A 114555-nucleotide genomic window follows, 5' to 3' on the forward strand; every position below is an offset into this window, starting at 1 on the left:
CTGCACAGGGCAGGTAAAACGGTAGCCCTTGCCATACACGGTCTTGATAAACCCTTTGTCGGCCTTCAAGTGTCTGCGCAAGGCGTAGATGCAACGTGTCAATGACTCATCAGCCACCTCGCCCCGGGGCCAGGCAAGCGCCAACAAGCGGTCCTTGGTCATCAACGAACCGCCGGAAACCAGCAACAGTCGGAGCACGCTCCCTTCTTTGGGCGGCAGTTGAATATCGGTTTCCCTACCCGTGAGCCGACCATCTTCATGCAAGGTCCAGTGAGCGAAAACCAGGGAATTTGTCGATTCTTCAATCCCGATGTCCATAAGGCGTCCTGCACATTCGACTGCTGACATTCAAACCCTTCTTGCTGTGACGGCGCACTCGCCCGATGCCATGACTATAAAAACCTGTCTCGCGTATCACGCTAGGAAAAACCCTATTCAGTCAGCGTTTTTCAGCGTCTCGTTGTAAGACAGTTCACCACTCAACCCGAACGAGGTAGCCATTCCTGATACACCTCATGCAATTCAACGCCTAACCGGTCCTCCAGCTGCACCAACTCACCCACAGCCATCAACTGCCCGTTGACCCGCACCTCCACGCAGTGGATGACCTCAGGCGCCAAAGGCAACACTTTCCCCGGCGCAAACGCAGCCAGACGCTTACGGCTGATCAATTGCTCCTGCAGCAGTATTTCCAGGTACATGGACAAACGCCTTTTATTCAGGGGGAACGCTCGCGGCCCGGCCTTACGAACGCACGTTGCACACGTTCATATTGCGCAGCCGTCAACGGCGGCGGCCCGGCCGGAGGCTTCGATTCGTCACGGTCCACATCCACCCGCCATGACGAGACTTCATTCAGTTGCTTGGGTACATCCAGTTCATCTACCAGCTTCTCGATCAGGCTTACCTGGGCCGGTTTGCCTTTGATCAAGAGGCTGTTGGTGTCCGCATAGGCGATCAGCGTCAGGTTCTTGTCCGCCAGCGGGCCCTTCTGCTCACTGGCCAGCAGGCCTTGAATGATGGAGGCCATCCCCGGCACGCTGACCTTGCTCGCACCGCTGCCATACTGCCGATCCTCGACGTGGGTATTGAATACCTGCACCACCCCGAAGGCGTGCGTCCCCACGCGCAGCTCACTGCGTCGGCGGTCCGTCAATTGCGCCAGCCGCAGCACTTGGTTGACATAGCTGGGTGGCCCGGACACGTAGAAGGTACGCACCCCGCTGTCGCGCAAGGGATAGCGCGATTCATCCAGCCCCGTTCGGCGCAGGATGCCGCGCAGTCGGTTGACCGAGATGTACCGCAACGCCACCACGGAGGTTCTCGCTTCAGTCGCGTTGTAGACGTGCACCGATTGCCCGTCGCTGTGCCAGATCAGGCCTTCACGTCGGGCCAGCGCTTCGAGGACCTGTTGGGGCGCCTCGAAATCGAAGGTCCCGCTGACACGCCTGGGCGCCGCCTCCCGACTGACCACCACAGGCAGACCCAGGGGCACCGACAATGCAGCGAAAAAACTGGCCAGGCTTTCATCGCTGGCCTGATACGGCTCGCCCCAGGCAACCCGGCTGAGCAGCAACAGCACCACCCACAGCAGCGTGCTACCGAGGCAGTGGCGGTTCGTCGGAATGGGAGATTCAGCATGCACCTTGGTTTTCCTGGGGCGGTAGAACGCGAAAGAGCGGCCATACTGAGAGGCAGGCGAGGTTCAATCATGATGGAAAGCTGACGGCTGCCCCGTGGCATGTGCCTTGCTATGCACTCTCTATCAGGGCGCGCGCCAACGACGGAGCGGGCCTACGGACAAAGGCGTCGTTTCCCTGTAATGGCTGGTATCGCCATCCGAGGAAGCGACGCTTTTTTTTGAGAGAAAAGGTAGGTGTGGATGAACGATTCGGTCGGCAACAGCCCGGTGACCCCGGCGCTGGCCTGGGTAAACGGCAGTGACGCGCCGGAAAAGAGCAGTCTCGACCTGGGGTTCATGGCCTTGACTGATTGCGCCTCGCTGGTGGTCGCCGCCACCCAGGGGTTTGCGCAACCCTATGGCCTCACGCTCAACCTCAAGCGTCAAACGTCCTGGGCCAACTTGCGCGACAAACTGGTCAGCGGCGAGCTGGACGCCGCCCACAGCCTGTACGGGCTGATCTATGCCGTGCACCTGGGCATCGGCGGCGTTGCTCCGAGCCCGATGGCGGTGCTGATGGGGCTGAACCAGAACGGGCAGAGCATCAACCTGTCCCGTGGGCTGCAACAGCAAGGCGTGGTCACTCCTGAGGCATTGGAGCGACACGTGCACCAAAGCCGTACAAAACTCACCTTTGCCCAGACTTTTCCCACCGGCACCCACGCCATGTGGCTGTATTACTGGCTGGCGAGCCAGGGCATCCACCCGCTGCGGGACGTGGACAGCGTGGTGGTGCCCCCGCCGCAAATGGTCGCGCACCTGCAAGCCGGTCGTATCGACGGCCTGTGCGTCGGTGAACCCTGGTGCGCCAGCGCGGTAAAGCAGAACCAGGGCTTCACCCTGGCGACCAGCCAGTCGATCTGGCCAAATCATCCGGAAAAGGTCCTGGGCTGTACCCAGGCCTTCGTCGACCAATACCCCAATACCGCCCGTGTGCTGGTGATGGCGATTCTTGAAGCCAGCCGCTTTATCGAAGCGAGCACGCAAAACCGTCGCTCCACCGCCCAGCTGCTCAGCGCCCGCGAGTACCTCGACGCGCCCCTGGACTGTATCGAACCGCGCCTGCTGGGCAATTACGACGATGGCCTGGGCAACCAGTGGCAGGACCCGCATGCGCTGCGTTTTTTCGCCGATGGCACGGTCAACCTGCCCTACCTTTGCGATGGCATGTGGTTCATGACCCAGTTCCGCCGCTGGGGCCTGTTGCGCGAAGACCCGGACTACCTCGACGTTGCCCGCCAGGTGCAACAACTGGAGGTGTACCGTCAAGCCGCCAGCGCCGTCGGCGTCCCGCCCCATGACGAAGATATGCGCAGCAGCCAGTTGATCGACGGCAAGGTCTGGGACGGCTCCGACCCCGCCGGCTATGCCCGCAGCTTCCGTCTGCACGCCATGGCGGACGACACCAGCCGCCAAGCGCTGCGCTGACAGGAGCACGACCATGCTGCGAATCCTGTTGATCAACGACACCCCGCGCAAAGTCGGCCGGCTCAAGGCCGCGTTGACCGAGGCCGGTTTTGAGGTGATCGATGAATCCGGCCTGACCATCGACTTGCCCGCGCGCGTCGAAACGGTGCGCCCCGACGTGATCCTGATCGATACCGAGTCACCCGGCCGCGATGTGATGGAACAGGTGGTGCTGGTCAGTCGCGATCAACCCCGCCCTATCGTGATGTTTACCGACGAGCACGACCCGAATGTCATGCGCCAGGCGATCAAGTCCGGGGTCAGTGCCTACATCGTCGAAGGCATCCAGGCCCAGCGCCTGCAACCGATCCTCGATGTGGCCATGGCACGCTTCGAAAGCGACCAGGCCCTGCGCGCCCAGCTTCACGCCCGCGATCAACAGTTGGCGGAGCGCAAGCGCATCGAGCTGGCCAAAGGTCTGCTGATGAAAATGAAGGACTGCAATGAGGAAGAGGCCTACACCCTCATGCGCCGCCAGGCCATGAGCCGCCAGCAGAAACTGATCCAGGTCGCCGAACAGATTATTGCCATGAGCGAATTGCTCGGGTGATGTGGCGCGGCTCTTGCTAAAGAACCTCTACAGGTAGCCAACGGCGGTTGCCCAATCCACGACAAAGACGTCGCACACCCGGTTTGCCCTCGCGAACCCGGTGGCGGCGTTTTTTCGTTTTAGACCCAACCGTTGAGGTGCGTGATGAAATCAAGCTTCTGGAAATCCGGGCACACCCCGACCCTGTTTGCCGCGTTCCTGTATTTCGACCTGAGCTTCATGGTCTGGTACCTGCTGGGCCCGCTGGCGGTACAGATTGCCGCCGACCTGCACCTGACCACTCAACAGCGCGGCCTGGTGGTCGCCACGCCGATCCTGGCGGGCGCGGTGTTGCGCTTTCTCATGGGCATGCTGGCCGACAAGCTGTCGCCCAAGACCGCCGGGCTGATCGGCCAGGTGATTGTCATCGTCGCGTTGTTCTGCGCCTGGAAGCTGGGCATTCACAGCTACGAGCAAGCCCTGCTGCTGGGCCTGTTCCTCGGCATGGCCGGCGCCTCGTTTGCCGTCGCCCTGCCGTTGGCCTCGCAATGGTACCCGGCCGAGCACCAAGGCAAAGCCATGGGCATCGCCGGCGCCGGCAACTCCGGCACCGTGTTTGCGGCCTTGCTGGCCCCGGTACTGGCGGCGGCCTTTGGCTGGAGCAATGTGTTCGGCTTCGCGCTGATTCCGCTGATCCTCACCCTGATCGTGTTCGCCTGGCTCGCCCGCAATGCCCCGCAACGCCCGAAAGCCAAGTCGATGGCCGACTACTTCAAAGCCCTGGGTGATCGCGACAGTTGGTGGTTCATGTTCTTCTACAGCGTGACCTTTGGCGGCTTCATCGGCCTGGCCAGCGCCCTGCCCGGCTACTTCAACGATCAGTACGGCCTGAGCCCGGTGACTGCCGGCTACTACACCGCAGCCTGTGTCTTCGGTGGCAGCCTGATGCGCCCCTTGGGCGGTGCCTTGGCGGATCGTTTCGGCGGGATCAAGACCCTGCTCGGCATGTACAGCGTGGCGGTGATCTGCATCGCGGCGGTGGGTTTCAACCTGCCCAGTTCCTACGCCGCGCTGGCGCTTTTCGTCTGCACCATGCTCGGCCTTGGCGCCGGTAATGGCGCAGTGTTCCAACTGGTGCCACAGCGTTTTCGCAGTGAGATCGGCGTGATGACCGGTTTGATCGGCATGGCCGGCGGCATTGGCGGCTTTGTGCTGGCAGCCGGCATGGGTGCGATCAAACAGAGTACCGGCAGTTACCAGGTGGCCCTGTGGCTGTTCGCCAGCCTCGGCGTGCTGGCCTGGTTTGGCCTGCACGGCGTCAAGCGTCGCTGGAGAACCACCTGGGGCTCGGCTGCCGTGACCGCTGCGCGCGTCTGATGAGCCTGCAACTGAGCGTCGCCCAGGCCAGTGCGATCGGCCCACGGGCGGAAAACCAGGACGCGCTGCGGGTGGTCACGCCCATGGCGGAACTGGCCGCGAGCAAAGGCTACCTGTGCGCGTTGGCCGACGGTGTCAGCCAATGCGCCGATGGCGGCCTGGCTGCACGCTCGACCTTGCAGGCGCTGGCCCTGGACTACTACGCCACGCCGCAGACCTGGGGCGTGGCCCAGGCGCTGGAACGTTTACTGGTCGCGCAGAATCGCTGGCTGCAAGCCAATGGCGGCGGCCAGCCGCTGCTGACCACCCTCAGCGCCCTGGTGTTTCGTGGCCAGCGTTTCACCCTGGCCCACGTCGGCGATTGCCGCGCCTATCGCTGGCTGGACGGCGAGCTGCAGCGCATCAGCGAAGACCATGTGTGGGAGCAACCGGGCATGCAGCATGTGCTCAAGCGTGCCCTCGGCCTGGACCAACATTTGGTGCTGGATTTTCTCGACGGGGAACTGCGCGCCGGCGAGTGTTTCCTGCTGCTCAGTGACGGGGTCTGGGCCACGTTGGGCGACCACAGCATCCGCGCGATTCTGCGCGAACAAAGCGACTTGGACCTGGCGGTCAACACCCTGGTGAATGCCGCGCACTTGGCAGGAAGCCAGGACAACGCCAGCGCCTTGCTGGTGCGCGTCGACGCACTCGGCGCCGCCACGCTGGGCGACGCACTGGTGCAGCTGCAGCAGTGGCCGCTGCCGCCGCTGCTCAAGGCCGGGCAACGCTTCGAAGGTTGGCAGGTGCACAGCCTGTTGGCGCAGAGCCGACAGTCATTGCTGTATCGGGTAGAGGATGATCAACAGCGCCCCTGGTTGCTGAAAACCTTGCCGCTCAATCGCGAAGCAGAGACTGACGCCGCCCAGGCCCTGCTCTCGGAAGAATGGTTTCTGCGCCGGGTCGCCGGCCGCGCATTCCCTGAAGTGCATGCCGCCAGCGGGCGTCAGCATTTGTACTACGTGATGCGTGAATATCCGGGGCAAACCCTGGCGGAACTGTTCAAGCGCCAGGGCCCATTGCCCCTGGCTCAATGGCAGTCCATCGCCGAGCGTTTGCTGCGCGCGGTGGGCCTGCTGCATCGGCGGCAGATCCTGCACCGCGATATCAAGCCGGAAAACCTGTTGCTGGGGGACGACGGTGAACTGCGCGTGCTGGATTTCGGCCTGGCCTACTGCCCAGGGCTGTCTGAAGACCGCGCGCATGTGCTGCCCGGTACCCCGAGTTTTATCGCGCCGGAGTCGTTCAATGGCGAGCGGCCTACGACGCAACAGGATTTGTATAGCGTCGGCGTCACGCTCTATTACCTGCTGACCGGCCACTATCCCTACGGCGAAATCGAAGCTTTCCAACGCCCGCGCTTCACTCAGGCGGTCAGCGCCAGCCGCTACCGTCCCGACTTGCCCGACTGGTTGCCCGCGAGCCTCGAACGGGCCGTGGCCGCGCAACCGCAGCAACGCTATGAAACCGCCGAAGAATGGCTGCTGGTGCTGGAACAGGCCGACCGCCGTGAGCTGAGCGTGCGCGCCCGCCCCTTGCTGGAGCGTGAACCGCTCAAGGTCTGGCAAACCCTGGCGATGGCTTCGTTGCTGATCAATCTGGTGCTGCTCTACTGGCTATTGCACCACTAACGGGCAAAACCCTGCGGCATTCGCGCTAAATGCCCAATAAAACTGGGGGCATCGGCACTTGGCACAGCTGCTGCATTAGCTATCCCAACAACCCACATATAGCCGCTCCTTCAACGTCGAAGGGCCGAGCTTCCCGAGAGAACGGGACCAGGACAAAGGCGTCCTCGCTAGGTAACTAGCGGGGACGCCTTTTTTTGTTTGCGCGTGATTGGTCGGAGAGCGACATGAAAAAACTCAAACTGGTGATGATCGGCAACGGCATGGCCGGGGTTCGCACCCTGGAAGAACTGCTCAAGCTCAGCAGCGACATCTATGACATCACCGTGTTCGGTGCCGAGCCCCACACCAACTACAACCGCATCCTGCTGTCGCCGGTATTGGCCGGCGAGCAGACCTTCGAAGAGATCGTGCTCAACGACCTGGACTGGTACCTCGATAACAACGTCAAGCTGCTGCTCAACCGCAAGGTGGTGCAGATCGATCGAGTGAAGCGCCGGGTCATCGCCGAGGACGGCACCGAAGCCGAATACGATCGCCTGCTGATCGCCACCGGTTCCACCCCGTTTATCCTGCCCATTCCCGGTAATACCTTGCAGGGCGTGATCGGCTACCGCGATATTGCCGACACCCAGGCCATGATCGACACCGCCAAGACCCACAAGCACGCCGTGGTCATCGGTGGTGGGCTGCTGGGCCTTGAGGCCGCCAACGGCTTGATGCTGCGCGGCATGCAGGTGACCGTGGTGCACATCGGTGAATGGCTGCTGGAACGGCAGCTGGACAAAACCAGCGGCCAACTGCTGCAAACCGAACTGGAAAGCCGTGGCCTGGTGTTCCGCCTGTGCGAACAGACCCAGGCCTTGCACGATGCCGGCAACGGCCGGGTCGGCTCGGTGCAGTTCAAAAATGGCGACATCATTCCCGCCGACCTGGTGGTAATGGCCGCCGGTATCCGCCCCAACACCGAACTTGCGGAAAAGTCCGGCATCCCCTGCAACCGTGGGATTCTGGTCAACGACACGATGCAAACCTACGACCCGCGCATCTATGCCATCGGCGAATGCGCCAGCCACCGTGGGATTGCCTACGGCCTGGTGGCGCCGCTGTTCGAACAGGCCAAGGTCTGCGCCAACCATCTCGCCCAGCTGGGTTTCGCCACCTACAAAGGTTCGGTCACCTCCACCAAGCTGAAAGTCACCGGCATCGACCTGTTCTCCGCCGGAGACTTCATGGGCGGCGAAGGCACTGAAACCATCACCCTCTCCGACCCCATCGGCGGCGTGTACAAAAAACTGGTGATCAAGGACGACATCCTGGTCGGCGCCTGCCTGTACGGCGATACCGCCGACGGCGGTTGGTATTTCCGCCAGATCCGTGAGAACCACGCGATTGGCGAGATCCGTGACCATTTGATGTTTGGCGAAAATGCACTGGGCGACGTAGGCCATCAGGGCCAGGACAAAGCCATGAGCATGGCCGACAGTGCCGAGGTCTGCGGCTGCAACGGCGTGTGCAAGGGCACCATCGTCAAGGCGATCCAGGAACAAGGGCTGTTCAGCGTCGATGAGGTGAAAAAGCACACTAAGGCCGCCAGCTCGTGCGGATCTTGCGCGGGGCTGGTGGAGCAGATCCTGATCAACACCGTGGGCGGCGCCGCCGACGTCAAACCCAAGAGCGAAAAAGCCATCTGCGGATGCAGCGACCTCAACCACGGGCAAATCCGCCAGGCCATTCGCGACCAGCACCTGCTGACCATCGCCGGCACCATGAGCTACCTGAACTGGCGCACGCCCAACGGTTGCGCCACCTGCCGTCCGGCGCTGAACTATTACCTGATTTCCACTTGGCCGGGCGAAGCCAAGGACGACCCACAGTCGCGCCTGATCAACGAACGCGCCCACGCCAACATCCAGAAGGACGGCACCTATTCCGTCGTCCCACGCATGTGGGGCGGCGTGACCAATCCGTCGGAGCTGCGCCGTATCGCCGACGTGGCCGACAAGTACAACGTGCCCATGGTCAAGGTGACCGGCGGCCAGCGCATCGACTTGCTCGGCATCAAGAAGCAGGACTTGCCCGGCGTCTGGAAAGACCTCGACATGCCGTCCGGGCATGCCTACGGCAAATCCATCCGTACCGTGAAGACCTGCGTGGGCAGCGAGTTCTGCCGCTTCGGTACGCAAAATTCGACGCAACTGGGCATCGAGCTGGAGCACGACCTGTTCAATATGTGGTCGCCGCACAAGGTCAAGCTGGCAGTGTCCGGCTGCCCGCGCAATTGCTCGGAAGCGGGCATCAAGGACGTGGGAATCATCGGCGTGGACTCAGGCTGGGAGATGTATATCGGCGGCAACGGCGGGATCAAAACCGAAGTCGCGGAGTTCTTCGTCAAGCTCAAGACCGCCGAGGAAGTGCGCGAATACAACGGCGCATTCCTGCAGTTGTACCGCGAAGAAGCCTTCTACCTGGAGCGCACCGTGCATTACCTGCAGCGGGTGGGCATGGACCATATCAAGAAAGCCGTACTCGAAGACCCGGCCCGGCGCCAGGCCCTCAACGAGCGCCTGCAGTTTTCGCTGTCGTTCGAGCAAGACCCCTGGAAAGAACGCCTGGAACAGCCGCTGCTGAAAAAGGAATTCGACGTCATCCCGGTCAAGCAATTGGAGGTGCCAGCATGAACTGGCTGGATATCTGCGCCCTGGAAGAAATCAACGCATTGGGCTCGCGCATCATCAACGGGCCCAAGGGCGACATTGCGATTTTTCGCACCAGCGACGATGAGGTCTTCGCACTCGATGACCGTTGTCCGCACAAAGGCGGGCCGCTGTCCCAAGGTTTGATCTATGGCAAGCGCGTGGCCTGCCCGCTGCACAATTGGCAGATCGACCTGGCGTCCGGCGAAGCCCAGGCGCCGGATATCGGTTGTGCCCATCATCACCTCGCCCGCGTGGAAAACGGCCGAGTGATGCTGGCCCTGCGGGACGCAGGGTGATGGACCGCCAGGTCACCGCGTCCACCTGCTGTTATTGCGGGGTGGGCTGCGGCGTGCTGATTGAGCATGACGGCACCCGGATCCTCGGCGTGCAAGGCGATCCGGACCACCCGGCCAACTTCGGCAAGCTGTGCAGCAAGGGCGCCAGCCTGCATCTGACCGGTGACCTCGACGCCCGCGCCTTGTACCCGGAGTTGCGCTTGGGCAAAGACCTGGCCCGCGCCCGTACCGACTGGGATACCGCCCTGGAACATGCGGCCACGGTATTTGCCGAGACCATCGCCGCGCACGGTCCGGACAGCGTGGCCTTCTACATCTCCGGGCAATTGCTGACCGAGGACTACTACAGCTTCAACAAACTGGCGCGCGCCCTGGTCGGCACCAACAATATCGACAGCAACTCGCGGCTGTGCATGTCCTCAGCCGTCGTTGGATACAAGCGCAGCCTGGGCGCCGATGCCCCGCCCTGCAGCTATGAAGACCTGGACACCAGCGACTGCGTGATGATCGTCGGCAGTAACATGGCCTACGCTCATCCAGTGTTGTTCCGACGTTTGGAAGAAGCCAAGGCGCGCCGCCCGCAGATGAAAGTCGTGGTGATCGACCCACGGCGCACAGACACCTGCGAACTGGCTGACCTGCACCTGGCGATCCTGCCGGGGACCGACGTCGCGCTGTTCCATGGGATTTTGCATCTGCTGCTGTGGGAAGACTGGATCGACCGCGAGTTTATCCAAGCGCATACCTACGGCCTGGCCGAGCTGAAACGCCTGGTGCATGACTACACGCCGCAGATGGTCACGCAACTGTGCGGAATCAGCGTCGAACAGTTGCGCCTGTGCGCACAGTGGGTGGGCACCTCCAGCAGCTTCTTGTCGTTGTGGTGCATGGGGCTGAACCAATCCACGGCCGGCAGTGCGAAAAACAGCGCACTGATCAACCTGCACCTGGCCACCGGGACGATTGGCCGGCCAGGCTGCGGACCGTTTTCCCTGACCGGCCAACCCAATGCCATGGGCGGGCGCGAGACCGGCAGCTTGTCGAATTTGCTGCCTGGGCATCGCGACGCCGCCAACCCCGAACATCGCGCAGAAGTCGCCGCTTATTGGGGCGTCGATCAACTGCCCGCCACCACCGGCCTCACGGCCATCGAACTGTTCGAGCAGGTACAGGCGGGCAAGATCAAAGCGTTGTGGATCGCCTGCACTAACCCCGCCCAATCATTGCCGGACCAGAATGCCGTGCGTGCCGCCTTGGCGACCTGTCCGTTTGTGGTGTTGCAGGAGGCGTTTCGAACCACCGAGACCGCCGCCTACGCCGACCTGCTGTTGCCCGCCGCCAGCTGGGGTGAAAAAGAAGGCACGGTGACCAACTCCGAACGGCGTATTTCCCACGTGCGACGCGCCATCAGCGCACCGGGCGAAGCGCGGCCGGATTGGGCGATTACGGTGGATTTCGCCCGACGCCTGGAGCGTCGTCTGCGGCCGGGGCTGAACAGCCTGTTTGCCTTCGAGCAACCTGCGCAGATTTTTGACGAGTTCAAGCTGTTGACCCGGGACCGCGACCTGGATTTGTCGGGCATCAGCCATGCCCTGCTGGACCGGCTCGGCCCGCAACAATGGCCGTTTCCCAGGGGGGCACAGGCCGGAACGCCGCGCCTCTACGTGGATGGCATTTTCCCCACCGGTAACGGTCGTGCGCAGTTTGTCGCCGACCCTTACCGCGCCGCCAAGGAGCAGCGTGACGCACGCTTCCCCTTGACCCTGATCACCGGTCGCCTGCGCGACCAATGGCACGGCATGAGCCGTACCGGCACGGCAGCGCAGCTGTTCGGGCATGTCAGCGAAGCGCTGTTGAGCCTGCACCCGGACGAGTTGCGCCGTCACCGCTTCAAAGAAGGCGACCTGGTCAGCCTGAAAAGCCGTCGAGGCAATGTCATTGTCGCGGTCACCAGCGATGACAGCGTGCGCCCCGGCCAGGCGTTCCTGCCCATGCATTGGGGCGACCGTTTTCTTAAAGGCGGCGTCAACGTGCTGACCCAGCCGGCGTGCGACCCGTTGTCGAAACAGCCGGAACTCAAACACAGCGGTGTGCGCCTGGAAGCCGTGCAACTGCCGTGGCAGCTGTTTGCGCTGATCGAGGGCGACGTGCAGCGACATTTCGAAGCCCTGCGCCCGCTCTGTGAGGGTTTTGCCTACGTCAGCCTGAGCCTGTCCGGACGTGAGCGTCCCGCGTTGCTGGTGCGCGCAGCCCATACCGAGGCGCCAGACCTGCAGTTGCTGAACCGCATCGACCAGTTGCTGGGGCTCAATGACGGCCCGGTGATGGCGTATGACGACCCGCGCCGTTCCATCGGTAAACGGGTGAAAATCGAAAAAGGCCGCATTACCGCGTTGCGCCTGGCCGGCGAAACCCTCGCCCGCCATTGGCTGCAGAGCCTTTGGCTGGAAGGCCGCGCCGACGATCAATTACGCCGCTGGCTATTGGCGCCGTTAAGCGCGCCACCGGGGGGTGCCGCGGCCAGCAGCAAGGTCCTGTGCAACTGCAGGAATGTCAGCGAAAACGCGGTGTGCGCCGGGATCGCCCGTGGCCTGGACCTGAATGGACTCAAACAAGAACTGGGGTGCGGCACGCAATGCGGCTCCTGCGTGCCGGAAATCAAACGTCTTTTGGCCGCCAGCCCGCAGCCAATCGCAATCAGTCTGTGAGGTAACAACATGAGCGCAAAAGTTTGGCTGGTAGGCGCCGGGCCCGGTGATCCGGAATTGCTCACCCTCAAAGCGGTAAGGGCCCTGCATGAAGCCGACGTGGTGTTGATCGACGATCTGGTCAACGCGGCCGTGCTGGAACACTGTGCCGATGCGCGCGTGATCACTGTCGGCAAGCGCGGCGGCTGTCGTTCCACGCCGCAGGATTTTATTCACCGCCTGATGCTGCGTTACGCGCGCCAGGGCAAGTGCGTGGTGCGGCTCAAAGGTGGCGACCCGTGCATTTTCGGCCGGGGTGGCGAAGAGGCAACCTGGCTGCGCGAGCGTGGAGTCGAGGTGGAGTTAGTCAATGGCATCACCTCAGGGCTGGCCGGAGCGACGAATTGCGATATCCCGTTGACGTTGCGCGGCGTAAGCCGTGGCGTGACGTTGGTCACGGCGCATACCCAGGACGACAGCAGCCTGAATTGGCGTGCACTGGCGGAGGGGGGCACGACGCTGGTGGTGTATATGGGCGTCGCCAAGCTGGAAGAGATTCGGCAACAGTTGCTGGAAGGTGGCATGGCTGCGGATATGCCGGTGGCGATGATCGAAAATGCTTCGTTGCCCGAACAGCGCGAATGCCGTAGCGACCTCGCCGCCATGCATGAAGACGCGCAGGCGTTTGCGCTGAAGAGCCCGGCGATCCTGGTGATTGGCCGTGTTGCCAGCGCAGCCCAGATGGCTTGCGTCGCGGCAGCCGCCAGCGCCTGAGGCAAATCACAGGCGAAAAAAAGCCCGGCCTAAGCCGGGCTTTTTGTGAACCTCGGCTAATTACTTAGCTTGAGCTTCAACCGCTGCTTCTACGCGACGGTTAACAGCGCGACCAGCTTCAGTTGCGTTGTCAGCAACTGGGCGGGATTCGCCGTAACCTACGGAGGTGATGCGGCTAGGAGCTACGCCATCTTTAACCAGGACTTGCTTAACAGCGTCAGCACGACGCTGGGACAGCTTCTGGTTGTAAGCGTCTGGACCTACGGAGTCAGTGTGACCAGCAACTTCTACGTTGGTGTCTGGGTACTGAGCCATGAAGTCGGCCAGGTTTTTGACGTCGCCGTAGCTGTTAGGCTTAACAACCGACTTGTCGAAGTCGAACTTAACGTCCAGCTCAACACGAACAACCTGAGCAACCGGAGCTTCTGGCTCTGGAACTGGCTCTGGAGCTGGTGCTGGGGTAGGAGCTGGAGCAGCTGCGCCAGCGTTACCGCCGAAGTTCACACCCAGGCCAACCAGTGCGGAGTAGTCCCACTTGCCGTTGTCCAGACCGTAGTCAGCTTCAACACCAGCACGAGCGTACAGGTTGTTGGTGAAGTAGTACTTCACGCCGGTACCGATGGTAGCGAAAGTAGTCTGATCGCGACCGCTGTGACCGTCAGCTTTTACGTTGCCACGGCTCTGGTGGCCGAAACCGCCTTCAACGTATGGACGCAGGCTGTCAACGCCAGCTTGACCGAAGTGATATTGGGCAACCAGGCTGCCGGTATCACCTTTGATCTTCTGGCTACCAGTACCGTCGTTCGAACGGGTGTGGTTAGTCTTGTCGTAGGACAGGTTCAAGGACAGGTCGTCGGTCAAGAAGTAACCGATGCGAGCGCCAGGATTGAAGCCGTCTTCGATGTGCTTGACGCTATCGTTGTACTGCTTCTTGTAGAACAGCTCGCCTTCAACTGCGCCTTGGCCTTGTGCCAGAACGCCGAAAGAAGTAGCGGCAATAAGAGAACCAATGGCCAAGCCCAAGGTGTTTTTCAGTTTCATCCGTTAAATCCCCATCTGGTGATTGTAAAGCAGTCCCACAAACCGGGGGACAACTCGGCGACAAGTCTAACAGAACTTGCCTACACGTAAGAGATATTTGCTACGCACTAAGTTTCAGTCTCGCCCGCAAATTTCTCACGTAATTTATCAAGAGCACGTTTGTAACGCATTTTTGTAGCACTCAAGCCCATATGCATGATGTCAGCGATTTCCTGAAATTCCAATTCTGCGACGAAACGTAGCACCAGAATTTCACGGTCAATCGGGTTCACATGCACCAGCCAGCGGTCGAGTCCGCCCTTTTCCTCGGGTGCCGGCGCCTTTTCTTCAGACGCCTCCTCAAGGGGGTCCAGACTCAAAGCGTCCATCAAGCGACGCTTTCGCCGTTCCTTCCGATACTGCGTGATGCACTCGTTGTAGGTGATGCTGTAGAGCCAGGTCTTGAACTTCGATTTGCCCTCGAAGTTCTTCAGGCCGTACAGCACCTTGAGCATCACTTCCTGACAGACATCATCCGCATCTCTATCGTTCCCCAAATACCTTGAACAAACGTTGAACAGAGTGCGTTGATACCTGCGCATCAATTCTTCGTACGCGCGTGTTACGTGAAACAGCTCCGTGTGCGAACGCGCGACCAACTCCTCATCAGAGAGCTCACGGGGGTCATAGCGCGTGGACAGCGTTTGGGCTTTATTCAAAACAAGTCGTGCCGGCAGTCAGGTCAATGTCCGCTGCAACCCGGTCAGCCGGGTTCGCGGCGGCGTACATTAGCAGGGTTTGCCGGTTTAGCGGCTACTGACCTGCTGCTCCAGGAGAATCCGGTTGGACAGCGACACCAGTTCTCCGTCATCGGTCAGCACGGTCGTCTTGACTGTGCCGATCTCCTCGATTTGCCCTTCGACCTCGCCCACACGCACCTGTTGCCCAACTTGATATAGCTCACGCACATAGATTCCCGCAAGAATCTGACCGGCAATTTCCCGGCTTCCCAACCCCATGGCCAGCGCAACGGCCAGACCAACGGTAATCAAAACGATCACAATAACGTGGTTCAGCAGGTCAGTCTTGACCTCCAGCTGGCTGATCGCGACGGAAATGCTGATGATGATCACCAGCCCCTGGGCAATTCGCCCCAGGCCTGCCGCGTAGTCCAGCCCGACGCCTTCAGCGGCTCCGCGCACCAGGCCATTGGCCAGTTGCGCGAGCAAAACACCGACCAGCAACACCAGCGCGCCGCCGAAAACTTTCGGCAAATACAGTGCCAGCATGTCGAGCGTAGCTGAAACTCGCTCAAGTCCAAGGGACTGAGCCGCAGAAACCAGAAAAATCAGTAGAACGAACCAATAAACGATCTTGCCGATCAGCGTCGAGATCGGCACTTGCAGCCCGGCGCGGCCCAGCAGCTTGGTCAGGCCGGTGCCGGCCATCAGGCGATCCAGCCCGAGCTTGGCGAGCAATTTGGACAGCAGGGTGTCGAGCAACTTGGCCACGACAAAGCCCAGCAATACCAGGACCAGGGCACCAAACAGGTTGGGAATGAAATTCGCCACCTTGGTCCACAATGCGGTCATCGCGGTGACCAGGCTCTGGGTCCAGAGATCAAGTTCCATATTCAGTCAGCCTTATCAGCAGTGCGAGCAAGAGGTTTACTACGGGAAACCGGTGACACATGGGCCGAACCGTTGTTCAGGGCCATCATCAATGCCGGCACCCAGCGCCCGAGCAGACCGAACAGGTCACCCGCCCCTACCTGACGGTTGGCGGTTTTCAGTACGCGACCCAGGCAAGCGTCGTCATCACGGTTGGATGGCGAAGCATTGAGCATGTCACGCAAAGACTGTTCGAACGGATCGTGCATAGAGACCTCTCGCAAGTGATTTAAAAGACGAGGGTAAAATTCATCGGGTCACATCGGCCCTTTCCTACGTTCAGCTCATATTCAGTTCAAACCCAGCGCAACCGTCGAAACAACCACCATTGCCCCAGGGCCACACAGACCATCAGCAGGCAGGCAATCATGAATCCGTAGGGGCTGCTGGAAAACGGTATCCCCCCACATTGATGCCCAGCAAGCCGGTCAAAAAACTCATCGGCAAGAAGATGCCGGTGATGATTCCGAAACGGTACATCGTGCGGTTCATGCGCAGGCTCAAGCGCCGGTCTTCGGCCTCAAGCACAAGCCCCACGCGCTCCCTGGCCAATTCGAGCTCTTCCAGGTAACGGGTCAGGCTGTTGTGCAATTCGTTCCAGTAATCGGCGTCGTCGTCACAAAACCACGCCAGTTTGATCCGCGTCAGTTGCGCGAAAATATCCCGTTGCGGCGCCAGAAAACGCTTGAGCCCGGCCGCTCGCCGACGGATCTGCAAGACGCTGCCGTGCTCCGGGGTATACCGTTCGTCGGCATCGAGTTTTTCTTCCTCGGAATCGACGATTTCGGACAGCCCGGTGACCAGATCCTGCACTTTGTTGGTCAGGTACTGCGCCATATAAAGGATGAGTTCAGACGCAGTTCTTGGCCCCTTACCCTCGGCCAGTTGCACCAGCAGCTCATCGGTGGCGCGTAGCGGGCGCAAACGCAGGGAAATCACACGACTGGCCGCTGCGAAGATACGTACCGAAACCATGTCCTCCGGTTCCGCGCCGGGATTAAGATTGATGCCACGCAAAAACAGCAGCAGTTCGGCATCCGGTAACGGCAGCAGCCGCGGGCGGGTGTTTTCTTCCAGCAGGAGGTCACACGCAAATTCGCTCAAACCGCTGGATTTGCGCAGCCAGGTCTGGGTTTGAGGGTGGCTGCGGTCCCAATGCAGCCACAGGCTTTCCTGAGGCTGCAGTTGCAACGCGTCAAGCTCAGTCCGGGCAATCGAACGCGCACCGCCTTTACCGTCCAGCACCAGGGCATGCACCAGCCCCCATTGCGCGTTTTCTTCCTCGAACATCCTCACCCCTTTCGGCTACTGCGTTTATTCAGGCATTTTCAGTGGGCTGGGCGAGACGATCACACCGTTGTTATCGGCATACACGTATTCGCCTGGGCGGAACGTCACGCCCGCAAAGGTCACCACCACGTTCAGGTCGCCAAGGCCGCGCTTGTCGGTTTTCATCGGATGGGAAGCCAGGGCCTGCACGCCCAGATCGGTCTGGGCAATCACATCGACGTCGCGGATGCACCCGTAGATCACCATGCCTTCCCAGCCGTTTTTCGCGGCTTTCTCGGCGATCAGGTCACCCAGCAACGCACGCCGCAGCGAACCACCGCCATCGACTACCAATACCTTGCCGGTACCCGGCTGCTCGGCCTGTTCCTTGACCAGGGAGTTATCTTCGAAGCACTTGATGGTGACAATTTCGCCGCCGAAGGAATCTCGGCCACCGAAGTTGCTGAACATCGGCTCGACCACCTGTACCAGCTCCGGGTAAGCGTCGCACAGGTCGGGGGTCACGTAATGGTTCATCGAGAAACTCCTGTCGTCAAAAATGAGGTCGGACATCCCACGGTGTACATCAGAAAAACGTCTTGCAACAGGCATTCTTTAAGGACTAGGCCCCGAATGCCGGCCATGATCAGACTCATCCGCGCGTAACGCAACGGCCGTTACGCGACTGAATATGACCAGAAGCGCCTGAGGCGTCATATCTTAGCCGCAACCACTCAAGAGTGAAACGCCCCCGGTAGAGCGCTTCGTTAAACCGCAACAGCCACCTCGGGCCGGGAGCCGAACAAAGGTGTCAACGGGTCTTTCAACCAGCGTTCCACCAACGGCCACACTTCGGCCTGTGCGGCTTTGCTGACCAGCATTTGTACATGCCCGAAATCCTCGCTGAAACCCTGCCGACGCCCCAGGCACAGGTATTGGCGATGCTCGCTGCCGACTTGCTCGAACAGCTTGCGACACGCCCAGTCCGGATCTTGCCGGTCGCCCGCCGCGCTGACCGCCAACAGCGGCACGTCGACTTCTGCCAGGCCTTTCCACCAATCACGCTCGGCGTCGCCAAAGCGGCCGAACAGGCCATTCCATCGCATGGCTTCGATCATCACGCCGGCCGGCTCATCCTCGGGCCCGCGTTTGAATCGTGGGCCGGACACCTGGGCAAGACGCTTCAAGATAAATCGACCGCCCCATTCCACCGGAGGGATTTTCAACGGCCAGTGCGTGCGGCTGACCTGGCAGCCAAAGATCGCCACCGAAGCCACCCACTGCGCGCTCAGGTAGTGCCCGCCCAGCGCGGCAACCAACGTGGTGGCGCCAAGGGAATGCCCGATCCAGTGCGCAGCCTGCCCGCTTTGCTCGTGCACAAACGCGCCAATGGCCGGCAAATCGTAACGCGCGTAATCGGCGACACGGTTGCGGGCGTAGTCGCGGTTGCGCTTGGATAGGCCATGACCGCGCATTTCCGGGATCCATACATCAAACCCCTGGCGTGCCAGGTGAGCCCCCAGGCCGATGCCCTTGGGCGAATACCAGAAGCGCCGATTGGAAAAACTGCCATGCAAAAGAATAACCGGCGTGCCCCGGTTTTCCGGGACATCGGCCAGGCCCAGACGGGTAACCGCCAGCTCGACGGTACCGTCGGGGCTGTTACCGGGTTTGAGGCGGTACACATCTTCACTCAGGTCGCCACGACGTTCAGCGCTGATCAAGGCGACGGGAAACAGGTTGCTGCTGCTTTGCATAATCTTCTTGCACAAAAAAGGGCGGCGTCCGGTAGGAGTTCCGCCCTGTACAGATAAGAATGCCGGTCACCCTCAACGGGTGACCGGCACTTTTGACGTAGCGACGTTAAGCGGGCGCTTGGCCTTCGGCGAGGAAGAACCAGGTTTCCAGCACGGAGTCGGGGTTCAGCGAGACGCTTTCGATGCCCTGTTCCATCAGCCACTTGGCCAGGTCAGGGTGATCGGAAGGGCCCTGGCCGCAGATACCGATGTACTTGCCGGCCTTGTTACACGCCTGGATGGCGTTGGCCAGCAGCTTCTTGACCGCAGGATTTCGCTCGTCGAACAGGTGAGCGATGATCCCGGAGTCGCGGTCCAGGCCCAGGGTCAGCTGGGTCAGGTCGTTGGAGCCGATGGAGAAGCCGTCGAAGAATTCCAGGAACTCCTCGGCCAGAATGGCGTTGGACGGCAGCTCGCACATCATGATGACCCGCAGGCCGTTCTCGCCGCGCGTCAAACCGTTTTCAGCCAGCAGGTCGACCACCTGGCTCGCCTCGCCCAGGGTGCGCACGAACGGCACCATGATTTCGACGTTAGTCAGCCCCATTTCGTTGCGCACACGCTTGAGGGCGCGGCATTCGAGTTCGAAGCAGTCACGGAACGCTTCGCTGATATAACGCGAGGCGCCACGGAAACCCAGCATCGGGTTTTCTTCTTCGGGCTCGTAGAGCTTGCCGCCGATCAGGTTCGCGTATTCGTTGGACTTGAAGTCCGACAGGCGCACGATGACCTTTTTCGGGTAGAACGCCGCCGCCAGGGTGCTGATGCCTTCCACCAGCTTCTCGACATAGAAGCCCACCGGGTCGTTGTAGCCGGCGATGCGCTTGTCGACGCTTTCCTTGATATCCAGCGGCAGGCCGTCGTAGTTCAACAGGGCCTTGGGGTGCACGCCGATCATGCGGTTGATGATGAACTCCAGGCGGGCCAGGCCCACACCGGCGTTCGGCAACTGCGCGAAGTCAAAGGCGCGGTCCGGGTTGCCGACGTTCATCATGATCTTGAACGGCAGGTCCGGCATGGCGTCGATGGAGTTCTGCTTGATGTCGAAGCCCAGCTCGCCTTCGAAGATGAAACCGGTGTCGCCTTCGGCGCAGGACACGGTCACACCCTGGCCATCTTTCAACAGCTGGGTAGCATTGCCGCAACCGACGACTGCAGGAATGCCCAGCTCACGGGCGATAATCGCCGCGTGGCATGTGCGCCCGCCACGGTTGGTGACGATGGCGCTGGCGCGTTTCATCACCGGTTCCCAGTCCGGGTCGGTCATGTCGGAGACCAGTACGTCACCCGGCTGGACTTTGTCCATCTCGGACACGTCCTTGATGATGCGTACCTTGCCGGCGCCGATGCGCTGGCCAATGGCGCGGCCTTCCACCAGCACCGTGCCGGTTTCTTTCAGCAGGTAGCGTTCCATGACGTTGGCCGACGTGCGGCTCTTAACGGTCTCGGGACGGGCCTGCACGATGTACAGCTTGCCGTCGTCACCGTCCTTGGCCCATTCGATGTCCATCGGGCACTTATAGTGCTTCTCGATGATCATCGCTTGCTTGGCCAATTCGCTGACTTCAGCGTCGGAGAGGCAGAAACGCGCACGCTCGGCCTTGTCGACGTCCACTGTTTTAACGGAACGACCGGCCTTGGCCTCGTCACCGTAAATCATCTTGATCGCCTTGCTGCCCAGGTTGCGGCGCAGGATAGCCGGGCGGCCGGCCTCAAGGGTGTGCTTGTGCACGTAGAATTCATCCGGGTTCACCGCGCCTTGTACGACGGTTTCGCCCAGGCCGTAGGCGCCGGTGATGAATACCACGTCACGGAAGCCCGATTCGGTATCGAGGGTGAACATCACGCCGGCGGTACCGGTTTCGGAACGCACCATGCGCTGCACACCGGCAGACAAGGCCACCAGCTTGTGGTCGAAACCCTGGTGCACGCGGTAGGAAATGGCGCGGTCGTTGAACAGCGAGGCAAACACTTCCTTGGCCGCGCGGATCACGTTTTCCACGCCGCGGATGTTGAGGAAGGTCTCCTGCTGACCGGCGAACGAGGCGTCCGGCAAGTCTTCGGCGGTGGCCGAGGAGCGCACGGCGACGGCCATATCCGGGTTACCGGCGGACAAGGTGGCGAAGGCGGTACGGATCTCTTCGTTGAGCTTCTCGGGGAACTCGGCGTCCATGATCCATTGGCGGATCTGGCTGCCGGTTTTGGCCAGGGCGTTGACGTCATCGACGTCCAGGGCGTCCAGCGCGGCGTGGATCTGGGCGTTGAGGCCGCTCAGCTCGAGGAAATCACGGTAAGCCTGGGCCGTGGTGGCAAAACCACCCGGCACCGAGACACCGGCGCCTGCAAGATTACTGATCATCTCGCCGAGGGATGCGTTCTTGCCCCCCACATGCTCTACATCATGGACGCCGAGCTTATCGAGGGAAACTACGTACTCTACCAAGGTGATCTCTCCACTTTCTGTGTTGGAAAAGCTCAGGACGCGGCTTGCTCAGTAGGAGCGAACGCCAGCGCTTGTGGCCTGGACCTGGAAAATAAGTGAGAATGCGGCCCACTGCGGGACGGCAAAATCGCGCCTATCATATCCAAGATTCGCCATCAGCTTAAGGCCCAGGGCTCAAATGAAACGATCTGCTTTCTTTATTTCCGATGGCACCGGCATCACGGCCGAAACATTGGGCCAGAGCCTGCTCGCGCAGTTCGAAAACATTACCTTCGCCAAATTCACACGGCCTTATATAGACAGCGTGGACAAAGCGCGGGCCATGGTACAACAAATCAATCTGGCGGCTGAAAAAGACGGTTTTCGCCCGATCATTTTCGACACCATCGTCAATCAAGACATTCGTGAGATTCTCGCAACGTCGAATGGTTTCATGATCGACATTTTCTCCACGTTCCTGGCGCCATTGGAACAGGAGCTGAGCGAACATTCCTCCTACTCCGTCGGAAAGTCCCATTCCATTGGGCATAACTCCAACTATATGGAGCGGATCGAGGCGGTGAACTTCGCCCTCGACAACGATGACGGCGCCCGCACGCACTACTACGACAAGGCCGACCTGATCCTGGTCGGCGTATCGCGCTGCGGCAAGACACCCACCTGCCTGTACATGGCCATGCAATTCGGTATCCGCGCGGCCAACTACCCGCTGACCGAAGACGACATGGAACACCTGACGCTGCCAGCCGCCCTGCGCGCGCACTCCCACAAGCTGTTCGGCCTGACCATCGACCCGGACCGGCTGACCGCCATCCGCAACGAACGCAAGCCCAACAGCCGCTATTCCAGCTACGCCCAATGCGAATTTGAAGTGCGTGAAGTGGAAAATCTGTTCCGGCGCGAGAATATTGCGCACATCAATTCCACGCATTTTTCGGTGGAAGAGATTTCCGCGAAGATTCTGGTGGAGAAAGGTGTGGAGCGGCGCTTCAAGTAGCCTGCGGGGGGCGGGGTGCTCTTGATGGCGGTGTGTCAGTGGGCGGATTAGCTGACTGTTCCAGCGCCATCGGGGGCAAGCCCCCTCCCACATTTTGGCCGGTGTACACCAAGTCTACAGGTGAAACCTGCCGCCACCCTGGCCCAGCGCGGTCGCCAGCGCATCAAAGCCCTCGCGCAACAACTGATCATCCCCCGACGTATTACAGATACTCGCACGGATGAACTGCGGCACTGCGGTCTGCCCCACGGCAAACGCCTCGGCGGTCGCGATCAGGTAATTGTTCTGTTTGAGTTCCGCCTCGATTTCCGACGCGCGCCAGGGTTCAGGCACTTCGATCCAGAAGTGTGGGCTGTTGAGGTGGGTTCGGTAGGCCAGCCCATTCAATAAGCCTTCGACCAACGCCTTGCGCCGGCTGATCTCGTTGATCTGCTGGCGCAGCAGGTATTCGGCCGTGCCGTTTTCGATCCACTGGGTCGCCAACTCCAGGGTCACCGGGGTGGCCATCCAGCAGGTCGAACGCAACGCCGCCGACACCCGACTGACCAGCGCCGGTGGCGCATGCACGTAGCCGACTCGCAGACCGGCCGACACCGCTTTGCTCAGGCTGCTGATCAAAATGGTCCGTTCGGGTGCAAAGGCGCTCAACGGTGGCGGGCGGTCTTCCACCAAAACGCCATGGGCCTCGTCCTCGAGAATCAGCAGGTTGTGTTCGCGACAGACTTTGACCAAGGCCTCCCGGCGCGCCACCGATAACACCGCCGTCGTAGGATTCTGGATGGTCGGTGTGCAGTACAGCGCCGAAACCCGGTGATTACGACAGACTTCATCCAGTGCGCCCGGCAACACACCTTCTTCGTCCATTTCCAGCCCGATCAGCCGCACACCCAGCATGCGCGCGGCAGTGATCAGCCCTGGGTAAGTCAGTTGCTCGGTGACCACGGTGTCGCCGGCGCGCAGCAACGCCATCATCGCGCAGAGCAGGCCGTGCTGGCCGCCATTGACGCAGATGACCTGCTCGGGAATCGGATGGAAGTCGCGCTGCACCAGCCATTGCGCACCGGCTTCACGGTAGCGCGGCAGGCCTGCATCCGGGGTGTAGGCGCTGATGTCCTGGAGGAATTTGCCGTTGGTCGACAGGGTCTGGAAGCTCTGGGCGAGAAACACCGTTTCCTGCCCGGGAATGTGCATGTTGCGGCTCATATCGAAGTACTGGCGTGGCTCCTCGCTGAAATTGCGAAAGCCCTCATCACGCTGGCGCTCCATCCCACGCTTGCGCACGAATGTGCCGTCACCCACACGCGCCACCACCAATCCTAACCGCTCCAGCTCACCGTAGGCCCGGCTGATGGTGCCGATGGTGACACCCAGATTGTCGGAAAGCACCCGATGGGGCGGCAGTTTTCTTCCCGGTTCAATCGTGCCTTCAAGGATGCCCCTTTCCATGACATCGGACAGGCGCTTGTACTTCACGCCCTGACCGTTGGACAACCCCTCACGCATAATTGACACCATGTCAATATTTGTTTTGACAGTCATCATTCGCCCTAATAGTGTGCTTTTGCGGGTTCAATCACCGGATTGAATCACTTATAACAAGTTCAATATAGAGTTCAATTCCGGCTCAGGGAAGCAATAAACGATGCCAATGTCCGCCGTTCTTGAAAACACCGCAAAAACCAAAACCCAGAAACAGTGGCTGGCCGGCCTGATCACGAGCGTCATGTTCCTGATCGTGTGCCTGAGCTGGGGCACCACCTGGCTGGGCATCAAGATCGCAGTGGAAAGCGTGCCGCCACTGACCTCCGCGGGCCTGCGCTTCCTGATCGCCTTCCCGTTGTTCCTGTGTTTTGCCATGGTGCGCCGCGAGCCGATTCTGTTTCCGCGAGAAAGCCGCTGGTTCTTCGTGTTCGTGACCCTGTCCTACTTCAGCATTCCCTATTACCTGCTCAACTACGGCGAGATGCATGTCTCGTCCGGCCTGACCGCCCTGCTGTTCAGCTGCATGCCGGTGTTCATCCTGATCTTCTCCGCGCTGTTCCTGCGTGAGCGCATCTACCTCTCCCAGGTGGTCGGCATCGGTATCGGGTTCGGCAGCCTCTACATGATCATCAAGAGCCAGGGCCTGCACCTGGACCACGCCGAGTTTTTCGGCGTATTGGCGATTCTGACCGCCGCGATCATGCACGCGTTGTGCTACGTGATTACCAAGCAAAAAGGCAGCGCCATCAGTGTCATCACCTACAACACCCTGCCCATCGGCATTGCCGGGCTGATGCTGTTCGTGGCCGGCCTGTGGTTCGAGACCCCGACCTTCGACGACATCACCCTGCGCTCCTGGAGCGCGCTGTTCTACCTGGGGCTGGTGGCGTCGGTGGGCGGCTTCATTGTGTATTTCATGCTGCTCAAGCGCCTGAGCCCGATCATCTTGTCCTTCGTGTTCATCATCTTTCCGGTGTTCGCGGTCATCATCGGCGCCTGGTACGAAGGCGTGGAAATTTCCCGTGACCTGATGCTGTACTCGGCGATCCTGCTGGCCGGTTTTGCGATCACCAAGTTGCCGGTCGAAAAACTGCTGGCCAAGAAAAATTGAGCACCCCACCCCTCACCCAGCGACGCGAGAGAAACATGGAAGTGCTCCGCCCCGAAGCCCTGGAACAGATCTACGCCCATGCAAGCCGCAGCTATCCCGAGGAATGCTGTGGCTTCATCTTCGCCGATGGCAGTGTGTACCTGGGCAGCAATATCCAGAACGAGTTGCACCGCAAGAACCCGCAGATGTACCCGCGCAACGCGGCCAGCGGCTACACCTTTTCAGTCGCCGACACCTTGTTGATGAACAAAGCGTTTCGCAGCGACAACCCGGTGGTGGTGATCTACCACTCGCACCCGGATGTCGGTGCGTATTTCAGCGAGGAAGACCAGGACAAGGCGCTGTTTCTCGGCGAGCCGATCTATCCCGTCAGTTACCTGGTGGTGGATGTTCGCCAAGGCCAGGCCCTGGGGTCAAAGCTGTTTGCCTGGGATGGCAAGCATTTCGCCCTTCAACCTTTCAACGACCTGCACACGGAGTTGTCCATGAACGCTGTCTCTTTCCCTGACATTCTGGTTCGCGTGGCCAAGCTGCCGGAATCGACCCTCGAGGGCGCCGGATCGACATTGCGCGAAGTCATTGAAAACCTCTGCGACAGTCACCCACAGTTGCGCCAGCACCTGTTTCACGAGAAGAACAACCAGCTCAAGGAACACTTCCTGTTCACCGCCGAGGAGGAGCTGATCGACGCTGACGACAGCTTGCCGGCAAAGGCCCGGATCGAAGTGCTGCTCGCCACCTCCGGCGGCATCGACGTCGAGACCCTGAGCAACGAAGAAGTGCAACGCTACGTCCGCCATATCACCCTGCCCGGCGTCGGCCGTGAAGGTCAGTTGAACCTGAAAAAAGCCAAGGTGCTGATCATCGGCACCGGTGGCCTGGGCTCGCCCATCAGTCTTTACCTGGCGGCGGCCGGCATCGGCACCCTGGGGCTGGTGGACTTCGACGTGGTGGAAAGCAGCAACCTGCAACGCCAGATCGTGCATGGCAACAGCACCCTGGGCATGCCCAAGGTGGAATCCGCCAAGCAACGCCTGCAAGACCTCAACCGCCACATCCAGATCAACGCGCACAACACCGCGCTCACTGCCGACAACGCCCTGGAGCTGGTGGGCGCCTATGACCTGGTGATCGACGGCACGGACAATTTCGAGACCCGCTACCTGGTCAATGACGCCTGTGTACAGTTGGGCAAACCCTTGGTGTACGGCGCCATCTACCGTTTCGACGGGCAAATCAGCGTACTTAACTATAAAGGTGGGCCTTGCTACCGCTGCCTGTTTCCCAGTGCACCGCCTGCGGAACTGGCGCCCAATTGCAACGCCGGCGGGGTGATCGGCGTGCTGCCGGGGGTGGTCGGGATGATCCAGGCGACCGAGGCGATCAAATTGCTCATCGGTATTGGTGAACCCTTGTCCGGCCGCTTGATGCGCTTCGATGCGCTGGCGATGAAATTCAGCGAGATCCGCTTCAAGCGCCGTGCCGACTGCCCGTGCTGCTCGGAACGGCGCCACAGCGAAGCCGTCGCACCGACGCTGTGCGCGGATGCGGTGCCGAGCCAACCGTCCCTCGCCGAGGAACGCTACATCAAGCCCCGCGTGCTCAAGCAAGTGATCGACAACCACCGCAGCGCCGACGTGTTGCTCGACGTGCGCGACGCCAGCGAACTGGAAGTGTGCAAATTGCCGGGGGTGGTGCACATCCCCCTGGCAGAGCTGGATGAACAGCTCGACAGCCTGAGCCGCGACAACACCCACTACCTGATCTGCTATGCCGGGACGCGTGCCGAGCAGGCCGCCAGCACCTTGCTGGCGGCAGGCTTCGCCAATACCAAGGTGCTGCAGGGCGGCATGAAACACTGGGTGCGCGACGTCGAACCCGACATGCCGCTGTACTGATCGGGGGCCGACTGATGCTGCATAACTCCATTCTCGACGTGATCGGCCACACCCCGATCGTACGTCTGGCGCAGTTTTCCGAAGACCTCGGCATCGAGGTCTACGCCAAGCTGGAATCCCTCAACCCGGGCGGCAGCCACAAGGCACGTATCGCCCTGGGCATGATCCTCGACGCCGAACGCCGTGGCGTGCTGATGCGCGATTCCGGGCAGACCATCATCGAACCCAGCGGTGGCAATACCGGCATCGGCCTGGTGATGGCGGGCAATGTGCTCGGCTACAAAGTGGTGCTGGTGATTCCGGACAACTACAGCCCTGAAAAACAGAAGCTGCTGCGCCTGTACGGCGCCCGGGTGGTGCTGTCGGACAGCCGCCTCGGTAACAATTCCCACGGCGAAAAGTGCATGGAGCTGCAGTTGGAAAACCCCAACTACGTGATGCTCAACCAGCAACGCAACGGCGCCAACCCGCAAACCCACCGCGACACCACCGCGCCGGAAATCATCCGCGCCTTCGGTGAGCGGCGTGTGGACTACTTCGTCAGCGGCATCGGCACCGGCGGGCATATCACCGGTATCGGCGAAACCCTCAAGGCCGCCTGGCCGGCGATCCGCGTGATGGGCGTGGAGCCGGAGGAATGCGACCTGCTCAAGGACCAGCACGCCTCGCACGCCATCCAGGGCCTGTCGATTGGGCTGATCCCGAGCATTCTCAACCTGGACGTACTGGACGGCATGCTCAAGGTGTCGCACTCGGCGTGCCTGGAGATGATCAAACGCATTATGCGCACCGACGCCATCAGCCTGGGGCTGTCTTCGGCCGCCAACATGGTCGCCATCGCCCAACTCGCCCCGGAACTGCCGCCCGAAACGGTGGTGCTGACCATGGTCTACGACAATGCCGACAGCTACCTGCCCAGTTTCGAATAACCGGTTACCCAACCAACCAGAATGCGGGGGTGCCTCCATGGGAGGCTTTATCGACATGCAACAGCTGCACGATGAGTTGCTGACCCACCTCATCCAAACCCTGACGCCTGCGCAGATGAAGCAACTGGAACCGCACCTGGCGCCGCTGATCCAGACTGCCGCCCAGGCGGTGGCCGAGGACTTGATCGCCTACGCCTATCGCGACCCGGCCTCGCGCGGGCGCGGCGAGTTGATCCTGGAATCCTACGCCTCGTTCAAGGCGGTGTTGTTCTACCGGCTTGCGCACCTGGTGTGGAATTTCCCGGAGCCCGTCCACGGCGTCTTTACCCGCATCGCCCTCAAGCTCAGCAACCAGGGCAAAATCCTCTCCGGGGCCGAGATTCACCCGGCTGCGCGCATCGGCCGGCGTTTTGTACTGGACCATGGCTACGGCACGGTCATCGGCGAAACCTGCGAGATCGGTAACGACTGCTACATCCTGTGTGGCGTGACCCTGGGCGCGCGCGGTATCGCCAACAACCCGGACGGCAAGCGCCATCCACGCCTGGGCAACAATGTCGAGGTCGGCGCCGGGGCACGGGTGCTGGGCTATGTGCAGATCGGCGACAACGTATTTATCAGCCCCTCCTGTGTCATTACCCAGGACGTGCCGGCGGGCACCAAGGTCAAGGTGGTCAACCAGATCCAGCTGCAGAAAAACGATGAATCGGATCACAGCAGCTACCTAGGCGCGTTCGCCCTGGATGAGCGCCTGCATGTCGTCGGCGAAGTGGATGCCGGCCATAAGGTCACGGTGCTGGACGCCGACTTCCATCCGCTGCCAGGGCTAATGCTCGAACCCACGGTGAAAGAGCGTCATCACCTGCAGTTTCGCTTGCGCCGCCTCGATACCGGCGAGCAACTGCCGCGCCTGCCGCTGAACCTGAAAGTCTGCGGGCCGGCGTTCGAAATCACCCTGCTCTCTCCCCCTGGCTTGAGTGCGATGGTGCGTCACCTGTTGCAATCCAGCCCACTGATCGTCGGAGGTTGAACATGTCCGTGCATACCATGGAAACCCTGGCGCTGTTCGACAGCGCACCTTATCAAAACGCCTTCAGCGCCCGGGTGATTGCGGTCAGCGAGCATGGCGTCGCCCTGGAGCACACGCTGTTCTATCCCACCGGCGGCGGGCAACCGGGTGACACCGGCCACTTCACCCTGGCCGACGGCACCCGCGTGGAGGTCACCGGCACTGTGCGCGACCCGGTGCTGCGCTCGATCATCTGGCATCAGGTGGAACAGTGCCCCGCGCACCTGACCGCTGGCGTCCAGGTGGACGCCGGCCTGGATTGGGAGCGGCGCTACCAGCATATGAAGATGCATACTTGCCTGCACTTGCTGTGCTCGATCATCGACGCGCCCGTAACGGGCTGCAGCATCAGCGCGGACAAGGGACGCCTGGATTTCGACCTGCCGGAAATGACCCTCGACAAAGACACCATTACCCGTGACCTTAACGCCTTGATCGAACAGGCCCACGCGGTGAAAACCCTGTCGATGCCTGCCTCTGAGTACTCGACTCTGCTGCAGATCACCCGCACCCAGGCGGTAGCACCGCCGGTGATCCAAGGCTCGGTACGCGTGATTGAAATTCCCGGCATCGACATCCAGCCGTGCGGTGGCACCCATGTGCTCAACACCGAGGAAATCGGCCGGGTGTTCTGCGAGAAAATCGAGAAGAAGAGCAAGCACAACCGTCGGGTGATCCTCAGGTTCGAGTCATAACTGAGCCTGACTCGACAGTTGCAACAATGCAAAAACAATGTGGAAGGGGGCTTGCTCCCGATAGCAGAGTGTCAGTCAACAGGTTCATTGGCTGATCCACCGCTATCGGGAGCAAGCCCCCTCCCACATTGGGTTGTGTGGTGTTTTTCAGATCATGAACAGGTCCATGAAGCGGTTGACGGGGGTCGCTTCCAGCCGTGCCTGGTCCTTGCACAAGGCGAAAATCTCGGCGCTGCGGTGCGCGGCAAACCGCGTCGCCAGGTTGGCTTTGAACTTGTCTTCCAGCAGCGGGATTCCATCCTCCCGCCGACGACGATGGCCAATCGGATATTCCACCGCCACCTGCTCGGTGCAGGTGCCATCGATGAAGAACACCTGCAGCGCATTGGCGATGGAGCGCTTGTCGGCCTGCAGATATTCGCGGCTGTAACGAGGGTCTTCGACGATCACCATTTTCCCGCGCAGCTCATCGATGATCGGGTGGGCGGCATGGAATTGATCCTCATAGTGCTCGGCCACCAAGTCGCCGAAGGCCAACGGCACGGCAGTCATGTATTGCAGGCAATGGTCGCGGTCCGCCGCGTTGGCCAACGGGCCAACCTTGGAAATGATGCGAATCGCCGACTCGTGGGTGGTGATCACGATGCGCTCGATTGCATGCAGGCGGTTCCTCACCAATGGATGCAAGGTCACCGCCGCTTCGCAGGCCGTCTGCGCATGGAATTCAGCGGGAAAGCTGATCTTGAACAGCACGTTTTCCATCACGTAGGTGCCGTAGGGCTGGGACAGGCTGAACCTGCGTTGCTCTTCAGGTTTGAGGGCCAGATCCTTGTTGGTATGGCTGAACAATACGTCGTAGAACCCCCACTGTGGCGCGCTCAGCACGCCGGGGATACCCATCTCGCCGCGCAATGCGATATCCGCCAGGCGCACCCCGCGACTCGACGCATCGCCCGCCGCCCAGGATTTGCGCGAACCGGCGTTCGGCGCATGGCGGTAAGTGCGCAACGCCTGCCCATCGACGAACGCATGGGATAACGCCGCGAGCAATTGCTCACGGTTGGCGCCCATCAGCTTGGCGGTGACTGCCGTCGAGGCGACTTTCACCAGCAGCACATGGTCGAGGCCGACGCGATTGAAGGCGTTTTCCAGGGCAATCACGCCCTGGATTTCGTGGGCCATGATCATGGCTTCCAGTACGGCGCGTACGGTCAGCGGTGTGTCACCATGGGCCACGCGTTTTTGCGACAGGTGATCGGCCACCGCGAGGATGCCGCCCAAGTTGTCCGAAGGGTGGCCCCATTCAGCCGCGAGCCAGGTGTCGTTGTAGTCGAGCCAGCGCACGATGCAGCCGATGTCCCAGGCGGCCTTGACCGGGTCCAACCGCAACGAAGTGCCCGGCACCCGTGCCCCGAACGGAACCACGGTGCCCTCGACGAGCGGCCCCAGGTGCTTGGTGCACTCAGGGAAGCGCAAGGCCAGCAGGCCGCAACCGAGGGTGTCCATCAGGCAGTTGCGGGCGGTGTCCAGTGCGGCCTCGGACTCGATCCGGTAGGTGAGGACATAATCGGCAATGTCCTGCAGGACCTGATCGTAGTCGGGGCGATTGTTCTGGTCGACGTTGGCGTTCATGGCAGTTCTCCAAAAAGGTGGTTTATTCCTCAGGGTCACGATTAATCATCAGGGCAGGTCTGGTTGCCTGCCTTGGAATAGATCCCATGTGGGAGGGGGCTTGCTCCCGATGGGGGTGGGTCAGTTGATGAATGTGTCGACTGGCACACCGCTATCGGGAGCAAGCCCCCTCCCACATAAAGCTCAGTGCCAGGTTTTAGAATGAGTCACCGGGAACGCGCACGAAACCCTCCATCAACACCCGCGCACTACGGCTCATGATGGCTTTCTTCACCACCCATTCACCGTTCACTTGAGTCGCCTCGGCACCGACGCGCAAGGTGCCCGATGGATGCCCGAAGCGCACGGCATTGCGTTCCACGCCACCGGCCGCCTGGTTGACCAGGGTGCCGGAAATCGCCGCCGCCGTGCCGATCGCCACCGCCGCCGTGCCCATCATTGCGTGGTGCAATTTGCCCATGGACAACGCCCGCACCAGCAAATCCACATCGCCGGCCTTGATCGCCTTGCCACTGGACGCCACGTAATCCGCAGGCTTGGCCACAAACGCCAGCTTCGGCGTGTGCTGGCGCAGGGCTGCTTCGTCCAGGTGCTTGATCAAGCCCATGCGCAACGCGCCATAGGCACGCACGGTCTCGAACATCGCCAGGGCTTTCGGGTCGCCGTTGACCGCGCCTTGCAATTCAGTGCCGGTGTAGCCGAGGTCTTGGGCATTGATAAAAATCGTCGGGATGCCGGCGTTGATCAGGGTGGCCTTGAAGGTGCCGACACCGGGCACTTCCAGCTCATCGATCAGGTTGCCGGTAGGGAACATCGAGCCACCACCGCCCTCTTCTTCCGCCGCCGGGTCGATGAATTCCAGCTGCACTTCGGCGGCCGGAAAGGTCACGCCATCCAGTTCAAAATCACCGGTTTCCTGCACAGCGCCGTCGGTGATCGGCACATGGGCGATGATGGTCTTGCCGATATTGGCTTGCCATATGCGCACCACGGCCACGCCGTTGTGGGGCACGCGGCCCGGGTCGACCAGGCCGGCGCTGATCGCGAACGAACCAACCGCCGCCGAGAGGTTGCCGCAGTTGCCACTCCAGTCGACAAACGGCTTGTCGATGGACACCTGGCCGAACAGGTAATCCACGTCGTGCCCGGCACACGTGCTCTTGGCCAGGATCACGGTTTTGCTGGTGCTGGACGTGGCGCCGCCCATGCCATCGATTTGCTTGTCATAGGGGTCGGGGCTGCCGATCACCCGCAACAGCAAGGCGTCGCGGGCAGCGCCCGGTACCTGCGCCGAGGGCGGCAGGTCCTCGAGACTGAAGAAAACCCCCTTGCTGGTGCCGCCACGCATATAGGTGGCGGGGATCTTGATTTGCGCTACGTGTGCCATGGTTAACCCCTCAGGCCGTCGCCGCCGATTCCAGGAAGTCCTGGGCAAAACGTTGCAACACGCCGCCCGCCTCGTAGATCGACACTTCTTCAGCGGTGTCCAGCCGGCAGGTCACCGGCACTTCGACACGCTCGCCATTCCTGCGGTTGATCACCAGGGTCAATTGCGCGCGCGGCGTGCGTTCGCCGACCACGTCATAGGTTTCGCTGCCATCGATCTTGAGGGTGTGGCGGTCGGTGCCCGGCAAGAATTCCAGGGGCAACACGCCCATGCCGACCAGGTTGGTGCGGTGGATGCGCTCGAAACCTTCGGCGGCGATCGCTTCCACACCGGCCAGGCGCACGCCCTTGGCCGCCCAGTCGCGGGACGAACCCTGGCCATAGTCGGCGCCCGCGATAATGATCAGCGGCTGCTTGCGTTCCATGTAGGTTTCGATGGCTTCCCACATGCGCGTGACCGTGCCTTCCGGCTCGATACGCGCCAGGGAGCCCTGCTTGACCTTGCCGTTTTCCTGCACCATTTCGTTGAACAGTTTCGGGTTGGCGAAGGTGGCGCGCTGTGCGGTCAGGTGGTCGCCCCTGTGAGTCGCGTAGGAGTTGAAGTCAACTTCCGGCAAGCCCATTTTCGCCAGGTACTCGCCGGCGGCGCTGTCCGGCATGATCGCGTTGGAGGGCGACAGGTGGTCGGTGGTGATGTTGTCCGGCAGCACGGCCAGCGGGCGCATGCCCTTGAGCGGACGTGCGCCGGCCAAGGCGCCTTCCCAATACGGCGGGCGGCGAATATAGGTGCTTTGCGGGCGCCAGTCGTACAGCGGGGTGACTTTGGGACCGGTGTCTTCGTGAATCGCGAACATCGGGATGTACACGGCGCGAAACTGTTCCGGCTTGACCGAGGCCTTGACCACTGCGTCGATCTCTTCGTCGCTCGGCCAGATGTCCTGCAGGCGGATTTCCTTGCCGTCGACGTCGAGCCCGAGCACGTCTTTCTCGATATCGAAACGGATGGTGCCGGCAATCGCATAGGCCACTACCAGCGGCGGCGAAGCGAGAAAGGCCTGCTTGGCGTACGGATGAATACGCCCATCGAAGTTGCGGTTACCGGACAGCACAGCGGTGGCGTAGAGGTCGCGGTCGATGATTTCCTGCTGGATCACCGGGTCGAGCGCACCGGACATGCCGTTGCAGGTTGTGCACGCGAAGGCCACCACGCCGAAACCGAGTTTTTCCAGCTCATGCCCCAGGCCGGCTTCTTCCAGGTACATGGCCACGGTTTTCGAGCCCGGCGCCAGGGACGACTTGACCCACGGCTTGCGCGTCAGCCCGAGCCGGTTGGCGTTGCGCGCCAGCAGGCCGGCGGCGATCACGTTGCGCGGGTTGCTGGTGTTGGTGCAACTGGTGATGGCGGCAATGATCACGGCGCCGTCGGGCATTTGCCCCGGCACGTCGTCCCACTGGCCGCTGATGCCTTTGGCCGCCAGGTCACGGGTGGCGACACGGGCGTGAGGGTTGCTCGGGCCCGCCATGTTGCGCACCACGCTGGACAGGTGGAACCTCAGGCCGCGCTCATATTGCGCGCCTTTCAGCTCGTCAGCCCACAGCCCGGTGTGGCGTGCGTACTGTTCCACCAGGGCGACCTGTTCCTCTTCGCGACCGGTGAGCTTCAGGTAGGCAATCGTCTGCTGGTCGATGTAGAACATCGCCGCGGTGGCGCCGTATTCCGGGGCCATGTTGGAGATGGTCGCACGGTCGCCCAAGGTCAGGGCCGAAGCGCCTTCACCGAAGAACTCCAGCCACGCACCGACGACTTTCTGTTGGCGCAGGAACTCGGTCAGCGCCAGCACCATATCGGTGGCGGTGATGCCCGGCTGCAGCTTGCCGGTCAGCTCCACCCCAACAATTTCCGGCAGACGCATCCATGAGGCACGCCCGAGCATCACGCTTTCGGCTTCAAGGCCGCCGACCCCGATGGCGATCACGCCCAGGGCATCCACATGCGGAGTGTGGCTGTCAGTGCCGACGCAGGTGTCCGGGAAGGCCACACCGTCGCGCACCTGAATCACCGGTGACATTTTCTCCAGGTTGATCTGGTGCATGATGCCGTTGCCGGGCGGGATCACGTCGACGTTCTTGAAGGCCTTTTTGGTCCACTCGATAAAGTGGAAGCGATCTTCGTTGCGGCGGTCTTCAATGGCGCGGTTCTTTTCGAACGCCTGCGGGTCGGCGCCACCGGCTTCGACAGCCAGGGAGTGGTCGACGATCAACTGGGTCGGCACCACCGGGTTGACCTGCGCCGGATCGCCGCCTTGCAGGGCGATGGCGTCGCGCAGGCCGGCGAGGTCTACCAGGGCGGTCTGGCCGAGGATGTCATGGCACACCACGCGGGCCGGGAACCATGGGAAATCGAGGTCACGCTTGCGCTCGATCAACTGGCTCAGGGAAGCATTGAGGGTGGCCGGGTCGCAACGACGCACCAGGTTTTCCGCGAGTACGCGGGAGGTATACGGCAAGGTGGCGTAGGCGCCGGGAGTGATTGCCTCGACAGCCGCGCGGGCGTCGAAGTAATCCAGGCGGCTGCCGGGAAGCGGTTTGCGAAATTCAGTGTTCATCGTCAGGACTCGGTCACGGTGATTACAAAAGGAGCCGACTGATCCAGGTGTGAAATGCAATCAAAATGTGGGAGGGGGCTTGCCCCCGATAGCGGTGGTTCAGTGCCTGCTGTATCGGCTGACAGATTGCTATCGGGGGCAGGCCCCCTCCCACATTTGATTCGGTTACCACTTCAGGATCGTCGATCTTCAGCGACGTTCGATTGGCACGAACTTGCGCTGCTCAACGCCGGTGTACTCGGCGCTTGGACGAATGATGCGGTTATTGGCGCGTTGCTCGAACACGTGCGCCGCCCAGCCGGTGAGCCGCGAACAAACGAAGATCGGCGTGAACAGCTTGGTCGGGATGCCCATGAAGTGGTACGCCGAGGCATGGTAGAAGTCGGCGTTGGGGAACAGCTTCTTCTGCTCCCACATGGTCTTGTCGATGGCTTCGGAAACCGCAAAAAGCACCGTGTCGCCCACTTCGTCAGCGAGTTTTTTCGACCAACCCTTGATCACTTCATTGCGCGGGTCGTTGTCTTTGTAGATGGCGTGGCCAAAGCCCATGATCTTGTCCTTACGCGCCAGCATGCCGAGGGTGCCTTCGACGGCCTCTTCGGCCGAACCGAAACGCTCGATCATCTCCATCGCCGCTTCGTTGGCGCCGCCGTGCAGCGGGCCGCGCAGGGAACCGATGGCGGCGGTGACGCAGGAATACAGGTCGGACAAGGTCGAGGCGCACACCCGGGCAGTGAAGGTCGAGGCGTTGAATTCGTGCTCGGCATAGAGGATCAGCGACACGTTCATCACTTTGACGTGCAGATCGCTCGGCTTCTTGCCATGCAGCAGGTGCAGGAAGTGCCCGCCGATACTGGGCTCGTCGGTGACGCAGTCGATGCGCTTGCCGTCGTGGCTGAAGCGGTACCAGTAGCACATGATCGCCGGGAACGCGGCGAGCAGGCGGTCGGTGACGTCACGCTGCACGCTGAAGTCTTTTTCCGGCTCGATATTGCCCAGGAACGAGCAACCGGTGCGCATCACGTCCATCGGGTGGGCGTCGGCGGGGATGCGTTCCAGCACTTCTTTCAACGCTTGCGGCAAGTCGCGCAGCTGGCTCAGCCTGGCGCTGTAGGCCGCCAGTTCGGTGCTGGTCGGCAGCTCGCCGTACAGCAGCAGGTAGGCGACTTCTTCAAATTGCGCATCGGCGGCCAGTTCACGCACGTCATAGCCGCGATAGGTCAAGCCGGCGCCGGCCTGGCCGACGGTCGACAGTGCGGTCTGCCCGGCCACCTGGCCACGCAGGCCGGCACCACTCAATACTTTTGCTTCAGCCATGGTTCTTCTCCAATTTTGTCGTTATTCAGGGAGGCGCGCGCTTTACTTTTTCGCGGCAAACAGCGCGTCGAGCTTCTGCTCGAAGGTGTGGTAGTCGATACGATCGTAAAGCTCCATGCGGGTTTGCATGGTGTCGATCACGTTCTGTTGCGTACCGTCGCGACGGATCGCGGTGTAGACGTTCTCGGCGGCCTTGTTCATGGCGCGGAAGGCCGAGAGCGGGTACAGCACGATGGAAACATCGGCAGATTTCAACTGTTCGGTGGTGAACAGCGGGGTCGCGCCGAATTCGGTGATGTTGGCCAGGATCGGCGCTTTCACCCGCGAGGCGAACAGCTTGTACATCTCAAGTTCAGTGATGGCTTCCGGGAACACCATGTCGGCACCGGCCTCGATGCACGCGGCGGCGCGCTCCAGGGCGGATTCCAAACCTTCCACGGCCAGGGCGTCGGTGCGGGCCATGATCACGAAGCTGTCATCGGTGCGTGCGTCCACGGCGGCCTTGATGCGGTCGACCATTTCCTGCAGGGACACGATCTCCTTGTTGGGCCGATGGCCGCAGCGCTTGGCGCCGACCTGGTCTTCGATGTGGATGGCCGCCGCGCCGAACTTGATCATCGACTTGACGGTGCGCGCCACGTTGAACGCCGAGGAACCGAAACCGGTGTCCACGTCCACCAGCAGCGGCAGGTCGCATACGTCAGTGATGCGGCGTACGTCGGTCAGCACGTCATCCAGGCCGGTGATGCCCAGGTCCGGAACACCCAGGGAGCCTGCAGCCACGCCGCCACCGGACAGGTAAATCGCCTTGAAGCCGGCGCGTTTGGCCAGCAAGGCGTGGTTGGCGTTGATTGCGCCGACCACCTGCAACGGCTGTTCACTGGCGACCGCGTCACGGAAACGCTGGCCTGGGGTGCTGTTGTTCGTGGAACTCATGACTCACCTCTATTTATTGGGGAGCGCCGTCCGGAAAGTGACGGGCGATGTTGCGTTTGGAAGCGCCGATATGCCGGCGCATCAACAGTTCGGCCAGTTCACCGTCGCGATCGGCAATCGCGTCAAGAATGCGGTGATGCTCGGCAAAGGCCTGGCGTGGACGATTGGGGGTGGCGGAAAACTGGATACGGTACATGCGCACCAATTGGTATAGCTCGCCGCAGAGCATCTGGGTCAGGGTGCGGTTGCCGGCGCCCTGGATGATCCGGTAATGAAAATCGAAGTCGCCCTCCTGCTGGTAATAGCCGACACCGGCCTGAAACGCAGCATCCCGCTCGTGGGTGTGCAATACCTCGCGCAGCTCTTCGATTTCCGCATCGGTCATGCGCTCGGCCGCCAGCCGGCACGCCATGCCTTCCAATGACTCGCGGATTTCATAGAGCTCGACCAGCTCGGCGTGGCTCAACGACACCACGCGGGCGCCGACGTGGGGCACCCGCACCAGCAGGCGCTGGCCTTCCAGGCGGTGAATCGCCTCGCGCAGCGGGCCACGGCTGATGCCATAGGTGCGCGCCAGCTCCGGTTCGGAAATCTTGGAGCCTGGGGCGATCTCGCCCTTGACGATGGCGGCCTGGATTCGCCGGAAGACGTTTTCCGACATAGTTTGGGATTCGTCCGACAGCGCCGGCGGAGATTCCGATTGATCCAGCATATTGTCGACACCTTTAAAAGCAATGCTGCAAAAACTAGCCAATTACCCCCACTTAGTCAAAGAATAAATCAACATTGTCGACAATCGTCTAATAACCTTCAGCGCGCGTGCACGAGCATGGCCGCCTGCCAGCGCTGGCGCCAAAAAAGCATCATGTTAGAATGCCCGCCGCATTTGCCTGACATCGCGAGATGAAATGGCGCACGAGGGAGCTTGCGCAGTAATGCCAGTCGCCTTGAATTTCGCACTGCATCGCCTCAGGAATTATGAGACTCAAGCCCTTCCCCCTACTGTTATGCCTACTGTCCCTGCCGAGCCTTGGCGTTGCCGCCGAGAAGACCGTGTATGGCCTGAATGAATATGCCAAGCTGGCGGGCCTCGACCTGGAAGTCGCGGCCAAGCTCGACACAGGCGCCAAGACCGCCTCGCTGAGTGCACGCGATATCAAACGCTTCAAGCGCAACGGGGAATCCTGGGTACGCTTCTACCTGGCCATCGATGCCGCCCATTCCCACCCCATCGAACGTCCATTGGCCCGCGTCAGCAAGATCAAGCGCCGTGCCGGTGATTACGATCCTGAGGAGGACAAGCAGTACACCGCTCGTCCGGTGATTGCCCTGGATATCTGCATGGGCAGCGCTTTACGCAGCATCGAAGTGAACTTGACTGACCGCAGCACCTTCCAATACCCGCTGCTGATCGGCTCCGAAGCGCTCAAGCGCTTTGATGCGCTGATCGACCCCAGCCTTAAATATGCAGCAGGCAAACCTGCCTGCGCCGCCGACGCTCATACCGCCGAGTAAACCGAATGCGCTCTCTGACCCTGCACCTGAAAATCCTGATCACCATTTTGGTGGTGCTGGGTATTTCGGTCACCGCCTACCAGATCTTCGTGCTGGGCATCCCTGTCACCGAGGACGCCACCGATGACTTGTGGAACATCGACGCGAAGGTCGAGTTCGTCGCCAACCCCAAGGACCCGGTCAAGGTTTCGATGTTCGTGCCGCCGTTGAGCCGCGACTTCGTCAGCCTCAATGAGAGCTTTATTTCGAACAACTACGGGGTGAGCGTCAATCGCGCCGACGGCAACCGCAAGGTCACCTGGTCGGCGCGCCGCGCCAAGGGCAACCAGACCCTGTATTACCGCCTGGTGCTGACCAAGCGCTACAGCGGTGAAAAGGTCAAGATCAAGGGCCCGACGTTCCGCGACAGCATCGCCGTGGAAGGGCCGGAAAAAATCGCCGCCGAAGCCTTGCTCGCGCCGATTCGCCAGCACTCGGCAGACGTCGAGACCTTTATTACCGAAGCCATCAAGCGCACCAACAACCTCAACGACGACAATGTGAAACTGCTGCTGGCGGGCGACCCGTCGACGTCGCACAAGGCCAAGATCGTTGAATTGCTGCTGTCCATCGCCCACGTACCGGTGGAAAAAGTCCATACCATTCGCCTCGTCGCCGACCAGCCGCAATCTCCGGAACTGTGGCTGCGCAGCTTCAACGGGAATGACTGGCTGTACTTCAACCCGGAAACCGGTGAACAAGGCCTGCCCGCCGACCGCTTGCTGTGGTGGACCGGCGATGAAAACCTGATCACGGTCGATGGCGGCAAGAAAGCCATGGTGACCTTCAGCCTGAACAACAGCGAAATGAACGCGATTCGCCTGGCCAAGCTGACCGACGAAAACACCGACGCCAACTTCCTCGAATACTCGCTGTACGGCCTGCCGCTGCAAACCCAGCAGACGTTCATGATCATGGTGATGATCCCGATTGGCGTGCTGGTGATCCTGATCCTGCGCAACCTGATCGGCCTGCAGACCCTCGGCACCTTTACCCCGGTGCTGATTGCCCTGGCCTTCCGCGAGACGCAACTGGGTTTCGGGATTGTGCTGTTTACAATCATTACCGCGCTGGGGCTGTCGCTCAGGTCCTACCTTGAGCACTTGAAACTGCAGATGCTGCCGAGGCTGTCGGTGGTGCTGACCTTCGTGGTGGTGCTGATTGCCGCCATCAGCCTGTTCAGCCACAAGCTGGGCCTGGAGCGAGGCCTGTCGGTGGCGCTGTTCCCGATGGTGATCCTGACCATGACCATCGAACGCCTGTCGATCACCTGGGAAGAGCGCGGCGCCAACCATGCGCTGAAAGTGGCGATCGGCACGCTGTTCGCGGCATCCCTGGCGCACATCATCATGAGCGTGCCGGAGCTGATCTACTTCGTGTTCACCTTCCCGGCGATCCTGCTGATCCTGGTGGGCTTCATGCTGGCCATGGGTCGTTATCGCGGCTACCGCCTGACCGAACTGGTACGTTTCAAGGCATTCCTGAAGGCTGACTCCTGATGTTCGGCTTCTGGAAGACCTGGAAGGCCCTGGAAGCGCGCGGGATCATGGGCATCAACCGGCGTAACGCCGACTACGTGCTCAAGTACAACAAGCGCAGCCTGTACCCGATCGTGGATGACAAGATCATCACCAAGGAACGGGCCATGGCGGCCGGTATTCACGTACCTGAAATGTATGGAGTCATCTCCACCGAGAAGGAAATCGACAAGCTCGACGCAATCATCGGTGGGCGCAGCGACTTCGTGATCAAGCCCGCCCAGGGCGCCGGCGGCGACGGCATCCTGGTGGTGGCGGACCGCTTTGAGGGGCGCTATCGCACGGTGTCCGGCAAGATCATCAGCCATGAGGAAATCGAGCACCAGATTTCCAGCATTCTCACCGGCCTGTACTCCCTCGGCGGCCACCGCGATCGCGCCTTGATCGAATACCGCGTGGTACCCGACCAGATCTTCAAGAGCATCAGCTACGAAGGCGTTCCGGACATCCGCATCATCGTGCTGATGGGCTACCCGGTGATGGCGATGCTGCGCTTGCCAACGCGCCAGTCCGGTGGCAAGGCCAACCTGCACCAGGGCGCGATAGGTGTGGGTGTAGACCTCGCCACCGGCCTGACCTTGCGTGGCACCTGGCTGAACAACATCATCACCAAGCACCCCGATACCACCAACGCGGTGGACGGCGTACAACTGCCCAACTGGGACGGCTTCATGAAGCTGGCGGCCGGCTGCTATGAACTGTGCGGCCTGGGCTATATCGGTGTGGACATGGTGCTGGACCAGGAAAAAGGCCCGCTGATCCTGGAATTGAACGCGCGGCCGGGGCTGAATATCCAGATCGCCAACGACTGCGGCCTGACTCTGCGCACCCATGCGGTGGAGGCGCGACTGGAAGAGCTGAAAGCCGCTGGCGTGAGCGAAACGCCGGAAGAACGGGTGAAGTTCGTACAAGAGATGTTTGGCCATATACCGCCCGTGGAAGGCTGATCCGGCCTTCGAACTGTCTATCCCCGACATCCCCTCTAGGAGCAAATCCTACAGGGGACTACAATCCCCTCCCCCGCGCCACTGGCTGATCCACCCCCGCATGTCGACCTGTTCCGTATACCCGTTACCCTATCGGGCCAACCCCGCCGAGTATTTTGCGGCGATTCGCCATGCGCCCGGTGCGGTGCTGCTCGACAGCGGCCGCCCGGCGGCCGAGCGTGGCCGTTATGACCTGCTCAGCGCCTGGCCTGAAGCGACCTTGGCGGTTGAGCCTGAAGAAAGCGGCGGCGATTTCCTGCAACGTTTGCGCAAAAGCCTGACGCATTTGGGCGAAGCGGCATTGCCCGCTGGCTTGGAGCTGCCGTTTGCCGGAGGCTTGATCGGTTATCTGAGTTACGATTTCGGCCGACACCTGGAACAGATGCCGCACCTGGCGGTAGACGACTTGCACCTGCCGGACGCGCGCTTCGGACTGTATGCCTGGGCGCTGATCAGCGATCACGCTGCGCAGTCCAGCCAACTGGTATTCCACCCCAGTCTCGCAGACAGCGAACGGCAACGCCTGATCAGCCTGTTCAGCGCCGGCGTCGTCGACAGGTCTGCGGCGTTCAAGTTGCAAGGTCCCATGGCACCGGACCTGACGGCCGAGGCCTATCGGCAGGCCATCGTGCGTATTCAGGACTATATCGAGGCCGGCGATTGCTACCAGGTCAACTTCGCCCAGCGCTTTCGCGCGCCCTGCATCGGTGATCCATGGTCCGCCTATTGCGCGCTGCGCGAGGCCTGCCCGACGCCGTTTTCCGGGTTCCAGAGCCTGCCGGAAGGTGGCGCGGTGCTGAGCCTGTCGCCGGAACGCTTCGTCAAGGTCAGCCAGCGCCAGGTTGAAACCCGCCCGATCAAAGGCACCCGCCCCCGCGGCCCGACGCCGCAAGAAGATGCGGCACACGCCGCCGACCTCTTGGCCAGCCCCAAGGACCGCGCGGAAAACCTGATGATCGTCGACCTGCTGCGCAACGACCTCGGCCGCAGTTGCCGTATCGGCTCGGTAAAAGTCCCCGAGTTGTTCAGCCTGGAAAGCTACCCCAACGTGCACCATCTGGTGAGCAGCGTCACCGGCACATTGGCCGACGATAAAGATGCCCTCGACCTCATCGCCGGCAGCTTCCCAGGCGGTTCTATCACTGGTGCGCCGAAGATCCGCGCGATGCAGATCATCGACGAACTGGAACCGACCCGACGCGGCCTGTACTGCGGTTCGCTGATGTACCTGGACGTGCGCGGCGAAATGGACAGCTCTATCGCCATCCGCAGTTTGCTGGTCAAGGACGCGCAGGTGTGCTGCTGGGGCGGCGGCGGGATCGTAGCGGACTCGCAGTGGGAGGCGGAATATCAGGAGTCCCTGACCAAGGTACAGGTGTTGTTACACACGTTGGAAGGCCTCTAGCACCCAAGCCACTCCTGCCGCTGAGGGCAGCGAGTTCGGCACGAAAAAACCTGAATCAGAACGGTAATGGACCAACAGTGAGCGGCGCGATAGCGTCCGACTTCCGCCGCCCACCGCCGTCTGTGAAGGATCACATATGCCACTCAATCGTCAGAGCTTGTTTCAGGGATTGCACGCTCATCTACTCGGCTCTAATATCTCCCAATATGGGAGGAAAGAGCGATGCATCCGCTTCGTCGGCACCCACGCGCAGTACGACACAATCAATGCGGAGACCGTGTAATGAACATCAAACCTATTCACTCTCAAGAAGACCTGGCCGCTGCGCTCGCGCGCGTCGAGCAGATGTGGGGAGCGGCCATCGGCAGTGCCGAAGGTGACGAGCTGGAAATTCTCGCTGTTCTGATTGAGAAGTACGAGGCGGAACACTTTCCGATGCCGCCTTCGGACCCAGTGGAAGCGATCAAATTCCGCATGGAACAAATGGGCTTGACAGCCCGCGATCTGGAGCCATTCATCGGCCCCAGCGGGCGAGTTTCAGAAGTGTTGAACGGCAAGCGCAAGCTGAGCCTGGCGATGATCAAACGCCTGCATGAGGGATTGTGTATCCCATATGAACGGTTACTGGCGGGCATTTAGGCGCAGCTGGGAGGGCCATGTGGAGAGGGCTTGCTCCCGATGAGGCCATCAGCCGCGCCAGATAATTTACAGGCTCAACTGTCGGCTGGACGCCTTGATAAACTCCCGCTTCAAATCCTCAAACGTATGCACCGCCGGAAACTGCGGGAACTCGCGAATCACATTCTCCGGCGCATGGAATAGAATCCCTCGGTCTGCCTCACCCAGCATGGTGGTGTCGTTATAGGAATCCCCCGCCGCAATCACTCGGTAGTACAGTGTCTTGAACGCCAATACCGACTGGCGCTTGGGATCTTTCTGACGCAGTTGGTAGCTGACCACCCGGTCGTTTTCATCCGTGATCAGGCGATGGCAAAGCAAGGTCGGAAAGCCCAGCTGGCGCATCAGCGGCTGAGAGAATTCGTAAAAGGTGTCGGAGAGGATCACCACCTGGAAGCGCTCGCGCAGCCAGTTGACGAACTCGATAGCGCCGTCCAGTGGCTTGAGGGTGGCAATCACTGCCTGGATATCGGCAAGCTTGAGCCCGTGCTCATCGAGGATACGCAGGCGCTGCTGCATCAACACGTCGTAGTCGGGAATGTCACGGGTAGTGGCGCGCAGGGATTGGATACCGGTTTTTTCGGCGAAGGCAATCCAGATTTCCGGAACCAGTACCCCTTCCAGGTCGAGACAGGCAATTTCCACAGGACACTCCGTTCGTATTATTCAAGTTGAGCGAGCAAAAGGACTGCCGAACTCTAGCGACTCAAGCACGCCGCCGCAACGCAGGGTAGATTTTGATACCATCGCCCCCTATAGAGCGCTCAGCGCCACTGACCTGTAGGAACCGTCCTGATGAACCAAGCCTTCGACGTCGTTGAACTCGCCACGACCTATGCCAACAAGTCCGCCCAGGACATCCTCAAGCTGGCGTTCAGCCAGTTCGGTGACGACCTGTGGATTTCCTTCAGCGGCGCCGAGGATGTGGTGCTGGTGGACATGGCCTGGAAGCTGAACAAGAACGTCAAGGTGTTCAGCCTCGACACCGGTCGCCTGCACCCGGAAACCTACCGGTTCATCGAACAGGTGCGTGAGTTCTACAAGATCGACATCGAACTGATCTCGCCGGACCAGAGCAAGCTGGAACCCTTCGTCAAAGAGAAGGGCCTGTTCAGCTTCTATAAGGACGGTCATGGCGAGTGCTGTGGCATACGCAAGATCGAACCGCTGCGCCGCAAACTCGCAGGCGTGCGCGCCTGGGCCACCGGCCAGCGCCGCGACCAGAGCCCGGGCACCCGCAGCCAGGTGGCCGCGCTGGAAATCGATACGGCGTTTTCTACCCCTGAACGTACCTTGTACAAATTCAACCCGCTGGCGCAGATGACCAGCGAGGAGATCTGGGGTTATATCCGCATGCTGGAGCTGCCCTACAACAGCCTGCATGAACGCGGTTTTATCAGCATCGGCTGCGAGCCCTGCACCCGTCCTGTACTGCCGAACCAGCATGAGCGCGAAGGGCGTTGGTGGTGGGAGGAAGCCACGCAGAAGGAATGCGGGCTGCACGCCGGAAATATCATCAGCAAGACTAAGGCCTGACACAGCAACCCCTGTGGGAGGGGGCTTGCTCCCGATGGCGTAGTGTCAGGCACTGTATGGGGTGGCTGACCCGGCGCTATCGGGAGCAAGCCCCCTCCCACATTTGTTTTGTATTCCCTATAAAAATGTACACATAGCTGTAACCATCGGTGTCATTTATGTGTGCAATCCGGTACTCGCCGCACCAAAACGTAACACTTTATTCCTCTCGGCTTCCGTCCTCCTGAGTCTGCCCCCTTCCTCATAAAAATAAATAGCTGTTCGAACGGTCAATTTATATCGCTTTCAATTCAGCGAGTTATTTCAATAATTGATAAAAACGAAATTAACCGTAGTTTTGATAGACCGAAAACTGGCACGCATGTGGCTTAAGGTGAAATACGCTTTGTATACAATAAATACAAAACCTACATACACTTTGCCATCTGCTGCTCTGCTGCGGATGCGCTGGAGCCTGCCGGAATGCGTACAAGCCTCTCGAATGACATCGCACTGGATCTGCCCTCCTCCGCCCTGAATCCCGAGGCCGCAAGCCCCGGCCCGCTGGTACTCAGCTCACGCCTGCACAACAAGGATCTCGCGCCGACCAAGGTCGAGGGTCGTCGCTGGGGGCGCTACAGCATCTTCGCGTTGTGGACCAATGACGTGCACAACATCGCCAACTATTCATTCGCCATCGGCTTGTATGCATTGGGCCTGGGCGGCTGGCAGATCCTGCTGTCTTTGGGGATCGGTGCGGCACTGGTGTACTTTTTCATGAACTTGTCGGGGTATATGGGCCAGAAGACCGGCGTGCCATTTCCCGTGATCAGCCGTATCAGCTTCGGTATTCATGGAGCACAGATTCCGGCGTTGATCCGCGCCGTGATTGCGATTGCCTGGTTCGGTATTCAGACCTACCTGGCTTCGGTGGTTTTCCGTGTGTTGTTGACGGCCGTTCATCCGGGGTTTGCCGACTATGATCACAACGCAATCCTCGGCCTGTCATCGCTCGGCTGGGCGTGCTTCGTGGCGATCTGGCTGGTGCAATTGGTGATCCTGGCCTATGGCATGGAAATGGTACGTCGCTATGAAGGGTTTGCCGGACCGGTGATTCTGCTCACCGTGGCCTCGCTGGCCGGCTGGATGTACTTCCAGGCGGGCGGCAACATTGCCTGGTCGATCCGCGAACCGCTGAGCGGCGGCGAGATGTGGCGCAATATCTTTGCCGGAGGTGCGCTGTGGTTGGCGATCTACGGCACGCTGATCCTTAACTTCTGCGACTTCGCCCGCTCCTCGCCTTGCCGCAGGACGATCCTGGTGGGTAATTTCTGGGGCCTGCCGGTGAATATCCTGGTGTTCGCCGCCATCACCGTGCTGCTGTGCGGCGGGCAGTTCCAGCTCAATGGCCGGGTAATCGAAAGCCCGACTGAAATCATCGCCGCCATTCCCAATACCTTCTTCCTCGTGCTCGGTTGCCTGGCCTTCCTGATCGTTACCGTGGCGGTGAATATCATGGCCAACTTCGTCGCCCCGGCGTTTGTGCTGAGCAACCTGGCGCCCAAGTACCTGAACTTCCGTCGCGCGGGCCTGATCAGCGCCACCGTGGCGGTGCTGATCCTGCCGTGGAACCTCTACAACAGCCCGCTGGTGATCGTGTATTTCCTTTCCGGGCTGGGCGCACTGCTGGGGCCGTTGTATGGGGTGATCATGGTTGACTACTGGCTGATCCGCAAAAGCCAGGTGGATGTGCCGCAACTGTATAGCGAAGACGCGCAGGGCGTTTATTACTACAGCCGCGGCGTGAATCTGCGCGCGGTGGCGGCGTTCGTTCCGGCAGCGGTGATCGCCATTCTGTTGGCATTGTTGCCTGGGTTTGCCAGCGTCTCGCCGTTCTCCTGGCTGTTTGGCGCCGGTATTGCAGGGTTGCTGTACCTGCTGATCGCCAAGCGCCAGCCGTTCTACGCCGATGTCAGCGGCGAAAGCATTGCAGTCGATAACGCCAGTCATTAAACAAGGAGCTTCCATGCGCATCCTCGTGGTCAACGTCAACACCACTGAATCCATCACACAAACCATCGCTCAGCAGGCGCGCAGCGTGGCCTCGCCGGGCACCGAGATTGTCGGACTCACGCCCTACTTCGGCGCCGAGTCGGTGGAGGGCAACTTTGAAAGCTACCTGGCCGCCATCGCGGTAATGGATCGCGTAATGGCCTACGACCAGCCATTCGATGCGGTGATCCAGGCCGGCTACGGCGAGCATGGCCGCGAAGGCCTGCAGGAATTGCTCAACGTGCCGGTGGTGGATATCACCGAGGCCGCGGCCAGCACGGCGATGTTCCTGGGCCACGCCTACTCGGTGGTGACCACCCTGGACCGCACAGTGCCGTTGATCGAAGACCGGCTGAAACTCGCCGGCCTGTACCAGCGCTGCGCCTCAGTGCGCGCCAGCGGCATGGCGGTGCTGGAGCTGGAAGCAGACCCACTGGCCGCCATGCAAGCCATCGTGCGCCAGGCGGAACTGGCCATCCTTGAGGATAAGGCAGAAGTGATCTGCCTGGGATGCGGCGGCATGGCCGGGCTGGACGAGCAGATTCGCCAGCATACCGGGGTGCCGGTGGTGGATGGGGTGACGGCGGCGGTGACCATCGCCGAGTCGCTGGTGCGGTTGGGTTTGTCGACGTCGAAGATCAGGACCTATGCAACGCCCAGGTCAAAGAAAGTCATCGGTTGGCCCGGCAAGTTCGGGCACTGAGGATCAACTGTGGGAGGGGGCTTGCTCCCGATTGCGGTGTATCAGCCAGCTTATCTATAGCTGACCCACCGCTATCGGGAGCAAGCCCCCTCCCACATTTTGTTCACTGCAGGGCAGCTAGATCGCACTGAATCGCTGCCCCAACCGTCGCTCGACAAACTGCTCGATCACAAAATCCACAAACGCCCGGGTCTTGCCCGGCAGCAGTTTGTGCTCGGCGTAGTAGATGGAGATATTGCCGTCGTCCACATACCAGTCCGACAACACCCGCACCACCGCACCGCTGTCGAGGAACGGCACAGCCATCGGCATGCTGACCAACGCAATGCCCAGGCCCTGGGCACTGGCGCAGCAGGCGGCTTCAGAATCGCTCATGGTCATCGCGGGTTTGAGCACCAGTGGGCTGTGCTCACGCTCGCGGTGGGTCAGTTGCCATGAGCGCACCCTGCCGGTTTGCGGTGAGCGGATCAGGATGCCATGGCAGCGCGACAAATCCTCGGGCGTACGCACCGCAGGGCGTTGCGCCAGGTAAGCCGGTGAAGCCACCAGCACCCGGTGCGCCGGCGTCAACTTGCGCGCCACCACGCCTTGGGGCAGTTCAAAGCCACCGCCAATCGCAGCGTCAAAGCCCTGGCCGATCAAGTCGACCTGGCGGTTATCGAAATGCCAATCCGGGCTGATAGCCGGGAAGCGTCGCATGAACTCACCCAGCAACGGCACCACATACCGATTGCCAAATACGGTGCCCATGCTGACCTTCAGCGTGCCCACCGGCCGCCCTTCGGCGCTGGCCAGGTTGGCCACCGCATTTTGAATCGTGGTGAGGCTGCCGCTGACTTCGTCGAGGAACAGCTTGCCGGCTTCGGTCAAGGTCAGGCGGCGGGTGCTGCGCTGAAACAGCCTGACGCCCAGGCGCGCTTCCAGCTTGGCCACGCTTTTGCCGACCGCTGCCGGCGTCAGGCTCAGGTGCCGCGCAGCCTCCGCGAAGCTACCGCCTTCGGCGCTGCGCACAAAGCATTCGATACTGCCAAAGCTTTCCATATCGCCCACTCTAAACTTTTGGTTTACACAGACTATAGCAATCATGCTCTACCGGTATCGGTGGGCGAGGTCGATACTCGGCTCATCAACCACTTGGAGATCGACATGACCCCATCTACCCTCACTGGCAAAGTCGCCTTGGTTCAAGGCGGTTCCCGCGGCATCGGCGCAGCCATCGTCAAGCGCCTCGCCGCGCAAGGCGCCGCTGTTGCCTTTACCTACATCAACTCGGCCGCCAAGGCTGAAGCCTTGCAGAACAGCGTGATCAGCGCAGGCGGCAAAGCCCTGGCGATTCAGGCCGACAGCGCCGATGCCACGGCGATTCGCAACGCAGTCAACGTCACAGTCGACACCTTCGGGCGCCTGGATATTTTGGTGAACAATGCAGGAGTGCTGGCCATCGCGCCGCTGGAAGCGTTCAAGCTGGAAGACTTCGATCAGACCCTGGCAATCAACGTGCGCAGTGTCTTTATCGCCACTCAGGAGGCCGCCAGGCACATGGGCGAAGGCGGCCGGGTGATCAATATCGGCAGCACCAACGCCGAGCGCATGCCGTTTGGCGGTGGTGGTCCGTATGCGATGAGCAAGGCGGCGTTGGTCGGTTTGACCAAAGGCCTGGCGCGCGACCTGGGGCCACGGGGTATCACCATCAATAACGTGCAGCCAGGGCCGGTGGATACCGACATGAACCCGGCGAACAGTGATTTTGCCGAGAGCTTGATTGGGCTGATGGCGGTGGGTCGGTATGGGCATGTGGAGGAAATTGCCAGCTTCGTGGCGTACCTTGCCGGGCCGGAAGCCGGGTACATCACAGGCGCCAGCTTGACTATCGACGGTGGCTTCAGCGCCTGAGGTCTGTGCAACAACCGCACACCCCATGTGGGAGGGGGCTTGCCCCCGATTGAGGTGGATCAGCTATTGATAAGTTGGCTGATACACCGCTATCGGGAGCAAGCCCCCTCCCACATTTTTCCGGGTTGAATCAAGTCATGGGCGGCAGGCCGTAAGCAGCCAGGTCGAAATCCGCAAGTTTGCGGATGATGTGGTCGGCATGCTGATACTTGCTGTCGGCCATGGCCTCATCGGGCACGGCGATGGCGGTCATGTGCGCCGCTTTCGCTGCCGTCACGCCGAACGGCGAGTCCTCGAACACCAGGCAATCCTCGGGCGCCACACCCAGGCGGCGCGCGGCAGTGAGAAAGATGTCCGGCGCAGGCTTGGCGGCACCGACTTCCGGGTCGTCGGCGGTCACGATGGTGTCGAACAGGCCAAACCAATCGCGGTGCAAGGTGGTCTTGTGGCCGAACGAGTTGCGCGACGAACTGGTGCCCACCGCAATCGGGATGTTATGCGCCTTCAAATGCCGCACCAACGCCTCGGCGCCGGGCATGCCCAGGGCTTTGGGGAAACGCTCGCTCATCAGCGGTTCACGAATCTGCAGAAACTCAGCCGGCGTGATCGGCAAGTCCAGCGCCTTGACCACATAGTCCGCCAAGTCCTGGGCACCGCGCCCAATGATGTGCTGCTTGATGCTCCAGTCATAGGTGCGGCCATAGCGTTCGGCGATGATCTGCGTGACTTCGGTGTAGATGCCTTCGGTGTCCAGCAACAACCCGTCCATATCGAAAATCACAGCCTTGATCGGGACAGCGGTACGCGGTGCGTTCATCACAACAGAACCCTGGAGGAAGGACTAAAAGGATTCAGCACAATAACGGCCCTGGTTGCTTGCAGGCAACCTTCCTGAAGCCTGGATCGGGTATTCATACCAGGCAACAGTTTTATCAACCGGCACGCGCGGCGCACGTCTAGGGTTTGTGTGTGGGAGCGACCAGCCTTTGACCAGGGCCCGAAAATACACCTTGCAAACCTTATAAAAGACTTATTAACCTCCAATGAATTCGATCCACTGGACCCGTAAATCCGTCAAACAGCTACTTCGGCTGCATACCTATCATCAGCAACAGGTACGCGATGCGGTGTCGGCGCTTGAGCGCATGCCCGACGCAGTCAATGTCAAGAAGCTGGTTGATTACCCTCACGGCTATCGGCTTCGGGTAGGTCATTACCGCGTAGTGTTCGACTGGGACGGGGACATTCATGTGGTCAGCATTCAAGAGGTCAAGAAACGTGACGAGCGAACCTACTGCCGTACAGATCATCCACAATACCGAGGGCAAGCCAGCCTTCGTGGTGATTCCCTATGAACACTATGTGGCCCAGCAAAACGACCCGAATCTTATTCCTCATGCTGTCGTCAGTCGCTTGGTGGATGGAGCTACGCCTATACGTGCCTGGCGCGAGCACCTGAACCTCACCCAGGAAGAAGTCGCCAAGCGACTGGGCATTTCACAATCTGCATTCGCCCAGCAAGAAGCGGTAAACAAACCGCGTCGGACCACGCGGGAAAAGATTGCCAAGGCATTTGGTATAAACGCCTGTCAACTTGAGCTATGACCTCGTGCTGTACATGCACCTGATCCGACGCTATAGACAGCTTTGAGACAGCCGCACTGGTGAAGAATCAGGCTCCCTCTGCCCCTTCATAGACGCCGCCATGTCCGAAGCCTTCGAAGTCCCCAGCCCCCACGAAAAACATCTCGAGCACACCACCGAACATGCCCACGGCCGTGGCGACACCTTCGCCAGCCGTATCGCGGTGATGACCGCGATCATGGCCACCGTTGGCGCCATGCTCAGCTACCAGGCCGGCTCCAGCGAAAGCGAGGCGGCGATGGACAAGAACAACGCCGCCATTATCAAGACAGAAGCCGCCAACCAATGGAATTACTATCAGGCCAAATCCAGCCGCCAGAACCTGGCGGAACTGGCCACGCACATTCCCGGCGTGGATGCCGCCCACTACAACGACGAAATCCAGCGCTATAAAAGCCAGAAGGAAGATGTGCGCAAACAGGCCGAAACGCTTGAAGCCAGCTCACGGGAATGGGACCGCAAATCCGAAGAAGCGCTGCACCAGCATCATCGCTGGGCCCAGGCGATGACGGCGATTCAGATTGCGATTTCGTTGGCGGCGATCACCTTGCTCACGCGTAAGGAATGGCTCAAGCGCCTGTCGTACGCGGCCGGCGGCGTGGCCCTGGTACTCGGCAGCCTGGCTTGGCTGCATCTCTGACCAAACGCGGGCAACTGTGGGAGGCGGCCTGACTGTCGCCGCATAAAATGAAACCGTGGCGCGCTGATTTCAATCCGCCATCTGAGCGATTAAAGTGTCGCGCCTCGAGAATTGAATCTCGAGATTCAGCCCATGGAGTTACGCGTGAAGTACATCAGTAAAGTAGTTGCAGCAGCCGTTCTTGGTTTCACCCTGGCAGGTTGCACCGGCACCGCCATGAAAACCCAGCAATACGACGCCAGCCAATACACCGTGCTCGGCCACAGCGAAGCCAGCGCCACCGGCATTATGCTGCTGGGTATTATCCCGATCGGCCAGAACAGCCGCTTCGTCCGCGCCCAGGATGCAGCCATCAAGGCCAAAGGCGGCGACGCCATGATCAACACCCAAGTGCAGGAAAAATGGTTCTGGGCCTGGGTACTGAACGGCTACACCACCAAGATTTCCGGTGATGTGGTCAAGTTGAAAACCGCGCAATAAGTAAGTCGCCGGGCGCAGAGCCTGGCAAGCGACGTTTCATGGGCCTGACTTCAGGGGATGGCCCATGAACCTCAGCAGTATTGACGTAATCGTGGCTGTCCTATTACTTAACAGTACTGGCCTGCTAAGTTGCGTGCTTGATCAAGTTGAAAACGCGGATACACCGATAATCTAAGGTTCACATTTTCCGTTATCACACGTCCCCTTATATGCCCTTCAATTGTCAGCTTCCACTCACGGTAACTGGCGGGCATGCATCGAAAGCAGGGGCGATAGCCTGCCAATCGTGCGGTCTGTTCATCGATAAAAAACACACGATCCTTCACATACCCGCCTTTGCTCAATGCCCGTAGTGCAGCCGGGCAGTCCAGGCGCCCGTAGATTTTGCTTCCTTTATGCCCGCCAAACTGACCCGGCTTGGAACTGAGGGCGGGTTTGCCGTGGGAATCCATGACTTTCCATCGCCTCATTACGCACCCTCCCCCATCCGGTGCAGTTCATCCGACAACGTGTGCAGCGTGCATGCTCTTCTCGCGCTCGATCAACTCGCGCTTACGCTCCACTCCCCAACGGTAGCCTGACAAAGATCCATCACTGCGCACCACGCGATGGCATGGAATCGCCACCGCGAGTTTATTAGCCCCGCATGCGTTAGCCACTGCACGGGTGGCGCTGGGCATACCAATCCGCGCGGCGACCTGGGCGTATGTCTCGGTCGTTCCTGCAGGGATATCCCTCAGTGCCTGCCAAACCCGCTCCTGGAATACGGTGCCACGGATGTCCAACGGCAGGGCAAAACCGGTGCCCGGCGATTCGACAAAGCCGACGACAGTGGCCACCAGCGCCTCGAACTCGGCGTCGCCGCCAATCAGGTTGGCGTTGGGGAACTGGTCCTGAAAACTCTCCACCAGCACATTAGGGTCATCGCCCAATAAAATCGCGCAAATGCCGCGCGCGCTTCTGGCCACCAGGATCGAGCCCAGCGCGCTTTCGCCCAGTGCGAATTTGATATCCACATTGGCCCCCCTGCGCGGTACTCGGTGGGTTTCATGCCGAGGATATTTTGTGATGCCTCATAGAATCGGCTATTGGAGTTATAGCCCGCCTCATAAAGAGCGTCGGTGATGGTGCCACTGAGCGAAAGCTGGTCTCTGACGCGCGAACGCAACGAAGCGACGCTGTAGGCTTTAGGCGTGAGGCCCGTAAGTTTCTTGAAGACTCGATGGAAGTGGAAGCTGCTCATGCCCACCTGTTCGGCCAGATCACCCAGGTTGGGAACCACGTCCGATGCATCGATAAGCCGGCAGGCCTCGGCAACAGCCACCGCATGCTTCTGGGCGACGGCCGCCGGGTTGCTGCTGTCGCGCTTGGAGGGGCGAAAGCCCGCCCTTTCGGCTTCATCTGCGGTGTCAAAAAACACGATATTTTCCGGCCGAGGCAGCTTGGTCGGACTGAAGGGTTTGCAGTAAACCCCGGTGGTCAGCACGCCGTAGACGAAATCGAGGTTTGCATCAGCCTGGCGGCTGACGAGAATATTCCAGCGCGGATCGTCCTCGGCCCTTAGCACGGGCTGGGTGGTGTGGTCTTTAACGCATTCCATGGCAATGCCCCCATCTTCGCAATTTGCACAAGCCTATCGCTATTGAGCCGCGTTAAAACTCCGAGTCTTGCTTTCAAATTCGAACGCTTGGCCGTTCCATCACTGCGCATCATGGAATATTACGCCAAGGGTAAACCGCTCCCCCGCTCTGACCTCGCTCACGCCGTGGCGCGTAAATACGGAATAGAAGCCCCGCGCCCCCTTCACGGGCCTGCGGTTGACAGCAAAAATCACTGCATCGCCCTTGCGCAGCGGCACTACGTTGACCCTGGACTGCATCCGTGGCCGCTGTTCGGTAAGCACGAATTCGCCGCCGCTAAAGTCGTCATTGGGCTCAGACAGGAGGATAGCCATCTGCACGGGAAACAGGATGTCTCCATACAGGTCGCGGTGCAGGCAATTGTAGTCTCCTGCACCGTAGCGCAGCAGCAGCGGTGTGGGGCGCTCTTGCCGGGCGTCGTGGCACTGGCTTAGAAAGTCTTCGTGGCGTTCGGGATAGGGAGGTTCGAGGCCAAGTTTAGTGTTCCAATAGTTGGCCAGTGGGACCATCTGCGGGTAAACACAGGATCTCAATGTGGCGATAATCGACGGCAGCGGGTAGGCAAAATATTTATATTGGCCTGAACCGAAGCCGTGCCTGCTCATATTGATACACGACCTGAAAATGTCCGGCTCGCAGTAGCTATCGATAAGACGCTGGCAGACGTCTGGGTCGAGCAGGTTCTCGATGACGGTAAAGCCGCTGGCGTTTACGCGATGAAGATGCTCACTCCAGTTTTCGCAAGCGAGCCTTGTTTCCAATGCCCTATCGACCATTGCCATTCCCTTGTGGATTGCATGATTGTCAACATACCGCAGGCAATCCACGGGAGCCTCCGGTTTGTTGCTATCAAATTAATCCAGTGAACCGGCATGGGTTTCTTGGAGGCAGCAACTATCGCGAACGACCTGACGACAAGGACACCGCTCCAAAATCCGATTGGGGGGAACAAAAACCGTAGAATGCAAAAAGGCCCCATTTATGGGGCCTTTAGGTATCAATATGGCGGTGAAGGAGAGATTCGAACTCTCGATACAATTTCTTGTATACACACTTTCCAGGCGTGCTCCTTAAGCCACTCGGACACTTCACCGTATCTCGTCAAACCAGTTCAGTCTGTCGAGGCGCGCTAATGTAGTCGAAAGCCTTTCTGATGGCAAAGGTTTTTTTCAGAATTTTCATGCGGTTAGACGGGTATGCCGAACAGCGTCTGTGTATGGGGGTGATTGTGCCAATCTCGGGCATGGCTCGGGATGGTCTACGCTGGCTGTGGTGCCCTGCCCCAGGCGCTCCGCTGCCGGGTGTGAAGCGAAAGCCTGACTGGGCAGTCAGTCACGGCGCTTTACCCGCGCGGGCGTGGTGGGTAACGTTTGCTGCATCTTCTATAACAAGTCCTACAAGGAACCGCGTCATGAGTGAGTTGATTGCCTACCACCTCGAAGACGGTATCGCGACCCTGACCCTGAGCAACGGCAAGGTAAATGCCATTTCTCCCGCCGTGGTCAGTGCGTTCAATGCGGCGCTGGATCAGGCGGAGAAGGATCGGGCGGTGGTGGTGATCACGGGCACGCCTGGGATTCTGTCGGGGGGTTATGATTTGAAGGTGATGACGGCCGGCCCTAAAGAGGCCATCGGCCTGGTGACGTCGGGCTCGACGCTGGCGCGTCGGCTGTTGGCGCATCCGTTCCCGGTGATTGTGGCGTGCCCTGGGCATGCGGTGGCCAAGGGTGCGTTCCTGCTGCTGTCGGCGGATTACCGGATTGGTGTGGAAGGCCCGTTCAGCATTGGCCTGAATGAAGTGGCGATTGGCATGACCATGCACCACGCCGGTATCGAGCTGGCGCGGGATCGTCTGCGCAAGTCGGCGTTTCATCGGTCGGTGATCAATGCCGAGATGTTTGACCCGCAAGGCGCTTTGCAAGCGGGCTTCCTCGACAAGGTGGTAGCGCCGGAAGAATTGCACGCGGCGGCACTGGAAGCGGCGCGGCAGTTGAAGAAGATCAATATGAATGCGCACAAACACACCAAGTTGAAAGTGCGCAAGGCACTGCTGGATGCGTTGGATGATGCAATCATTCAGGACCAAGGCCATAACCTGATTTAACGTCCCACACTTGCGGTACCGAAGCCCGACCTTGAGTCGGGCTTTTTCTTACAATCCAAGCCGAAATAACCCGGGCCGCTCTAGACAGGCGTTATCGGCACACGTTGAAACATGTGCTTAAACATCGCCTATCTCCTACCTCTGCAGGGGCAATTGCCGAATACAGTGCACATCCGTACACTGCGCCACCTTTTGTCCCGGTGAGCCGCGTCGATGCTTTTTCTGTTACGTATGTTGTTGATGGGCCTGCACTTTATAGTCGCCGGCGTACTGGGCGTGCTGTTGGGGATCTGCCGGCCGTTCAATCCGGACAACAGCCGTCTGTGCGCACGCCTTTACGCGCTGCCAGCGATGTGGATCCTGCGCCTGAACGTGAAAGCCGATGTCGACTCCCTGCGTAACAAGGCCGGCACCTGCGTGGTGATCGCCAACCACCAGTCCAACTACGATCTGTTTGTGCTCGGCACCGTGGTGCCCCACCGCACGGTATGCATCGCCAAGAAGAGCCTGAAATGGGTGCCGTTGTTCGGCCAGTTGTTCTGGCTGGCCGGCAATGTGTTGATCGACCGCGGCAATGCGCACAAGGCGCGCCGGGCCATGCTCACCGTTACCCGCACCTTGCAACACGAAGACACGTCTATCTGGGTGTTTCCAGAAGGCACGCGCAACCTGGGCAAAGGTTTGTTGCCGTTCAAAAAAGGCGCGTTCCATATGGCGATTGCGGCCGGTGTGCCGATCGTGCAGGTCTGTGTCAGTCATTACGTCACGCATATGCGACTTAATCGCTGGAACAGTGGGGATGTGCTCATACGTTCGTTGGCGCCGATTCCTACTGCCGGAATGACTGCGGATGACGTTCCGGCGTTGATGCAAGTGTGTCAGGCGCAGATGGATGAGTGCATTGCGCAGATGGATCGCGAGCTGCAAAGCGCTTGAACGCCTGCGCCGTACAGGCGACGCGGAGCGTCACGGGAGGCATTCCCACGCAGAGCGTGGGAACGATCGCTCCTCGCTACAACGGAACGCCATTCAGGCTAAGCTGCCCAACATCTGTCCTCTTGATAAGAAGTGATCAGCACCATGGGTAGAGTCGTTGCGGCCGCCGTCTACAGCGCCGGAAAGAAAGTCACTGATATCACCCTCGACGAAGGCGCGGCCTGGGCCGCCAAACCCGGCCACTTTGTGTGGATCGGCCTGGAAGAGCCCAGTGCTCAGGAGCTGAACAACCTGCAACGCCAGTTCAACCTGCACGAACTGGCGATCGAAGACGCCATGGAAAAGCACAGCCGCCCGAAGCTCGAAACCTTCGGCGACGCGCTGTTTATCGTCACCTATTCACCGGTGCGGGAGAACGGCAAGCTGGAGTTTATCGAAACCCATATCTTCGCCGGCAATGGCTACATCATCACCGCCCGTAATGGACACTCAGCGTCCTACGGTTTTGTGCGCCAGCGTTGTGAGGCACGTCCGTTGTTGCTGGAGCATGGGGAAGACTTCGTACTCTATGCCTTACTGGATTTCGTCACGGAAAACTATCAGCCGGTCAGCGAGGCGATCCACGCCGAGATCGATGAACTGGAGCGCAACGTGCTGTGCAGTTCCCTGAGCGAGCGCGACATCCAGAACCTTCACGGCCTGCGCCGCGACGTGTTGCGGCTCAAGCGCTATGTGGCGCCGATGGTGGAGATCAGCCAGGAACTGCAGAAGCTGAGCTTCCCGTTTATCGACAAGAACATGCGCCCGTATTTCCGTGATGTGCAGATCCACGTCACGCGGCAGATGGAAGACCTGACGACCCTGCGCGATATCGCCAGCCAGACCATCGAGATCGGCGTGTTACTGGAGGCCTCGCGCCAGAGCGTGGTGCAGCGCAAGTTCGCCGCTTGGGCGGCGATCCTCGCGTTCCCCACGGCGGTCGCGGGGATTTATGGGATGAATTTCCAGAACATGCCCGAGCTGCAATGGCACTACGGCTATTTTGCAGTGCTCGGGTTGATTGCGGTGGGATGCGTCAGCCTGTGGGCAAGCTTCAAGCGTTCGGGTTGGCTTTAGGTGTGTGCGCCACAAAGCGCATCATCCATTCCGCCACGGTCGCGCCATGGTGGTCACGCTCCAGGCTGGCCACGCCGTTGGTGTAGACCTTTTCGCCCAGGGTTGTCTGAAGAATCTCGAGCAGTTCGCGGGAATAGTCGTGAACAAATTCCGGATGGCCCTGGAAGCACAACACCTGGTCACCGATGTGATACGCCGCGATGGGGCAAAACTCGCTCGAGGCAATGACCGTGGCATTTTCCGGCAGGGTCGTGACCTGGTCCTGGTGGCTGATCAATAGCGTCAGTTCCGGCACTTGCGGGCTCATCCAGGGTGCCTTGGCATCGATGGTGTAGTCGTGAATGCCCATGCCCCAGCCTTGGCTGGCGCGTTCGGTCTTGCCGCCTAGCAGCAACGCCAGCAATTGGTGGCCGAAGCAGATACCCAATAACTTGTCGCCGCGCTCGTAGCGCTGGAGCACGTAGGTCTTGAGAGTCTGGATCCACGGGTCGGTGCCGAACGAGTCGGCTTTACTGCCGGTGATCAGGTACGCGTCAAAGGCTTCGTCATCCGGCGGGTATTCACCCTGCACCACGTTGTAAACCACAAACTCTGCGGCAATCGGCTGCTTGGCAAACAGGCGCTTGAACATCTGCCCGTAACCTTGGTACTGATCGATCAGGCCTGGACGCAGGATATCGGTTTCCAGGATGCAGACGCGTAGCGACATAAAAAATACCTGACACGGCGATGGGAATATTGAACACCCCAGAGCGTGCCTTGAAACACCTGTTCAAAGCAAGCCCTCCACCGCCTGATCAGCGGAACGTTTCACCCTGGGCGGCTTTCTCCAAGAGCAGCGCCGGCGGCGCAAACCGCTCGCCGTATGAGTCGACCAGATAGCGCGCCCGGGCGATGAAGTCGTTCAGGCCGTACTGGTTGATGAACTGCAACGCGCCGCCACTCCAGGCTGCAAAGCCAATGCCGAAGACCGAGCCGATATTGGCGTCGGCCGTGGACATCAGCACGCCCTCCTCCACGCAACGCACGGTTTCGATGGCTTGGATAAACAGCAAGCGGTCGCGCACGTCCTGGGGCGAAATCTGCTTACCGGGGTGTTCGAACCGCGCCTTGAGCTCTGGCCAAAGGTGCTTCTGGGCGCCTGCTGGATAGTCATAAAAACCGCCACCGGCGGCCTTGCCCGTGCGTTTGTATTCGTTGACCAGCAGGTCGATCACCGCCGTCGCCGGGTGGGCCTTCGGCACCTCGCCTTGGGCTTGCAGGTCCTTGGCGGTTTGCTGTCGGATATGGCTCATGAGGCTGAGGGATACTTCATCCGACACCGCCAGTGGCCCTACCGGCATGCCGGCCTTGCGCGCTTCGGTCTCGATCATCGGCGCGGCCACGCCTTCGCCGAGCATGGCGATGCCTTCGTTGGTGAACGTGGCGAACACCCGCGAGGTGAAAAACCCGCGGCTGTCGTTGACCACAATCGGGGTTTTCTTGATTTGCAGTACGAAGTCAAAACCTCGCGCCAGGGTTTCGTCGCTGGTGTGCGCGCCCTTGATGATTTCCACCAGGGGCATCTTGTCCACCGGGCTGAAGAAATGCAGGCCGATGAATTTGCCTGGGTCCGGCACCGCAGTCGCCAAACCGCTGATGGGCAAGGTCGAGGTATTGGAAGCGATCACGGCGTGCGCCCCGACTACGCGTTGCGCGGCGGACGCTACCCTGGCCTTGAGTTCGCGGTCTTCGAACACCGCTTCGATCACCAGGTCACAGCCGGCCAGGTCGGCGTCATCCTGTGTAGGGCGAATCCGTGCCAAGGTGGCTTCGCGCTGCTCGGCGGTCAATTGCCCACGGCTGACGTTCTTGTCGAGCAACGCGGCCGAATGGGCCTTGCCCTTTTCGGCCGCCGCCAGGTTGACGTCCTTGAGTACCACGTCGATCCCTGCACAGGCGCTGGCATACGCAATGCCCGCCCCCATCATGCCGGCGCCGAGTACGCCGAGCTTGCGCGTCACAAAAGGCACAAAGCCCTGTGGCCGCGAACGCCCGGCGTTGATTTCATTGAGCTGAAACCAGAACGTGCCGATCATGTTTTTCGCCACCTGCCCGGTCACCAGCTCGGTGAAATAGCGGGTTTCGATCAAGTGCGCAGTGTCGAAATCCACTTGAGCGCCTTCCACGGCAGCACAGAGGATTTTCTCCGGCGCAGGGAAACAGCCCTGGGTCTTGCTGCGCAGAATCGACGGTGCGATGGCGAGCATCTGCGCGACTTTCGGGTTCGACGGCGTGCCCCCAGGAATCTGATAGTTCTTATGGTCCCAAGGCTGCCGGGCCTCGGGATGGGCGAGAATCCAGGCGCGGGATTTGGCCAGCAGCTCATCGCGGTCTGCCGCCATTTCATCGATCAGGCCCGCCTGCAATGCCTGCGCCGGCCGCACTTTCTTGCCTTCCAGCAGATACGGCAGGGCTTTTTCCAGGCCCAGCAGGCGCACCATGCGCACCACCCCGCCGCCGCCCGGCAACAGGCCCAGGGTGACTTCGGGCAGGCCGAGCTGCACCGACTTGTCGTCCAGCGCGACCCGGTGATGACAGGCCAGGCAAATCTCCCAGCCACCGCCCAGGGCCGCGCCGTTGATCGCGGCCACCACCGGTTTGCCGAGGGTTTCCAGGCTGCGCAGTTGCGCCTTGAGCACGCCGACGCCGTCATAGAATTGCTTGGCGTGGGCGGTGTCGACCTGGATCAGCTCATTGAGGTCACCGCCGGCAAAAAACGTGTTCTTGGCCGAGGTAATGATCACCCCGGCCAGGTCGGCTTTTTCTGCCTCCAGGCGCGCAATGGTGGCCGCCATGGCCGCACGGTACGTGGCGTTCATGGTGTTGGCGCTTTGGCCGGGCATGTCGAGGGTCAGCACCACGATCTGGTCCTGGCCTTTTTCGTAACGAATCGGGTCGGTCATGACAGTGTCCTTAAGGCTCAGAGGCGTTCGATGATAGTGGCGATGCCCATGCCACCGCCGACGCACAGGGTGGCCAGGCCGTAGCGCTGCCGGCGCACTTCCAGCTCATCGAGCAAGGTGCCGAGGATCGCGCAGCCGGTGGCGCCCAGCGGGTGGCCCAGAGCGATGGAGCCGCCATTGACATTGACCCGGGCGGCGTCGATGCCCATGTCCTTGATGAATTTGAGCACGACCGAAGCGAACGCCTCATTGACCTCGAACAGGTCGATGTCCTCGACGCGTAGGCCGGCCTTGGCCAACGCCTTGCGCGTGGCCGGTGCAGGACCGGTGAGCATGATGGTGGGATCGGTGCTGGTCACCGCCGTGGCGACAATCCGCGCGCGCGGCTGCAAGCCGAGCTCGCGCCCTTTGGCCTCGGAGCCAATCAACATCAAGGCAGCGCCGTCGACAATCCCGGAGCTGTTGCCGGGTGTGTGCACATGCTGGATGCGTTCCACTTGGCTGTAGACCCGTAGCGCAGTGGCGTCGAAGCCCATCTGGCCGATCATTTCGAAACTCGGCTTGAGCTTGCCGAGGCCTTCGAGGGTGGAGTCGCCACGGATAAATTCGTCATGGTCCAGCAACACAATGCCGTTCTGGTCCTGCACCGCGATAAGCGACTTGTTGAAGGAACCGTCTGCTCGTGCCCTGGCGGCTTTCTGTTGGGACTGTAGGGCAAAGGTGTCCACGTCCTGGCGGGTGAAGCCTTCCAGGGTAGCGATCAGGTCGGCTCCAATGCCCTGCGGCGTGAAGTGGCTGTGCAGGTTGGTTTGCGGGTCGAGTACCCAGGCGCCACCGTCGCTGCCCATTGGCACGCGGGACATGGACTCGACGCCGCCAACCACCACCAGCTCCTCAAAGCCGGAGCGCACTTTCATCGCCCCGAGGTTGACGGCCTCCAGGCCCGAGGCGCAGAAGCGGTTGACCTGCACGCCGGCAACGCTGATGTCCCAGTCCGCGACCAGTGCGGCGGTCTTGGCGATATCGGCGCCCTGGTCGCCCACTGGGGTGACGCACCCGAGCACGATGTCATCCACCTGCCGGGTGTCGAGGTCGCTGCGTTGCGCCAGCGCCCTGAGCAAACCGGCGACCAGGTTGACCGGCTTGACGCTGTACAGGGCGCCGTCGGCCTTGCCTTTGCCTCGGGGCGTGCGTATCGCATCAAAGATCAAAGCTTGGGTCATGATGGCCTCGAACCACAGTGGGTGTAGGTCCCTACCTTAAGCCCGATTGACACGGTTTCAATGACGGATGCGCTCATTGCTTTTGACCCCCTCGCTCGGACGAACGGTAGGCAACTACGGGAAACTCCGGGTTAATCGTTTTAGCTGTCTAGCCTAGGGTTTGGCGCCAAGATGGCACTGCGCCTCATGCCGTTTTAAGCGGATAAAGTACTTAGCTGATATGAAATGGATCTATGCGCCGAAGAACGACGGCTCTAAGGTTGAATCTGTAAGAAGCTGCTGCCGGGTTTTGCTGGAGCGGTTGTAAGAAAAGTTTCACGCCAGGTCGCGATACTGGATCAACCGGTACGCATTTGACGTTCAGGAATAACAACAAAAGGCAGTCAGCCATGTTCAAACATTCGAAAGTACGTCAGGCGGGACTTATTCTGTTCGCCACCACACTGATTCTGATCTTGCCCAATTTAACCAAGGTTATCGGGTGACGACTCGACCTACTTATTCCGTGCGCACACAGCATCGGGATTACAGCGTTTGGCAGCACCTGCCGGGGCATTGCGTATAACCGTCCTGTTGCAGGGGCTGTCTTTTTGCGCGCAGATTTGCGCTATCGTAGTTCTTCCGCCACCTCGAAACGGCCTGCCCTTTGAAATCGATCCTCGCCTTGCTTGCGCTGTTGCTGACCCTGCCCGCTTCGGCGGCGCAACTGACCATCGAACTGGACCACGCCAGCAAGACTTGGCAGACGGCGGAGCTACTCAAGCACCCGGATGCGCGAACGGTACAGATCGTCGATGACGTTTCCTACAAGCGCACCATGACCTACCGCGCAGTGCCCTTGGCGAGTCTCCTACCGGGCCTGAAATCTGCGAGCCATGTGCAAGCGGTGGCCCTTGACGGTTTTGCCGCCGAACTCGCCGCCGCGCCACTGTTGGAAAACACCGGCGCTCGCGCCTGGTTGGCGGTGGAAGACCCGGCCCATCCATGGCCTGCGCTGGGAGATGGCAAACCGAGCGCGGGGCCGTTCTACCTGGTGTGGACCGATCCGCAGGCCGGGCATATCAGCCCGGAACAGTGGCCGTTTCAGATATCCAGCATCAAGCAGCTGCAGACGGTCGCCGAGCGTTTTCCGGCGCTGCTGCCTGATCCGCAGTTGGCGGCCAACGATCCGATCAACCAAGGCTTTGCGGTGTTCCAGAAAAATTGCCTGGCCTGCCACCGCCTCAATGGGGCGGGCGATGCGCAGATGGGGCCGGACTTGAATATCCCCTACAGCCCTACCGAGTATTTCGGTGGTGATTTTCTCAAGCGCTACATTCGCGACCCGCAGAGCCTGCGACGTTGGCCGCAGGCGAAGATGCCGGCGTTTGCTGCCGGTGTGCTACCGGACCATGAGCTGGAGCTGCTGGTGGGGTATTTGAAGCATATGGCGGGGCGCAAGCAGCAGCCTTAAGGCTTGCGCAGATCAGAAGTGGGAGGGGGCTTGCTCCCGATGACGGTGGCTCAGTCAATCCTTCAGTGACTGGCACTCAGTCATCGGGAGCAAGCCCCCTCCCACACTGATGTGGGTTGTATTGGAGATTATTGCTGTACGCAAATCACGGGCGTCGGCGCCACGAACACCTTCGCATGCATCTGCTCATGCCCTCCCCCACGGCGCATGCCACGCACCGGGCAGGCATCCAGGTAGTCCAGGCCCACGGCGAGTTTCAGGTGCCGCTCCGGCCGGGCCAATTGGTTGGTCACGTCAAAACTGTACCAGGCGTTATCCAGCCAGGCTTCGGCCCAGGCATGGCTCGCCAGGTGCGTGCTGTCTTCGGTGTACAGATACCCTGATACGTATCGCGCCGGAATCCCCAGGCTGCGCGCACAGGCCAGGAACGCGTGGGTATGGTCCTGGCACACGCCCGCGCGGCCGGCGAAGGCCTCGGCAGCGCAGGTGTCGACGTCCGTGGCGCCCGGCGTGTAGACCATCGATTGGTTCAGCGCCTGCATCAGGTCGATCAGCGCCGTGCGGTCGCGCCGCTGGCGGCAGTGTTGTTGGGCAAAACCGCGCAGGGCTTCGTCGGGCTCGGTCAGGCGCGTGCCGCGCAGGAACGGAAAGGCCGACTGGCTCTCGTGTTCAGCCTCACTCAATTCGTCGATATCTACCTGGCCACGGGCGCCGATGATGATGGCGTCGTGAGGTTCGTCCAGGGTCAGCACATGCAGGATGTTGCCGAATGGGTCGACTTGCGCCCGTACGGGGCGCGGCAGATCGAGCTGCCAGCTCAGCACACGCTGGCGCTCACTGTCGTGGGGCGTCAAGCGCAAATATTGGATGCTGGCGCGCACCTGGTCTTGGTAGTGGTAGGTGGTTTCGTGGCTGATGGAGAGTCTCATGCCGCCTCCAGGTAGGAGCTGTAGATGGCGTCGCCCAACTGGCGGACCAAGGGGATAAAGTCGGTCAGCCAGGCGTGCAGGCCTTCCTCGAGGATTTCATCGATGGCGGTAAAGCGCAGGCGCGCGTCCATCTCGGCAGCCAGGCGCTGGGCCGGGCGACCGTTGAGGCCCGGCAGGCTGGCGAGGATCTGGTCGATCTCTTCGCTGCAAGCCCGTAGCGAGCGCGGAACATCAGCGCGCAGCAGCAACAGTTCGGCGACTTGTCGGGCGCCCGGCGCATCCCGATAGATCTCTGTATAGGCCTCGAACGACGACAATGCCCGCAGCAACGCACTCCATTGATAGTAGGCGTGGGCCGTGCCATCGCTGACCGTTGCAGCCTGATCGCCGGCCATTTCATAACGCGCGTCCAGCAGACGCAGGGTGTTGTCGGCGCGCTCGATGAAGGTGCCCAGGCGGATAAAGCGAAACGCATCGTTACGCATGATGGTGCCGTAGGTGGCGCCGCGGAACAGGTGCGAGCGCTCCTTGACCCATTCGCAAAACCGGCTCATGCCGTAGCGGCTCAAGCCTTGTTGGGCGATATCGCGAATATCCAGCCAGGTAGCGTTGATGTTTTCCCACATGTCGGCGGTAATTCGCCCACGTACTGCATGGGCGCTGGCCCGTGCGGCGCCAAGACAGCTGTAGATGCTGGCCGGGTTGGCAGCGTCCAGGGCGAAAAAGTGCAGCAGGCGTTCGGCATGCAGTTCACCGTGGCGCTCGTGGTAATCCTCCAGGGTGCCGGTGATCAACAGCGGCATGGCCAATTCGTGCAGACCATCGCCACGCCCGTCCTGAGGCATCAGCGACAGCGAATAACTGACATCGAGCATGCGCGCGAGGTTTTCCGCGCGCTCCAGGTAGCGCGACATCCAATACAAATCCGAGGCAGTTCTACTCAACATGTGTCAATCCTCGACCACCCAGGTGTCTTTGGTGCCGCCGCCCTGGGACGAGTTGACCACCAGCGAACCTTCGCGCAGCGCCACCCGGGTCAGGCCTCCGGGGACCACGCGGGTTTCCTTTCCCGACAGCACGAACGGGCGCAGGTCGATATGCCGCGGGGCAATGCCGTTTTCGACGAACGTCGGGCAGGTGGACAAACACAGGGTTGGCTGGGCGATGTAGGCGTGGGGCTTGGCTTTGATGCGTGCGCGGAAGGCTTCGATTTCCGCCGCCGTGGACGCCGGGCCCACCAGCATGCCGTAGCCGCCGGAGCCTTGGGTTTCCTTGACCACCAACTCGGGCAGGTTGGCCAGTACGTGGGACAATTCATCGGGCTTACGGCATTGAAACGTCGGAACGTTCTGCAGGATCGGTTCTTCATCCAGGTAAAAACGGATCATCTCGGTAACGAATGGGTACACAGACTTGTCATCCGCCACCCCGGTGCCAATGGCATTGGCCAGCACGACGTTGCCCGAGCGGTAGGCGGCAAGCAGGCCCGGTACGCCGAGCATCGAAGCCGGATTGAAAGCCAGCGGGTCGAGAAACGCGTCGTCGAGACGGCGATAAATCACGTCCACCGCTTTGGGGCCGTCGGTGGTGCGCATGAACACGCGGTCATCACGCACGAACAAATCGGCGCCTTCCACCAACTCCACGCCCATTTCCCGGGCGAGGAAGGCATGTTCAAAGAACGCACTGTTGAAACGCCCAGGGGTCAGCACTACCACGCTGGGGTTATCCAGGGGGCTGGAACTCTTCAGGGTGTCGAGCAACAGGTTAGGGTAATGGTCAATCGGCGCGATACGCTGGGCCGCGAACAGCTCGGGAAACAGGCGCATCATCATCTTGCGGTCTTCAAGCATGTAGCTGACGCCGCTCGGCGTACGCAAGTTGTCCTCCAGCACGTAGTAAGTGCCGTCGCCATCGCGTACGAGGTCTACCCCGGAAACGTGGGAATACAGATCACGGTGCAGGTCCAGGCCCTGCATTGCCAACTGGTATTGCTCGTTGGCCAGTACCTGTTCGGCGGGGATGATCCCGGCCTTGATGATGCGTTGTTCGTGGTAAAGGTCGGCGAGGAACATGTTCAACGCCTTGACCCGCTGGATACAGCCGCGCTCGACCATTTGCCATTCGCTCGCCGGGATGCTGCGGGGGATGGTGTCGAAGGGGATCAAGCGCTCCGTCCCTTGCTCGTCGCCATACAGCGTGAAGGTGATCCCGGCACGGTGGAACAGCAAGTCGGCCTCGCGTCGACGCTGGGCCAGCAGTTCGGCAGGCGTGTCGGCCAGCCAACGGGCGAACTCGCGGTAATGGGGACGAACCTGCCCTGCCCCATCGTACATTTCATCGTAATAAGTGCGGATCATGCCGTACTCCTTGTCACCCGGACGACAGACCCTTCGCAAGGCCCGTGCCAGCGGCATAAACACTTTCAAATCAAAGGATTGGATAAACCCCGAATTCCCCTCGCACCGTCCTGGTGCGCGAAATGACAGCAGCCCTGCCACACGCCTCATCGCAATGCGGCGTTGGACTATCAACAGCATAGTCAGCGTTGATTTCATTGCCCGCGCACTTCTGCGGATAATCGCGCTCATCAGTTGAACAGGACATGTCCTACAGCTAGACCCTTTGCGCAACCAGTAACGTGCCGGCTCGTGTGATCGGCTCCTCGATCTTCCCCTTCAGCCACCCTTTCGGGTGGCTTTTTTTTGCGTGCAGGAAAGTGCAAATTCCAGACATTTTTACCGAGCCCAAACAAAAACGGCCGACCCAAAGGTCAGCCGATACGCTGTGTTGCTCATAAACGCTACATGGGTAACCCACGCACCTCCTGCTTGACGCCCCAGCCTTTGATAATTCCGCCCAACGGCTCTACCACCGCCTCAAAGTCCTGCTCGAAGTCTCCTATGCCGTCGTACGTTGCAGACATGATTTTGCTCAGTTCCAGGTACCAGGCACCGTCGTCGCGGGCGCTGACCTGGGCGTTCAGGGATTCTCCGCGAAATCGACCCGCAGCCCTGCGCGCCCGTTCTTCATCCGGGAAAATCGCGTAGAACTCGATGGGGTGAAAACGTGAAAAGTCAAAGCCGCCTTCTTTCATGCGGCGCAGAACGTTGGTGCTGATGTCTTCTTGATAGGCTGTGCTCATGAAACGTCCTCCTCAGACTGATGGATAGACTTTCCGTGCTTCCTGAAACCCGCGCGCTGCTGGCGCGGGCACCACGGCGATAACGACACCGCAGGAAAACAAGCATGTAGCTGACAAGACCAGACCTTAGCGATTCATTCGCTGATCTCGATTGCAGAGTAACGCGAAGCTATCACCTCTACCAGAGGTGCATGGATCGCTTACAGGGAATATTCAGGCGCAGGGTTCGACCTTGAGGTCTTTGATACCATTTTGATCGTGCAAGCTCTTGACCGTGGGATCAGGGACACGATCGGCAAGATCGTTGAGGTCCAACTTTTCCAATACCGGCGACACACGCACGCGCACCAGCTGTGCAGCTTCTTCCAGCGTCGGCTCATGATCGCAGTCAAACTGCTCGACTACCGGTTCGCCACGGTCATTGATGAAAGAAATGTTCCACTTCGGCATCGGTGCCTCCTCGATAAAACCCATGTGTGGGCTCACATCTATCTGGACCTTGAGGCTTCACCAAACGTTCCACTCAAGGCAGGAGGCACCGGATCGGCCGCGTTTACTTCTCGGCGTGTTCTTTCAACGCTTTGAGCGTGTTGAACGGTGCGTCCACCACGAACTTGTTGGCCAACCACGACGGCACGCTGCCGCCTGGCTCGGTGTGCACCTGGTAGGTCACTTCAGTCTCGTTGGCGCCTTTGGGCACCAGCTTCCAGAAACCTTCCACCTGGGCGACCCGGACATAGCCTTTTTCTTCCGGCTTGTACGTCGGCACCCCTTGCAACGTTCGGGTAACGCTACCGTCAGCGGCCTTGGTGGTGGTGACATGGATATACGAGTCACGGTCCGTCACAGGGAACGGTGCCTTGAACTGGGTGTAGGTCCAGGCCTCATCGCCTTTCTTGTCGACCAGCTTCTGGGATTTGCACTCATGGATCCACGCGCAAGCGCCGGCGACATCTTCCTGCAGGGCCTGGATCTTCGCCACGGGCGCTTTGATCAGAGCCACACCGCGATACGCCTTGTACTTGGAGCCGGCCACTTCGCTCAGGGACACCTTGATGCCGTCCTCATTCTTGGCGTCTTGCCAATCCTCAGCCTGGGCAGCGCCAGCGAACATCATCGTAAAACCGCATACCACAGCCATTCGTTTCAGCGAACCCATCGTTGTATTCCTTGTTGTTGAAGTTCCGATAGTAAAGCCCATCAAGCCGCCGTCATCTGCTCCCACCAACCGATCAGGCGGATCGCGTCGGCCTGGTCGTTGCCGCAGACCTCGATATCTGCCTTGAAATCACTGCACACCGCTGGCCGCTCCGCTTGGCCGAACAGTTGGCATAGCTGTTCGACCGACAAGTGCAGGCAGCGTTCGCCCGCAGGCTTGCCGTGGGGCATTCCCGGTAGGGGCGAACTGATGGAGGGGGCGATGCAGCAAGCGCCACAGCCTTCACGGCATTTCATGACCAACAGGTCCTCGACGACTCAATGGGATGGCCGGGCTAGAGTACGCCCTTAAACAGCCGTTTTAAAATGGTCCAACAGGGGCTTTTCGTACAAAACATAGGTGACCGACCAGTCTACGACCGGTGGTCAGTGGCGCGGCTCACTGATGCTCGGGGGTTTATTGCTTGAATTCAAAATCCAGCGCAGCACCTTCCACGTCACGTCGTTCTTCGTTGCGCAACTGCAGCTTCATCTCGTTGCTGAGCAAGCGGCCGTTGATCTGGAACGCGCTGTTGTCGGACGGTTTTTCACTGAACATCGGCGGCAATAACGGCACGCTCTTAGGTTTGGGCATGGTGCCGATGGGTTGCAACAGCCTGACCATGTCCGAGGGAAGGGACAGGTCCAACTGTGCCGGTGGCAGCTTGGTCTGGGCGACTTCGTGGGCAGACTTGGACTTGCTCGCAATCGGTGCGCGCTTCTTTACTTTGGCGGTTTTTTTCTTCGCCTGCGCTGCCGGCTTTTTCGCAGCGGCCTTCTGTTCGGCGCTTGCAGCAGGCTTGGCGTCTGTCACAGGCGCGGCCGCCAGCGCAGTGCCGACGTTGCATAGACTTATCAAGCCAACCATCCAGACAGCGCGAAAAATAGAGGTCATATCGCCACAGCATTAACGGCAGAAGGCCATATGCTCGCTTGTTGTGCGTGGCATGACAAGCACGGAGATCAATGTTGTCCCCCATTATGCCCTTCAAAGGCCCGCTGCCGTCTCCTGGCATAACTGGCTGGCAAGCATCCCCAGGGTCATCAGCGCACGCTCTGCCTCTCGATTCCACGGGGTGCCGCAATTGAGACGGATACAGTGGTTGAACTGTTCCGTATTACTGAAGATCAGCCCCGGCGCGATACTGATGCCCTGTTGCAGGGCACGCACATGCAGTTCCTGGGTATTGACCCGTCCGGGCAAACTGACCCACAAAATGAAGCCGCCGGTCGGACGGGTCATCTGGGTGCCTTCGGGGAAATATTGCTGCACCGCCAGCTGGAAAGCGCTGAGGTTTTTGCGGTATTCCTGGCGAATGTAACGCAGGTGCCGGTCGTAACCACCGTTCTCCAGGTACGCCGCAACGCCCATCTGTGTGACGCTGCACGCGGAGTGGGTGCTGAACATCTGCAAACGCTGGATTTCCTGCTGGTACTTACCGGCGATCATCCAGCCGATGCGCACGCCGGGGGATAAGGTCTTGGAAAAACTCGAGCAGTAGATGACCCGGTCAAGACGGTCATAGGCTTTCAGGGCCTTGGTGCGGCCCAGCTCGAACATTAACTCGCCGTAGATATCATCCTCGACAATTTGAATATCGAAATCCGAAGCCAGGCGCAGCAACTGTTTCTGCCGCTCTTCAGGCATCGTGCCGCCCAAGGGGTTGCTCAGGCGCGTGGTCAATACCAGCGCCTTGATCGACCACTGGTTGGCGGCCAGTTGCAGGGCCTCCAGGCTCATGCCGGTGGCCGGGTCGCTGGGAATCTCGATGACCTTGAGGCCGAGCAGGTCGGCCAGCTGCAGCAAGCCGTAGTAGGTCGGAGACTCAGCGGCAATCAGGTCGCCGGGGCGCGTCAGTACGCGCAGCGACATTTGCAACGCATCCACGCAGCCGTGGGTAATCACCACTTCGGACGGGTCCACCACCACGCCGGCATCGCGCATGCGAATTGCCACCTGGCGGCGCAGCGGTTCGAAACCGGGGCTGAACATGTAACTGAATGCACGCGGGCTCTGGAAGCGCGTGACCTTGGCCAATTGCTGGTGCAACGCCCGTACCGGCAGGTAATCCACGCTCGGCACCGCCGCGCCCAACGGGAATACGCCTTCACGGCGCGACTCGACCAGCACTTGCTGGATGATGCTGCTGCGGGTGACCAACCCTGGGCGTTCAACCCGCGCGATGTCCGGCGTTGGCGCCGTGAGTGCCGGCGTCTGGTGCACGTAATAGCCCGACTGCGGCCGCGCCCGGATCAGCCCCTGGTCTTCCAGGTTGGCGTAGGCCTGCAGCACGGTGGCATGGCTCACGTTGAGCTGGGAGCTCATCTTGCGCACCGAAGGCACACGCTCCCCCGGCTGATAAACACCACGCCGAATATCCTCAGCCAGTTGCTGGGCGATACGTTGGTAGAGCAACAGATTGGTCATGACGCAGCACTCGATTTCACGGGTATTTTATTTTTGTGTGAAACATACCGGCACAGTTTAGAAGTGTACGGGGACAGTTGCCACAATAGTCGAGCGCGGGAAGGAGTGACAGAAAAAACTGTAGGAGTCGTGAATAGAATTTTCAGGTGTATACAGAAAAATGTGGGAGGGGGCTTGCTCCCGATGGCGGTGGTTCAGTCAACACTTCAGTGACTGACACTCTGCCATCGGGAGCAAGCCCCCTCCCACATTTTGAGTTGCGCCAGACTTCAGCGAGCGGCGCCGAGTTGGCCTTTTTCGTCGGAGAACACAATTTCCACGCGACGGTTCTGCGCGCGGCCACGTTCGGACGCATTGGCCTCCACGGGGTATTTGTCACCATACCCTTCGACCTGAATGCGTTTTTCGTCGATACCCAGGTCAATCAGCACATCTGCCACCGATTGAGCGCGGTCATGGGACAGGTTCAGGTTGTCGTGCTCGCCCCCGGTGTTGTCGGTGTAGCCCTCGATGCGCACCGTGCGCCTGGGGTTCAGTTGCAGGAACTGCACGATCTTCAACACCGTGCGGTTGGCCGAGTTCTGCAACTCGGCTTCGCCGGTATCGAACAGTACGTCGCCCAGGGTCATCACCAGGCCACGGTCGGTCTGGGTGGTCAGGCTGGCGATTTGCTGTTCGACCCACTTGCCCTGCTGTTGCACGCTGGCCAGCTTGCTCTCACGCAAGGCCAGTTGCAGGCGTTGGCGCTCCAACTCGAGTTTGGCCAGGCGCTCGGCGTTAAGTCCCTGCTCGGTGTGCTCATGGGCAATGGCACTGTAGCGTTGGCTCAGGTAAGCGTAATGCACCACGTCGGCGCCGCTGCCCCAGTAGCTGGACAGGCGATCGGCACGCGCCAGGGACTCACCGGCGCGGATCACATCCTTGGGCGCGAAACGCAATACATTGGCGTCTTCCTTGACCCGCTGAAAGTCACTGCTTGCCTGTTGCAATGCCTGCTCGCCAGTGGGCTGGCTGGCGCAACCGCCCAACGCTACGCTGCTCAGCAGCAGTACAGTGCTCAAACCACGCATCGTCGGGCTCATTGGGCTTCTCCCAGCTGCAACTGCTTGCGCAGGCGGGCGATGCGGGTGTTGACCACGTTCAATTGCTCCTGGCTCTTGCCGGTCAGCACCTTGGCCTCGGCCAGGCGCGCATCCAGCTCAGCCTGTTCGGCCCGCATGCGCGCGTGTTTGTAGGACTGGTCGGCCATGTCGGCCTTGGCTCTGGCAAATTTGTCTTCGGCTTGTTTCAGCTCGGTCGATTCATCGGCATTGGCGCCGACCGCGCTGGCTTGCTCCAGGGCTTGCTGGGTCAGGCGCATTTGTTCGGTCGGCGCAGGATCGGTGGCGCATCCCGCCAGGACGACAACGGCGAGGGCCGCGAAAAGAGGTCGAAGAGTCACTGAAAATCCCTACTTTGTTGGGGTGCCGACGGCTTGTTGCAATTGCGCCTTCCAGCGCTCGAGATTGCGCTGCAACGCGGTTTCCGCCACACCGGACGCGGGCAATTCTGTCATCTTTTTGGCCAGCTGTCCGCGCAGCCACGGATCATTGCAGGCGGAATTGTGGGAAATCGCCAGGTACAGGCCGGGCTGATCGATCGGTATGTCGCGCGCCACCAGGTCATCGCTCATGCCCAGAGTCTGGGCCATGGCCATGCCGGAGTAGCGGCTGGCGAGCACGTAGTCCACCTCCCCCAGCAACAGTTTCTGGAACGCCGGCGTCAGGCCAGGCAGACGCTGCAGGATCAATTGCTGGCTGGCAAGGGTTTCGAACCCGGCACTCAAGCGTGCGCGCTCCGATACGGCCCCTTTGTGGCCCTGCAAGTCGGCAGCGGTGCTATAGACCAAAGACGAGTCCTTGCGCGTCCAGACCAGGTAATCGATCTGCATCAAGGCCGGGTGTATGTAGTCGAGGGTTTGCAACTCGCCAAGGTTCAACGGCGCATCGGCGAGCATATCCATGCGGCCGCTGCGCACTTCATCCAGGGCCAGGGAGCGCTTGCCGCCGTAAAGCAGGTCGATTTTCAGGCCGAGGTCCGTGGCCACCTGTTGCAACACATCGGCGGTGGCGCCGATCAGGTGGGTCGGGTCCTGCGGGTCGCGCCACAGCAAGGGCGGTGCATCCGGGCTGCCGGTGATCACCAGGCGCTCGCATTTGCCCGCCGCCAGCGACAACGTCGGCAGCAGCACAAGGCCCAGCAGGATCAAAGGACGCAATTGCATGGCGAGGTGCTCCCACACGTCAAAAAAAAACCCGGTCACAAGACCGGGCTCTTTATAAGTGAAGCGACTGGATTAGACCAGCTTCTCCAACTCGGGGATGGCTTCGAACAAGTCCGCCACCAGGCCGTAATCAGCCACCTGGAAGATCGGTGCTTCTTCGTCCTTGTTGATCGCAACGATCACCTTGGAGTCTTTCATACCGGCCAAATGCTGGATCGCGCCGGAGATACCGACAGCGATGTACAGCTGGGGTGCCACGATCTTGCCGGTCTGGCCGACCTGCATGTCGTTGGGTACGAAACCTGCGTCGACGGCCGCGCGCGAGGCGCCGACCGCTGCGCCAAGCTTGTCGGCCAGGGCATACAGGTGCTTGAAGTTGTCACCGTTCTGCATGCCACGACCGCCGGAAACGACGATCTTGGCAGCCGTCAGCTCTGGGCGATCCGACTTGGCCAGCTCTTCGCCGACAAAGCTGGAAGTGCCAGCGTCGTGGGCTGCGGCAACCGCTTCAACCGATGCCGAACCACCTTCAGCGGCAACCGGATCGAAACCGGTAGCACGTACGGTGATGACTTTGACCGCAGCGTTGGACTGTACGGTAGCGATAGCGTTACCGGCGTAGATCGGGCGCTTGAAGGTGTCGGCGCTCTCAACCGAGATGATCTCGGAGATCTGGTCAACGTCCAGCTGCGCGGCAACGCGTGGCAGGATGTTTTTGCCGTTGGACGTGGCGGCGGCCAGGATGTGGCTGTAGCCCTTGCCAAGCTCTGCAACCAGCGGCGCAACGTTTTCCGGCAACTGATGTGCGTAGGCAGCGTTGTCAGCGTTGAGCACTTTGCTCACGCCAGCGATTTTCGCGGCCGCCTCGGCGACTGGACCTGCGCCTTGGCCTGCTACCAATACGTGGATGTCGCCACCGATTTTAACGGCTGCGGCCACGGTGTTCAGGGTGGCCGGAGCCAGCACCTTGTTGTCGTGTTCAGCGATTACCAAGATAGTCATAGTCAGATTACCTTCGCTTCGTTTTTCAGTTTCTCGACCAGTTCAGCCACCGACTTGACCTTGATGCCCGCGCTGCGTGCAGCCGGTGCTTCAACCTTGATGGTCTTGTTGGTGGAGGCGGTGGAAACGCCCAAAGCGTCTGGAGTCAGCACTTCAAGCGGCTTCTTCTTGGCTTTCATGATGTTTGGCAAGGACGCATAGCGCGGCTCGTTCAAACGCAAGTCGGTGGTGACGATGGCCGGCAGGTTCAGGGAAACTGTCTGCGCGCCGCCGTCGATTTCACGGGTCACGGCAACCTTGTCGCCACTCACTTCCACTTTGGAAGCGAAGGTGCCCTGGCCGTAACCGGTCAGTGCAGCCAGCATCTGGCCGGTCTGGTTGTTGTCGCTGTCGATCGCTTGTTTGCCAAGGATCACCAACTGAGGCTGTTCCTTGTCGACAACGGCCTTGAGCAACTTGGCCACGGCCAGGGAGGTCAGCTCTTCAGCGGACTCGACCAGGATGGCACGGTCGGCGCCCAGTGCCAGGGCGGTACGCAACTGTTCCTGGGCAGTGGTCGGGCCGATGGAAACCACGACGATCTCAGTCGCCACGCCTTTCTCTTTCAGGCGTACGGCTTCTTCCACGGCGATTTCACAGAATGGGTTCATCGACATCTTGACGTTAGCCAGGTCGACGCCGGAATTGTCCGCCTTGACGCGAACTTTCACGTTGTAATCGACAACGCGTTTGACAGCTACAAGAACCTTCATGGATTCCTCGTTACTCTCCGGTGAAAAGAAAGTCGCCTAGGCAAGCCTGGCGGTTGATGCTCATCGGCACACAAGGGCACCTCCAAAAACGTCAGCGGATGACTCGGCGATGGGAAAAATGATGACCGTTCGTCAGGGGTGACTGAGAAGTCATTCTTTATCGCAGTGTGTAAACTGCGCGCCAGCATATGGCGCGCGTCACCTGTCTTGCTTTTGGACGTGCTCTTGAAACCTGCAGTCTGCCTACGGTAAGCGCAAAACCGACCGTATATTGACCGGAACGCCTATTCTGGTCAATACGGCAAAATGGTCAGTCATAAGCCGCGTTGCTTTGATTTACCTAGGCTGCGGGCAATTCAAACAAACGTTTGTATTGGACGCTGACAGTGGTGTAGATATAATGCGCCACCTAGAGAGAAAGGTGGGTCTTGCCGTTTCTGCAGGGCCGTACCGAACCTCCACCCATTAGAAAAAAAGCCTGTTGAGCCTTGAGTAGGAGATAGCCTGTGGAACGCGAATACATGGAATTCGACGTGGTCATCGTCGGCGCTGGCCCGGCTGGCCTGTCCGCCGCCTGCCGACTGAAGCAGAAGGCCGCCGAAGCCGGTAAGGAAATCAGCGTCTGCGTGGTCGAGAAAGGCTCCGAAGTGGGTGCACACATCCTCTCTGGCGCGGTCTTCGAACCGCGCGCGCTGAACGAACTGTTCCCGGACTGGAAAGCCCTCGGCGCGCCGCTCAACACCCCCGTGGTGCGTGACGACATCTATGTACTGCGCAGCAGCGAGACCTCCACCAAGGTTCCGGACTTCTTTGTGCCCAAGACCATGCACAACGAAGGCAACTACATCATCTCCCTGGGCAACCTGTGCCGCTGGCTCGCCCAGCAGGCCGAGAACCTGGGCGTGGAAATCTACCCGGGCTTCGCCGCCCAGGAAGCGCTGTTCGATGAAAACGGCGTGGTGCGTGGCATCATTACCGGCGACCTCGGCGTCGACCGCGAAGGCAAGCCCAAGGAAGGCCTGTACACGCCGGGCATGGAATTGCGCGGCAAGTACACGCTGTTCGCCGAAGGCTGCCGCGGGCATATCGGCAAGCAACTGATCCAGCGTTTCAACCTGGACAGCGACGCCGACGCCCAGCATTACGGCATCGGTCTCAAGGAAATCTGGGACATCGACCCGGCCAAACATCAGCCAGGCCTGGTGGTGCACACCGCCGGTTGGCCGCTGGATATCATGGGCAACGAGAACACCGGTGGCTCGTTCCTTTATCACCTGGAAAACAACCAGGTGGTGGTCGGCCTGATCGTCGACCTGTCCTACAGCAACACCTTCCTGTCGCCGTTCGATGAATTCCAGCGCCTCAAGCATCATCCGGTGCTGGCCCAATACCTGGAAGGCGGCAAGCGCGTCAGCTACGGCGCCCGCGCTATCGCCAAAGGCGGCCTGAATTCGCTGCCGAAGATGATCTTCAAAGGCGGCGCGCTGATCGGCTGCGACCTCGGCACCCTGAACTTCGCCAAGATCAAAGGCAGCCACACCGCGATGAAGTCCGGCATGCTCGCCGCCGACGCCGTGGCCGACCGCCTGTTTGCCGAATCCGAGGGCGGTGATGAACTGACCGCGTATGTCGACAGCTTCAAAGCCAGCTGGCTGTACGAAGAACTGTTCGCCAGCCGCAACTTCGGCGCGGCCGTGCACAAGTTCGGCGCCATCGTCGGCGGCGGGTTCAACTGGCTCGACCAGAACATTTTTGGCGGCAAGCTCCCTTTCACGCTGCACGATACCAAGCCGGACTACGCCTGCCTCAAGCTGGCCAAAGACAGCCAGAAGATCGACTACCCCAAACCCGACGGCAAGCTGAGCTTCGACAAGCTGAGCTCGGTGTTCATCTCCGGTACCAACCACGAAGAAGAACAGCCGTGCCACCTGAAACTCAAGGACCCGAGCATCCCGATCGGCACCAACCTGCCGCTCTACGATGAACCGGCGCAGCGCTACTGCCCGGCCGGCGTGTATGAGGTGGTGACTAAAGAAGACGGCGAGAAACGCTTCCAGATCAACGCCCAGAACTGCGTGCACTGCAAGACCTGTGACATCAAGGACCCTTCGCAGAACATCACCTGGGTGACACCGGAAGGTGCGGGCGGGCCGACTTACCCGAATATGTAAGCCAAAACGAGGTTCCCCAAGTGGGAGCCTTTTTTATGGCCAGCATCAATTAAAAATGTGGGAGGGGGCTTGCTCCCGATGGCGGTGGGTCAGTCACAATTTGGCTGACTGATGCACCGCTATCGGGAGCAAGCCCCCTCCCACATTTTGATCCCATGAAGTCAGCGAGATCTAGGCAGCCCGCTCTTCGCCGGGGTTGCGCAGGAAGTAGCGCTTGTACTCGCGACTGAACTGCGACGTGCTCTGATAACCCACGCTGTGCGCCGCCTGCGCCACACCCATGCCCTCGACCAGCAACAACTGCTGCGCCTTCAGCAGCCGCAGGCGCTTGAGATACTGCACCGGCGACAACAGCGTGCAGCGCTTGAAATGTTCGTGAAAGGTCGATGCGCTCATGTGCGCATAACCGGCCAACGTCTCGATGTTCAACGGCTCGGCGTAATGGGCATGCAGGTGGTTCAAGGACGTGGCAATCCGCGAAAACTGCCCCTGCTGTTCCACCAGTGCACGCAACACATCGGCCTGGGGCCCACGCAACGCCGTGAACAATAATTCGCGCACCCGCGCCGGGCCCATGATCCGGCTTTCCAGCGGATCGTGCAGGCACTGCAACAGCCGTTCGACGCACCCGCGCATGGCGTCATCGAGTACCACCGAACTCATCGACTCCAGCGTCTGCGCAGCCGGCGGTGGCCCAGACTGCATGCCCATGGCCATCACCAACTCACCCAACACCACCCGATCGATACCCACTGTGACGCCCAACAGCGGCGCACCGGGCGCCATGGCGAAGGTCTCGCATTCGAACGGCACGGGCATCGCCTGGATCAGATAATGCCCGGCGCCATATTCCAGGGTACGCGGGCCCAGGTAGGCGACCTTGCTGCCTTGGGCCACGAACATCAGGCTCGGCTCGTAAATCTGCGGCCCGCGCGCCACATCGCAACTGGCGCGCAGCACTTGCACGCCAGGCAGATGGGTTGGGGAAAAACCGTCGCGGGACGCGAGCCCCTCAATCAAGGAAACCAACGTGGCGTTGGCGTCGACGTGGCGGGTCAGCAGCATGGCAAAAAACTTCGCGAAAAAGGGATGAGAACATCATCGCAGGTCTGGCTGCGGATGCATCCAAACACTGGGCACTCCCGGACGAATAGGCATGAGACTCGGAGCAATCGCCATGGCCGCTGATTCGGTCGGCAGGGAGAATGGCCCGCCTCACTGTTCATTGCTTTTTGCGAGGTTTCTCCATGTACACCGCCATCGGTTACGCCGCCCAGTCGGCCACTACTCCCCTCGCCCCCATGTCGTTCGAGCGCCGCAGCCCGCGTGCCGATGACGTGGCTATCGAGATTCTCTACTGCGGCGTGTGCCACTCCGATATCCACCAGGCGCGCAACGAATGGGGCATTGCCGTTTACCCATTGATGCCCGGCCACGAGATCGTCGGCAAAGTCACCGCCGTCGGCGCCAGTGTTACCGCGCACAAGGTCGGTGATCTGGTCGGCGTGGGTTGCATGGTCGACTCATGCCGCCACTGCGAAGCCTGCCAATCGGACCTCGAGCAATACTGCCTCGAAGGCCCGACCATGACCTACGCCACCCCGGACCGCGTGGACGGCAGCAACACCATGGGCGGTTACTCCGACAGCATCGTGGTCAGCGAGCACTTCGTGGTGAAGATCCCGGCCAAGCTCGACCTGGCCAGCGCCGCGCCGATTCTCTGCGCGGGCATCACCACGTACTCGCCGCTCAAACACTACGGCGTCAAAGCCGGCGATAAGGTCGGGATCCTCGGCATGGGCGGCCTGGGCCATATGGGCATCAAGTTCGCCAAGGCCATGGGCGCCGAAGTGACACTGTTCACACGCTCGGCGAGCAAAGCCGAAGAAGGCCGTCGCCAGGGTGCCGACCATGTGATCGTGTCCACCGATGCCGAGCAGATGAAAGCCGCCGCCGGGCATTTCGACTTCCTGCTCGACACCATCCCGGTGCAGCACGACCTGAACCCCTACCTCGATGTACTGCGCTTTGACGGCGTGCATATTTTGGTCGGCTTGATCGAGCCGGTAGACCCGCCCGTCAATGCCGCCAAACTGGTATTGGGCCGCAAAGTGCTGGCCGGCTCGCTGATCGGCGGCATTGCCGAAACCCAGGAAGTCCTGGATTTCTGCGCCGAGCATGGGATCACCTGCGACATCGAGATGCTCGACATCCGCCAGATCAACGGGGCTTACACGCGGATGATCGCCGGTGATGTGAAGTATCGCTTCGTCATCGACATGGCGACCCTGAAGGCCTGATCAGGCCTTCGCGCCCAGTTCCGCCGAGAGCCGAGCTGCGACCTGCTTGATCACAGGGATCAGCTCGGCCATTTTCTCCAGCGGCATGTAGGGCACGGTACTGGCGATGCTGATGCCGGCGACGATTCGCCGGCTGGCATCGCGCACCGGTGCCGCGACGCAACGGATCGACGGTTCGTTGTCTTCCAGATCGAACGCATAACCGCCCACCACGTATTCATGCATGCGCTGCTCGAACTGCGCCCAGGATTGCTCGGGGTGCTGCGGCCACTGCAGGTTCTTGCCCCCCACCGGCAAGCTGACGTGGTACAGGCGCTGCCACTCTTCCACGCCGTCATCCAACATCAACGCCTTGCCGATGCCGGTGCGTGCCAGTGGCATGCGATGGCCCACCCGCGAGCGCATTTCCGGTCCGTTACGGCCGGGGTTCTTGTGCAGGTAGAGCACCTCGTCGTATTCGCGAATCGCCAGGTGGATGGTGTCGCCGGTGAGGGCTGACAACTCGTCGAGGTAAGGCACCGCCAGGTTGACCAAGGGCAGTTCTTCGCGCGCCTGGAAGCCCAACTCGATCAGCTTCGGCCCCAGCAGGTAACCGACTTGCGGCACCACGCGCAGGTAACGCTCCTCCACCAGGCAACTGGCCAGGCGGTGCGTGGTGCTGCGGGTGGTGCCGATGCGCCGGGCGATCTCCTTGAGATCCCGCGCGCCCGCCGCCACCGCTTGCACCACGCCCAGTCCGCGCAGCAGGGTCTGGGTGCCGGTGGGGGCGGTGTCTTTGACGGGGGTGTGGGGGTTTTCCAGCATATCGGGCCTATAGGTATGAAAGCGGGGACATTATGGCAAATACCGATCTTCAATACAGTGGGGATCAAAATGTGGGAGGGGGCTTGCTCCCGATGGCGGTGCTTCAGAAGCAAATGTGCTGAATGGCACACCGCCATCGGGAGCAAGCCCCCTCCCACATTTAGTCCTCATTCGACTTTTGATCAGCGTTGCTTCATGCGGTCGATGATCACCGCCAGCAGCAGGATCGAACCCCGAATCACATACTGGTAAAACGTGTCGATGTTTTTCAGGTTCATCGCATTCTCGATGATCGCCAGAATCAACACCCCGGCAATCACATGGCGGATCATGCCGATACCGCCGCTCAGCGACACCCCGCCCAGCACGCACGCGGATATCACCGTCAGCTCAAAGCCTTGGCCGATCATCGGCTGGCCCGAGGTCATGCGCGAGGCCAGGATCACCCCGGCCAGCGCGCCGATCAGACCGTGCACGGCAAAGATGATGATCTTGGTACGGTCAACGTTAACCCCAGCCAGCAGCGCCGCTTCCTGGTTGCCGCCAATCGCCATGGTGTTGCGCCCATAGGTGGTGTAATTGAGCAGCCAGCCAAAGAACACAAAGCACAACACGGTAATGATGATCGGCACCGGCACGCCCATCAGTTGGCCGTTGCCGAACACAAAAAAGCGCTCGTCCATCACCCCCACCGCCTTGCCGTTGGAGAAGATGTAGGCCAGGCCGCGCACAATCTGCATGGTCGCCAGGGTGGCGATCAGCGCATTGATGCGCAGCTTGGCGATGACGATGCCGTTGATCAGCCCCACCAGCAGGCCCATGGCCAAAGCCGCTGACACGCCGAGCACTACGCTGTCGGTATCTCGAATCACGATCCCCGCCACCACGCCGGCGCAGGCGATCACCGAGCCCACCGACAAGTCGAAGTGCCCCGACGCCAGGCAGAACAGCATGGTGCACGCGGCGATGCCCACGGTCGAAATCGCCAGACCCAGCCCGCGCATGTTCAGCGGCGACAGGAAGTTGTCGATAAACAGCGCGCTGAGCACGAAAATGCCCAGCGCCGCCAACAGCATCACCCAATCATCCAGGAATTTGCGCTGGTTGAAACCCGGCCAGAAGCCCTTTGCAGTTTTTACCTGAGACATACCCGTACCCTCGAATTCTTCAAGCCCGCGTACGCGGGAGTGCCAGTTGCAACAGCCGTGCTTCATCCGCCTGTTCGCGGGGTAGCTCGCCGGTGAGCGTGCCTTCGCTCATCACCAGGATGCGGTCGGAAATGCCCATGACTTCCATCAGGTCGCTGGACACCACGATCACCGCAATGCCCTGCGCCGCGAGGTTGTGAATGATCTGATAGATCTCCGATTTGGCGCCGATGTCGATACCGCGAGTGGGCTCGTCCAGCAGCAGCACTTTCATCGGCATCGACAACCAGCGGCCGAGAATGGCCTTTTGTTGGTTGCCGCCGGACAGGTACATGATTTTCTGTTCGGCGTTCGGCGTTTTCACCCTGAGCGCCTTGATCTGCGTGTCGGCGTTGCCCTTTTCCCAGTGATCGCGCAACAGCCAGCCAAATGCCGCGTGGGCGCCACGCGCACTGATGTTGATATTTTCCGCGACGCTGGCCAGTGGAATGATGCCCTCCTTCTTGCGATCCTCAGGGCACAACAGCACACCACCGGCGATGGCATCGCGCGGGGAGCGCAGGTGCAGGTTTTCTCCGCAGAGTTCCAGCTGCCCCGCCGTCTTGCGTTCAAGGCCGCTGAGCAGGCGCAGCAGCTCGGTACGCCCTGCGCCGACCAAGCCAAACAGGCCGAGAATCTCGCCCTTGTGCACCTGGAAACTCACCGGTTCACGCAAGCCCGGCCCGAGCAGGCCGTCGACCTTGAGCGCCACGTCGCCCTGCTGCCGTGGCCGGTAATCGTAGATGTCCTGGATATCGCGGCCGACCATGCAGGTCACCAACTGATCGTGGGTCAGTGTGCCCATGTCGTCGAAGGTGCGCACAAAGCGGCCATCCTTGAATACCGTCACCGCGTCGCAGATGCGGAACACTTCTTCCATGCGGTGCGATACGTAGAGCACCACTTTGCCCTCATCGCGCAAGCGCGTGATGATCGCCATCAACCGATCGATTTCGCGGGCAGACAAACTACTGGTCGGCTCGTCGAAGGCGATCACATGGGCGCCACGGGACAGTGCCTTGGCGATTTCCACCAGTTGGCGCTGGCCCAGGGACAGGCGACCCAGCTTCTCCTGGGGGTCGATTTCATCGGCCAGGCCCTTGAGGCACGCCAGCGCCTGCTGGCGCAGCAAACCACCGTTGACCACACCAAAGCGCGACGGCAAATGTCCGAGGAACAGGTTCTCCGCAACGGTCATTTCCGGCACCAGGTGCAGTTCCTGGTGGATCACCGCGACGCCGCTGGCAATGCTGTCGGCGGCGCTCTTGAACGCCATGGTCTGCTCGCCGATCTGCAGCGTGCCACTGCTGGGGATGTAGGCGCCGCCGAGGATCTTCAGCAGCGTCGACTTGCCCGCGCCGTTTTCGCCCATCAGCGCATGCACCGAGTTCGGCCGCGCTTCAAAGCTGATCTGCGCCAGGGCTTTCACACCGGGAAACTCCTTGCCGATGCCGTTGAAACGCAAGGCCGCGCCGCTCATTTCCACAGGCCGATTTTGGTCAGTTCTTCCTGGAAGTTGGCGCGGGTGATCAAGGTCACTTCGTCCATGGCGGTGTATTTAGCCGGCTCCTTGCCGGTGGTGACCCACTCGTACATCGCCAACGCGGTGTTGTAGCCCTCGATATGCGGGCTGGGCAGCATCGAGCCGAAGAAGCCGCTGTCGGCTTTCTTCAATTCGCCGATGGCGTCGGTGCCATTGATACCGATGCCGATCACATTAGCCGCCGCGAAACCGGCGCTTTCGGTAGCACGTACGCCGCCGAGCACGGTGTTGTCGTTCATGCCGCCGATGATCAGGTTTTTCGCGCCGCTGGGCAGTTTGACCAGCGCCGAGTTGGTGGCGTCCATGCTGCCTGGGACGTCGAGGGTTTTCAGCGCGGCAGTCAGAATATGGTCCTTCGGAATGCCGGCTTCTTCCAGGGATTTGATCGAGCCGTCGGTGCGTTTCTTGCCGGTGTCGAGTTCGTTATAGGTGTTGATCACCGCATAGGTGTCCTTCCAGTCCCAACCGCGTTTTTTCGCTTCGGCGGCCATCGCGGCGCCCTGCTTCTGGCCCACTTCGAAGGCGGCCATGCCCAGGTACGGCACGTCCTCCATGAAGTTGCCCTTGGCATCGACGAAGCGGTCGTCCACGGCCATTACTTTCAAGCCGTTGACCTTGGCCTTGGCGACAATCGCCGGGCCCAGGGACACGTCCGGCGGGCAGATCACAAAGCCCTTGGCGCCGTTGGCCGCCAGGCTATCGATGGCCGAGAGGGTTTTCTCACCGTCGGGCACGGCGATCTTGATCACGGTAAAACCGTGCTCCTTGCCGGCTTTTTCGGCGAAGGCCCATTCGGTCTGGAACCAAGGCTCTTCGGCCTGCTTGACCAGAAAGCCGATCTTCACTTCTTCAGCGGATACGAACCCACTGAACGCCATCGCAAGCGCCACAGCGCCGAGTGTTTTCTTGAACATGGACCACCTCATTGTTGTTATTGGAAAACGCTTTAGTCGTGGTACATCACCGACCGCCCGCCATCGATCATCAGGCAGGTGGCATTGATAAAGGGCGCCTCGTCGGTCGCCAGGAACAGCGCGGTCATCGCCACCTCGATGGGCTGGCCGATGCGCTTGGGCGGGTGCAGGTCGAACGCACGCTGACGCTCCGCAGAGGGGTCAGGGAACCCGTTCCAGTAGTCGACGTTGAGCTGGGTTTCGATATAGCCCGGTGCAATGGCATTCACGCGAATACCCTTGGGCGCGTATTCGATGCCCAGGGCGCGGGTAAGGCCGAGCAGGCCGTGCTTGGCGACAGGGTAAGGAAAGCAGCCGGGAATGATGTGGCTGGAATGGGTGGAAGCAATGTTGATGATGTTGCCGATGCCCTGCTCGATCATGTGCGGCAGCACCGCGCGGCAACCGTACCAGGCACCGTCAAGGTCAATGGCGAAGCAGCGGCGCCAGTCCTCGTCGGTCATTTCCAGCGGGTCGCGAAACACATTGACCCCGGCGCAGTTGACCAGCACGTCCACGCGGCCGAAGCGCTCGATGGCCACATTGACCAGCGTCTGCCATTGCTCTTTTGAGGTGATATCGACGGCCTGCGCGACAATCTCGGCGCCACGCTCGCGCCAATGGGCCGCGACTTTTTCGACTTTGTCCGCCTGGATATCCGCGATCACCAGCCGCGCCTGCTGCGCCTGGAAGCAGGCGACGATTGCCTCGCCAATGCCTTGTGCGGCGCCGGTGATGATCACCACCTTGTGCTTGAGGCGCTCGCCGTAAGTCGGCTCGGGCACGGCGGGTAAGGACAACGGTTGTGCCTGCATCGCTTCACCTGTTTTATTTTTGGCAGTGAGTGCTGATGCAGGCGACTATAAACCCAGACCTTAAAATATCTCAATATATAAATTTACGTCCCACAATGTGAGTAAACACATTAAAAAGCCGGCCATGAATGGCCGGCTCCGGGGCGCCTGTCAGCCCTGGGCGAAATCCCTCAGCACATCGCCTTCCATGCGATAGCGCACCCACTCTTCCTGGGGCTGCGCGCCGATGGATTTATAGAAGGCAATCGCCGGCTCGTTCCAGTCCAGCACGCTCCATTCGAAGCGGCCACAGCCGTTGTCGCAGGCGATCTTGGCGAGGTGGCGCAGCAACTTCTTGCCCGCCCCGCCGCCACGTTGTTCCGGGTTGATATAAAGGTCTTCCAGGTACAGACAGTTGCTGCCTAGCCAAGTGGAATAACTGAAAAAGAACACCGCAAAGCCAATCGGCAAGCCGTCGCGCAAACAGATCAGGCCGTGGGCGGTGGCGCCCTCGCTGAACAGGCTGCGCTCTATATCCACCACGCTGGCGATCACTTCGTGCCGGGCTTTTTCATACTCGGCCAGTTCCGTGATGAAGGTCAGAATCTGCGCAGCATCGCTGGGTACGGCGGGGCGAATCTCGATGGTCATGGGTGCGCCTTGGGCAAGTTCAAAGCCCACATACTAAGACGCTTTGATGACCGATTGCAGCGCATTTTCCTTGTGGTGGGCACACAAAATCTTACAGGTCACGCAAGACCGTTCGTCGCCATCAAGGCACGAACCGCAATTTGGGGCTGACCAATACAGGGTAAGGACATCAATCATATGGAGACACCCTCATGAAAAATTCCAAATTGGCTGCCCTCGCTCTCACCGGCCTGCTGTCTGCCGCGTCGCTGAGCGCTTTTGCCGCGACTTCGTCCACCGGCACCACGGACCCGGTCGGCTCCCCACCAAGCCCTGCCACCCAGGAATCCCAGGATTCCATGGGCACTGGCCTGGACACCAATGGCGGCGCGATCATCGACAACACCAACGGCGCCGACCCTCGCACCCAGGGTCACGATACGCAGCGTCAGGCACCTGCCGCCGTCGGTAACGGCAAGATGGGCCCTTCGGTCAACGAGCCGAAGATCAATAAAGGCGACGACTCGAATCTGCCGGGCGCACCGAAGCAACCAGCGCCTTGATGCATCCCTGGCACGATCAACACCCGATCATTTCCCAGTGAAGAGGTACACATGAACGTCGATACAACCCTTGAAAAAGAAGTCCTCACCCGCCTGCTGCACGCCCACCCGCAAGGCTTGGGCAAGGAGGTGCTGGACAACTACCGCGGCGAAAAAGAAGTCGCCAGTGTCTTGGCGCACTTGCAGGACCGCGGGCTGATCAGGGATGGGCATGTGACCACCGACGACGCCGGTGAATATTCGTTGAACCTGCCGATCAAGTTGACCGCGTCGGGTGTAGAAGAAGCGCGCAAGCTCGAAGAACCATCCGTTCAGTGATTCATTTCTGGTCTGGCCCCGCGCTTGGGGCCAGAAGGAGTTTTAGCGATGCCTCGTGGAAGCAAAGCCAAATACACCACCGAACAGAAACGCAAGGCCGCTCATATTGAAGACAGTTATGAGCACAAGGGACTGTCCAAGGAAGAAGCCGAAGCCCGTGCCTGGGCCACCGTCAACAAGCAGTCTGGCGGCGGCGAAAAGGCTGGATCCGGCAAGCGCAAGGCACCGGCTAAGAAGGCCCAGGACCGCCAGGATTCGGCAAAGCGCGCAGCAGCCAGTCGCGAGGGACAGCCTCGCAGCAGTCGCGCGTCGCTGGGCACGCAAACCAAGGAAAGCCTGATGAAAGAAGCGCGGGCCAAGGATATTCCCGGGCGTTCGACCATGCGTAAGGATGAGTTGATCGAAGCGCTGAAAAAAGCCGGTTGAACGCAGATTCAAATGTGGGAGGGGGCTTGCCCCCGATAGCGGTGTGTCAGCCAGTTCATCTATAGCTGACCCACTGCCATCGGGAGCAAGCCCCCTCCCACATTTTTTGATGTGTGTTTATTCAGAAACTAATGCGTCGACCTCGGCGGTGCCAGGGGAAGTTGCCGGCCCCCAGCGCGTCACCGCCAACGCCGCTGCTGCATTCGCTCGACGGGCCGCCTCAACCGGCGTCAAGCCCTTCGCGAGTCCGACAATGAACACCCCCGCATGCGCATCCCCCGCGCCATTGCTGTCCACCGCCTGCACCTTGAAACCGGGCACATGCTTGATATCGCCCACCTGCCCCACCCAGCAACCATTCGGCCCATCGCGCACCACCAACAGCGTCTCGGCCGGCAGGTGTCGACCCAACTCGGGCAATGCGGCGGCGATATCCATGGCCCCGGTGAATGCCAGGGCTTCAGGGCCGTTGCTGGTCCAGATATCGATACGTGGCAACAACGCGCGCATCAAGGCCGAGTCCGGCGCCTTGACCAGCGGGCCCGGATCGAACACCACCATCACCTTGCGCGGCAGCGCCAGCAACCAGTCGATCAGTGGCTGCGCCTTGCCCTCGAGCAGCAGGCTGTAACCACTGACATACACGTAATCGTCGGCACGCGGGACGATGCTGGCGAGGTCTTCGGCACTGAGTTCACCCTCGGCACCGAGATGGGAAATGAACGTGCGCTCGGTGGTGGCCTCGGTCAGGGCCACGCACAAACCCGTGTCCTTGCCGCCGCTCGCCGGCAGTGCCATTTCGATCCCTTCGGCCTGCATCGCAGCGCGGGCCAGGTCACCAAATCGGCCGCTGCCGTGCCGCCCCAGGTAAACCACCGGCAGGCCATTGCGCCGCGCCGCAGCCATGACGTTAAAGCCGCCACCGGCTTCGAAACTGGCAGAGCTGGCCAGCACGTCGCCACCGCTCGCCGGTAACCTATCCAGGGCCATGACCAGGTCGACGATGACCTGCCCGGTGTGCAGCAATCTAGACATTGGGGCTCTCGACTAACGCCGCGCGCCGATCGGCCGCGCCGCCCAATACTGCGTACACCCCGCCGGCTACCAGAAAGGTGACGACCCAGCCGAGGCCGTTATGGCCGAGCCAGGAGTCGGACAGCGGCCCGGCAAACCAGATGTTGTCGGCGGTGGTGCCGATGGTGGTGAAGCTGAACCCCAGCACGATGGCCAATGCCCACGCGCCAAACGCGCGCCACTCCACACCGCCGCGATACCAGTAGGCGCTGCTCGGGCTGACATCCAGCAAGTCCGTGGGGCTGTAGTAATGACGGTGAATCAGGTCGACCACGAAAATCCCCACCCAGGCGGTGATCGGCACTGCCAGCAACGAGATGAAGGTAATGAACGGGCCGTAGAAGCTGTCGGCGATCAGCATGAAATAAATGGAGCCGGCAAAAATCGCCACGATGTCGACGATCACCGCATGCACACGCTTGACCTTCAAGCCCAGGGTCAGGGTGGTGAGGCCGGCGGAATACACCGACAGGTTGTTCGACAACAGCAGCCCGCCGAACGCGGTGATCAGGTACGGCACCGCCATCCAGGTCGGCAGCATGTCGCGGATCGCAATGATCGGGTCCGTGGCCGAGGCCAGGTCGTTGTTACCCACTGACAGCAGGCCGCCAAGGGTGATCAGCAACACCAGCGGAATGCCCGCGCCGAACGCGGCGGAGGCCACCAGGCGCACCGCCTTGACACTGCGATGCTGGTAGCGCGACATGTCGGCACCGGCATTGGCCCAGCCAATACCGGTGCCGGCCGCCATGGTGCCGACGCCGATGATCATGGCGCTCAGCGGCGCCGGGGTGGCGTTGAACACTGCGCTCCAGTCGATGGTGGCGCAAAGAAAGCCGCCCACCAGGATATTCAGGGCGCCGAACACGTAGGTCGCCCATTTCTGGATCACCAGCAAGGTGGCATGGCCCAGGCCGGAAACGGCCAGGGTCAGCAGCACGAAGAGGCCGATAAAGATCAGGGTAAGCAACGGCGCGCTTTTCGCTTCCACCGGGGAACCGAACAGGATCGAGCACAGCGACAGCAACACAAAGGCGGCCGTGGTGGTGTTGACCGTTTCCCAGCCCAGGCGCGACATCAGCGACACCAGGGTCGGCCCGATATTGCCGCGTACGCCGAAGATGGCGCGGGACAAGGTCAGGCTGGGCGCGCGGCCACGGCGACCGGCGATGGAGATGATGCCCACCACTGCAAAAGAACCGGCAGCGCCGAGGACCGCGACGATGATCGCCTGCCAGATGGCCAGGCCACGAAACGCCACCAGCGTGGCGCCGAGCGGCAAGCCGAGGATGCTGATATTGGCCGCGAACCATACCCAGAACAGCTGCAGCGGATGCCCGTTGCACTCGCCTTCCGGGACCGGTTCGATGCCGCGCGTTTCCAATTGCCCGGCGCCTTGGCCGGAAGAAGGGCTGCTCATATGGGGGCTCCTGATGCTTTATTGTTGTGGTTGTGGCAACGCGTCAATGACTCAACGCAACGCGAGCAGGCTTTGCACCAGCGGTTGCAGATCAAGGCCATTCACGCGCTTGACCTGCTCGACCATCGCGTGCGGCCAGCACTGCATGCCCAGACAGGCACCGAGCATGGCGCCGAGGATCGCGGCGATGGTGTCGGTGTCGCCTCCCAGGCTCGCGGCCAGGCACAGCGCCTCGAAGGCGTTCATGTCACCCGACGCCACTTGTTGCGCGAGGGCGAATGACACCACCACCGATTCCTGAGAGGCGACGGAGGTGCCGATCAATTCATAGAGCAAGTCGGCGAACAGCGCCTTGTCGCCGCTGCCGACGCTCAGGGTGCGCGCCCAGCTGATGCGGGTGGAGATGCGCCCGCCGGCCATCCAGTGGCCGTGGTGTTCGGCCTGCTGCGCAGCCTGAGTGCCGATGTTGAGCGCTTCGCCCAGGTCTACGCCGTTGATGCCGGCCGAGACCACCGCCGCGACCGCCGCCGCGCTGGCAATGCCCAGGCTGGTGTTATGGGTGACCTGGCAGGCCTGGATCACCGCCTGGATAAACCGCGCCGGGTCACTGACATCGGCGGCGATGCCGACCGGCGTGATGCGCATGGCCGCGCCATTGGTGGTGCCGTAGCGCCCGGATTCTTCGGGAGTGTGCCCGGCGAGAATCATGTCGATCGCACGCTTGGTGGACGGCCCGAGCAAATCCTGGGAGCCCTTGGCGCGCATGGCCGCTTCCCAGTCGATCAGGCGTTGGGCGAGCACACTGGGTTCGATGGTGCCGTGGCCTTCCACCAACAACTCACCGACCAGGATCGCCTGTTCGGTGTCATCGGTGATGAAACCGGCGGGCATGTTCGGCGCGATGGGTTGATCGGGGCCAGCGTCTTGCAGGGCGGTGATCGCACCGAAACGCTGCCGGACTTGCTCACGGCTCAAGGATTGGGTGGGCATGCCCAGCGCATCGCCCAGGGCCAGGCCATAGAAAGCGCCAAGCGCGCGAATTTCAGCAGTCATTTGGAAGCCCCGAATTGCAGGTGCAAACGAAAGTGCAGCGGGTCGAGCAAGCTTTCAACATGCTCCATGAAACGCTCACGACGGTCATAGGTTGTGCGCGAGGCCTTGAGAAATACCGTGCCGGCCGGGCGCCCGAGCAACAGCGCGTCGTCATCGCTCAGGGCCTCGGCGCCTAGCCATTGGTCGCCTGCGGCGCCTACATAGCCATAGGCTGCCAGGGTGATGGTCAGGGAATTGTCGATCAGGCCGATGCGGGGCAGGCTTTCCAGGTCGCCGGTGGCAGGCATCAGCGAGCGTTCCAGGGACACCGCCGTACCGTCGGCCGTGCGTCGCAGGCGGTCGAGGGCAATGAAGTGTTCGCTGCCGAAACGGCTGGCCAAGTCAGGGCGCGTCACCGCTTCGAAGCGCAACACCTCGGTACTCACCTGCGCGCCGGTATCCGCCAGGGCCTGGGCCCAACCGTGGCGTTGGTCAAGCCCCATGCCGTCAAACGTGACGATGGAGCCGACACCGCTTTGGGTGGCGATGTAGTTGCGGCGCTTGAGCTCAGCCAGCGCTTCGCGCAGCGTGCCACGACTGACCGCAAACTCTTCGGCCAGTTGATGCTCACCGGGCAACAGGAAACCGTCGGCGATCACCCCACCCTCGATACGGCGGATGAGTTCGTCAACGACGCGTTTTTTCTTATCGAACCGAACATGTCTAATCATGTACAAATTGATACCCGAAAGCCGACCTTCCCAGCAAGCAAATTATTGCAGGACGGTCAGAAAACCGGCCTCAGGGCTCCAGGCCAATTGGGTAAAACGCCCCGCTGCTCCATACGCCAAGCCAGTTTTGACCATTGATCGGACGGCTCACGGCCAGCTCGACCAATTGGTAGAACGCGTTGCGGTGCACCAGGGCCTCGAGGTTGCTGCGCACCCGCAGGTAAGGCGCCGGTTCCTCGGTGAGCGGATCGATCACCACACGCAGCGGGTGTTCAGGGCCGGCTTCGATCTGCTCGTCGACATTGGTGGTAAAGCGCAGCACCTGGCTCTCGCCCTGCCCCTGCACCTCGAGCGTGACGGCGACGAAGGGCGCGTCATCGACGCGGATGCCGACCTTCTCCACGGGCGTCACCAGGAAATAATCATCGCCGTCGCGGCGGATGATGTTGGAGAACAACTTGACCATGGGTTTGCGCCCGATAGGCGTGCCCTGATAGAACCATGTGCCGTCACGGGCGATGCGCATGTCGATATGGCCGCAGAAATCCGGGTTCCACAGATGCACCGGCGCCGGCCCTTTACCTTTGGGCAGTTGCGCCAACAGGTCATTGGCCTTGGCGGTATCGATCATGGGGTTCTCCTCAGGCTTACTGATCGCTCATGCCCAGCAAGTTCCGGGCGTACTGGGCCAGGGGCCGGGCGATCAGATCTTGTGGCGAGTTGTCGTGGAACGTCAGTAAACCGCCACGACTGCGAATACGTGCAGTATCAATCAAATACTGGGTGCTGGTCTCGATCAACATGATTTGGATCACGCCGCTGTCCAGGCCAAGGCGGTCCAGCGCTTGCTGGTCGGTCCACTCATCGGCGTTGCCGATACGGTCGTCGGCTGCCGCAAAACGGCAATACAGCAAGTAGTGAGCCCCCGCCGCGCGCGCTTCGGCCATGGCCTGCTCAAGGCCTTCAGGCTGACGGGCGCGACGCACCATGGGGAAATACTCGACGAAGCCGTTGAAGGCTTCTTCGGCTACCACGTTCGGTCGCGGATACGCGCTGCCGGGCGGGACGAAAGCGCCCTGGGCGATAAAGATAAAGGAGTCCGGCTGCACACGGACCGAGGCGGTGCGGCGCGTATCGCTGTGGTCGAGCAAGCCGGCGTCGCTCATCTGATAGCGGGTGCCTTCGGCCATATCGCTGACGGTCATGCAACCACTCAGCGCCAACGACGCCAGCAACAAAACCAGACTACGCATCCTATTCCTCCAGAAGCCGGTGACGGAAAACCGGCGAATGGGCGTGAGATGCAGAATCTGGGCCAGGGGAACAGCTTCAAGCTTCAAGCTTCAAGCTTGTAGCTTGAGCTCGGCGTCAGCCGCCAATGATCTTCATCACCGTCGCGCCGCCCGAGAACGCTACTTCCTGCTTGTCGCCCAGGGCTTTCATCAACAGCCCCTGCAACGCCGGCAATGCCTGGTGGCGCGGCTTGTCCAGCAGGTCGCCGACGTAGTGACGGTTGCTCGACGACAGGCAGCCGTGCAACCAGCCCGTGGAGGACAGACGCAAGCGCGAGCAGGTACGGCAGAACGGCACGCTTTCATTGGCGATCACGCCAAAGAAACCCTTGCCCGGCACTTCATAGCGCACGGCCGTGGCGTCGACGGGCGCATTGGCTTGCAGGTATTCGTGGTGTTCGCCGATCAGGCTGAGCAATTGTTGCAGGCTGACGAATTGCTGCAGGAACGCATTGGAATCTTTCGCCAAGTGCCCCATGCGCATCAACTCGATAAAGCGCAGCTCGTAGCCCCGCTCCAGGCAGTAATCGAGCAAGGGCATTACCTGGTCCAGGTTCTGGCCACGCAAGGGCACCATATTGACCTTGATCTTGATCCCGGCCGCGCGGGCCTGGTCCATACCGTCGAGCACAGTGGCCAGGTCGCCACCGCGGGCGATACTGCGGAAAGCGTCGGCATTCAGGGTGTCGAGGGAAACGTTGATGCGCCGGATACCCGCGTCCACCAGCAGCGGCAGCTTGCGCGCCAGCAACTGGCCGTTGGTGGTCAGGCTGATATCGCTGAGCCCCATCTGCCCCACGGCGCCCATGAAGGCTTCCAGCTTGGGGCTCACCAGCGGCTCACCACCGGTAATGCGCAAGCGGTCGATGCCCGCCGCTTCGATCAGATAAGCCACGCCTCGCGCCATCGCCTGGGCCGAGAGTTCGTCCTGGGCAGCCACCAGCCGCTTGCCGTTGGGCACGCAGTAGGTACATGCGTAATTGCAGGCTGAGGTCAGGCTGATCCGCAAATTGCGAAACCGCCTGCCTTGACGATCAACGATCATGAACCACTCCGGCAGAGGATATTTCGGGCGTGCTAGAAGCTGACTTATAAATCAGCTTTTAGCAAGATCCTTGCCTGAGTATATTCCTAGGGTACTGCGCCTGGCAGTAAATCATTGAGCCATCAGCGTGATGAATGACTCAGGCAGCAGGCGCTTCGCCGGCTTTTTCAGGGCCAGGCAAGTCAGCGCTGTGCTTGCGCTTGTTGCCCATGCGCACGCCGATGTCCATCAGGAACTGAAAGAAGCCTTCCTGGTCTTCCAGCACATTGCTCCAGAACGGCGAGTGGTACAGCGCGACGGCGCCATGCACCAGGGCCCAGGCGGCGCAGTAGTGGAAGTACGGCGGCACGTCTTCGAGCTTGCCTTCACTGATACGGCCCTTGATCAGCAAGGTCAGGCGCTCGAAATTCGAGGCGCGGATCTTGTGCAGTTCCTCGACCATTTCCGGCACTTGATGGCCCTTGACGACCTTTTCTTCCAGGCGGTCAAACAGGCGGTAGCGCTGCGGGTCGCGCATGCGGAACTCGAAATAGGCACGGGACAAAGCTTCTTTGTCCTTGTCGACATCGGCCGAATGCAGCAGCTCGTTCAAGTCGCGCTCGTAGTCGAGCATCAGGCGCAGGTAAATCTCGGCCTTGGACTTGAAGTGCTTGTAGATCGTGCCTTTGCCGATACCCACGGCATCCGCGATCATCTCGACGGTGACGCTGTCTTCGCCTTGTTCGAGGAACAATTTGAGTGCGGTGTCGAGAATTTCCTGCTCACGGCGGCGAAACTCACGGACCTTACGGGGTTCTTTATGCATGAGGAAGAGGTCTGCAAAGGTCGGAATAGGGAGGGTTTCGTGCGCCATGGATACGTGGCGATACGATTTACCCGATGCGAGGGATTATCCCGACTGAACGGTCGTTGGGCAACGCCTATGTGAACCCGCTATGCACTTAACTTTCAATACGCCAACGATTTTGGCGATATCAGTCAGAAACAATACGCACCGCTCGACCCGAGCATCCTGTGCAATGAGAACTCAAGCGAAGAGCGCGTATTCCAAATCTGTTTAAAAAACGACCAATCGACACTGGACTGAATCGGATAGTGATCAATACTTCAAGTGTCGGCGTGACATCTCCCCCAAGTGACGCGTCGACCTGGGTACCGACGGACTGTGTGCCCTTGTTTTACTCCTAATGGTCTTAGCCCGGATTCACCCCCCAGAACCCGGGTTTTTTTTGCCCGGGATTTGAGCGCGATCAGCAGGCCACATGGGCCAGTGGAAACAAACGCCTGAAGTTCTCAGTGGTCTGCTCGGCAAAGCGCTCGTAGGACTCACCGCGCAGCATTGCCAGATAATCCGCCACGTCACGCACATACTCGGGCAGGTTCGGCTTGCCGCGATGGGGAATCGGCGCCAGGTACGGCGAGTCGGTTTCCACCAGCAGCCGGTCGGCAGGCACCTGGCGGGCGACATCACGCAGCGCGTCGGCATTGCGAAAGGTAACGATGCCCGACAGGGAAATATAGAAGCCCAGGTCCAGGGCGGCCTTGGCCATCTCCCAATCCTCGGTAAAGCAATGCAATACACCCGCCTGGGGCAGCGCGGCTTCACGCAACAGCGCCAGGGTATCGGCGCGGGCGCCACGGGTGTGGACGATCACCGGTTTGCCGGTCTGTTGCGCGGCCTGCAGGTGCAGGCGGAACGAGGCCTGCTGCAGGTCGGCGGCTTCGGGTTCGTAGTGGTAATCCAGACCGGTTTCGCCAATGGCGACGACGCGCGGGTGATTGAGCTCACCCAACAGCCAGTCCAGGGCCGGTGCTTCGCCGGGTTTGAGATCCAGCGGGTGGATACCCACCGAACAATCCACGTCGGCATAGCGATCGGCGAGGGCTTTGACGTCGGCGGCGTTTTCGGCACTGACGCCGATGCACAGGAAGTGCCCTACCCCGCGCTGGCGCGCAGCCTCAAGGGCGGCGTCAAGGGAGCCGCCGTGCTGAGCGAGGTCGAGTCGATCAAGGTGACAGTGGGAATCTACGAGCATGGGTCTCTACAACTTGAGTTACGGAACGTGTCTGGCCAACGATACACCCGCTGGCCACGGAAATTAACGCCGGCCGAGCAGACCGACCCACTGCACCAGCAGCGCTTCGAGCAAGAGCACGCGGTTGAGGTTGGCCTTGCCGAGCACCTTCTGGCGCTGTGCGAGGATCCAGTCCTGAATGCTCAGCACCTTGTCCTGGGCACTTTTCTGCGCCAGGTATTGCACCACCTTGCGCATGTCCGGCAGGCCCAGGCCGTTTTCGTCCTGGGTCAACTGGTAGCGCAGGATCAGGCTGGACCAGTCGCAGAACCAGTCGAACAGCAGCAACAGGGGAATGTCCTTCCACGCAGTTTCGGCCAATTGCGTGGCGGACAGTTCCTGTTTGATCAGCTTCTTCACCCCGTCCACGACCAGTGCACGTTGCTCGCGCACGCCCTGGGCTTGCAGCTTCACCGCAGCCAAAGGGGAACCGGCGGCCAGGGTCAGCAATTCAACCCGCTCTTCCGCCGAGCAGTCCGGCAGCGCCTGCGCCAGCCATTGCAGGCTCATGGCCTCGCTCGGCAACGGGCATGCCTGCTGCACGCAACGGCTGCGGATAGTCGGCAACAAGCGGCTGGACTGATGGCTCACCAGCAATAGCACGGTGTCGCCGGACGGTTCCTCAAGACTTTTGAGCAAGGCGTTGGCGGCGTTGATGTTCATCGCCTCCACCGGCTCGATCAGAACCACCTTGCGCCCGCCCATCTGCGCGGTCTGCACCACGAAACTGACGAGGTCACGGACCTGGTCGACCTTGATCGCTTTGTCCGCTTCCTCAGGTTCCAGCACATAGTTGTCAGGGTGGCTACCCGCCTTCAGCAGCAGGCAGGATTTGCATGCGCCGCAGGCTTCCAGGCCGACCGGGCGCTGGCACAACAAGCTGGCCATCAAGCGTTCGGCAAGGGCGCGCTTGCCGATGCCTGTCGGGCCGTGCAGCAAATAGGCGTGGGCGTGCTGGGCACGGCCGGCCAATTGTTGCCAGAGGCCGTCCTGCCACGGATAGGCATCAGCCACGGGCGCGCTCCAGCAGGATGGGCAACAGCGCATCGATGGCGTGCTGCACCTGCGCCAGCGGCTGAGCCGCATCGAGCAGGTGGTAACGCGCAGGCTCCGCCTTGGCACGCGCGAGGAATGCAGTGCGCACAGCGTCGAAAAACCCCTGGCCTTCCAGCTCGAAACGATCCAGGCGGCCGCGTGCACTGGCGCGGGCCATCCCCACTTCTACCGGCAGGTCGAACAGCAGGGTCAGGTCTGGACGCAGAGCGCCTTGCACGAAGGTTTCCAGGGTAGCGATACGCTCCAGGCACAACCCACGACCACCGCCCTGGTAGGCGTAGGTGGAGTCAGTGAAACGGTCGCAGATCACCACGGCGCCGCGTGCCAGGGCCGGTCGGATAACCTCGGCCAAATGCTGGGCACGGGCGGCGAACACCAGCAGCAGCTCGGTGTCCGGGTTCATTGGCTCATCACCCGGCGCCAGCAATACTTCACGGATGCGCTCGGCCAGCGGCGTACCGCCGGGCTCGCGGGTCAGCACCACTTCGATACCCGCAGCACGCAGGCGTTCGGCCAGGTAGTCGCGGTTGGTGCTTTTGCCGGCGCCTTCCGGGCCTTCGAGGGTCATAAACAAGCCAGTCACAGGCAGTCCTTAGTCAGAGTCATTGCGGGCTTTGCGGGGCGCTGGTGTCCGGCGCAGGCTCTGTCGGTACGTCAACCGGTGGCACTGCGTCTTCCGGCGGCTTGACCGCCGGTGCCGGGCTGGAACGGTAATCGGCGCGGCGCTTGAGTTGAAACTCACGCACGGCGGCATTATGCGCATCCAGGTCATCCGAGAAAATATGGCTGCCATCGCCACGGGCGACGAAATACAGGCTGCTGCCCGGCACCGGGTTCAGCGCGGCATGAATCGCCTCGCGGCCGACCATGGCGATGGGTGTCGGCGGCAGGCCGGCGATCATGTAGGTGTTGTAAGGGTTGGCTTCCTTGAGATGGGCGCGGGTCAACTTGCCGTTGTAGCGCTCACCCAGGCCGTAGATCACCGTGGGGTCGGTCTGCAACATCATGCCCATCTTCAGGCGACGCACGAACACACCGGCAATTTGCCCGCGCTCTTCGGGCACACCGGTTTCCTTTTCCACCAGGGAGGCCATGATCAGCGCTTGATAAGGCTCAGTATAAGGCGCATCAGGCGCGCGCCTGCTCCACTCCTGGGCCAGCACATCATCGAGGCGGTTGTAGGCTTTCTTCAGGAATTCGACATCGGTCATGCCGCGCACGAAACGGTAGGTGTCGGGAAAGAAGCGGCCTTCAGGGAACACGCCAGGATGGCCGAGCTTGTCCATCACTTCGCTGTCACTGAGGCCCGAGAGGTTCTGCACGATCTTGTCATGCTTGGCCAGGGCCGAGCGTACCTGGCGGAAGTTCCACCCCTCCACCAGGGTCAGACTGTATTGCACCACTTCCCCACGCTGCCACAGGCCGATCAGGCCTTCAGCAGTCATGCCTGGGGTCATCCGGTATTCGCCGCTGTGCAGCGGCTGGCCCTCGAGGTTGAAACGCCAATAAAGCCGCAGCCAGAAGGCACCGTCGAGCACGCCATCGGCTTCCAGACGATTGAAGGTGCCAGTGGGCGTCGCCCCTGCCGGCACATCGAGCAATTGCTCCTGGGTCAAATGCAACGGCTGTTTCAAGGCAGCGTTGTATTTCCAGGCGCAAAAGCCCGCCAGCAAAGCCGCCGAGCACACACCGATCAGCAGCAGTACAACCAGTTTTCGTATCACTCAAATATCCAATAGCGCGCGAACAATGCCCTGCAGTTTACGGGTGAGCGGGCCAACCGACCAGCTCATCCCAGCGCACTCGCATACCGGCCAGATGCCATAAACGCTGTTGCACACAAAGACTTCGTCGGCCTGCTGCAACTGTTCGAGGCTGATGTCGGCCACAGCCACCGGGACGCCCAGCACTTGCGCCTGGGCCAGGATCTCGGCGCGCATCACGCCAGCAACGCCGCAACGCTTCAGATCAGCGGTTAGTAACAAGCCGTTGCGCACCAGGAACAGGTTGCTGAACACACCTTCGATGACACGACCGGACGTATCCAGCATCAAGCCTTCGGCATGCTCGGCATCACGCCATTCGGCGCGGGCAATCACCTGCTCAAGGCGGTTGAGGTGTTTGAGCCCGGCCAGCAGCGGTTGTTCGGCCAAGCGGGTGACACACGCAAACAGGCGGATGCCGTCGGTTCCATGGGTTTCGGGATAAGCGGCAGGCGGACTGCCCTGCAAGATACGGCGCGCAGCGGCCTCGGGGTCGATGCCATAACCGCGCTGGCTGTCGCCACGGGTCAGGATCAACTTGAGCACGCCATCGCCAAGGGCTGTGGCATAAGCCAGCACCTCGCTACGGACCAGCCCGTGATCTGCGGCTAACCCGAGGCGCCTGCAGCCCTCATGGAGGCGCTGCAAATGACGGTCAAGCAGCACCGGCTGCCCGGCCTTGACAGCGATGGTTTCAAACACCCCATCGCCATACGCCAGGCCGCGATCTTTCAGGGGCACGCTGTCCGCTGGCTGACCGTCGACCCAGCTGTGCATCACTCGGCGAACCGGCGGAACACCAGCGAGCCGTTAGTGCCACCAAAACCGAACGAGTTGGAGATCACCACGTCGATCGGCATCGGCTGCGCTTCGTGAGGCACGAAGTTCAGGTCGCAGCCTTCGTCCGGCTCATCGAGGTTGATGGTCGGCGGAGCAACTTGGTCCTTGATGGCCATGACACTGAAGATCGCCTCGACCGCGCCCGCCGCGCCCAGCAGATGGCCGGTCATGGACTTGGTGGAGCTGACGGCCAGCTTATAGGCATGCTCGCCGAACACCGACTTGATGGCTTCGGCTTCCGCCAGGTCGCCGGTCGGCGTCGAAGTGCCATGGGCATTGATGTACTGCACCTGGTCCGCGTTGACCTTCGCATCGCGCAAGGCGTTGGTGATGCAACGCGCGGCACCGGCACCGTCGGCCGGTGGCGAGGTCATGTGATAGGCGTCGCCGCTCATGCCAAAGCCGATCAGCTCGGCATAGATGGTGGCACCGCGCGCCTTGGCATGCTCCAACTCTTCCAGCACCAGGGCGCCGGCACCGTCGGACAGTACGAAACCGTCGCGGCCTTTGTCCCACGGACGGCTGGCACGGGTCGGTTCGTCGTTGCGGGTCGACAGCGCACGGGACGCGCCGAAGCCGCCCATGCCCAGGCCGCAGGCGGCCATCTCGGCACCGCCGGCGATCATCACGTCGGCTTCATCATAGGCGATATTACGCGCCGCCATGCCGATGCAGTGAGTGCCCGTGGTGCACGCCGTTGCGATGGCGTAGTTAGGCCCCTGTGCGCCCAGGTGGATCGACAGGAAACCGGAAATCATATTGATGATCGAGCCCGGCACGAAGAACGGTGAAATTCGACGGGGGCCGGAATCGTGCAGCGTGCGGCTGGTTTCTTCGATATTGGTCAGGCCACCAATACCCGAACCCATGGCCACGCCGATGCGCTCACGGTTGGCGTCGGTGACCTCCAGGCCGGCATTGCGCACCGCCTGAAAACCGGCTGCCAGGCCGTACTGAATGAACAGGTCGAGCTTGCGGGATTCCTTGATCGAGAGGTATTCCTCGACATTGAAACCCTTTACCGAGCCGCCAAAACGGGTGGAATAGGCAGAAAGGTCCGTGTGTTCGATCAGACCGATACCACTGTGGCCAGCCAGAATGCCCTGCCAACTGCTTGGCACATCCGTGCCCAGTGGCGACAACATACCCATACCGGTGACTACGACGCGTCTACGCGACACAGCACTCTCCTTTTTCTAATGACGACACTTTGCTTCGCAGCGTACTTTTCGTCACCGCTTAAAGAAAAAACCGCACGCCGTTACAGCAGTGCGGTTTTTCCCTGACAGCAAGCGACGACTACAAACTATTACGCCTGGTGGGCAGTAACGTAGTCGATAGCAGCTTGAACAGTAGTGATTTTTTCAGCTTCTTCGTCCGGGATTTCGGTCTCGAATTCCTCTTCCAGAGCCATCACCAGCTCAACGGTGTCAAGGGAATCGGCACCCAGGTCTTCTACGAAGGAAGCAGTGTTGGTCACTTCTTCTTCTTTGACGCCCAGTTGCTCGGCAACGATTTTCTTGACGCGCTCTTCGATGGTGCTCATACCTTGTTTAACTCCTAATGGACAAATTCAGGCAGCTGGCCAGTGGGTAAGTGTATAGAAAGCCATTTCAGCTTTTCAACTGAAAGCTTCACCCTGTACCCGCTCTGCCACCTGCCTATAAATTAAGTTGCAGCTTTATAACGGATTTTAGACAGCTCGTATGACATATTTTTGAAGCGATCCGTCACAATTTAACTCATGTACATCCCGCCGTTCACTGGAATTGTAGCCCCAGTCACGTATGCCGCACCGTCGGATGCCAGGAAAGTGACCACATTCGCGATCTCTTGAGCCTGGCCCAGACGGCCCAGCGGAATCTGCGTCAGCAAGGCTTCACGCTGTGCTTCCGGCAGTTCGCGGGTCATATCGGTGTCGATGAACCCTGGGGCCACCGAGTTTACCGTAATCGACCGCGAACCGACTTCACGCGCCAGTGCACGGCTGAAACCTTCCAGACCGGCCTTGGCGGAGGCGTAGTTTACTTGGCCGGCGTTGCCCATGGCACCCACTACGGAGCCAATATTGATAATTCGGCCCCAACGCGCCTTGGTCATGCCGCGCAAAACGCCCTTGGACAGGCGGAACAGACTGTTCAGGTTGGTATCGACCACGTCGTACCATTCGTCGTCTTTCATGCGCATCATCAGGTTATCGCGGGTGATACCGGCATTGTTCACCAGAATCGCCGGCGCACCGAACTGAGCGGTGATCTCAGCCAGCACGGCCGCCACGGACGCATCACTGGTCACATTCAGCTCAAGGCCGGTGCCCTGCACGCCATTTTCCTTGAGGGTCGCGGCGATACGCTCGGCGCCCGAAGCGGAAGTGGCGGTGCCGATCACAACGGCGCCCTGACGGCCCAGCTCCAGGGCGATGGCCTGGCCGATGCCACGGCTTGCGCCGGTAACCAGTGCAACTTTACCTTGCAGACTCATGCAGGCTTCTCCTAAGTACAAAATCGGGATTAAGCGTTCAGGCCAGTGCCGCGAGCGGCAGCGAAGGCTTCAGGGGTATTGAGGTTGGCAGTCGACACACCGTCGGCGCAGCGCTTGTTCAGGCCGGCCAGGACTTTGCCCGGACCGCACTCGACCAGCTCGGTGGCGCCGTTGGCGGCCAGGGTCTGCACCGATTCCACCCAGCGTACTGGCTTGTAAAGCTGCTCCAGCAGGTCGCGCTTGAGGGTGTCCAGGTCAGGGGCAACCGCCGCGCTGACGTTCTGCACCAGCGGGATCTGCGGCGCCTGCCAGTTGATGGCAGCGATAGACTCGGCAAAACGCTCGGCGGCCGGGCGCATCAGTTCGCAGTGCGACGGCACGCTGACCGGCAACGGCAGCGCACGCTTGGCGCCACGGGCCTTGCAGCCTTCAATGGCGCGTTCGACCGCCGCCTTGGCACCGGCGATAACCACTTGGCCAGGGGAATTGAAGTTGACCGCGCTGACCACTTCGCCCTGGGCCGCTTCGGCACAGGCTTCGATCACCACGGCGTCGTCCAGGCCCAGGATAGCGGCCATGCCGCCCTGCCCGGCCGGAACGGCTTCCTGCATCAATTGGCCACGACGCTCGACCAGTTTGACCGCTTCAGCGAGGGTCAGGCTGCCCGCCGCGACCAGCGCGCTGTATTCGCCCAGGCTGTGACCGGCAACGAACGCCGGGCGTGCGCCGCCTTCGGCCAGCCACAAGCGCCACAGGGCGATCGAAGCGGTCAAAATGGCCGGCTGGGTTTTATCGGTTTGATTGAGTTGCTCTTCCGGCCCCTGCTGGGTCAACGCCCACAGGTCGTAACCCAGTGCGTCGGAAGCTTCCTTGAAGGTGTCCAGGATCAGCGGGTATTGCGCGCCCAGCTCGGCCAACATGCCGAGGGACTGCGAACCCTGCCCTGGAAAGACGAATGCGAGGGATGTAGACATGTAACAAGCCCCTAATGATCTTGTCGTCGGAAAGAGGCGCCCCTACGGTGGGAGCGCACGAAACTGACAGATTGGATGGTCAATTGAACTGGCCGGTCACATTTAAGCACTCCCGGGCCAATTCGCCTAAGGCAACAGATCCTCGAGACGGCCGTGCAAACGTTGCGGCAGGTTTTCCTGAATCTCGATCACGGCCCGCGCAATGGCACTTTGAAAGCCTTCCACACCGGCCGAACCGTGGCTTTTCACCACAATGCCCTGCAAACCCAGAAAACTCGCGCCATTGTGCCTGGCCGGGGCCAGGTCGGCCTGCAGACGGCGCATCAACGGCAGCGCCAGGGCGCCAACAGCCCGCGACACCAGGTTCTGTTTGAACAGCGCTTCGATGCGCGTGGCGATCATGGTCGCCAGGCCCTCGCTGGATTTGAGCAGGATATTGCCGACGAACCCGTCGCACACCACCACATCCGCTTCGCCCCGGTACAAACCGTCACCTTCGACAAAACCGATGTAGTTCAAGCCTCGCGCGCCCTGCAGCAACGCAGCGGCGAGCTTGACCTGCTGGTTGCCCTTGATGTCTTCGGTGCCGATGTTCAGCAAGGCTACGCGTGGCCGTACCACGCCCAGCGCTTCGGCCGCCACCGAGCCCATCACGGCGAACTGGAACAGGTGCTCGGCACTGCAGTCGACGTTCGCCCCCAGGTCCAGCAACTGGCAATAACCTTTCTGCGTCGGAATCGCCGCCACCATCGCCGGCCGGTCGATGCCCGGCAGCGTCTTGAGCACATGCCGCGACAGAGCCATCAGCGCACCCGTATTGCCGGCGCTGACACAGGCCTGCACCTTGCCGTCGCGCAGCAATTGCAACGCCACGCGCATGGACGAGTCGGGCTTGCCGCGCAGGGCCGCTGCCGGCTTTTCGTCCATGGTGATGGCTTCGCTGGCCGCTGTAACCGTCAGGCGCGCGCGATCCACTGCCGGATGGCTGGCAATCAGTTCTTCAAGAAGGGAGGGTTGACCGACGAGGGTCAGGTGCAGCGAGGGCGTTGCAGACAGGCTGGCAATGCAGGCCTGAACAATGCTGCGGGGACCGAAGTCCCCGCCCATTGCGTCAATCGCGATGACTTGAGCAGACAAGTGATTACTCGTCAGCGCCCTTGTCGATCACTTTACGGCCACGGTATACGCCTTCTGGCGATACGTGGTGACGCAGGTGAATTTCACCGGTGGTTTTTTCTACAGACAGAGTGCTTGCCGTCAGGGCATCGTGCGAACGACGCATGTCACGGGCAGAGCGGGATTTTTTGTTCTGCTGAACAGCCATAATTGATTAACTCCTAAACGTTTGGGTCACGCTTTAACTGCGCCAATACACTGAACGGGTTGGACCGCGTTACCTCGTCCTCGCTCGGCTCGGCCTCGTCATCGAGACCCTCCGGCTGCTGGCATTCTTCCGGATGATGAGCAGGCACAATGGGCAAGGCGAGCAAAAGCTCCTCCTCGATCAGTGCATGCAGATCCAAAGGATCTTCGCCCAGTTCCAGCACGTCATAACCTTTCGGCAACGACTGGGTATTCGCACCCTCCTTCACCACAGCGTAACTGCATTCGCTGTGAATCGGCAGGGTGACCAGCTCAAGACAACGCTGGCAAACCATTTTGACTTCGGTGTCGATAAAACTGTGGATTACCACAGACTTACGTTCATCTCGTTCAAAACGAATTTGGCCTGCACCGTACCGACAGTGTCGGAAAGCGGGTCGCAGAGTCTCTCCAAATCGGCCAGCGGCAATTCACCTTGAAGGGAAGTGCCACGATCAGCCAATTTGCGCGGGTCAACGTGAGGTGGAATCGGGTCATTCAACATAGGCGCAGCATTATAGGGATGCACCCAGCCATGTCAAAGGAAATTCAGCCCTGTGCGTCAGCCGGTCACGCCGCTAGAATCTGCGGCTGCCTTGAGGAGACGTCCATGCTGCCTTTATTACTTGCGTCCAGCTCGGTTTATCGCCGGGAATTACTGAGCCGCCTGCACTTGCCGTTCACCTGCGGCGCGCCGGATATCGATGAAAGCCATCGCCCGAATGAACCCGCCATTGAGCTGGTCAAGCGCCTGGCCGAAGAGAAAGCGCGCGCCCTCGCCGCCAGCCATCCCGGGCACCTGATCATCGGCTCGGATCAGGTGGCGGCGCTTGAAGGACGGATTATCGGCAAGCCACACACCTTCGAAAACGCCCGCGAGCAATTGCTGGCAGCCAGCGGCAAGCGTGTGAGCTTCCTCACCGGACTGGCGCTGCTCAATAGCGATACCGGGCACTGCCAGGTCGACTGCATCCCTTTTACCGTGCACATGCGCGAACTGAGCGTTGAATGCATCGAGCGTTATTTGCGGATCGAGCAGCCGTATGACTGCGCGGGCAGCTTCAAGGCCGAAGGCCTGGGCGTGAGCCTGTTCCAGAGCACCGAAGGGCCGGATGCAACCAGCCTTGTGGGCCTGCCGCTGATTCGCCTGGTAGATATGCTGCTGGTGGAAGGTGCACACATCCCCTGAGAGCACTGCAAACCAAATGTGGGAGGGGGCTTGCTCCCGATGACGGTGTGTCAGCTATAGATAAGCTGGCTGATCCACCGCCATCGGGAGCAAGCCCCCTCCCACATTTTGATCTACAACTGCCTTGAGATATCAGCGTAATGTCGGGCCCTGGAAGCCCATGTACAGGGCCAGCTTCTCAGCCACACTGGCACCGAGCTTTTTGGAGAAGCGGTCAAACGGCGATTCCTCAACCGTGAAATCCACCAACTCCTTCTCGCCAATCACATCCCGCGCCACCGAACTGGCACTGCCCAGGCCGTCGATCAAGCCCAGCGGCAGCGCTTGCTCACCCGACCACACGAGGCCGGAGAACAGCTCTGGATGGTCCTTGTCCTTGAGCCGATCGCCACGCCCTTGCTTGACGCTGGCAATGAACTGACGATGGGTGGTATCGAGCACGCCCTGCCAGAACTGGGTTTCATCGGCCTTTTGCGGCTGGAACGGGTCGAGGAACGCCTTATGCTCCCCCGACGTGTAGGTGCGACGCTCCACGCCAAGCTTCTCCATGGTGCCGACAAAACCGTAGCCGGCCGCCGTCACGCCAATGGAGCCGACCAGGCTGGCCTTGTCCGCATAGATCTGGTCGGCGGCGCTGGCGATGTAATAGGCACCCGAGGCCCCGAGGTCCGAGATCACCGCATAAAGCCTGGTATCTGGATGCAGGGCGCGCAGACGGCGGATCTCGTCATACACATAACCCGACTGCACCGGGCTGCCACCGGGGCTATTGATGCGCAGGACCACGCCTTTGACCTTGGGGTCTTCGAACGCGGCGCGCAGGCTGCTGACGATGTTGTCGGCGCTGGCGGGCTCCTTGTCGGCAATCACCCCGCGCACTTCGATCAAGGCGGTGTAGTGGCTGCCACGGGTGGCGCTTTTTTCCATGTCCATCAGCGGGCTGAACAACGCCAGCATGCCCAACAGATACACGAAGGTCAGCAGCTTGAAGAAAATCCCCCAACGCCGTGAACGACGCTGCTCCTGCACGCTGGCCAACAAGGTCTTTTCCAGCAACTTCCAGCTTTTGTCGTCGCTGCTATCGGCCTTTTCAGGCGCTTTCCACTCGTCACTCATGCCATTAACCCCAGCAAAGACTTATTGAGCCCGACCGAGCCAGGCCTGCAATTCAGAAAAATGATCGATCGTCAGCCTGGGCTCATATTGCTGCAAGGCCTCGGCCGCCTGGGCGCCGTAGCTGACCGCCACGCTGTCCATGCCCGCATTGCGCGCCATCATCAGGTCGAAGGACGCGTCCCCCACCATCAGTGCCTGGCGCGGCGCTACACCGCAGTGAGCCAGGATCTGCTCCAGCATCAGAGGGTGGGGTTTGCTGGCGGTTTCATCCGCGGCACGGGTGATGTCGAAATAATCGTCCCAGCCATGTGCCTTGAGCACGCGGTCGAGCCCGCGCCGGGCCTTGCCGGTGGCCACGGCGAGGTAATAGCCCTGGGCACGGAACGCCTCCAGGGACTGCCTCACACCGTCGAACAGCGGTGAAGGCTCGGCTTCCAGAGCGATGTAGTGATCCGCGTAGTGCTGTCGAAACGCGATCAGTTGCGAGTCGTCGATCTGCGGGTACAGGGTGCGGATGGCCTCAGGCAAGCCCAGGCCGATGATGCCCTTGACCGCCAGGTCGCTGCACGGCTCGAAGCCGGAACGGGTCGAAGCCATGTGCATCGATTCGACAATCCGCCCTATGGAGTTGGCCAGCGTTCCATCCCAATCGAAGATCAGCAGCTTGTAATCAAGGCGCGACACTCAAACGCTCCACGGTCTTGGCCCACATCTCATCGACTGGCGCCTGCAACTTCAACTCACCGCCATCGGGCAGCGGCACGGTCAGCATATAGGCGTGCAGGAACAGACGCTTACCGCCCAGATCGCGAATTTCTTTGGAGAAATCCTCATCGCCGTACTTGGTATCACCGGCAATGCAGTGACCGGCGTGCAGGGTGTGCACGCGAATCTGGTGGGTACGCCCGGTCACCGGCTTGGCCTCGACCAGGGTGGCGAAGTCGCCGAAGCGGCGCAGCACCTTGAACAGGGTCAGGGCCTCTTTGCCCTCCTCGTCCACTTCCACCATACGTTCACCGGAGCGCAGGTTGCTTTTCTGCAACGGCGCTCGCACGCTCTTGATCGAACTGGCCCAGTTACCACGCACCAGCGCCATGTAGCGTTTGTCTACGCCATCGCCACGCAGGGCGGTGTGCAGGTGGCGCAACATGCTGCGCTTCTTGGCGATCATCAACAGGCCAGAGGTGTCGCGGTCCAGTCGGTGGACCAGCTCCAGCTCCTTGGCATCCGGGCGCAGCTGACGAAAGGCTTCGATCACGCCGAACGTCAGGCCGCTGCCGCCGTGAACGGCAATGCCGCAGGGTTTGTTGATCACGATGAGTTTGTTATCTTCGAACACGATCGACGCTTCCAGGCGCTGCAGCAGGCCCTGGGCCAGCGGCACCGGCTCGTCGCGCTCGGGCACACGCACTGGCGGCACCCGGACGATATCGCCCGCCTGCAACTTGTACTCGGGCTTGATCCGGCCTTTGTTCACGCGCACTTCGCCTTTGCGCAAGATGCGGTAAATCAAGGTCTTGGGCACGCCTTTGAGCCTGGCCAGGAGAAAATTATCGATGCGTTGGCCGGCATATTCCGGCGAGACCTCGAGCAGCTGGACGCTGGGGGTCTGGGGGGCGGTAGTCGTCATGGCGGCGATGATAACAATTTTTTATGGAATTGAAGCACTTAATCATTGCTGCTATAGTCGCGAACGCCGCCAAAAGCGGCCTGGACAGAGGACTTGCGGCAAACTGCCGGCCCTGACCATCGCAATTCATCAGGACGCGAGGCCGTCCTACGGGGCATTCGCCACCTTGGAAGGCTTGAGATTGTAACAAGCGCAGGTGACATGAGGCCTGAAGCGAGTGCGCAAAGCAGAGTGAATACTCGCCTTGCGCGCCGATATTTACGGCCAGTTCACAAAGTGCAGTCAGTCTCGAGCCAGACCATGGCGAATGCTTCGGAAACAACGCCTGTTAAGAGCTGAGTGCGAGCGCAGTCGCCCACACCTAGTCTTGTTTAGCCATGAGCGTGGACTCCCCATTGGAGAACACGGTAAATGCCAACCCGCTGCGGATTCTGCGCGCGGCAGCACCCGAATTATCAGGGATACGTGTAGGGTGGAGATGCACAACCGTCGGACCGTGTAGCACTAGGCTTATATTTAGACGCTTCATCTCGTCCACAGTCGCCGGTTGATTCCTCCTCCTGACCTTAGCTTTTGTTGAAGTGGTGCCTTTGTCACCACCGCTAACAAGCAGGACGCGTCCGTCGCGATACCCGCCCAATTGGCAGGTTTTGCTGGACACTGGAGTGGCCAACCACTCTTGACGCACCTGACACCGACCGTGAGAAGTCGTGTGTGCCGAACGCCGTTTCCGGCAGCCCGGAAACCGACGGTACAACATGAAAAGAATGCTGATTAACGCAACCCAACCCGAAGAGTTGCGTGTTGCACTGGTAGATGGCCAACGCCTCTACGACCTGGATATCGAATCCGGTGCCCGCGAGCAAAAGAAGGCCAACATCTATAAAGGCCGTATTACTCGCATCGAACCTAGCCTTGAGGCTGCCTTTGTCGATTTCGGCTCCGAGCGCCACGGCTTCCTGCCCCTCAAAGAAATCTCCCGCGAATACTTCAAGAAGGCCCCCGAAGGCCGGGTGAACATCAAGGACGTCCTGAGCGAAGGCCAGGAAGTCATCGTTCAGGTCGAGAAAGAAGAACGTGGCAACAAGGGCGCCGCCCTGACCACCTTCATCAGCCTGGCTGGCCGTTACCTGGTGCTGATGCCGAACAACCCGCGTGCCGGCGGTATTTCCCGTCGCATCGAAGGCGAAGAGCGCAACGAACTGCGTGAAGCGCTGAACGGCTTGATCGCTCCGGCCGACATGGGCCTGATCGTGCGCACCGCAGGCCTGGGCCGCAGCAGCGAAGAAATGCAGTGGGACCTCGACTACCTGCTGCAACTCTGGACCGCCATCAAAGAAGCCTCCCTGGATCGCTCCGCGCCTTTCCTGATCTACCAGGAAAGCAACGTGATCATCCGCGCCATCCGCGACTATCTGCGCCAGGACATCGGCGAAGTGCTGATCGACAGCGTTGAAGCCCAGGACGAAGCCCTGACCTTCATCCGCCAGGTGATGCCGCAGTACGCCAGCAAGATCAAGCTGTACGAAGACAGCGTTCCGCTGTTCAACCGTTTCCAGATCGAAAGCCAGATCGAGACCGCTTTCCAGCGCGTAGTCGAACTGCCTTCCGGTGGCTCCATCGTGATCGACCCGACCGAAGCCCTGGTGTCCATCGACATCAACTCGGCGCGCGCCACGAAGGGTAGCGACATCGAAGAAACCGCCCTGCAGACCAACCTGGAAGCGGCTGAAGAAATCGCCCGCCAGCTGCGCCTGCGTGATATCGGCGGCCTGATCGTGATCGACTTCATCGACATGACCCCGGCCAAGAACCAGCGCGCCGTGGAAGAGAAAGTCCGCGAATGCCTGGAAGCTGACCGTGCCCGCGTGCAGGTCGGCCGCATCTCGCGCTTCGGTCTGCTGGAAATGTCCCGTCAGCGCCTGCGCCCGTCTCTGGGTGAAAGCAGCGGCATCGTTTGCCCGCGTTGCAACGGCACCGGCATCATCCGTGACGTTGAATCGCTGTCGCTCGCGATCCTGCGTCTGATCGAAGAAGAAGCCCTGAAAGACCGCACCGCCGAAGTTCGCGCACAAGTGCCGATTCCGGTTGCGGCCTTCCTGCTCAACGAAAAACGCAACTCGATCACCAAGATCGAACTGCGCACCCGTGCCCGTATCGTCATCCTGCCGAACGATCACCTCGAGACGCCGCACTTCGAAGTGCAGCGCCTGCGCGATGACAGCCCGGAAGCCCACAGCGGCCAGTCCAGCTACGAAATCGCTGCTGCCGCTGCCGAAGTGGAAGAAGTCCAGCCAGCCGCTGCGACCCGCACCCTGGTTCGCCAGGAAGCCGCCGTGAAGACCGCACCGGCCCGCGCCAACGCACCGGTTCCGGTTGAAGCCGCCGCTCCGGTTGCCGCGCCGGCCGCCCTGCCTGAGCCAAGCCTGTTCAAAGGCCTGGTGAAATCCCTGGTCAGCCTGTTCGCCACCAAGGAAGAGCCCGCCGCGCCGGTTGTGGTTGAAAAAACCGCCGCCGAACGCCCTGCGCGCAACGAAGAGCGTCGCAACGGTCGTCAGCAGAGCCGTAACCGCAACGGTCGCCGCGACGAAGAGCGCAAGCCGCGCGAAGAACGTGCTCCGCGTGAAGAACGCGCGCCACGTGAAGAGCGTGCACCTCGCGAAGCCCGTGAAGAAACCCCGACCGTAGCCCGTGAAGAACGCGCACCTCGCGAGGAGCGTGCACCGCGCACCCCACGTGCCCCGCGTGAAGACCGCAAGCCGCGTGGCGAGCGTGAAGAACGTGTGCGCGAACTGCGCGAGCCTCTGGACGCGGCACCTGCCGTTGCCGCAGCCGCAACCGCAATCACCGAAGAACGCCCGACTCGTCAGCCGCGTGAAGAACGCGCGCCACGTGAGGAACGTCAACCACGCGCTCCGCGTGAAGAGCGTCAACCGCGCGCCGAACAAGCCGCTGCCGCCAGCGAAGAAGAAGTGCTGACCGGCGAAGAGCAACTGCAGGAAGATGGCCAGGACAACGCCGAAGGCGATCGTCCACGCCGCCGCTCCCGTGGTCAGCGTCGTCGCAGCAACCGTCGTGAGCGTCAACGTGATGCCAACGGCAACGTGATCGAAGGCTCGGAAGAAGCCGGCGAGAACGCAGAAGCTGGCAATCACGAACCGACCGGTGACGAACTGGCTGCCGGCCTGGCCGTGACTGCCGCCGTGGCCAGCTCGGTCATCAGCGCACCAGCTGAAGCCCAGGCTCATGAGCAGGCTGAACGCGCTACCGCCGCTGTAGAAGAGACTGCTGCTTTCGAAGAGACCGCTGCGGTAGAAGCACCCGTTGGCGAGACTCCAGTGGTTGAAGCACCGGTGGTGGAAGCCACTACCCCAATCGAAACCCCAGTGGTTCCGGAAGTGGAAGTGGCACCGGTTCGCGACGCTCAACCCGTGACCGAAGTGGTTGCCGTTGAAGTCGCCCCGGTCGTCGAGCCTGAGCCAGTGGTTCAAGCGCCCGAGCAGCCACCGGTTGCTGAAGAAGCTGCTCCAGTGGTGCGTGAAGTTCGCGAAGAACAGACCGCCTTCCAATGGACTGCCGAACCTGCCGCTCCGGTTGAAGCGCCCGCTCCTGCCCCCGTGGTAGAAGAGGCACCCGCTCCGGTTGCAGATGTCGTAGTGGCCGAGCCGACCCCAGAGGTCGAAATTGCCCCCGTGGTTGAGCCAGCCCCAGTCGTAGAGCCTGCACCCGTGGTTGAAGCGCCGGTAGTGACCGAAGTCGCCGCTCCGGTGGTTGAAGCTGCACCGGCAAGCGCCCTGACTGAAAACGGCCGTGCACCGAACGACCCACGTGAAGTGCGTCGTCGCCGCAAGGAAGCCGAGGCTGCCGCCGCTGCTGCCGCGTCGGTAGAGCACAAGGCCCAGGAAGAAGAGCACGAGCCTAAACCCCTCGTCTGATTCCATCGGCCATTAAAAAGCCCCGTCTGAGCAATCAGGCGGGGCTTTTTATTGCAAAAAAATCGAACACACGGCTGTTCAAAGGTGGGAGGGGGCTTGCTCCCGATAACGGTGGATCAGCCAACACCTCCATGAGCTGACATACCGCCATCGGGAGCAAGCCCCCTCCCACATTCAGTCAGCGCTGAAACTCAACTGTTGCGGCACATCCACATCCCATAGCACGCCAGGATCATCCACCGGCACGCCTCGCACCTGTGCCAGTGCAAACAAAGCCTTCGCGCCACGGTCGCCGGCCAATGCCATCAATGCAGGCCCAAATACACGGCTGAAAGCGACTGGATGCCCATACTGTCCGGCATGCACCGGCACAGTGATGCTTCCCGGATCTGCCAGCACACGCTCGATCGTCGCGGAACGAATAAACGGCATATCCCCCAGTACCACTAGCCAGCCCTCTGCCGAAGCACTGGCCGTGACAGCGGCGGCAATGCTATCGCCCATACCGGCCGATTCCAGCAGCAGGACCTTACAACCATGTGCCTCTGCCAACCGAATTACCTCAAGGCGTTCCGGTGAAGTCACCACCCAACGCTCAACAAGCGTCGCCGGCAGGTTCACCAACACCTGCTCGATAACCGCTCGCGTCACACCATCCAAACCCATGCAATCTGAAAGCAACTTGTCTTGATCAGCCCCGGCCTCAGCACGAAAGCGACTGCCCTGCCCCGCCGCCAGCACTATTGCCGTCACTGTCACTGGGCAACCACCGGTAGCGGCTTTTTCTGCAGGGGCGCCACGCCGTTCTTGATCGCGACGATTTCCGCCATCAGCGACAGTGCGATTTCCGCCGGCGTATGGCTGCCGATGTGCAAACCGATGGGGCCATGTAAGCGCGCGATTGCGTCCGCCGACAAGCCCAGCGCCGCCAGGTTTTCCCGACGCTTTTGCGTGTTGACCCGCGAGCCCAGGGCGCCAATGTAGAACGCGCTGGAATTCAACGCCGTGAGCAAAGCCATGTCGTCCAGGCGCGGATCGTGGGTCAGGCAGACAATCGCCGTGCGTTCGTCGGTCTGGATATTCAGCACCGCTTCATCGGGCATGCCCGGCACGAAGCGGCCGTGTTGTTCCTCCCAACCGTAGACAAACTCTTCGCGCGGGTCGCAGATCAGCACTTCGAAGTCGAGCAGGCGCGCCATTTCCGCGACGTAACGCGACAGTTGCCCAGCGCCGATCAGCAGCAGACGCCAGCGCGGCCCATAGATGGCGCGCAGGCGCTGCTCGTCAAAGGTCACCACATCGGTCTTGCTCGCAGGGCTGAGGGTCACTTTGCCGGTGGCCAGGTTCAGCTCCCGCGCGACAATCTGATGATCCTCGCAGCGCGCCAGCAATTGCTCCACCCAGTCCCACTCTTCCACCCGTTCTTCGGTCAGGCGCAGGGTGCCGCCGCAGGGCAGGCCAAAACGCGCCGCCTCATCGCGAGTAACGCCGTAGGTCACCAACTGCACAGGCGGGCCGTCGTCAGGCAAACGGCCATCCTGCAAGCGCGCGATCAAATCGTCCTCGATGCAGCCGCCGGACACCGAACCGATCACCACCCCGTCGCCGCGCAAGGCCAACATCGCCCCCGGTGGGCGCGGCGCGCTGCCCCACGTCTGCACCACGCTGTACAACACCACGCGTTGCCCGGCGCGGCGCCATTGCAGCACGCTGCGCAAGACATTCAGATCCACACTGTCCATCAGGCTTTCGCCTCCTGCCAACCCTGCAATTGATAGCGTACCGGCAGGTTACGGATGCGCTGGCCGGTCGCTGCGAAGATCGCGTTGCACAACGCCGGCGCAATCGGTGGTACGCCCGGTTCACCGACACCACCCAACGGCACCTCGCCGGTTGGCGTCACCAGGTGCACGGCGATCTGCCTGGGCGCCAGGGACATGCGCGCCACTTCGTACATATGAAAATTGTCCTGCTGGACCTTACCGTCCTTGAAGCTGATCTCGCCCAGCACCGCGTTGCCCAGGCCCATCACACACGCGCCCTCGAACTGCGAGCGGATGCGTTCGGGGTTGATCTGCGGGCCGCAGTCCACGGCGATATCGGCCTTGTGCACAATCAGCGTACCGTCGTCTTTGACTTCCACCTCGATCACCGCTGCCACATAGGTGACGAAACTGTAGTGCACCGCCAGCCCCAG

At 60.8% G+C, this 114555-nt stretch carries 107 protein-coding genes, 1 tRNA gene and 5 pseudogenes (2 of these 113 cut by a window edge); 38 read left to right on the forward strand and 75 right to left on the reverse strand.

Annotated features, from left to right (window positions below):
- The 3 genes and pseudogenes from C4J92_RS19305 to C4J92_RS19315 all read right to left on the reverse strand — a co-directional run.
- Window positions 1-318, reverse strand: partial view of a winged helix-turn-helix domain-containing protein gene (locus C4J92_RS19305; protein ID WP_124404955.1) — the 5' portion only. It extends 69 nt beyond the left edge of the window; the window shows 318 of its 387 coding nt (coding positions 1-318); its start codon is at window positions 316-318; its stop codon lies off the left edge, out of view.
- A 161-nt stretch (window positions 319-479) separates the two neighbouring features.
- Window positions 480-701: a FliM/FliN family flagellar motor switch protein gene (locus C4J92_RS19310; RefSeq protein ID WP_124371513.1), complete on the reverse strand. Its 222-nt coding sequence runs from the start codon at window positions 699-701 to the stop codon at window positions 480-482.
- A gap of 107 nt (window positions 702-808) precedes the next feature.
- Window positions 809-1645 (reverse strand): annotated as a pseudogene (locus C4J92_RS19315) (secretin N-terminal domain-containing protein); the annotation flags it as partial.
- A gap of 237 nt (window positions 1646-1882) precedes the next feature.
- Between C4J92_RS19315 and C4J92_RS19320 the strand changes: the two are divergent.
- From C4J92_RS19320 to cobA, 8 genes are all read left to right on the forward strand, one after another.
- Window positions 1883-3109: a CmpA/NrtA family ABC transporter substrate-binding protein gene (locus C4J92_RS19320; RefSeq protein WP_124404956.1), complete on the forward strand. Its 1227-nt coding sequence runs from the start codon at window positions 1883-1885 to the stop codon at window positions 3107-3109.
- 13 nt (window positions 3110-3122) lie between these two features.
- Window positions 3123-3698: an ANTAR domain-containing response regulator gene (locus tag C4J92_RS19325; RefSeq protein WP_057721200.1), complete on the forward strand. Its 576-nt coding sequence runs from the start codon at window positions 3123-3125 to the stop codon at window positions 3696-3698.
- Between the two features lie 144 nt (window positions 3699-3842).
- The gene (locus tag C4J92_RS19330; RefSeq protein ID WP_124367953.1) at window positions 3843-5054 is read left to right on the forward strand and encodes a NarK/NasA family nitrate transporter; all 1212 of its coding nucleotides are present in this window, start codon (window positions 3843-3845) and stop codon (window positions 5052-5054) included.
- Complete coding sequence (locus C4J92_RS19335) at window positions 5054-6724, forward strand: bifunctional protein-serine/threonine kinase/phosphatase (protein ID WP_124404957.1); 1671 nt, start codon at window positions 5054-5056, stop codon at window positions 6722-6724. The genes C4J92_RS19330 and C4J92_RS19335 overlap by 1 nt, the downstream gene beginning before the upstream one ends.
- Before the next feature lie 224 nt (window positions 6725-6948).
- On the forward strand, window positions 6949-9402 hold the full coding sequence (nirB, locus tag C4J92_RS19340; RefSeq protein WP_124404958.1) for a nitrite reductase large subunit NirB: 2454 nt from the start codon (window positions 6949-6951) through the stop codon (window positions 9400-9402).
- Window positions 9399-9716 (forward strand): nitrite reductase small subunit NirD, encoded by a 318-nt coding sequence (gene nirD, locus C4J92_RS19345; RefSeq protein WP_057721197.1) that lies wholly within the window; start codon window positions 9399-9401, stop codon window positions 9714-9716. The genes nirB and nirD overlap by 4 nt, the downstream gene beginning before the upstream one ends.
- A complete protein-coding gene (locus tag C4J92_RS19350) occupies window positions 9716-12424 on the forward strand; it encodes a nitrate reductase (RefSeq protein ID WP_124404959.1) in 2709 nt (902 codons plus the stop codon). The genes nirD and C4J92_RS19350 overlap by 1 nt, the downstream gene beginning before the upstream one ends.
- Before the next feature lie 9 nt (window positions 12425-12433).
- Window positions 12434-13177, forward strand: coding sequence for a uroporphyrinogen-III C-methyltransferase (gene cobA, locus C4J92_RS19355; RefSeq protein ID WP_124404960.1), 744 nt, complete (start codon window positions 12434-12436; stop codon window positions 13175-13177).
- 60 nt (window positions 13178-13237) lie between these two features.
- On the opposite strand, the gene C4J92_RS19360 is transcribed toward cobA, so the two are convergent.
- From C4J92_RS19360 to ppsA, 8 genes and pseudogenes are all read right to left on the reverse strand, one after another.
- Window positions 13238-14218 (reverse strand): OmpA family protein, encoded by a 981-nt coding sequence (locus C4J92_RS19360; RefSeq protein WP_124371519.1) that lies wholly within the window; start codon window positions 14216-14218, stop codon window positions 13238-13240.
- A 107-nt stretch (window positions 14219-14325) separates the two neighbouring features.
- Window positions 14326-14916, reverse strand: a complete 591-nt coding sequence (sigX, locus tag C4J92_RS19365; protein ID WP_003193286.1) for an RNA polymerase sigma factor SigX — start codon at window positions 14914-14916, stop codon at window positions 14326-14328.
- Window positions 14917-15003: 87 nt separating this feature from the next.
- Window positions 15004-15828 (reverse strand): mechanosensitive ion channel domain-containing protein, encoded by an 825-nt coding sequence (locus C4J92_RS19370; protein ID WP_003193288.1) that lies wholly within the window; start codon window positions 15826-15828, stop codon window positions 15004-15006.
- Between the two features lie 2 nt (window positions 15829-15830).
- On the reverse strand, window positions 15831-16076 hold the full coding sequence (locus tag C4J92_RS19375) for a CrfX protein (protein ID WP_124367959.1): 246 nt from the start codon (window positions 16074-16076) through the stop codon (window positions 15831-15833).
- Between the two features lie 86 nt (window positions 16077-16162).
- Window positions 16163-17157: pseudogene (locus C4J92_RS19380) on the reverse strand (zinc transporter ZntB).
- A 24-nt stretch (window positions 17158-17181) separates the two neighbouring features.
- Window positions 17182-17673 carry a ribonuclease E activity regulator RraA gene (gene rraA / locus C4J92_RS19385; protein ID WP_124363934.1) on the reverse strand — a complete coding sequence of 164 codons (492 nt, stop codon included), beginning with the start codon at window positions 17671-17673 and terminating at the stop codon, window positions 17182-17184.
- Window positions 17674-17903: 230 nt separating this feature from the next.
- Window positions 17904-18893, reverse strand: a complete 990-nt coding sequence (locus C4J92_RS19390; RefSeq protein WP_124404961.1) for an alpha/beta fold hydrolase — start codon at window positions 18891-18893, stop codon at window positions 17904-17906.
- Between the two features lie 106 nt (window positions 18894-18999).
- Entirely contained in the window at window positions 19000-21375 is a 2376-nt protein-coding gene (gene ppsA / locus C4J92_RS19395; RefSeq protein WP_124363936.1) for a phosphoenolpyruvate synthase, read from the reverse strand.
- 178 nt (window positions 21376-21553) lie between these two features.
- Between ppsA and C4J92_RS19400 the strand changes: the two genes are divergently transcribed.
- On the forward strand, window positions 21554-22372 hold the full coding sequence (locus C4J92_RS19400) for a pyruvate, water dikinase regulatory protein (protein WP_003193298.1): 819 nt from the start codon (window positions 21554-21556) through the stop codon (window positions 22370-22372).
- Window positions 22373-22486: 114 nt separating this feature from the next.
- Here the strand turns inward: C4J92_RS19400 and C4J92_RS19405 are convergent, their stop codons facing one another.
- Window positions 22487-23911: a PLP-dependent aminotransferase family protein gene (locus C4J92_RS19405; protein ID WP_124363937.1), complete on the reverse strand. Its 1425-nt coding sequence runs from the start codon at window positions 23909-23911 to the stop codon at window positions 22487-22489.
- A gap of 160 nt (window positions 23912-24071) precedes the next feature.
- Between C4J92_RS19405 and C4J92_RS19410 the strand changes: the two genes are divergently transcribed.
- From C4J92_RS19410 to C4J92_RS19430, 5 genes are read left to right on the forward strand one after another with little or no spacing between them, the layout of a single operon-like run.
- Window positions 24072-24965 (forward strand): DMT family transporter, encoded by an 894-nt coding sequence (locus C4J92_RS19410; protein WP_164487568.1) that lies wholly within the window; start codon window positions 24072-24074, stop codon window positions 24963-24965.
- 35 nt (window positions 24966-25000) lie between these two features.
- Window positions 25001-26863 carry a molybdopterin-synthase adenylyltransferase MoeB gene (gene moeB, locus C4J92_RS19415; protein WP_124404963.1) on the forward strand — a complete coding sequence of 621 codons (1863 nt, stop codon included), beginning with the start codon at window positions 25001-25003 and terminating at the stop codon, window positions 26861-26863.
- A 14-nt stretch (window positions 26864-26877) separates the two neighbouring features.
- A complete protein-coding gene (locus C4J92_RS19420) occupies window positions 26878-27792 on the forward strand; it encodes a PLP-dependent cysteine synthase family protein (RefSeq protein WP_124404964.1) in 915 nt (304 codons plus the stop codon).
- 37 nt (window positions 27793-27829) lie between these two features.
- Entirely contained in the window at window positions 27830-28822 is a 993-nt protein-coding gene (locus C4J92_RS19425; RefSeq protein ID WP_124404965.1) for a serine O-acetyltransferase, read from the forward strand.
- Window positions 28823-28824: 2 nt separating this feature from the next.
- Window positions 28825-29556, forward strand: a complete 732-nt coding sequence (locus tag C4J92_RS19430) for an alanyl-tRNA editing protein (protein WP_124404966.1) — start codon at window positions 28825-28827, stop codon at window positions 29554-29556.
- 147 nt (window positions 29557-29703) lie between these two features.
- Here the strand turns inward: C4J92_RS19430 and prpD are convergent, their stop codons facing one another.
- The 6 genes from prpD to C4J92_RS19460 form a co-directional block, all read right to left on the reverse strand.
- The gene (prpD, locus tag C4J92_RS19435; protein ID WP_124404967.1) at window positions 29704-31188 is read right to left on the reverse strand and encodes a 2-methylcitrate dehydratase; all 1485 of its coding nucleotides are present in this window, start codon (window positions 31186-31188) and stop codon (window positions 29704-29706) included.
- Window positions 31189-31384: 196 nt separating this feature from the next.
- Window positions 31385-32575 (reverse strand): 2-methylaconitate cis-trans isomerase PrpF, encoded by a 1191-nt coding sequence (gene prpF, locus C4J92_RS19440; protein WP_124404968.1) that lies wholly within the window; start codon window positions 32573-32575, stop codon window positions 31385-31387.
- Between the two features lie 10 nt (window positions 32576-32585).
- Window positions 32586-35180, reverse strand: coding sequence for a Fe/S-dependent 2-methylisocitrate dehydratase AcnD (gene acnD / locus C4J92_RS19445; RefSeq protein ID WP_124404969.1), 2595 nt, complete (start codon window positions 35178-35180; stop codon window positions 32586-32588).
- A gap of 189 nt (window positions 35181-35369) precedes the next feature.
- On the reverse strand, window positions 35370-36497 hold the full coding sequence (gene prpC / locus C4J92_RS19450) for a 2-methylcitrate synthase (RefSeq protein ID WP_124404970.1): 1128 nt from the start codon (window positions 36495-36497) through the stop codon (window positions 35370-35372).
- A gap of 42 nt (window positions 36498-36539) precedes the next feature.
- A complete protein-coding gene (gene prpB / locus C4J92_RS19455) occupies window positions 36540-37433 on the reverse strand; it encodes a methylisocitrate lyase (protein ID WP_124363946.1) in 894 nt (297 codons plus the stop codon).
- A 13-nt stretch (window positions 37434-37446) separates the two neighbouring features.
- A complete protein-coding gene (locus C4J92_RS19460) occupies window positions 37447-38145 on the reverse strand; it encodes a GntR family transcriptional regulator (protein ID WP_124404971.1) in 699 nt (232 codons plus the stop codon).
- 266 nt (window positions 38146-38411) lie between these two features.
- Between C4J92_RS19460 and C4J92_RS19465 the strand changes: the two genes are divergently transcribed.
- From C4J92_RS19465 to C4J92_RS19485, 5 genes are all read left to right on the forward strand, one after another.
- On the forward strand, window positions 38412-38948 hold the full coding sequence (locus tag C4J92_RS19465; RefSeq protein ID WP_124367970.1) for an ATP-dependent zinc protease: 537 nt from the start codon (window positions 38412-38414) through the stop codon (window positions 38946-38948).
- 5 nt (window positions 38949-38953) lie between these two features.
- Window positions 38954-40486, forward strand: a complete 1533-nt coding sequence (locus tag C4J92_RS19470; protein WP_124363949.1) for an inactive transglutaminase family protein — start codon at window positions 38954-38956, stop codon at window positions 40484-40486.
- Window positions 40486-41472, forward strand: coding sequence for an alpha-L-glutamate ligase-like protein (locus C4J92_RS19475; protein WP_124404972.1), 987 nt, complete (start codon window positions 40486-40488; stop codon window positions 41470-41472). Before C4J92_RS19470 ends, C4J92_RS19475 begins: the two co-directional genes overlap by 1 nt.
- A gap of 100 nt (window positions 41473-41572) precedes the next feature.
- Window positions 41573-42916 (forward strand): aminodeoxychorismate synthase component I, encoded by a 1344-nt coding sequence (gene pabB, locus C4J92_RS19480; protein WP_124404973.1) that lies wholly within the window; start codon window positions 41573-41575, stop codon window positions 42914-42916.
- Between the two features lie 282 nt (window positions 42917-43198).
- Window positions 43199-43555 carry a type II toxin-antitoxin system HigA family antitoxin gene (locus tag C4J92_RS19485; protein ID WP_124404974.1) on the forward strand — a complete coding sequence of 119 codons (357 nt, stop codon included), beginning with the start codon at window positions 43199-43201 and terminating at the stop codon, window positions 43553-43555.
- A 66-nt stretch (window positions 43556-43621) separates the two neighbouring features.
- On the opposite strand, the gene thrH is transcribed toward C4J92_RS19485, so the two are convergent.
- Window positions 43622-44239, reverse strand: a complete 618-nt coding sequence (gene thrH / locus C4J92_RS19490) for a bifunctional phosphoserine phosphatase/homoserine phosphotransferase ThrH (protein ID WP_124404975.1) — start codon at window positions 44237-44239, stop codon at window positions 43622-43624.
- Window positions 44240-44389: 150 nt separating this feature from the next.
- Here thrH and C4J92_RS19495 point away from each other — a divergent pair, with 150 nt between their 5' ends.
- From C4J92_RS19495 to C4J92_RS19505, 3 genes are all read left to right on the forward strand, one after another.
- Window positions 44390-45130 (forward strand): phosphoadenylyl-sulfate reductase, encoded by a 741-nt coding sequence (locus tag C4J92_RS19495; RefSeq protein ID WP_124363955.1) that lies wholly within the window; start codon window positions 44390-44392, stop codon window positions 45128-45130.
- 462 nt (window positions 45131-45592) lie between these two features.
- Window positions 45593-47122, forward strand: a complete 1530-nt coding sequence (locus tag C4J92_RS19500; protein WP_124404976.1) for an NCS1 family nucleobase:cation symporter-1 — start codon at window positions 45593-45595, stop codon at window positions 47120-47122.
- A 13-nt stretch (window positions 47123-47135) separates the two neighbouring features.
- A complete protein-coding gene (locus C4J92_RS19505; RefSeq protein ID WP_124404977.1) occupies window positions 47136-47864 on the forward strand; it encodes an aspartate/glutamate racemase family protein in 729 nt (242 codons plus the stop codon).
- A gap of 117 nt (window positions 47865-47981) precedes the next feature.
- Here C4J92_RS19505 and C4J92_RS19510 read toward each other — a convergent pair whose 3' ends face one another.
- Complete coding sequence (locus C4J92_RS19510) at window positions 47982-48905, reverse strand: LysR family transcriptional regulator (RefSeq protein WP_124404978.1); 924 nt, start codon at window positions 48903-48905, stop codon at window positions 47982-47984.
- A gap of 105 nt (window positions 48906-49010) precedes the next feature.
- On the opposite strand from C4J92_RS19510, the gene C4J92_RS19515 reads away from it, so the two are divergent.
- Complete coding sequence (locus C4J92_RS19515) at window positions 49011-49757, forward strand: 3-oxoacyl-ACP reductase family protein (protein WP_124404979.1); 747 nt, start codon at window positions 49011-49013, stop codon at window positions 49755-49757.
- A gap of 130 nt (window positions 49758-49887) precedes the next feature.
- Here the strand turns inward: C4J92_RS19515 and C4J92_RS19520 are convergent, their stop codons facing one another.
- Window positions 49888-50574, reverse strand: coding sequence for an HAD-IA family hydrolase (locus C4J92_RS19520; RefSeq protein ID WP_124404980.1), 687 nt, complete (start codon window positions 50572-50574; stop codon window positions 49888-49890).
- Window positions 50575-50800: 226 nt separating this feature from the next.
- Here C4J92_RS19520 and C4J92_RS19525 point away from each other — a divergent pair.
- The 4 genes and pseudogenes from C4J92_RS19525 to C4J92_RS19540 form a co-directional block, all read left to right on the forward strand.
- Window positions 50801-51052, forward strand: a pseudogene (locus C4J92_RS19525) (type II toxin-antitoxin system RelE/ParE family toxin); the annotation flags it as partial.
- Entirely contained in the window at window positions 51006-51362 is a 357-nt protein-coding gene (locus C4J92_RS19530) for a helix-turn-helix domain-containing protein (protein ID WP_164485268.1), read from the forward strand. The pseudogene C4J92_RS19525 and the gene C4J92_RS19530, both read left to right, overlap by 47 nt.
- 100 nt (window positions 51363-51462) lie before the next feature.
- Complete coding sequence (locus C4J92_RS19535; RefSeq protein WP_124404982.1) at window positions 51463-52041, forward strand: DUF4337 domain-containing protein; 579 nt, start codon at window positions 51463-51465, stop codon at window positions 52039-52041.
- Window positions 52042-52185: 144 nt separating this feature from the next.
- Window positions 52186-52521 carry a hypothetical protein gene (locus C4J92_RS19540; protein ID WP_124367983.1) on the forward strand — a complete coding sequence of 112 codons (336 nt, stop codon included), beginning with the start codon at window positions 52186-52188 and terminating at the stop codon, window positions 52519-52521.
- Between the two features lie 107 nt (window positions 52522-52628).
- Here the strand turns inward: C4J92_RS19540 and C4J92_RS19545 are convergent, their stop codons facing one another.
- The 4 genes and pseudogenes from C4J92_RS19545 to C4J92_RS19560 form a co-directional block, all read right to left on the reverse strand.
- The gene (locus C4J92_RS19545) at window positions 52629-52991 is read right to left on the reverse strand and encodes an Ada metal-binding domain-containing protein (protein WP_124404983.1); all 363 of its coding nucleotides are present in this window, start codon (window positions 52989-52991) and stop codon (window positions 52629-52631) included.
- 27 nt (window positions 52992-53018) lie between these two features.
- Window positions 53019-54121: pseudogene (gene ada, locus C4J92_RS19550) on the reverse strand (bifunctional DNA-binding transcriptional regulator/O6-methylguanine-DNA methyltransferase Ada).
- A 99-nt stretch (window positions 54122-54220) separates the two neighbouring features.
- Entirely contained in the window at window positions 54221-54937 is a 717-nt protein-coding gene (locus C4J92_RS19555) for a 2OG-Fe(II) oxygenase (protein WP_124405834.1), read from the reverse strand.
- A gap of 227 nt (window positions 54938-55164) precedes the next feature.
- Window positions 55165-55254 (reverse strand) — tRNA-Ser (locus C4J92_RS19560).
- A gap of 318 nt (window positions 55255-55572) precedes the next feature.
- On the opposite strand from C4J92_RS19560, the gene C4J92_RS19565 reads away from it, so the two are divergent.
- From C4J92_RS19565 to C4J92_RS19575, 3 genes are all read left to right on the forward strand, one after another.
- Window positions 55573-56265 carry a crotonase/enoyl-CoA hydratase family protein gene (locus tag C4J92_RS19565; protein ID WP_124367986.1) on the forward strand — a complete coding sequence of 231 codons (693 nt, stop codon included), beginning with the start codon at window positions 55573-55575 and terminating at the stop codon, window positions 56263-56265.
- Between the two features lie 213 nt (window positions 56266-56478).
- Window positions 56479-57201, forward strand: a complete 723-nt coding sequence (locus C4J92_RS19570) for a 1-acyl-sn-glycerol-3-phosphate acyltransferase (RefSeq protein WP_124404984.1) — start codon at window positions 56479-56481, stop codon at window positions 57199-57201.
- Between the two features lie 144 nt (window positions 57202-57345).
- Window positions 57346-58317, forward strand: coding sequence for a magnesium and cobalt transport protein CorA (locus C4J92_RS19575; RefSeq protein ID WP_124404985.1), 972 nt, complete (start codon window positions 57346-57348; stop codon window positions 58315-58317).
- On the opposite strand, the gene C4J92_RS19580 is transcribed toward C4J92_RS19575, so the two are convergent.
- The 3 genes from C4J92_RS19580 to C4J92_RS19590 form a co-directional block, all read right to left on the reverse strand.
- Window positions 58295-59026: an amidotransferase gene (locus C4J92_RS19580; RefSeq protein ID WP_124404986.1), complete on the reverse strand. Its 732-nt coding sequence runs from the start codon at window positions 59024-59026 to the stop codon at window positions 58295-58297. The genes C4J92_RS19575 and C4J92_RS19580 overlap by 23 nt on opposite strands.
- Before the next feature lie 88 nt (window positions 59027-59114).
- Complete coding sequence (locus C4J92_RS19585; RefSeq protein WP_124404987.1) at window positions 59115-61262, reverse strand: 3-hydroxyacyl-CoA dehydrogenase NAD-binding domain-containing protein; 2148 nt, start codon at window positions 61260-61262, stop codon at window positions 59115-59117.
- Window positions 61263-61279: 17 nt separating this feature from the next.
- On the reverse strand, window positions 61280-62485 hold the full coding sequence (locus C4J92_RS19590; RefSeq protein ID WP_124404988.1) for an acetyl-CoA C-acetyltransferase: 1206 nt from the start codon (window positions 62483-62485) through the stop codon (window positions 61280-61282).
- 646 nt (window positions 62486-63131) lie between these two features.
- On the opposite strand from C4J92_RS19590, the gene C4J92_RS19595 reads away from it, so the two are divergent.
- The gene (locus tag C4J92_RS19595) at window positions 63132-63938 is read left to right on the forward strand and encodes a cytochrome c (RefSeq protein WP_124404989.1); all 807 of its coding nucleotides are present in this window, start codon (window positions 63132-63134) and stop codon (window positions 63936-63938) included.
- Between the two features lie 128 nt (window positions 63939-64066).
- Here C4J92_RS19595 and C4J92_RS19600 read toward each other — a convergent pair whose 3' ends face one another.
- The 14 genes from C4J92_RS19600 to C4J92_RS19665 all read right to left on the reverse strand — a co-directional run bounded on the left by C4J92_RS19600 (window position 64067) and on the right by C4J92_RS19665 (window position 75654).
- Window positions 64067-64867 carry a transglutaminase family protein gene (locus C4J92_RS19600; RefSeq protein ID WP_124404990.1) on the reverse strand — a complete coding sequence of 267 codons (801 nt, stop codon included), beginning with the start codon at window positions 64865-64867 and terminating at the stop codon, window positions 64067-64069.
- Window positions 64864-65814 carry an alpha-E domain-containing protein gene (locus tag C4J92_RS19605; protein ID WP_124363975.1) on the reverse strand — a complete coding sequence of 317 codons (951 nt, stop codon included), beginning with the start codon at window positions 65812-65814 and terminating at the stop codon, window positions 64864-64866. The genes C4J92_RS19600 and C4J92_RS19605 overlap by 4 nt, the downstream gene beginning before the upstream one ends.
- Window positions 65815-65817: 3 nt before the next feature.
- Complete coding sequence (locus C4J92_RS19610) at window positions 65818-67227, reverse strand: circularly permuted type 2 ATP-grasp protein (protein WP_124404991.1); 1410 nt, start codon at window positions 67225-67227, stop codon at window positions 65818-65820.
- A gap of 443 nt (window positions 67228-67670) precedes the next feature.
- The gene (locus C4J92_RS19615; RefSeq protein WP_124404992.1) at window positions 67671-68012 is read right to left on the reverse strand and encodes a ribonuclease E inhibitor RraB; all 342 of its coding nucleotides are present in this window, start codon (window positions 68010-68012) and stop codon (window positions 67671-67673) included.
- 213 nt (window positions 68013-68225) lie between these two features.
- Complete coding sequence (locus C4J92_RS19620) at window positions 68226-68486, reverse strand: hypothetical protein (protein ID WP_124363977.1); 261 nt, start codon at window positions 68484-68486, stop codon at window positions 68226-68228.
- A gap of 79 nt (window positions 68487-68565) precedes the next feature.
- Window positions 68566-69171: an START domain-containing protein gene (locus tag C4J92_RS19625; RefSeq protein ID WP_124404993.1), complete on the reverse strand. Its 606-nt coding sequence runs from the start codon at window positions 69169-69171 to the stop codon at window positions 68566-68568.
- A gap of 41 nt (window positions 69172-69212) precedes the next feature.
- Window positions 69213-69467: a YkgJ family cysteine cluster protein gene (locus C4J92_RS19630; RefSeq protein WP_124404994.1), complete on the reverse strand. Its 255-nt coding sequence runs from the start codon at window positions 69465-69467 to the stop codon at window positions 69213-69215.
- A gap of 160 nt (window positions 69468-69627) precedes the next feature.
- Window positions 69628-70104: a translation initiation factor 2 gene (locus C4J92_RS19635; RefSeq protein WP_124404995.1), complete on the reverse strand. Its 477-nt coding sequence runs from the start codon at window positions 70102-70104 to the stop codon at window positions 69628-69630.
- Between the two features lie 93 nt (window positions 70105-70197).
- Entirely contained in the window at window positions 70198-71637 is a 1440-nt protein-coding gene (locus C4J92_RS19640) for a PLP-dependent aminotransferase family protein (protein WP_124363981.1), read from the reverse strand.
- A gap of 269 nt (window positions 71638-71906) precedes the next feature.
- The gene (locus C4J92_RS19645) at window positions 71907-72719 is read right to left on the reverse strand and encodes an OmpA family protein (RefSeq protein WP_124404996.1); all 813 of its coding nucleotides are present in this window, start codon (window positions 72717-72719) and stop codon (window positions 71907-71909) included.
- Complete coding sequence (locus C4J92_RS19650) at window positions 72716-73078, reverse strand: DUF4398 domain-containing protein (protein ID WP_124404997.1); 363 nt, start codon at window positions 73076-73078, stop codon at window positions 72716-72718. The genes C4J92_RS19645 and C4J92_RS19650 overlap by 4 nt, the downstream gene beginning before the upstream one ends.
- Window positions 73079-73087: 9 nt before the next feature.
- A complete protein-coding gene (locus C4J92_RS19655; protein ID WP_124404998.1) occupies window positions 73088-73900 on the reverse strand; it encodes an ABC transporter substrate-binding protein in 813 nt (270 codons plus the stop codon).
- A 72-nt stretch (window positions 73901-73972) separates the two neighbouring features.
- Window positions 73973-74902: an electron transfer flavoprotein subunit alpha/FixB family protein gene (locus tag C4J92_RS19660; RefSeq protein WP_124404999.1), complete on the reverse strand. Its 930-nt coding sequence runs from the start codon at window positions 74900-74902 to the stop codon at window positions 73973-73975.
- A gap of 2 nt (window positions 74903-74904) precedes the next feature.
- A complete protein-coding gene (locus C4J92_RS19665) occupies window positions 74905-75654 on the reverse strand; it encodes an electron transfer flavoprotein subunit beta/FixA family protein (RefSeq protein ID WP_124368003.1) in 750 nt (249 codons plus the stop codon).
- Between the two features lie 506 nt (window positions 75655-76160).
- On the opposite strand from C4J92_RS19665, the gene C4J92_RS19670 reads away from it, so the two are divergent.
- Window positions 76161-77825 (forward strand): electron transfer flavoprotein-ubiquinone oxidoreductase, encoded by a 1665-nt coding sequence (locus C4J92_RS19670; protein WP_124405000.1) that lies wholly within the window; start codon window positions 76161-76163, stop codon window positions 77823-77825.
- Window positions 77826-77996: 171 nt separating this feature from the next.
- On the opposite strand, the gene C4J92_RS19675 is transcribed toward C4J92_RS19670, so the two are convergent.
- The gene (locus tag C4J92_RS19675; RefSeq protein WP_124405001.1) at window positions 77997-78890 is read right to left on the reverse strand and encodes an AraC family transcriptional regulator; all 894 of its coding nucleotides are present in this window, start codon (window positions 78888-78890) and stop codon (window positions 77997-77999) included.
- Between the two features lie 182 nt (window positions 78891-79072).
- Between C4J92_RS19675 and C4J92_RS19680 the strand changes: the two genes are divergently transcribed.
- Window positions 79073-80125: an NAD(P)-dependent alcohol dehydrogenase gene (locus C4J92_RS19680; RefSeq protein ID WP_124405002.1), complete on the forward strand. Its 1053-nt coding sequence runs from the start codon at window positions 79073-79075 to the stop codon at window positions 80123-80125.
- Here the strand turns inward: C4J92_RS19680 and C4J92_RS19685 are convergent, their stop codons facing one another.
- From C4J92_RS19685 to C4J92_RS19710, 6 genes are all read right to left on the reverse strand, one after another.
- A complete protein-coding gene (locus tag C4J92_RS19685) occupies window positions 80126-80929 on the reverse strand; it encodes an IclR family transcriptional regulator (protein WP_124405003.1) in 804 nt (267 codons plus the stop codon). It abuts the gene before it with no gap.
- A 182-nt stretch (window positions 80930-81111) separates the two neighbouring features.
- Window positions 81112-82077 carry an L-arabinose ABC transporter permease AraH gene (gene araH / locus C4J92_RS19690; RefSeq protein WP_124405004.1) on the reverse strand — a complete coding sequence of 322 codons (966 nt, stop codon included), beginning with the start codon at window positions 82075-82077 and terminating at the stop codon, window positions 81112-81114.
- 19 nt (window positions 82078-82096) lie between these two features.
- The gene (gene araG / locus C4J92_RS19695) at window positions 82097-83596 is read right to left on the reverse strand and encodes an L-arabinose ABC transporter ATP-binding protein AraG (protein WP_124405005.1); all 1500 of its coding nucleotides are present in this window, start codon (window positions 83594-83596) and stop codon (window positions 82097-82099) included.
- Window positions 83593-84573 (reverse strand): substrate-binding domain-containing protein, encoded by a 981-nt coding sequence (locus C4J92_RS19700; RefSeq protein WP_124405006.1) that lies wholly within the window; start codon window positions 84571-84573, stop codon window positions 83593-83595. Before C4J92_RS19700 ends, araG begins: the two co-directional genes overlap by 4 nt.
- Before the next feature lie 32 nt (window positions 84574-84605).
- Window positions 84606-85427, reverse strand: coding sequence for an SDR family oxidoreductase (locus C4J92_RS19705; protein WP_124405007.1), 822 nt, complete (start codon window positions 85425-85427; stop codon window positions 84606-84608).
- A gap of 150 nt (window positions 85428-85577) precedes the next feature.
- Complete coding sequence (locus C4J92_RS19710) at window positions 85578-86057, reverse strand: GNAT family N-acetyltransferase (RefSeq protein WP_124405008.1); 480 nt, start codon at window positions 86055-86057, stop codon at window positions 85578-85580.
- A gap of 191 nt (window positions 86058-86248) precedes the next feature.
- Here C4J92_RS19710 and C4J92_RS19715 point away from each other — a divergent pair, with 191 nt between their 5' ends.
- Genes C4J92_RS19715 through C4J92_RS19725 form a run of 3 tightly spaced genes read left to right on the forward strand, consistent with a single transcriptional unit; the run spans window position 86249 to window position 87343 of the window.
- Window positions 86249-86599 (forward strand): hypothetical protein, encoded by a 351-nt coding sequence (locus C4J92_RS19715; protein WP_124405009.1) that lies wholly within the window; start codon window positions 86249-86251, stop codon window positions 86597-86599.
- 51 nt (window positions 86600-86650) lie between these two features.
- The gene (locus C4J92_RS19720; RefSeq protein WP_124405010.1) at window positions 86651-86917 is read left to right on the forward strand and encodes a hypothetical protein; all 267 of its coding nucleotides are present in this window, start codon (window positions 86651-86653) and stop codon (window positions 86915-86917) included.
- Between the two features lie 48 nt (window positions 86918-86965).
- Complete coding sequence (locus C4J92_RS19725; RefSeq protein ID WP_124371564.1) at window positions 86966-87343, forward strand: Rho termination factor N-terminal domain-containing protein; 378 nt, start codon at window positions 86966-86968, stop codon at window positions 87341-87343.
- A gap of 117 nt (window positions 87344-87460) precedes the next feature.
- On the opposite strand, the gene C4J92_RS19730 is transcribed toward C4J92_RS19725, so the two are convergent.
- From C4J92_RS19730 to C4J92_RS19825, 20 genes and pseudogenes are all read right to left on the reverse strand, one after another.
- Complete coding sequence (locus tag C4J92_RS19730) at window positions 87461-88378, reverse strand: PfkB family carbohydrate kinase (protein ID WP_124405011.1); 918 nt, start codon at window positions 88376-88378, stop codon at window positions 87461-87463.
- A complete protein-coding gene (locus tag C4J92_RS19735) occupies window positions 88371-89837 on the reverse strand; it encodes a cytosine permease (protein WP_124405012.1) in 1467 nt (488 codons plus the stop codon). Before C4J92_RS19735 ends, C4J92_RS19730 begins: the two co-directional genes overlap by 8 nt.
- Before the next feature lie 51 nt (window positions 89838-89888).
- The gene (locus C4J92_RS19740) at window positions 89889-90890 is read right to left on the reverse strand and encodes an ADP-ribosylglycohydrolase family protein (protein WP_124405013.1); all 1002 of its coding nucleotides are present in this window, start codon (window positions 90888-90890) and stop codon (window positions 89889-89891) included.
- Window positions 90887-91600, reverse strand: coding sequence for a GntR family transcriptional regulator (locus C4J92_RS19745; RefSeq protein WP_124368018.1), 714 nt, complete (start codon window positions 91598-91600; stop codon window positions 90887-90889). The genes C4J92_RS19740 and C4J92_RS19745 overlap by 4 nt, the downstream gene beginning before the upstream one ends.
- Window positions 91601-91670: 70 nt before the next feature.
- Window positions 91671-92231 (reverse strand): DUF1285 domain-containing protein, encoded by a 561-nt coding sequence (locus tag C4J92_RS19750; RefSeq protein WP_124405014.1) that lies wholly within the window; start codon window positions 92229-92231, stop codon window positions 91671-91673.
- 16 nt (window positions 92232-92247) lie between these two features.
- Window positions 92248-92853, reverse strand: a complete 606-nt coding sequence (locus tag C4J92_RS19755) for a DUF4823 domain-containing protein (RefSeq protein WP_124368019.1) — start codon at window positions 92851-92853, stop codon at window positions 92248-92250.
- 115 nt (window positions 92854-92968) lie between these two features.
- Window positions 92969-93937 carry a GTP 3',8-cyclase MoaA gene (locus C4J92_RS19760; RefSeq protein WP_124405015.1) on the reverse strand — a complete coding sequence of 323 codons (969 nt, stop codon included), beginning with the start codon at window positions 93935-93937 and terminating at the stop codon, window positions 92969-92971.
- A gap of 139 nt (window positions 93938-94076) precedes the next feature.
- Entirely contained in the window at window positions 94077-94742 is a 666-nt protein-coding gene (locus C4J92_RS19765; protein WP_124405016.1) for a TetR/AcrR family transcriptional regulator, read from the reverse strand.
- A 445-nt stretch (window positions 94743-95187) separates the two neighbouring features.
- Window positions 95188-95973 carry a TatD family hydrolase gene (locus C4J92_RS19770; protein WP_124364005.1) on the reverse strand — a complete coding sequence of 262 codons (786 nt, stop codon included), beginning with the start codon at window positions 95971-95973 and terminating at the stop codon, window positions 95188-95190.
- Window positions 95974-96036: 63 nt separating this feature from the next.
- Window positions 96037-97026, reverse strand: a complete 990-nt coding sequence (locus C4J92_RS19775; protein WP_124364006.1) for a DNA polymerase III subunit delta' — start codon at window positions 97024-97026, stop codon at window positions 96037-96039.
- On the reverse strand, window positions 97019-97651 hold the full coding sequence (tmk, locus tag C4J92_RS19780) for a dTMP kinase (protein WP_124405017.1): 633 nt from the start codon (window positions 97649-97651) through the stop codon (window positions 97019-97021). The genes C4J92_RS19775 and tmk overlap by 8 nt, the downstream gene beginning before the upstream one ends.
- 19 nt (window positions 97652-97670) lie before the next feature.
- A complete protein-coding gene (gene mltG, locus C4J92_RS19785) occupies window positions 97671-98792 on the reverse strand; it encodes an endolytic transglycosylase MltG (RefSeq protein ID WP_124405018.1) in 1122 nt (373 codons plus the stop codon).
- Window positions 98793-99608, reverse strand: coding sequence for an aminodeoxychorismate lyase (gene pabC / locus C4J92_RS19790; protein ID WP_124405019.1), 816 nt, complete (start codon window positions 99606-99608; stop codon window positions 98793-98795).
- The gene (gene fabF, locus C4J92_RS19795; RefSeq protein ID WP_124364010.1) at window positions 99608-100852 is read right to left on the reverse strand and encodes a beta-ketoacyl-ACP synthase II; all 1245 of its coding nucleotides are present in this window, start codon (window positions 100850-100852) and stop codon (window positions 99608-99610) included. Before fabF ends, pabC begins: the two co-directional genes overlap by 1 nt.
- A 128-nt stretch (window positions 100853-100980) precedes the next feature.
- Window positions 100981-101217 carry an acyl carrier protein gene (gene acpP / locus C4J92_RS19800; protein WP_010566559.1) on the reverse strand — a complete coding sequence of 79 codons (237 nt, stop codon included), beginning with the start codon at window positions 101215-101217 and terminating at the stop codon, window positions 100981-100983.
- A 191-nt stretch (window positions 101218-101408) separates the two neighbouring features.
- Window positions 101409-102152 carry a 3-oxoacyl-ACP reductase FabG gene (fabG, locus tag C4J92_RS19805; protein WP_124368026.1) on the reverse strand — a complete coding sequence of 248 codons (744 nt, stop codon included), beginning with the start codon at window positions 102150-102152 and terminating at the stop codon, window positions 101409-101411.
- Between the two features lie 29 nt (window positions 102153-102181).
- Complete coding sequence (gene fabD, locus C4J92_RS19810; protein WP_124368027.1) at window positions 102182-103126, reverse strand: ACP S-malonyltransferase; 945 nt, start codon at window positions 103124-103126, stop codon at window positions 102182-102184.
- 126 nt (window positions 103127-103252) lie between these two features.
- Window positions 103253-104263, reverse strand: a complete 1011-nt coding sequence (gene plsX / locus C4J92_RS19815) for a phosphate acyltransferase PlsX (protein WP_124405020.1) — start codon at window positions 104261-104263, stop codon at window positions 103253-103255.
- 4 nt (window positions 104264-104267) lie between these two features.
- On the reverse strand, window positions 104268-104450 hold the full coding sequence (gene rpmF, locus C4J92_RS19820) for a 50S ribosomal protein L32 (RefSeq protein WP_008152339.1): 183 nt from the start codon (window positions 104448-104450) through the stop codon (window positions 104268-104270).
- Between the two features lie 13 nt (window positions 104451-104463).
- Window positions 104464-104993: pseudogene (locus C4J92_RS19825) on the reverse strand (YceD family protein).
- 105 nt (window positions 104994-105098) lie between these two features.
- Between C4J92_RS19825 and C4J92_RS19830 the strand changes: the two are divergent.
- Complete coding sequence (locus tag C4J92_RS19830) at window positions 105099-105677, forward strand: nucleoside triphosphate pyrophosphatase (RefSeq protein ID WP_124405021.1); 579 nt, start codon at window positions 105099-105101, stop codon at window positions 105675-105677.
- 132 nt (window positions 105678-105809) lie between these two features.
- Here C4J92_RS19830 and C4J92_RS19835 read toward each other — a convergent pair whose 3' ends face one another.
- The 3 genes from C4J92_RS19835 to rluC are packed head-to-tail and all read right to left on the reverse strand — an operon-like array spanning window position 105810 to window position 108423.
- Window positions 105810-106793 (reverse strand): S49 family peptidase, encoded by a 984-nt coding sequence (locus C4J92_RS19835; RefSeq protein WP_124405022.1) that lies wholly within the window; start codon window positions 106791-106793, stop codon window positions 105810-105812.
- Window positions 106794-106814: 21 nt separating this feature from the next.
- On the reverse strand, window positions 106815-107477 hold the full coding sequence (locus tag C4J92_RS19840; protein ID WP_124405023.1) for an HAD-IA family hydrolase: 663 nt from the start codon (window positions 107475-107477) through the stop codon (window positions 106815-106817).
- Window positions 107464-108423 (reverse strand): 23S rRNA pseudouridine(955/2504/2580) synthase RluC, encoded by a 960-nt coding sequence (gene rluC / locus C4J92_RS19845; protein WP_032886795.1) that lies wholly within the window; start codon window positions 108421-108423, stop codon window positions 107464-107466. Before rluC ends, C4J92_RS19840 begins: the two co-directional genes overlap by 14 nt.
- Window positions 108424-109181: 758 nt before the next feature.
- On the opposite strand from rluC, the gene rne reads away from it, so the two are divergent.
- A complete protein-coding gene (gene rne / locus C4J92_RS19850) occupies window positions 109182-112358 on the forward strand; it encodes a ribonuclease E (protein ID WP_218567082.1) in 3177 nt (1058 codons plus the stop codon).
- Between the two features lie 174 nt (window positions 112359-112532).
- Here the strand turns inward: rne and C4J92_RS19855 are convergent, their stop codons facing one another.
- The 3 genes in view from C4J92_RS19855 to C4J92_RS19865 are tightly spaced (each overlapping or abutting the next) and all read right to left on the reverse strand, a layout consistent with a single transcriptional unit that may run on beyond the window.
- Entirely contained in the window at window positions 112533-113117 is a 585-nt protein-coding gene (locus C4J92_RS19855; RefSeq protein ID WP_124405025.1) for an NTP transferase domain-containing protein, read from the reverse strand.
- Window positions 113114-114100, reverse strand: a complete 987-nt coding sequence (locus C4J92_RS19860) for an XdhC family protein (RefSeq protein WP_124405026.1) — start codon at window positions 114098-114100, stop codon at window positions 113114-113116. Before C4J92_RS19860 ends, C4J92_RS19855 begins: the two co-directional genes overlap by 4 nt.
- Window positions 114100-114555: the end of a xanthine dehydrogenase family protein molybdopterin-binding subunit gene (locus C4J92_RS19865; protein ID WP_124405027.1), read on the reverse strand. The gene runs 1866 nt beyond the window's last position; the window shows 456 of its 2322 coding nt (coding positions 1867-2322); its start codon lies off the right edge, out of view; its stop codon occupies window positions 114100-114102. Before C4J92_RS19865 ends, C4J92_RS19860 begins: the two co-directional genes overlap by 1 nt.

Origin of the sequence: Pseudomonas sp. R3-18-08, assembly GCF_003852065.1 — a bacterium.
Lineage (GTDB): Bacteria > Pseudomonadota > Gammaproteobacteria > Pseudomonadales > Pseudomonadaceae > Aquipseudomonas.

Bases quoted from the DNA above. Each gene is read 5' to 3' on its own strand.
- C4J92_RS19710 (WP_124405008.1), bottom strand. From the start codon at position 86,057: ATGACCATCGAGATTCGCCCCGCCGTACCCAGCGATGCTGCGCAGATT.
- C4J92_RS19390 (WP_124404961.1), bottom strand. From the start codon at position 18,893: ATGCAAAGCAGCAGCAACCTGTTTCCCGTCGCCTTGATCAGCGCTGAA.
- C4J92_RS19645 (WP_124404996.1), bottom strand. From the start codon at position 72,719: ATGAGCCCGACGATGCGTGGTTTGAGCACTGTACTGCTGCTGAGCAGC.
- acpP (WP_010566559.1), bottom strand. From the start codon at position 101,217: ATGAGCACCATCGAAGAGCGCGTCAAGAAAATCGTTGCCGAGCAACTG.
- C4J92_RS19735 (WP_124405012.1), bottom strand. From the start codon at position 89,837: ATGAGCAGCCCTTCTTCCGGCCAAGGCGCCGGGCAATTGGAAACGCGC.
- rpmF (WP_008152339.1), bottom strand. From the start codon at position 104,450: ATGGCTGTTCAGCAGAACAAAAAATCCCGCTCTGCCCGTGACATGCGT.
- C4J92_RS19500 (WP_124404976.1), top strand. From the start codon at position 45,593: ATGCGTACAAGCCTCTCGAATGACATCGCACTGGATCTGCCCTCCTCC.
- C4J92_RS19555 (WP_124405834.1), bottom strand. From the start codon at position 54,937: ATGGTCGATAGGGCATTGGAAACAAGGCTCGCTTGCGAAAACTGGAGT.
- C4J92_RS19335 (WP_124404957.1), top strand. From the start codon at position 5,054: ATGAGCCTGCAACTGAGCGTCGCCCAGGCCAGTGCGATCGGCCCACGG.
- C4J92_RS19655 (WP_124404998.1), bottom strand. From the start codon at position 73,900: ATGCAATTGCGTCCTTTGATCCTGCTGGGCCTTGTGCTGCTGCCGACG.
- C4J92_RS19430 (WP_124404966.1), top strand. From the start codon at position 28,825: ATGTCCGTGCATACCATGGAAACCCTGGCGCTGTTCGACAGCGCACCT.
- C4J92_RS19770 (WP_124364005.1), bottom strand. From the start codon at position 95,973: ATGCTCGTAGATTCCCACTGTCACCTTGATCGACTCGACCTCGCTCAG.
- C4J92_RS19360 (WP_124371519.1), bottom strand. From the start codon at position 14,218: ATGAAACTGAAAAACACCTTGGGCTTGGCCATTGGTTCTCTTATTGCC.
- C4J92_RS19615 (WP_124404992.1), bottom strand. From the start codon at position 68,012: ATGAGCACAGCCTATCAAGAAGACATCAGCACCAACGTTCTGCGCCGC.
- C4J92_RS19475 (WP_124404972.1), top strand. From the start codon at position 40,486: ATGTTCGGCTTCTGGAAGACCTGGAAGGCCCTGGAAGCGCGCGGGATC.
- fabG (WP_124368026.1), bottom strand. From the start codon at position 102,152: ATGAGTCTGCAAGGTAAAGTTGCACTGGTTACCGGCGCAAGCCGTGGC.
- C4J92_RS19400 (WP_003193298.1), top strand. From the start codon at position 21,554: ATGAAACGATCTGCTTTCTTTATTTCCGATGGCACCGGCATCACGGCC.
- C4J92_RS19760 (WP_124405015.1), bottom strand. From the start codon at position 93,937: ATGATCGTTGATCGTCAAGGCAGGCGGTTTCGCAATTTGCGGATCAGC.
- acnD (WP_124404969.1), bottom strand. From the start codon at position 35,180: ATGAACACTGAATTTCGCAAACCGCTTCCCGGCAGCCGCCTGGATTAC.
- pabC (WP_124405019.1), bottom strand. From the start codon at position 99,608: ATGCACAGCTGGGTCGACGGTCAGCCAGCGGACAGCGTGCCCCTGAAA.
- rne (WP_218567082.1), top strand. From the start codon at position 109,182: ATGAAAAGAATGCTGATTAACGCAACCCAACCCGAAGAGTTGCGTGTT.
- C4J92_RS19830 (WP_124405021.1), top strand. From the start codon at position 105,099: ATGCTGCCTTTATTACTTGCGTCCAGCTCGGTTTATCGCCGGGAATTA.
- C4J92_RS19585 (WP_124404987.1), bottom strand. From the start codon at position 61,262: ATGACCGACCCGATTCGTTACGAAAAAGGCCAGGACCAGATCGTGGTG.
- C4J92_RS19700 (WP_124405006.1), bottom strand. From the start codon at position 84,573: ATGTTCAAGAAAACACTCGGCGCTGTGGCGCTTGCGATGGCGTTCAGT.
- C4J92_RS19310 (WP_124371513.1), bottom strand. From the start codon at position 701: ATGTACCTGGAAATACTGCTGCAGGAGCAATTGATCAGCCGTAAGCGT.
- C4J92_RS19860 (WP_124405026.1), bottom strand. From the start codon at position 114,100: ATGGACAGTGTGGATCTGAATGTCTTGCGCAGCGTGCTGCAATGGCGC.
- araH (WP_124405004.1), bottom strand. From the start codon at position 82,077: ATGTCTCAGGTAAAAACTGCAAAGGGCTTCTGGCCGGGTTTCAACCAG.
- cobA (WP_124404960.1), top strand. From the start codon at position 12,434: ATGAGCGCAAAAGTTTGGCTGGTAGGCGCCGGGCCCGGTGATCCGGAA.
- prpB (WP_124363946.1), bottom strand. From the start codon at position 37,433: ATGAGTTCCACGAACAACAGCACCCCAGGCCAGCGTTTCCGTGACGCG.
- pabB (WP_124404973.1), top strand. From the start codon at position 41,573: ATGTCGACCTGTTCCGTATACCCGTTACCCTATCGGGCCAACCCCGCC.
- C4J92_RS19495 (WP_124363955.1), top strand. From the start codon at position 44,390: ATGAACCAAGCCTTCGACGTCGTTGAACTCGCCACGACCTATGCCAAC.
- C4J92_RS19750 (WP_124405014.1), bottom strand. From the start codon at position 92,231: ATGATCGATACCGCCAAGGCCAATGACCTGTTGGCGCAACTGCCCAAA.
- C4J92_RS19740 (WP_124405013.1), bottom strand. From the start codon at position 90,890: ATGACTGCTGAAATTCGCGCGCTTGGCGCTTTCTATGGCCTGGCCCTG.
- C4J92_RS19565 (WP_124367986.1), top strand. From the start codon at position 55,573: ATGAGTGAGTTGATTGCCTACCACCTCGAAGACGGTATCGCGACCCTG.
- C4J92_RS19835 (WP_124405022.1), bottom strand. From the start codon at position 106,793: ATGAGTGACGAGTGGAAAGCGCCTGAAAAGGCCGATAGCAGCGACGAC.
- C4J92_RS19675 (WP_124405001.1), bottom strand. From the start codon at position 78,890: ATGCTGCTGACCCGCCACGTCGACGCCAACGCCACGTTGGTTTCCTTG.
- fabD (WP_124368027.1), bottom strand. From the start codon at position 103,126: ATGTCTACATCCCTCGCATTCGTCTTTCCAGGGCAGGGTTCGCAGTCC.
- C4J92_RS19575 (WP_124404985.1), top strand. From the start codon at position 57,346: ATGGGTAGAGTCGTTGCGGCCGCCGTCTACAGCGCCGGAAAGAAAGTC.
- prpC (WP_124404970.1), bottom strand. From the start codon at position 36,497: ATGGCTGAAGCAAAAGTATTGAGTGGTGCCGGCCTGCGTGGCCAGGTG.
- C4J92_RS19535 (WP_124404982.1), top strand. From the start codon at position 51,463: ATGTCCGAAGCCTTCGAAGTCCCCAGCCCCCACGAAAAACATCTCGAG.
- C4J92_RS19685 (WP_124405003.1), bottom strand. From the start codon at position 80,929: ATGCTGGAAAACCCCCACACCCCCGTCAAAGACACCGCCCCCACCGGC.
- C4J92_RS19625 (WP_124404993.1), bottom strand. From the start codon at position 69,171: ATGGGTTCGCTGAAACGAATGGCTGTGGTATGCGGTTTTACGATGATG.
- C4J92_RS19325 (WP_057721200.1), top strand. From the start codon at position 3,123: ATGCTGCGAATCCTGTTGATCAACGACACCCCGCGCAAAGTCGGCCGG.
- C4J92_RS19330 (WP_124367953.1), top strand. From the start codon at position 3,843: ATGAAATCAAGCTTCTGGAAATCCGGGCACACCCCGACCCTGTTTGCC.
- C4J92_RS19405 (WP_124363937.1), bottom strand. From the start codon at position 23,911: ATGACTGTCAAAACAAATATTGACATGGTGTCAATTATGCGTGAGGGG.
- C4J92_RS19730 (WP_124405011.1), bottom strand. From the start codon at position 88,378: ATGTCTAGATTGCTGCACACCGGGCAGGTCATCGTCGACCTGGTCATG.
- nirB (WP_124404958.1), top strand. From the start codon at position 6,949: ATGAAAAAACTCAAACTGGTGATGATCGGCAACGGCATGGCCGGGGTT.
- C4J92_RS19470 (WP_124363949.1), top strand. From the start codon at position 38,954: ATGCGCTCTCTGACCCTGCACCTGAAAATCCTGATCACCATTTTGGTG.
- prpF (WP_124404968.1), bottom strand. From the start codon at position 32,575: ATGGCACACGTAGCGCAAATCAAGATCCCCGCCACCTATATGCGTGGC.
- nirD (WP_057721197.1), top strand. From the start codon at position 9,399: ATGAACTGGCTGGATATCTGCGCCCTGGAAGAAATCAACGCATTGGGC.
- C4J92_RS19705 (WP_124405007.1), bottom strand. From the start codon at position 85,427: ATGCAGGCACAACCGTTGTCCTTACCCGCCGTGCCCGAGCCGACTTAC.
- C4J92_RS19375 (WP_124367959.1), bottom strand. From the start codon at position 16,076: ATGCACGATCCGTTCGAACAGTCTTTGCGTGACATGCTCAATGCTTCG.
- C4J92_RS19420 (WP_124404964.1), top strand. From the start codon at position 26,878: ATGCTGCATAACTCCATTCTCGACGTGATCGGCCACACCCCGATCGTA.
- C4J92_RS19720 (WP_124405010.1), top strand. From the start codon at position 86,651: ATGAACGTCGATACAACCCTTGAAAAAGAAGTCCTCACCCGCCTGCTG.
- C4J92_RS19505 (WP_124404977.1), top strand. From the start codon at position 47,136: ATGCGCATCCTCGTGGTCAACGTCAACACCACTGAATCCATCACACAA.
- C4J92_RS19715 (WP_124405009.1), top strand. From the start codon at position 86,249: ATGAAAAATTCCAAATTGGCTGCCCTCGCTCTCACCGGCCTGCTGTCT.
- C4J92_RS19580 (WP_124404986.1), bottom strand. From the start codon at position 59,026: ATGTCGCTACGCGTCTGCATCCTGGAAACCGATATCCTGCGTCCAGGC.
- rluC (WP_032886795.1), bottom strand. From the start codon at position 108,423: ATGACGACTACCGCCCCCCAGACCCCCAGCGTCCAGCTGCTCGAGGTC.
- C4J92_RS19515 (WP_124404979.1), top strand. From the start codon at position 49,011: ATGACCCCATCTACCCTCACTGGCAAAGTCGCCTTGGTTCAAGGCGGT.
- araG (WP_124405005.1), bottom strand. From the start codon at position 83,596: ATGAGCGGCGCGGCCTTGCGTTTCAACGGCATCGGCAAGGAGTTTCCC.
- C4J92_RS19630 (WP_124404994.1), bottom strand. From the start codon at position 69,467: ATGAAATGCCGTGAAGGCTGTGGCGCTTGCTGCATCGCCCCCTCCATC.
- C4J92_RS19665 (WP_124368003.1), bottom strand. From the start codon at position 75,654: ATGAAGGTTCTTGTAGCTGTCAAACGCGTTGTCGATTACAACGTGAAA.
- C4J92_RS19320 (WP_124404956.1), top strand. From the start codon at position 1,883: ATGAACGATTCGGTCGGCAACAGCCCGGTGACCCCGGCGCTGGCCTGG.
- C4J92_RS19635 (WP_124404995.1), bottom strand. From the start codon at position 70,104: ATGACCTCTATTTTTCGCGCTGTCTGGATGGTTGGCTTGATAAGTCTA.
- C4J92_RS19510 (WP_124404978.1), bottom strand. From the start codon at position 48,905: ATGGAAAGCTTTGGCAGTATCGAATGCTTTGTGCGCAGCGCCGAAGGC.
- C4J92_RS19765 (WP_124405016.1), bottom strand. From the start codon at position 94,742: ATGCATAAAGAACCCCGTAAGGTCCGTGAGTTTCGCCGCCGTGAGCAG.
- C4J92_RS19680 (WP_124405002.1), top strand. From the start codon at position 79,073: ATGTACACCGCCATCGGTTACGCCGCCCAGTCGGCCACTACTCCCCTC.
- prpD (WP_124404967.1), bottom strand. From the start codon at position 31,188: ATGAACGCCAACGTCGACCAGAACAATCGCCCCGACTACGATCAGGTC.
- C4J92_RS19755 (WP_124368019.1), bottom strand. From the start codon at position 92,853: ATGCGTAGTCTGGTTTTGTTGCTGGCGTCGTTGGCGCTGAGTGGTTGC.
- C4J92_RS19460 (WP_124404971.1), bottom strand. From the start codon at position 38,145: ATGCTGGATCAATCGGAATCTCCGCCGGCGCTGTCGGACGAATCCCAA.
- C4J92_RS19485 (WP_124404974.1), top strand. From the start codon at position 43,199: ATGAACATCAAACCTATTCACTCTCAAGAAGACCTGGCCGCTGCGCTC.
- C4J92_RS19640 (WP_124363981.1), bottom strand. From the start codon at position 71,637: ATGACCAATCTGTTGCTCTACCAACGTATCGCCCAGCAACTGGCTGAG.
- C4J92_RS19530 (WP_164485268.1), top strand. From the start codon at position 51,006: ATGTGGTCAGCATTCAAGAGGTCAAGAAACGTGACGAGCGAACCTACT.
- C4J92_RS19600 (WP_124404990.1), bottom strand. From the start codon at position 64,867: ATGAGACTCTCCATCAGCCACGAAACCACCTACCACTACCAAGACCAG.
- C4J92_RS19465 (WP_124367970.1), top strand. From the start codon at position 38,412: ATGAGACTCAAGCCCTTCCCCCTACTGTTATGCCTACTGTCCCTGCCG.
- C4J92_RS19545 (WP_124404983.1), bottom strand. From the start codon at position 52,991: ATGAGGCGATGGAAAGTCATGGATTCCCACGGCAAACCCGCCCTCAGT.
- C4J92_RS19620 (WP_124363977.1), bottom strand. From the start codon at position 68,486: ATGGGTTTTATCGAGGAGGCACCGATGCCGAAGTGGAACATTTCTTTC.
- C4J92_RS19370 (WP_003193288.1), bottom strand. From the start codon at position 15,828: ATGGAACTTGATCTCTGGACCCAGAGCCTGGTCACCGCGATGACCGCA.
- C4J92_RS19425 (WP_124404965.1), top strand. From the start codon at position 27,830: ATGGGAGGCTTTATCGACATGCAACAGCTGCACGATGAGTTGCTGACC.
- moeB (WP_124404963.1), top strand. From the start codon at position 25,001: ATGGAAGTGCTCCGCCCCGAAGCCCTGGAACAGATCTACGCCCATGCA.
- C4J92_RS19725 (WP_124371564.1), top strand. From the start codon at position 86,966: ATGCCTCGTGGAAGCAAAGCCAAATACACCACCGAACAGAAACGCAAG.
- C4J92_RS19570 (WP_124404984.1), top strand. From the start codon at position 56,479: ATGCTTTTTCTGTTACGTATGTTGTTGATGGGCCTGCACTTTATAGTC.
- C4J92_RS19590 (WP_124404988.1), bottom strand. From the start codon at position 62,485: ATGACCCAAGCTTTGATCTTTGATGCGATACGCACGCCCCGAGGCAAA.
- C4J92_RS19605 (WP_124363975.1), bottom strand. From the start codon at position 65,814: ATGTTGAGTAGAACTGCCTCGGATTTGTATTGGATGTCGCGCTACCTG.
- C4J92_RS19350 (WP_124404959.1), top strand. From the start codon at position 9,716: ATGGACCGCCAGGTCACCGCGTCCACCTGCTGTTATTGCGGGGTGGGC.
- rraA (WP_124363934.1), bottom strand. From the start codon at position 17,673: ATGAACCATTACGTGACCCCCGACCTGTGCGACGCTTACCCGGAGCTG.
- C4J92_RS19745 (WP_124368018.1), bottom strand. From the start codon at position 91,600: ATGATTAGACATGTTCGGTTCGATAAGAAAAAACGCGTCGTTGACGAA.
- C4J92_RS19660 (WP_124404999.1), bottom strand. From the start codon at position 74,902: ATGACTATCTTGGTAATCGCTGAACACGACAACAAGGTGCTGGCTCCG.
- C4J92_RS19610 (WP_124404991.1), bottom strand. From the start codon at position 67,227: ATGATCCGCACTTATTACGATGAAATGTACGATGGGGCAGGGCAGGTT.
- C4J92_RS19520 (WP_124404980.1), bottom strand. From the start codon at position 50,574: ATGAACGCACCGCGTACCGCTGTCCCGATCAAGGCTGTGATTTTCGAT.